The sequence below is a fragment of the Micromonospora sp. DT227 genome, assembly GCF_049841835.1.
Classification (GTDB): Bacteria; Actinomycetota; Actinomycetes; order Mycobacteriales; family Micromonosporaceae; genus Micromonospora.
Genome location: NZ_JBNCLA010000003.1, coordinates 580977 through 667388 on the forward strand (window position 1 = coordinate 580977; position 86412 = coordinate 667388).

Sequence of the window (86412 nt, forward strand, 5' to 3'; positions counted from 1 at the left end):
TGATCGAGGCCGGGGCCAACCCGTCCGGCACCTGGTCCGGCGGGCCGTCCGGGGCGGCCTCGCCGCTCAGGCGCAGTCGCGCGGTGAAGTGGTCGGCGGCGAAGCCGGTCTCCTCGCTGCGGATCGCGACCTCGACGGTGTCGTCGTCCGTCACCAGCGCGGCCACCTGGATCTTCGTGTGTCCGTGCGGCGAGACGATGATGGGTCGCAGGAACTCCGCCCGTTCGATGACCGGGACCGCGTCGACGCCCGAGACGGCCGTGGCCACCTGCGCCATGGCCTCCATCCCGAACACGGCCGGGAACAGCAGGTTGCCGTCGAGATCGTGGTCCGCGAGGTAGCGGTCGGCGCCCACGTTCAGCTCCGTCTCCACCACCAGTTCGACCTGGTGGTAGCGGATCAGCACGCGGTCGACGAACCGCAGCAGCGGCAGCGACGGCAGGTCGTAGCGAACCGTGTGGACGCTCTCGGTGCGCCCGCTGATCACCACCACGCCCGGCGTCGCCGGGTCGGCGACCAGACGCCGCAGGATCGCGATGCCCTGGTCGGGAGTGATGGGCATGACGCCCTCACGGCTGAGCGACTCGACGACCGACAGTCGCTCGCCCATGCCGACGCCCGACCAGACCGACCACTCCAGACACATGGTGCGGCAGTCGGGGTACGCCCGGGCGAACGCCGTGGTCTCCTCGGCCAGCCAGTCGTTGGCGGTGGCGTAGTGCGCCTCGCCGCGCAGCCCCGCCCGGCCGATGATGCTGCCGAGCGTCACGAGCAACCGGAGCCGGGCCGGGTCGACCGCGTCGAGCACCGCCCGCAGACCGTCGACCTTCGGCGCCAGGGCGGCGCGGAACGCGGCCGGGTCGAGGCTCGGCAGTGCGGCCGGCTCGTTGCGGCCCGCGCCGTGCAGGACCGCGGTGACCGGCCCGAGTTCGGCGGAGAGGTCCCGCACCGCCTGGCCGACGGCGGCGGCGTCGGTGACGTCGGCGCGGGCGTACCGCACGGTGACGCCGGCCTCCGCGATCCGGGCCAGGTTGGCCGCCAGCTCGCTGTCCTCGGCGGGGTCGGAGCGGCCCAGCAGCGCCAGCCGGGCGCCGCTGTCGCTGGCCAGGGCCAGGGCGCACTCGGCGGTGATGCCCTTGCCCCCACCGGTGACCAGCAGCACGTCGTCCGCGCCGAGCGGGGCCACCGGGGTGCCCGGCCGCACCGGCATCGCGCGCAGGGTCGGGACCCGCCGGACGCCGTCGTCGTGGTGCACCTCGGTGAAGGAGGTGGTGGCGGCGACCTCCTTCACCACCAGCTCGACCGCGGCCTCGGTGGCGGCGGGCAGGTGCACGACGGTGACCAGCACGGTCGGCGCCTCGAGGTGCAACGTCCGGGCGATCGCCGCCGCGCCGCGGCCGTGTCCGACCAGGACGAAGCGGGTGCTGCCGGCGGTGAGCGCCTGCTGGGCGCCCCGCAGCGCGGACTCCAGTTGCTCCTCCGTGCAGTCCGGCGGCAGGCAGACGAGGACTCCGCTGCCGAGCCCGGACTGTTCGAGCGTGCTCGCGAGCTCCGCGGCGAACGGGTGGTCCGCGTCGGCGTGCAGGTGCCACGGGCCGTTCTTCGCGGTGGCGTCGGCGGGCACCGCCGGCAGCGGCACCTCGTCGAGGTCGACCCGCCAGGGCCGGGCCCAGGCGGCCACCCCGGACACCACCGGGGTGGCGGCGGCATCGCTGTCCCGGGCCGTCTTCGCGAGGTTCTCCATCGTCTCGGCCAGCTCGCGGATGGTGGCGGTGGCGAAGTTGATCGGCATCTGGGCCGGCGGCACGTCCAGACGCTGGGCGAGCTGGTTCACCACCTGGCCGACCGTGATGGAGCTGAGGTGCAGGTCGTCGAGGAGCCGGCTGTCCGGTCCGACGAGTTCGAGCGGCAGCTCGGCGCGGTCCGCGGTGAGCCGCCGCAGCAGGTCCTGGGTGGATTCCCCGTCCGGCCCGGCGGAGTCGGCGACGACGGACGGCGCCGCCACGGCGGGGCCACGCTCGATCGCCGGGTCGAGCTCCGGCGCCCGCTCGCACGGGCTGGTCAGGAACGAGAACGTGGCGCCCACTTCCAGCGGTCGCACGAGCCGGCCGTCGAACAGCGCCGCCGGGGCGGGCGCGGCGCCGGTGACGTACGCGGCGCCGGCGACCCGGAGCAGACTCGCGAGCGACTCGCTGTCGGTGTCCAACGCGACCACCGGAACATCGGTGACCGTGCCGGCCAGCCCGGTGAGCACCTGCCCCGGCCCGACCTCGACGAACAGGTCGGTGTTCTTGGCGGCCAGCGCGACGGCCTGGTTGAACAGGACCGGGTCGGTGATCTGGCGGCGGAGCAGGGCCCGCACGTCGGTCCGGGCGGGGAGCACGTCACCGGTGACGGTGGAGACGACCCGGGCCCCCACCCGCTGGAACGTCTCGTCCGCGAGGGTGTCGGCGAAGGCGTCGGCGGCCGGAGCCACCAACGGGGAGTGGAACGCGTGCGAGACGCGCAGCCGCGTCGCGCTCAGTCCGGCCGCCTGGGCGTTGCGGCAGACCGCCTCGACCGCGTCGACCGATCCGGAGACGACGGTGTGCTCAGGCCCGTTGTAGGCGGACACGACGACCGGCAGGTCCCCGATGATCGTGTCGAGCATCTCGGGAGGCGCCCCGATGTCCGCCATCGTGCCGGCCCGGCTGTGTCCGGCCATGGTCCGGCCCCGCAGGCCGGCCACCCGCAGCAGGGTCTCCTCGTTCATCGCGCCGGCCCACTGCAGGGCCACGATCTCACCGAGGCTGTGCCCGATCGCGGTCGACGCCTCGATGCCGAGCAGGGCCAGGGCGTGCTGCCCGGCGACGGACCCGGTGACGATGCGGGGCTGGGCGACCTCGGTCGCGACGACGTCGCTACCGGTCGGCAGCGCGGCGCGCAGGTAGACGTCCTCGACCTCGGCGAACCGCCGCCGCAGCGCGCCGCCGCTGACGCCGCGTCCGGAACCCTGCCCCGGGAAGAGGAAGCTGATCCGGGCCGGGCCGCTGACGTGTCCGAGCAGGAACCGGCCGTCCGGGCGGATCAGCTTCGCCTCGCCGGACTCGACGGCCTCGCGGGCCGCGGTCAGCAGTCGCTCGGCCTCCTCCGGCGACGAGGCGACGATCGCCGCGCGGAACGGCCGGCCGCGCAGGTCGCGGTGCAGCGTCGCGGCGAGGTCGCCGAGCTGCGCGTACGAGATCGCCGGCACGAAGGCGCTCAGCTCGGCGAGCCGCTCGGCGAGTTCCTCCGCCGAGGCGGCGTCGACCAGCAGCAGCTCGGCGTCCTGGACCGAGGTGGCGAGGGCCCGCACCCGGCGGTCCGGCACCGACCGGCGCGGCCCGTGCCGTTCGAGCACGACGTGCGTGTTGATGCCCCCGAAACCCATCGCGGTGATCCCGGCCCGCACCGCCACCTCGGCCGGCCACGGCTCGGCCTTGCGCAGCGTGCGCAGCCGGGCCCCGTCGTCGGTGAGGATCTCGTGCGGGTCGACGGAGCCGACGCTCGGGGGAAGCACCTCGTGGTGCACGGCCATCGCGGCGCGGATGAACCCGGCCACCCCGGCGGCGGCCTTGGTGTGGCCGATCATGCCCTTGACCGAGCCGATCACGGCCGGCGGCGCCTCCGGGTTCGCCGCCTCCCGGGCGCTGGACAGCGCCGTCAGCTCGGTGGCGTCCCCGACCTTGGTGCCGGTGCCGTGTCCCTCGAAGAGCCCGACGGTGTCGACGCCGAAGCCGGCCCGGGCGTACGCGCGGCGCAGCGCGAGCCGGTAGCCGTCGACCTCGGGCCTGGTGATGCCGCCGTGGCCGTCGGAGGAGATTCCCCACCCGGCGACCGAGGCGTAGATCCGGTGACCGGCCTCGACGGCCCGGTCGGTGCGCATCAGCACCACCATGCCGCAGCCCTCACCGGGCCAGAACCCGTTGGAGGTCCGGTCGTAGACCCGCATCTCACCGGTGGCCAGCGCGCCGGTCTTGGCGAAGCCGATGACCTCGAACGGGTCGATGGACAGGTCGACGCCGCCGGCGATCGCGACGTCCAGGTCCCCGTCGAGCAGCGCCCGGCACGCGGTCACCACGGACAGCAGCGACGAGGAGCAGGCGCCGTCGACGGTGTAGCCGCCGCCCTTGAGATCGAAGTAGTTGCAGATGCGGCCGGCGATGGTGTTCGACAGCGCGCCCGCGAGGGTGTCCTCGTCCAGCGGCGGGAACGGGCTCTTGTACGCCGCCTCGTAGCTGGCGAGGAAGGTGGAGATCCGCTCGTCGTCCCAGCCCTCCGCCCGCAGCGCCGCCGCCACGGTCCGCCGCACGTACGGCCAGCGCAGGCGCATCTGGTTGGCGCGGGAGAACTCACCGGTCAGGGTGTTGCCGACGACCACGCCGGTCCGCTCCTGCGGCAGGCCCTCACCCATCGGGAACCCGGCGTCGGCGAGCGCCGTCGCGGCGGTGTCCAGGGCCAGCCAGTGCGCCAGATCCGTGGACCGGTAGGTGCTGCCGGCGACCTTGTAGGCGACCCGGTCGAACTCGTAGCCCTCCAGGACGGCGGCGTTGCGCGCGTAGAAGCGGTCCGGGGCGGCCGGATCGGCGTCCCAGTAGTCGTCATGGTTCATGCGGACGTCGGGGAGCCGCCGGAACGCCCGGCGACCCGCGACGGCGTTCTCCCACAGCTCCTGCGGCGAACGGGCGTCGGGGTAGTGGCACGCCATCCCGACCACGGCAATACTGGTCATTGCTCACTCGGCTTTCGTGTCGCTACCAACGGAATGAAGGCGCTCTTGATGCGCTGGCGCCAGACTTCGTAGGCGGGCAGGACGTCGTCGGTGGGTAGCCCGACCCGCGCCTCATCGGTCACTCGTGTGGCCTCGTCCACCGACATTCCACACAGGACGCCGGTGGCCAGTTCGTTGTGCGGCATCACCAGGCCGGCGCGGACGCGGGCCGCGGCCCCGAACGCGGCGCCCTGCGCGAGTTCCAGCCGGTACTCCCCCGCGGTCCGGGCGAGCCAGTTCAGTTCCTGCTCACTCCCGCCACCGGCGTAGCAGACGGCGAGCCCGGCGCCGGCGTACAGGTCGGAGCGGCGGTGCTCGGGGAACGCGTCGAGGAGGCGGACGAGCTGCTGGGCGTCCGTTCCGGCCACGAACCAGCAGGCCCGCCCGATGCCCTGGTCGATCGCCCGCAGGGAGTAGTCCCGGGAGTAGTCCCGTGGACCGTCGGTGGGCCACGGAAACGCCGACGGAGCGTCCCGCCGGCGAACGTAGCGGTCGGTCTTAAAGTAAGCCTGGTGGAACCCGTACCCGTCGAGGACGAGCCAGCGCAGCAGGGGATCCGGGGCGTGCAGGCGCGACCACAAGGGACGCGGCAGTCGGGCCATCGCCCAGCCCACCCCGACGTACGCCATGTAGACGTGCTCGTCGTGGTCGGCGAGGAAGCGGGCGACGTGCCGCGACCGCCCGGGCAGGGCGTCACGGATCGCGAACGCCATCGCCGCGCCCTCGTAGGCGAAGCCCCGGAACGCGGCCGGCGACGACTCGACCACCGGCGCCGCCTCCGGCGGGCCGTCCGCCTCCGCGGCGGCGGCGAAGCCGTGCAGGAACGAGCTGCCGACCGTTTCGAGGCGGTCGCGGGCCTGCTCGTCCTTGAGGTGGAATCCTCGCGTACTGAGTTTTGTCTGCCCCACATCGGGGGTCAGAATGCGGCGTCGAAGCTTGTTCCAAGCAGTCATCATCTTCTCCGGTCTGCCCACTTGAGCCTCATTGTTACGCATCCGTGGGCAGAAAATTCTCCTGCATTGCGGTCGTTCGCATTCGCCACGGCGATCGCGCCGGTAAACCGCAATAGAATCGACTCCCCACACCACAAAAACGGGAACTGGAGAGTACGCATTACGGTTTCCCGCAGATCAGCGCAATGCAGGAGACGGATGCGGAGGCTCCGCCGATACCACGATGGCCGTCGTCGGCCCCCGTCCGGAAGCGGCATCCGGAACTTGGCGAGGGAGCGTGCCGTGGATTCCGACGTAGCGGCAGCACACCGGGTACGCACGAATGGTTCTGCGGGCACCCACCATCGCGGCCAATCACGGAATGGACTTTCCGCAAATCTACGCAGCGGCCAGTGGACCGTCATCTTCAAACTTGCCTATCCGGCAACCCCCCGCAATTACGGGATGACCAGCGGAGACACCCGTCGACAGGCGGCGACGGAAGGCTCACGAGACGCACCGGACAGATCCGTCCATTCCCGAACATCCACCCCGCGACAAGGCGGCACCAAGTGCGGCGCTTCGGGGAAAATGGACCTGGCTAATTATGGCGACTGGAGATTCGTACTATCAGCAGCGGAGTGTGCCGCTATCCGCCCGCCCCCATCCGCCAATGCGGCTCTGACGTGCGAGGACAGCACTTCTGTGCATGCGACTCCATGACTGCGCTCCGTGCTCGCGTCGTCATTGACGGTGTTGCCATCGCCCGATGGCTCGGCTAACCTCGACGCCAGCAATACCGCCGGTCTCAGGAGGTGGGAATAGGCTCATTTCATGGATAGCCCGCATAAATGCCAGCGGCGGTGACCACCGCCAATATTCGCCACATCAAAGCAGACTGGACTCACGGGGGCCGTCCGCTAGGCAGTGTCAGCATGATGAGATTTGCAGGTCATTGGGGGAACCGCTGTGGACGATCCAATCGAGAAGGCTGTGCGGCGAGCGATCGCCGCCATGCACGAAAAGCTAGGCGAGCAGCTCACCGTCGACGACATGGCCCGCGCTGCCATGTTCAGCAAGTTTCACTTCACGAGGGTCTTCCAGCGAGCCACCGGTGTGACGCCGGGCCGCTTCCTCTCCGCCCTGCGTCTGCAGCGCGCCAAGCACCTGCTCGTCTCCACCTCGTTGAGTGTCGCCGATATCAGCATGCGAGTGGGATACAACAGCGTCGGGACTTTCAGCTCCCGATTCACCCGGAGCGTGGGAATGCCACCCACGACGTACCGCCGACTGGCCGGCTTCGCCCCGCAGATCGCGACCGACCCCGATTACCGGATGGGGCACTCGCACAACGCCCGGGTGCAGGGCCGCGCCTGGGCCCCGGAATCGCATGTGGACAGTCCGGTGTTCCTGGGCCTGTTCCCGGATCGCATCCCGGAAGGGCAGCCGGTCCGCTGCACGGTCCTGTCCCGCCCGGGCGCATACCAGCTCGACGGCGTACCACCGGGTAACTGGTTTCTCCTCGCCCAGTCGGTCAACGGGGAACTGGACGCCGACATGGTCGCCGACGACGGAGACCAGACCGTCTGCGTCGCCACCGTCGGTCCCCTGCACATGCGGGGCGACGGCGTGCTGCACGCCGACCTCGACCTGCAGCCGGTCCGCGCGATGGATCCCCCGGTTCTGCTGGCGCTGCTCGACCAGCGCAAGTTCGCGCTGGCCCGGGTGGCCGAGGAGCGGATGGGCGCGGTGTCGTCGATCGGCGCCGCGGTCGCGGCGGGCCGCTCCGCCGCGTGAGCGGTCCGATCTGATTCCGATCCGACGAGGTCGACGGTCCAGCCCGAGCAGGTGAGGCGGGCTGGCCACGGAACGACCCGGGTGACGGGCGACCGGATCGCCGCGCCCCGACTCCCACCGCGGCCGCCCGCCGTTCACCGTCGCCGCCGCGCCCGTCGGCCGGCCGGGCCGGCCGGCGTGACCGAATGCCGCCCCGAGCGCTCGGGCCGTGGCCCGCGAGGCCGTCGCGCCGTCGCCGTGAAGGCCGCCCGCGCAGCACGTCCGGGAAGCGGCGGCCACGCCCCGCGCATTCCGCCCGGATGGCGGACGCCCATCGGTCGCGTCCTCGCGCGCCGCGCGTGGTCCCGGCCCGACGAGGTCGCGCCGGCGCTCGACCGTCCACCGGTCGTGGCGGTTCGGCGGGCGACCCGGGCTCACCCTTCCCGGCGGTTCTCGCGCGACGAGTACGGCGTGGGAAGCTCCCCCGCGCGCCAGGGACTCCCGCCCGGCAAAGAGGCGTTTTCATCCACTGTCGTCAATGGGAAGCAACCACGGAGGTGCACCCGATCCGGGCCTCCCAGACGATTGATCCGCAATTCCTGATCCCACCGACAGGGGGGCGACGCCGTGACACCCGGCAGACCGGCGACGTAACCATCGCCGACCCCTCGGCCGGCAGGGGCGCCGCCACGGCCGGCGCGTCGGACCGGGGCGCCGGGTCGCCGAGGCGCCACCGGTCGGCGCGCGGACCCGGGTCGACGTGACGTACGCGGGCGACGGCCCGGGGGCGCGCGGCCGGGACCGCCCTCCCCGATGTCCACGGCCGGCGGCCGGGTGCCGTACCCGCGGATCCGTCGCTGAGCGGCGCGTCGAGGAGTGCCAACCCCTCGGCACCGTGGCCGGGAATCGATCCGAGGAGTGACATGCCCCACCGACCGGCGCACCGCAACCCGTGGTCCGTCCTTGCCGTGCTGTGTCTGGCGAACTTCCTCATCCTGCTGGACACCACGATCGTCAACACCGCAGCGCCGCACATCATGGCGGAGCTGCGCACCCCGGTGGACGGGGCGTTGTGGGTGCTCAACGGATATCTGCTGGCCTTCGCCTCGCTGCTGATCACATTCGGCCGGCTGGGCGACCGGGTCGGCCCGCGCCGGGTCTTCGTCGTCGGCCTCGCCGTGTTCACCGTCGCGTCGGTCTGGTGCGCGTCGTCCCGGCACACCGGCGAGCTGGTCGCCGCCCGGGTGTTGCAGGGGGTCGGCGCCGCGGCGTTGCTGCCCCAGGCCCTGGTCCTGATCTCCGCCGTCTTTCCTCCCCAGCGCCGCGGCGCCGCCTTCGGCATCTTCACCGCGGTGGCCGGCGTCGCCGCGGTCAGCGGCCCCACCCTGGGCGGTCTGCTCGTCACGGAGGCCGGCTGGCAGTCGATCTTCTACCTCAACGTGCCGGTGGGTCTGGCCGGACTGCTGCTCGCGGCACGGTACCTGCCCCGCCTGCGGCCCGACCGGGCGCACCGGTTCGACGCGGTGGGCGTCGCGCTCGCCACCGGGGGCCTGCTGGCCATCGTGTTCGGCCTCGTCGAGGGGCAGCGGTACGCGTGGGGTCGGGTGCTGGGACCTGTCGGCATCCCGCACGTCCTCGTCGCCGGGGTGGTGCTGCTCGCGCTGTTCGTCTGGTGGGAGCGGCGGGCCGCCGAGCCGCTGCTGCCGCTGGACCTCTTCGGTGACCGGAACTTCACCATCGCCACGGTGCTGACGGCCATCAGCTCCCTCGCCCTGTACGGCTTTCTGTTCGTCTTCGTGCTGGAGACCCAGAACATGCTCGGCATGAGCCCGCTCGACTCCGGCCTCGCCGCACTACCGTGGACGGTCACGCTCAGCGCCGTCGCACCGGTCGCCGGCCGGCTCGCCGACCGGGTGGGCGGCCGGATCCTCCTCGTCGTCGGCCTCGCGCTGCAGGCCGTCGGCGTGCTCGGAGTCGCGCTGCTGCCCGGCCCCTCGTCGTCGTGGCGCACCTTCGCCGGGCCGCTCGTCGCGATCGGTATCGGCATGGGCCTGTCCATCGCGCCCACCACGACCGAGGCGATGCGTCGTATCACCTCGCGACGCGCGGGGGCGGCGTCCGGCCTGCTCAACACCGCCCGCCAGGCCGGTGCCGCACTCGGCGCCGCGCTGATCGGCGCCGTGCTGCAGAACCGCCTGCCCGACTCCACGCACCGCGCCGCGTTCCACGACGGCTTCGCCACGGCCAGCCGGCCGGCGCTCTCGGTGGTCGCCGGCGTGCTGTTCGCCGGCGCCGGGCTGGCCACGGCCATGCGACGCCACCCGCGGGCACCGGCGCGTATCGTTCCGCGGGAGCAAGTTGCACCAAACGCAACATCGAAGGTGACGAACATGCAACCCGACCCTTACTCTGGTCTGGCCGGTGCTGTCGATAGCGGGGAACCTGATGCGTATCTCAGATCTCAGTAGGCAGACAGGCGTACCGATCGCAACGATAAAGTTCTACCTCCGGGAGCGCCTGCTCCCGCCCGGCACCCCGACCGGCCGCAACCAGGCGGCGTACGGCGAAGCGCATCTGCGACGGCTGCGGCTCATCCGCGCCCTGACCAACATCGGTCAGCTGGAACTCACCTCGGTGCGGGAGCTGCTGACCGCGATCGAGAACGACAAGGTGCCGCTGCCCGCGCTGTATTCGCTCGTCGACCGCGCGTTGTTTCCGCAGGAGCCGGCGCTGCACAGCGTGGACGGCGCGAAACAGGTGCGCGCCGACGTCGACCGTTTCGTCAAGGAACTCGGCTGGTCCCTCGACATGGATGCGCCCAGCCGGGACCGTCTCGCGCTCGTGGTGCTCACCCTGCAGCGGCTGGGCTGCGAATGCGGGATGGAATACTTCCTCCCGTACGCGGAGGCGGCCGAGAAACTCGCGGTCCAGGATCTCGACCTGCTGCCCGCCGACGGGGTGGGCGCCGACCGGGCCGCCGTGGTGGTGCGGGGGGTCCTGCTCGACGTGGCGCTGTCGGCGTTGCGGCGGATGGCCCAGGAGCACCACGCGACACTGCGCTTCGGCCCGAAGACGGCCGACGCCCGGCCTGCGTAGCGCCCGGCCCTGACCCGCGGTCACGCGCAGGCGCGCACCGCCGGGCACCGCCCGGCCGACCGCCGGGCCGGCCGGCTGCGGCGACGACGCCCGGCGCCGGCCCCCCACCTCGACGAATGTGAGTTCTCATGATCGTCACCCAACCCGACACGGTGCGCGTGCACCCGGTCGCGCGGGCGATCGAGCTGCTGCGGGAGCGCTACGTCTCCCCGGAGCGGGCCGAGGCGGCAGCCACGGCGCTGCGGCAGCGACTGACCGCCGGCGCCTATGACGGCCTGGACGACTCGACGCTCGCCGAACGCCTCACCGAGGACCTGCTCGACGTGTGCCCGGACACGCACCTGTGGGTCCGGGTGCGGGACGAGCGCCGCGCTCCCGCCGGCGCCAGCGTCCGTCGGGTCGAGATCCTCGACGGCAACATCGGCTACCTGGACGTACGCCGCATGAGCGGCTCCGCGAACGGCGGCCGGGCGATCATCGGCGCGATGGAGCTGGTGTCCCGCACCGACGCGCTCATCCTCGACCTGCGGGAGAACGGCGGCGGCTCACCGGACGGCGTCGTGCTGTGGAGCAGCTACCTCCTGCCGGCCGGACCGACGCACCTCAACAGCATCTACGACCGGGTCACCGACCGGACGCGACAGTTGTGGAGCCTGGCGTGGCTGCCCGGCGAGCGGTACCTCGACCGCCCGCTGTACGTGTTGACAAGCGACCGGACGTTCTCCGGCGCCGAGGATCTCTGCCTGAACCTGAAGGTGCGTGGCCGGGCCCGGTTGGTCGGCGGGACGACGCGTGGCGGAGCGAACCTCGCCACCGTCCACGAGCTGACGCCGACGATGGAGATCGCGGTGCCGCACGCCTACTCGATCAACCCGATCACGGGCGGCAACTGGGAGGGCACCGGTGTCGAGCCCGATCTCGCGGTGCCGGCGGCGACCGCCTTCGACGTGGCGTACGCGGAGCTGCTCGACGCGGCGGGTGAACCGGGGCGGCGGGGGCACTGAGCGGCGGCGCCGGGGGTCGGCCACCGGCCGCGCCCCGGCGCCGCGGCGCCACCGGTCCCGCGATGCGCCGTCCACGGCCACGGGCAGTCATCGACCGGCCCGTCAGCGGCGGCCTGGCGCGCGGGCCTGTCCACCCTCGTCCGCGCCGACGGCCGCGCCGCGGCAGGCTACCCGGAGCCGCGCGGCGTCGACCGGCGACACCTCAGCGTCGCGCGCGGAACCCCGGCGCCCATGCCGCGCCGGTGTCGACCAGTCGGGACAACGTCTGCGACGACGTGGCCGTCGGGTCGGGCGGCGGCAGGGGGTCGCAGGTCGCGTCGGGTCGGTCACCGGCCTTGCGCTGCGGCAGCCGGCCCGTCGTGAGGTAGTCGGCGATGACGCCGGTGACGCACGGATTGCCGCTGAACGAGAGGACGTGCGTGGTCTGGCCGACCTCCGCCAGCAGCGATCCGTTCGGGAAACGGCGCCGGGCCTCGAGGCTGCCCTCGAACGGCGTGGCCGCGTCCAGCGTGCCGCCGACGAACAGCACACTCCGGACCTTCGAGCCGTCGACCTCGACCGGCGTGGAGACCGTGCCGGGCCAGAAGAGGCACGGTGCGTTGCCCCAGGCGTTGTACCAGGTGGCGAACGGTGCGCCGAGGAACGTACGCCAGTTGTCACGCCGCCAGGTGGCCCAGCTCCGCGGCCACCGGGTGTCGGTGCACTGCACCGCGTTGAAGACCGCGAAGACGTTGTCGTCGGCCGGGCGGAAGGAGCTCTCCCACGCCGCGACCAGCACCTCGGCGTCGGGGTCGTCGACGGCGCTGACGAACAGGTCGGCCAGGGTCGGCCAGATCGCCTGGAAGTAGCCGGCGTAGATGAAGATGTCGGTGAACTCGGCCGGGCCGACGACGCCGCCGGCCGGCGCCGTACGCAGCTTGTGCTGCGTCGCGTACCAGCGCTTCCGGACCTGGTCGGCGGTGCTGCCGAGGTGGTAGACGTGGTCGAACGTCGCCACCCACGCGAACCACATGCGCAGGCTGCGTTCGAAGTTCACGTCCTGGGCCAGGGCGGCCTGGTACCAGACCTTGCGCGGGTCGATGTTGCTGTCGAGCACCATGCGGCGCACCGTCCTCGGGTACACCGTGCCGTACACCTGGCCGAGGTAGGTGCCGTACGAGATGCCGTACAGGTTGACCTGGCCGATGCCGAGCGCCTTGCGGATCGACTCCACGTCCCGGACCGTGTCGAGCGTGGTCATGTGGTCCAGCAGCGCGCCGCCGGCCACCCGGCAGGCTTCGGCGTAGTTCCTCGACCGGCGGAGCCAGGTCTGCTCGATGCTCGGGCGCCAGGGGACGTACTCCGGGCGCGGCCCGTGAAGGTAGTCCTCGTCACAGGACAACGCCGGAACGCTGGCGCCGACGCCACGCGGGTCGAAGCCGATCCAGTCGTAGGCGCCGCCGACGGCGGCGGGGACGCACACCGCCGCTGACGTGCACAGCCCGGCGTTGCCGGGCCCGCCCGGCAGGGCGATGATGACGCCCTGGTAGTCCTTGGCGGGCACCGTCGCCCTGATCCGCGAGACCGCGATCTGGATCTTCCTGCCGGTCGGCTTGCGGTAGTCCAGCGGCACGTCGAGCAGGCCGCACTCGGCGCCGCCGTCGTGCGGCTCGGGCGTCCCGCAGGGTTTCCAGGTGATCCTGGCGGTCGTCGCCGGCTCCACCGCGGGCGCCGCCGAGCCGCCCGCCGCGGGCGTGACCGCCACGATCACCGCGGTGACGACGAGGGCGAGGCCCTTCGCGATCTTTCGATCCACAATTCCCCCTCATCGCGGGACTCGTCTCTCCGCCCGGGAGAGGTCCACTGTAGATGGAGCGACGGGCCGACAATTCTCGCAGAGTGCGGCGTCAGCCTCCGGAGACAGCACACGCGGTGCGTGGGGCCGGCGCCGCCGACCGGCTCCGGCCCCACTCCCACCCCGGCTCCCTTGCGTCGCGCGGGAGCGGATCCGACTACCGTGCCCCGGGGCCGGCCGACCGCCGCAGGGCTCTGTCGCAGGCCGCGAGGTGACGGCCGAGGGCGTCCTCGAAGCTGGTGGTCGGCGCGTCGAACATCAGTTGTCGGCGGACGGCCACCTCTCTGCCGGAGAGACCGCTCACCATCTCGGCCGCGGCGGTCAGGGCCATGCCCGGATCGCTTGTCACCTCGTCGACGATGCCCAGGTCGACGCTTTCGGTGGCGTCCAGATGGGCGCCGAAGAGGATCGCCCGGCGCAGCCGGGTCCCGCCGGCCTGCTGGGCGAGTCGGAAGATCGCCATGCCGGGCCAGGTGGCTTCGCCGTCGACGTACGGGGACAGCCGGACGTCGGGCGTGGCGATGCGGTAGTCCGTCGCCAGCAGGGCGTCCAGGGCGAGACCCCCGCAGTCGCCGGAGGCGACCGCGACAGTCGTGACGGTGAGCCGCTCAAGCCGGCGCAACGACCGCTCCCACTTGCTGACCAGCGCCACCTCCAGGCCGTGCGTCCAGTCCTTGCCGGGGGTGCCGGTCAGGTGCACCGCGAGCAGGGTGGTGGCCTTGGTCGACTCGGCCACCGTGCAGGCGGCGTCCACCGCGGCGACGGACTCCATCGTCAGGGGTTTCGAGCCGTCGATGCGAAGCTCGACATCGCCTCGCGTGCCGTCGCCGGCGCCACGCTCGCCCCGGCCGGTCCGGACGGTTGCCGCGCTCACCACTGGATCAACGCTGTCTCGATCGTGGAACCAGGACCCATGGTCATCAGCACTCCATAATCGCCCGGGGCCGTCACTCTCTCCTGCTGGAGCCGTTCGTACGAGAAGATGAACGAGCCGCTTGATACGTTGCCGTAGTCACGTAGCACGCTGGTGGTGTGCCGCACCTCGTGACGGTTCAGTCCGAGATTCACCGTCACCGCGTCGACGACCTTCTTGCCGCCCGCGTGCACGAGCCAGTGCCCGATGTCGCTACGACGCAGACCGGTGTTCGCCAGCAGCCGGTCCGTGACGATTTCCGCGTGCGCGCCGACGACGTAGGGAATCTGCGGGTCCAGGAAGAAGCTGAACCGGTTCTGGACGCTGTCCCAGTCGTAGCGCATGGCGTCGATCGCCTCGGGGATGATGCAACTCGCGAACTTGAGGATGCGAGGACCGCCGCCGGCGGCGCCCGAGGAATCGCCGCCGGTGGCGTCCAGGAAGTCGCCGGCGGGGCGGCCGACAAGGGCCAGCGCGGCGGCGCCGTCGCCGAACAGACTGTTCACCACCGCGGTGCGCATGGTCGAGTCCATCACGTACGCGGCAGAACACGCCTCGGTGCACAACACCACGGCGAGCTCGCCCGGATTGGCCACGGACCAGCTCGACACGACGTTCAGCGCGTTGAGCCCCGCGTTGCAGCCCATCCCCACGATGTCGCTCCGGCTACAGTGCCGGTCGATGCCCAGCTCACGGATGAGCAGGGCACTGAGCCCCGGCGTGAGGAATCCGGTGGACGTCACGCAGCAGAGGTGGCGGATGTCGGAGAGCGACGCCCCGGCATCGTCCAGGCAGGCCTGCAGGGCACGCCGCCCCATGTCCACGGCCAGCCGCTTGTGCCGGTCGAGCAGGTCCGCCTGGGTCTCCGCAGACGGGAGGCCGTCGTCTCCCGGCAACGGCAGGTCGAGGAAACGCCGGCGGATCGCGCTGTTGAGGAAGACCGACCGGATCTTCGGATCGGAGATCGCGAAGGTGTCCAGCAGGTCCTGCTGGGAGAAGGGTGTGGAGGACGAGGCCGTGCCCACCCCGACAATTGTGGACTCGCAGGGGCTGGACTGGAAAATGGGAGACTCTGCTGCCAGTGTCCGAGCGTACGGCCTCTGGGTGTTGGCGATGTCAACGGTCACGCGCAGATCTTCCTTCCGCATCTCAGCAAGCCTGGCTTTTGGGCCAGGCGCATTATGCTCGTACGCCTACGGTGCGGTCCCAGGTTGGGACGCCGCATCTTGGAGGTTGCGCGGTGTCGGCTCGAATGAGTCACGCTCGCACCTAATCAACAGCTAAGACTCTATCGCCCGACGGATACCCGATCACATCCCATAGTGCGCCGTCGAATATGACCGGCGCCCATGCCGGCGTAGTCAGGAAATGTGTTTCCGATGTCCGCCGGAGTCGCCCGAGGCTTCGGCGCGGGGATTGTCGGAAAGCCTTTCCGAACGCCCTGTCGGTCGCGTGGGCGCCTTCTCGGCGACGCCGGATCGGTCAGGTGCGCAGACCCGCCGGCGCACGATCCGGGGCCCACTCGCCGAAGCGGCCACCGCGTCCCTGGTCCTTCGTCGACGTGGTCGTCGTGAAGGACCGACGCGATGGCCGCCTCTCATCCCGCCGATCCGCCCGGTCTCGGGCGGAACCGGGCGGTCAGCGTGCGAGCGAGCGGACGAACGTGCGGACGTCGTCGACCAGCAGCTGCGGCTGCTCCAGAGCGGCGAAGTGCCCGCCCCGGTCGAACTCGGTCCACCGGGTGAGGGTCGGCAGGATCTGCTCGGCGAACCGGCGCACCGGCCGCACCGCGTCCTTGGGGAACGACGCGACGCCCACCGGCATCGTCAGCGGCCACGGCCCGGCCCAGGTCCGGACGAAGTCGGCGTCCATCCGGCTGGACTCGTAGTAGAGCTGGGCGCTGGACCCGGCCGTCGCCGTGAACCAGTAGATCGAGACCGCGGTGAGGATGTCGTCGCGGCTCACGGCGTCCTCCGGCACCTTCGCCGAGTCGGTCCATTCCTTGTACTTCTCGGCGATCCAGGCGAGCTGCCCCACCGGCGAGTCGGTCAGCGCGTAGGCGAGCGTCTGCGGCCGGGTCGACTGAATCCGCTGCCAACCGGTCCCGTCCTGCATGAACGTGCCGGTGAACTGGAGGCGGGCCAGGTCGGCCTCGCCCAGACCCTCCATGGCCGCGGGGTCGGGCGGCGGGAACGCCACGCACATGTTGAGGTGGATGCCGATGACGTGCTCGGGATCGGCCAGCCCCAGTCGCAGCGAGATGGGCATCCCCCAGTCACCGCCCTGCACGGCATACCGCTCGTAGCCCAGGCGGCTCATCAGCTCCTTCCACGCGCCGGCCACCCGACCGGTGTCCCAGCCCACCTGACCCGTCGGGCCGGAGAACGCGTAGCCGGGGATCGACGGGATCACCAGGTGGAAGGCGTCGGCGGCGTCACCGCCGTGCGCGACCGGGTCACTGAGCGGCCCGATGACGTCCAGGAACTCGGCCACCGTGCCCGGCCAACCGTGGGTCAGGATCAACGGCGTCGCGCCCTCCTCGGGCGAGCGGACGTGCAGGAAGTGCACGTTCACCCCGTCGATCTCGGTGACGAACTGCGGGTACGCGTTCAGGCGTGCCTCGGCCGCCCGCCAGTCGTAGCTGTTCCGCCAGTGGTCGGCCAGCTCCTTGACGTACTCCAGCGGCGCACCGCGATCCCAGCCCACACCCGGCATCTCGTCCGGCCAGCGCGTGTGGTCGAGCCGCCGGTGCAGATCGTCGAGATCGGACTGCGGCACTTCGATACGGAACGGACGCATCTAACAACCTCCCTGTGTCGGTCGAGAGCCGCCAGGAGCGGCGCTGGGCTCAGATCGAGGACGGCGGCGCGCCGGAGCCCGAGGCGCTGACGAGAGCGCCCCGGGCGGCCGGCGAACGCGCCGATCAGATGAACGGGGTGTTCGGGCCCAGACCGCAGACGATCCGGCCGTAGAGCTCCAGGTTGGTGCTCGGGTGCAGGATGGCGTGCAGGTTGAGCGTCTGCACGTCCCGCTGGATGCGCTGGATCGGCACGTCGCGGTAGATCGACGAACCGCCACTGGCGCCGACGAGGATGTCGACCGCCTCCTTGGCCCGCTGGCACGCGGCACCCAGGTCGAGCCGGACGCGCGCCCGCTCCTCAAGCGTCCACTGCTCCCCCGCGGCCCCCTTGGTGTCGAGCATGCGGGCCGCCCGGTGGGCGTGGAACCCGACCTCGTCGATCTTGGTGACCGCCTCGGCGATCTCCAGGTGGGTGACCGGCGCCTCGCTCTGGTTCTCGTATGCGGTGTAGGTGATCTTCCGGCCGGGCAGCCGCTCCAGGAACACGTCCTTGGCGCCCATCGCGAGGCCGAGCGCGGGCGCGCTGATCGTCGCGCACGCGGTCGGCATGAACGGCGCCTTGAAGATCGGCGAGTCCGCGTTCAGCTTGGACATGTGCTGGCCCTGGAGCACCGGCCCCATCTGGAGCACCCGCTCCTTCGGGATGAAGAGGTCCTTCGCGATCGTGGTGACGCTGCCGGAGCCACGCATGCCCGAGGTGTGCCAGTCGTCGACGACCTGGAGGTCGGAGTTCCGGATGAGCGTCATGACCGGCGCCATCCCGCCGTCCTCGGTCGGCGTGACCGCCGCGTTCGTGTTCCACGTGCTCTGCTGCACGCCGCTGTTGAACGACCACTTGCCGTTGACGATGTAGCCGCCGTCCGTCGGCACGGCCACCGCGCCGGGGCTGAGGATGCCGCTGATCCGGACGTCGGGCGTCGCGAACACCTCGTCCTGCACCTCGTCCGGGAACAGCCCCATCATCCAGGTGCTGATCGCCCACACCGAGGCCGTCCAGGCGGTCGAGCCGTCGCCCCGCCCGAGCTCGGCGATCACGTCCACGACGGTCTCCATGTCGGACTCGAAGCCGCCGTAGCGGGTCGGCACCCGCATCTTGAGCAGGTCGGCGCTGGTCAGCGCTTCGATGACATCGGGATGGAGCCGCCGGTTCTCGTCCATCCAGGGCGCCTTCTCCCGCAGGAGCGGAACGAGCTCGGACGCGCGCTTGACGAGTTCGGTCTTGCCCGGTGCGTGAACAGTCACCATCGTGTTCCTCCTAAACGGACGTCCGCTGACGCGGGGTCGCCTCGCAACGGGCGACGCGGGGTGGAGCTGAGCAGGTGGCTCGCTCGGAAGCGAGAAGCAGAAAATCGTGGCGGACGCGCGGGCGGCACGTCCCGGCGCTAGTCGCGGCCGGCGCCGAGCGGCGCCGCTGCCGGGACCCGGTTCGGCCGGCGGCCGGCCTGCCGCAGCACGCGGAGCATCCGGCCCGGGCGGAGCAGGGACGTCGGCTCGTCGATGAGGCCGGCCACCCGCATGAGGGCATTGGTGAGGCTCGGGTCGTGCACGGCGGCCCGCTGGACCTTCGCCACGTAGGCGTTGATCATGCGGATCTTGGCGGTCCGCCGGCCTTCCACGCCCGCGTAGCCGAGGTCCGCGGTCGCCGCGAACTCCCACGGCGAGTCGATCTGGCGGGAGATCTCCTGGAAGAACTCGAGCGGATCCGGCACGGTCGTGCTGCTGAGCTTGTCCGCCAGGACGCGGGACTCGACCGCGGCGATGGCCATGCCCTGCGCGTAGATGGGATTGAAGCTGCAGACCGCGTCGCCGATGACCAGGAACCCGGCCGGGAAGCGCGTCAGCCGCTCGAAGCGGCGGCGAACGCTCGCCGGGAAGCGGAACATCACCGGGTCGTTGAGCGGCTCGGCCTCGCGGACGGACTCGTAGATCTCCGGCACCGGAACCGACCTGACGAACTCGAGGAACTTGTCCGGGTCGGTCGGCGGATGGTCGCCGAGAACGCCGGTGAGCGACAGCTCGACCCGTCCGTCGTCGCCGGGCAGCCGGTAGTAGAACGCGCCGCGCGGATGCGTGGGTGTCGCCGCCGCGATGACGGCGATGTCGCTGCCGAACGGGTCGTTACGGACCCGGTAGTGGCGGGTGGTGTAGGCCAGGTCGACCTTCACCCGGTCCTCCTCCGGCCGGGAGTAGCCGAGTTCCTCCAGCCAGGTCGGCGTCCTCGACCCCCGCCCGGTGGCGTCGATCACCAGGTCGGCACGGAGCACCTCGGGCTCCGACCCGCCGTCGCGACGCTGCACCCGCGCGCCGACGACCCGGCTCTTGTCGGGCGTCGCCTCCACCCCGACGATGTCGTACCCCTCCAGGAAGCGTATGTTGCTGACCTTCTCCACCCGGTTCCGCACCTGGTGCTCGATGACCGGCCGGGTGCACGGCACCGAAAGCAGGCCGGTATTCGCCTGGCGGAGCTGCATTCCGTTGAAGTACCAACGAATCGCGCCGCTGAAGTCACCCGGCTGGACGCCGGCGGCTTCCATGTCGGCGGTCAGCCCGGGAAACTGCTTCTCCAGGATCTGTTGCCCGCGGGCGACCAGACCATGGGCGTGCCGACCGTGCGGAACGCCCTTCCGGTAACCCGCCACTCCGGCCAGTTCGTCGCGGTCCACGACGAGCACCTCGGGATACACCTCGGCGAGCACATTGGCGGCGAGCAGGCCGGCCAGGCTGCCGCCGAGTACCACCGCGCGGCCGACAGGCTGTTCAGGCATCGCGATCTTCCTCCTCTGCGAACCAGAAACGTGCGCCTTCCCCATGCCGTCAGCCGTGGTGTCGGACGAGCGAAGCCGCTGCCCGCTGCGTGAGCCCGGCAGGGCCGACTGGGTGTCAGAGCCATCTTCGGCGCTACCGGCACCGATGGCGTCTTTCTCATTGCGGAGCCCGCCGGGGCCGGAACGACGACCAGGTGAGCAGGGATGCGTGCACCCTAGCAAGCTGCGAGATGCCGCCCTCCCTGGTCGCTCTGAAGAATGGGGGCTTGAATACTTTCGGCCGGACAGTCCCGCGTCGGGAGACGTGACGCTTTTCAACGAGATATTCGGGACAGGGCCACAGGACCTGTGAATAGTCGGAGGTAGTGGCCATGAAAATGAGCCTCAAGCCCATTCAGGAAATCGTGGGGGCCGATCCTCGCTACCGCTGGGACTATCCCGGTCCCTCGGTGCAGACACCATCGAAGAAGCTTCGTTCGGTGTGGTATTTCGGTCTGCCGCTCACCTCCGCGCATCGCGATGCCCACGACGCCGGCAACGCCATGCTCGACGGGAGGTCCGAGGAGGAACGGCACCTCAACGAGGGGTCCGTGTACCCGCACGCCGCCCTGGTCGAGATGATCACGTATCAGGACAGGTGCTTCCCGGACCTCCCCTGGCGCTACATCGACATGAGCCACCTGGACTGGCAGCACGTCCGGACCGCCATCAACGAGGACCCGCCCGACGTCGCCGCCTTCACGGTCTACACGGCCACCACGCTGTGGGCCATGATCGTCGCGGCGGAGATCAAGCGGGTCAACCCCAAGGCCGTCATCGTCTTCGGCAACGACCACGCCGGCATCCTCTACCAGGAGACCCTGACCGGGAAGTACGGCAGTCGCCTGGTGGACTTCATCAGCACCGGCAACAACGGCCCGTTCACCATGATGGGCCTGTTGACCCACCTGCAGGGCGGGCTGGAGCTGAGCAAGGTCCCCTCCGTGGCGTACCGGTCGGCCGGTGGTGAGGTCGTCAACCAGGACGCCGGCACCTTCCCGCTGGACCGTCGGATCCTGCCCGACTACCGCCTCATCATCGACCAGCTCGAGAAGCACTACGACCGCGCCTTCAACGTCTGGTACTCCCAGCACTACGACCTCAAGCGGATGGTCACGGTGCCGCTGGACGGCGGGTGCACCTGGGGAAAGCGGCCGGGCCGCCGGTGCAAGCACTGCTCGATCCAGGGCCTGACCCCGAAGACGACGGATGTCGCGTCCGCGATCCCGGTGCTGGAGAACATCGTCGGGGACATCGGCGCGAACGTGTACGCCGCCGGCGACTCGACGCTCGGCTTCTCGCGTGAGCAGTGGGAGGGGAACATCTCCTACCTCAACGACATGGCGGAGGCCTGCGCCAAGTCGCCGATCCTGCAGAAGCAACGGTTCATGCTGGCCTACGGGCTGGTCTACGAGTTCCTCGAGTCGGCGGAGCTGTGCAAGGGGTTCGTGCGCACGTGGAACGTCGGGCTGGAGGCGTTCGACCCGAAGCTGCTCAAGGCCGACTCCAAGGGGATCAACAAGGGACCGGAGCGGATCGGGGAGGCGCTGGAGCTCGCGCGCGACCTCGACTACAAGCTGTACGCGTCGGGCATCATGGGCCTGCCGGGCACGACCATGAAGAACCTCAAGACCGAGGTGAACAGCTGGTTGGCGATGGCCGAGGAGTACCGCGACCTGATCACCAGCATCTCCGTCGCGGCGCCCGGGATCATCCCCGGCTCGCGCATGTACTGGGACACCTACAACGAGTCCCCCCAGGTTCGGGCCTGGCACGGTGAGATCCTTCCCGCGCGGCGGATGACCGCCCTCTACATCCGCGAGAACACCGAGGTGGAGCTCGAGGACGTGGAAGCGGCGATCACCGACCTCCGGAACGGGATCCTCCAGATCAACGGCCCGATGGAGCACATGAAGTTCGGCTACTACATGCTGGGCGGTCGGGACGAGGACGAGGCGGCCGAATACGGCCTCCTCGAGGAGATCTGCGCGCAGCTCGACTAGTCACCGGTGCCACCCCCTCCCGTCGAGATCGGCCACGAGCCGCGTCGTCGTCCCGGGCTGCTGCCTCGGACGGCCCGGCTCGTGGCCGGATCCGCCGCGCGGTCGGCCCCGCGACCGGCGACCGTGGCGTGGCCGTCCGCCCGCCCGGCGCCGCGATCCGCGCGCCCCGCCCGCGATCCGGCCGTCCCGACCGAACCGAGGCCACCGCGGCCGTGCGTGCGCCCCCTCGCCGGGCCCGCGCCGGACCGCCCCACGACTCCGCGCGTCCCGGCGCACGACGGCCGGCGGCACGAGCCGGGGACCGCCGTGGCAGGCTCCGGGACACACATCGATCGACATCTTCGTGATCCCCCCGCGGGACCGCTCCCTCGAACATCACGCGCGGCGGCGGCTCGACCGCGCAGACCGTCGTGGTTCCACCCCGGCGCCACGTCAATCCCGGAAGGAAGCAGCTCATGTCGGTGACGTCAGATCTGGAGAACATATTCAGGTCGCCAGCGAACATTCCCGCTGGCGAGTCGGTGATCCGCGGGATGACCCGCGCGTGCCTGGCGGCGGACGCGGTGAACCTGGCCCAGGGCATCCCGAGCTATCCGCTTCCGCTGAGCCTTCAGGAGGCCGCCGTGGCGGCCATCCGCTCGAACGACAACCAGTACACGTCCCCGCGCGGCAGCGAGCCGTTCCTCCAGGCCATCAGTGACTTCGAGCAGCGGCGCTGGGAGATGCCGACGCCCTACGACCCGGAGACGCAGATCTGCGTCACGTGCGGGGCGACCGAGGGCATGCTGGCCACGCTGCTCGCCGTGGCGGAGAAGGGCTCCAACGTCATCATCGTCGAGCCGGCCTACGAGTCCTACGCGGTCAACCTGCGGCTCATCGACGTGGAAGCCCGGTACGTCCAGCTCAAGGGGTCGGACTGGGTGCTGGACCCGGCCGAGATCGCCGCCGTCGCCGACCGGAACACCCGCGCGATCATCATCAACTCACCGCACAACCCGACCGGGCGCGTCTTCACCCGGGAGGAGATCCAGGGCCTGGCCGACGTCTGCCTGCGGCTCGGCATCATCGTCATCCACGACGCGATCTACGACGAGCTCTACTTCACGAACGAGCGGCCGCCCAGGATCTCCGACGTCCCCGGGATGGACAAGCAGTCGATCACGATCAACGCGCTCTCCAAGATGTTCTCCGTCACCGGCTGGCGGGTCGGCTGGGTGACCGGGCCGCAGCGCCTCATGGAGCGGGTGGCCCGCGTGCACGACTTCCTCACCATCGCGGCGCCGACCCCGTTCCAGGCGGCCGGCGCCGCGGCGCTCTCGCTGCCGGGCAGCTACTTCGAGGAGCTGCGGGAGGTCTACGGCAAGCGGCGCGACATCCTCGTCACCGGCCTCGAGAAGTGCAACATCGAGTTCCAGCGGCCGGCCGGCGCCTACTACGTCATGTGTGACGCCAGCTCGTTCGCGCGCCCCGGCGAGGGGGAGGCGGAGCTGACCCAACGCCTGCTGCGCGAAGGCGGCGTCGGCGTCGTACCCGGCCTCTGTTTCTACGGCTCGGAGCGGAGCGGCCCGCCGCAGATCCGGATCGCGTTCGCGAAGGGCGAGGACACCGTCGCCGAGGGCGTCCGCCGGCTCTACAACTACCTCAGCGCGAGCTGACCGAGCCCGCCGGCGCACCACCCAAACGCACCGGGCCTGGTGGAATCTCCACCAGGCCCGGTGCGTTTCCGCGTTCAGACCGCGTTGACGCGGGCGTCGGGCTCGGGCGCGTCGGCCGCCGACGCGTGGCTGGTGACGCCCTTGACGGAGGGGTTGGCGAGGAACGCCTTCAGCCCGATCTTGATGTCGAGCTGGTCCTCCAGCCGGGCCAGCAGGATGGCGGCGAGCAGGGAGTGGCCGCCCAGGTCGAAGAAGTTGTCGTCGACCCCGACCCGGTCGACGCCCAGGGCCTGGGCGAACAGGTCGCACAGCACCGACTCGCGCGCCGTGCCGGGCGCCTGGCCGCTGGCCACCGCGCTGTAGTCCGGCACCGGCAACGCGCGCCGGTCCAGCTTCCCGTTCACCGTCAGCGGCAACGCGTCCATCACCACCACCGCCGACGGGACCATGAACTCCGGCAGCGTCCGCGCGATCTCCTGCCGGGCCGCCGCCGGGTCCACCCGACCGCCGGGCGTCGGGACCACGTACGCCACGAGCCGCCGGTCACCGGGACGGTCCTCCCGGGCCACCACCGCGGCCTGGCCCACCTCCGGCTGCGCGACGAGCACCGCCTCGATCTCGCCCGGCTCGACCCGGAAGCCCCGGATCTTCACCTGCAGGTCGACGCGTCCCACGAACACCAGCAGACCGTCGGCGTTCCACCGGACCAGGTCGCCGGTGCGGTACATCCGCTCGCCCGTCTCGAACGGGCAGGCCACGAACCGCTCGGCGGTCAACCCGCGTCGGTTCATGTACCCGCGCGCCATGCCCGCGCCGGCGATGTACAGCTCACCCGTCACGCCCACCGGCACCGGCCGCAGGCTGTTGTCGAGCACGTACAGCCGCATGTTGGCCATCGGGCCGCCGATCGGCACCGGCTGCGCCGCCTGCTCGTCCGAGAACTCGGTCATCGCGTGCAACGTCGTGAACGTGGTCGACTCGCTCGGCCCGTACCCGTTCACCATCAGCACGCCCGGACACCGCTCGACCACCCGCCGCACCGCGGTGCCGGACACCGCGTCGCCGCCGACCACCACCATCCGCAGCCCGGCGAGCGCCGACGGCTGCTCCGCCGCCACCGCGTCGAACAGCGCCGACGTGAGCCACATGGCCGTCGGGGCCGCCCAGGCGATCACCTCCGCCAGGCGGGAGATGCTCATCTCCTCCGGCGGCGCCGCCACGTGCGTGCCGCCGCGCAGCAGCGCGATCCACAGCTCGTACGTCGAGATGTCGTACGAGTGCGGCGAGTGCACCAGCATCCGTTCGTGCACGCCCTCCGGCCACCCCGGATCCCGCACCATGTCCACCACGTCCTGGTGGGTCACCGCGACACCCTTGGGCACCCCGGTCGACCCGGACGTGAAGATCACGTACGCCAACTGGTCCGGGTGGATCTCCGCGTCCCGGAAGTCCTCCCGCACCCCGGTGGCGGCGTCCCCGGCGGTCGCCAACAGGATCGGCGCCCCGTCCGGGCGCACCCGCTCGGCGAGGTCCGTCAGCTCCTCGTCGCACAGCACCGCCACGGTGCCCACGTCGCCGGCCACGAACGCGATCCGCGACTCCGGCCAGCTCACGTTGACGGGCACGTACACGCCGCCCGCCTTCAGGACCGCCAGCAGCGCCACCCACAGCTGCGACGACCGCCGCATCACGACGAGCACCCGCGACTCCGCGGTGACGCCCGCGTCCACGAGCATCGCCGCCAGCCGGCTGGACCGCTCGTCCAGCTCCCGGAAGGTCAGGCTCGTCCGGCTGTCGACCACCGCGACCGCGTCCGGGTTCCGGGCCACCTGCGCCGCGAACACCCCGGGCACCGTCGCCGCCTCCACCTCGAGGGCGGTGTCGTTCCACCGGTGCAGCACCAGCTCCCGCTCGGCCGGCGTCAGCAGGTCCAGCTCGCTGATCCGCCGGGTCGGGTCGGCGGCGGCCTGGTCCAGCAGTCGCGCCAACCGGCCGCCGAGGGCGTGCACCGTCGACTCGTCGAACAGGTCCCGGGCGTACTCGAACGAGTAGCGGATCCCGGCCGGCGAGCCGTCGGCGTCGTACTCCGGGCGGAAGAACATGCTGAGGTCGAACTTGGCCGTCTCACCGGCCAGCGACTCGGCCCGCGCCTCGAGGCCCGGCACCTGCCACTGCTGGCTGGTGTCGTCGTCGATGGTGAGCATCACCTGGAACAGCGGGTGCCGCGAGGCGGACCGGACCGGGTTGAGCTCCTCCACGAGGCGCTCGAACGGCACGTCCTGGTTCGCGAACGCGGTCAGGTCCAGCTCCCGCACCCGGCCCAGCAGCTCGCCGAAGTTCGGATCCCCGGACAGGTCCACCCGCAGCACCAGCGTGTTGCCGAAGAACCCGACCAGATCGTGGAGCGCCTCGTCGGTGCGGCCGGCCACCATCGTGCCGATCGGGATGTCGGTGCCCGCACCGGAGCGCGACAGCAGCATGGCCAGCCCGGCCTGCAACACCATGAACACCGTCACCCGGTTGGCGCGCGCCACCTCCTCGAGACCGCGGTGCAACCCGGCGTCCAGCTCCAGCTCGACCAGGCCGCCACGATGCGACGGCTGCGGCGGGCGCAGCCGGTCGGCCGGCAGGTCGAGCTGGTCGGGCAACCCCGCCAGCGCGGAGCGCCAGAAGTCGAGCTGCCCTGCCAGCACGCCGTCGGAGTGGCGGTCCTCGCCGAGCAGCCGGCGCTGCCACAGCGTGTAGTCGGCGTACTGCACCGGCAGCGGCGCCCACTCCGGCGCCCGCCCCGCCAGCCGCGCCCGGTACGCCTCGCTCAGGTCCCGTACCAGCACCTCGGCCGACCAGGCGTCGCTGGCGGTGTGGTGCATCACCAGCACCAGCACGTGCTCGGTGGGTCCGGTCCGGAACAGCCACGCGCGCACCGGCAGCTCGCCGGCCAGGTCGAAGACGTACCGCACGGCCTGCTCCAGCAGGCCCGGCAGGCTGGCCTCGTCGGCCACCGCCATGGTCACCTGCGGCACCGCGACCGCGGCGTCCACCACCCGCTGGTACGGCTGGCCGTCGGCGACCGCGAAGACGGTACGCAGCGCCTCGTGCCGGCCCACCACGTCCCGCAGCGCGGCCATCAGCGTCTCCGCGTCCAGCCCGCCGCGCAGCCGCCACGCGAACGGCACGTTGAACAACGGGCTCGGGCCGTCGTACTCGTTCATGAACCACAACCGCTGCTGCGCGAACGACAACGGCAGCCGCTCCGGCCGGTCCACCACCCGGGTCAACGGCGTACGCGCGCCGGTCGCCTCCCGGAGCGACCGGGCCAGCGACTGGACCGTCGGATTCTCGAACACCGTCCGGATGTCCAGCTCCACGCCGAGCGCCGAGCGCACCCGGCTGATCAACCGGGTCACCATCAGCGAGTGACCGCCCAGGTCGAAGAAGTTGTCCTCGACGCCGACCCGGTCGACGCCCAGCACCTGCGCGAACAGCTCACCCAGCACCGCCTCCTGCGGGGTGGTGGGTTCCTGACCGCCGGCGGCGGCGCCGAAGTCGGGCGCCGGCAGGGACAGCCGGTCCAGCTTCCCGCTCACCGTCAGCGGCAGCGTGTCCAGCACCACCACCGCGGCCGGCACCATGTATCCCGGCAGCTTGCGGGCGGCCTCCTGCCGCAGCGCCGCCGGATCCACCTGACCGCCGGGCCGGGGCACCACGTAGCCGACCAGCCGCGGGTCGCCGGGGCGGTCCTCCCGCATCACCACCACCGCGCGGCCCACTCCGGGCTGCGCGGCGAGCACCGCCTCGATCTCACCCGGCTCGATCCGCAGTCCCCGGATCTTCACCTGGTCGTCGGCGCGTCCGAGGAACTCCAGTTGACCGTCACCGGCCCACCGGACCAGGTCCCCGGTGCGGTACATCCGCTCCCCCGTGCCGAACGGGCACGCCACGAACCGGTCCGCCGTCAACGCCGGCCGGTTCAGGTAGCCCCGCGCCAGCCCCGCGCCGGCGAGGTACAGCTCGCCGGTCCCCCCCATCGGGACCGGCCGCAACCGGTCGTCCAGCACGTACACCTGCGCGCCCGGCAGCGGACGGCCGATCGGCACCGGGCGGTCGTCCCGCTCGGACCCGGCCGCCAGGTCCCCGGTGGTGGCGGTGGCGTACACCGTGGCCTCGGTCGGGCCGTACGCGTTGATCACCTGGGCGCCGGGCACCGCTGCCCGCACGGCCCGCAGCACCGGCCCGGTCAGCGCCTCGCCCGCCAGCACGACCGTCTGCGCGGTCGCGGACGTCTCCGCGGCGGCGAGCACCCCCGCCATCGCCGACGGGGCGGTGCTGATCAGGCTGCCCGACCAGCCGCCCCGGGCGAGCACCAGCACATCCTGCACCACCTCGATACACCCGCCGCAGGCCAGCGGTCCGAACACTTCGAACACCGACACGTCGAAGCTCAACGACGTCGACGCCAGCACCCGGCGGAACCGGTCCGCGCCGAACGTCGACGCCGCCCACGACACGAACCACGCCGCGGAGTGGTGCTCCACCGTGACGCCCTTGGGCCGGCCCGTCGAGCCCGACGTGTAGATCACGTACGCCGGGTGCCCGGGCAACAGCGGCGCGACGCGGTCCGCGTCGGACACCGCGGTGTCGGGCAGCGCGGCCACCTCGGCCTGCACCGCCGGGTCGTCCAGCATGATCGTCAGCTCGTCGCGCACGCCCGGCTGTCCGCCGTCCGACGCCGCGCCCGACGTGGTGGTGGCCAGGGCGCGCGAGGTGAGGATGGCGGCGGGGGCGGCGTCGGCGAGCATGAACGCGATCCGGTCGGCGGGGTTGGCCGGGTCGATCGGCAGGTAGGCCGCGCCGGACTTGAGCACCCCCAGGACCGCGACGATCATCTCCGCGGACCGTTCGGTCGCCACCGCGACCAGCCGGCCCGGCCCCGCGCCGCGCGCGGCCAGGTACCGGGCCAGCCGGTTCGACCTCGCGTCCAGCTCCGCATAGGACAGCGACACGTTCCCGGACACCACCGCCACGGCGGTGGGGGTCCGGGCTGCCTGCGCCGCGAACAACTCACCCAAGAGCTCCTCCGCCGGAGCAGCAGAATCCGGCGTTTCCTGATCACTGACGCGCGTTGTCACGGCTGCTCCACTCACGCTCGACTTTGATTGGACTGTTGAGCCATATGGCGGTCCGATGCTCTGCTCCGCACCTGAGGCAAGCGGCGCTGGTTCTCGTTATCACGAGAACCAGGTAAAGGACATCGCTCGCTCACACCGGTCGATGACCCAGGATCACACTCTGTTTCCGGCGGCGCATCTCCGGGAGTGCTCGTCCGTCGTTTTGTCCGCAGCGACCCACATCCTGGCAGGTCCGACGGCCAGCGCCGCGGTATGCGTACCGGCCTGCGACATGTCATCACCGCTGCCCCCCGACCAGCCGTCGGACGCGCATGTCCGCCATTGCCCTCGACAATAGGAGACACGTGTGAGCGGTGTCGTGACACGGGCGTTCAAATGGTGTTTCGAGAGGCGCGGTGACTCGCGGCGCCCCATTTTCCGGCTCGAATCGTCAGGCCGGCGCGGCTGCCGTTGAATACGACGGTGAACGGGACCGGCGGCGGGCCCGCGACCGCGCGCGGGCGGTGGTCGACGGGCCGGCCGGCGCCACCCGGCCCGGTCCGGGGCCGCCCCGGACGCCCACCGCCCCACCGGCGTCGCGGACGGACGACATGGAATTCCGTGCCCGCGTTGTCTATGGTGCGGGAGGTGATTGACCGTCGTAACTGCCTGGGACTGGAGTCGCCGGTGTCGATCAGCCTGCGCGGCGTCGTCAGCAGTCAGTGCGTCCGATGAGGACCCGCGTCCACCACGCCGGGACGGTGGCCGTCCTGGCCGCCGTGGCGGTGGCAACCAACACCGCCCCGGCCTGGGCGCGGGCGCACGATCACGAGGCCCCGGCCGGCGTGGCCCCGAGCGGTGGCCTCGCGGTCGTGATCCACTGCCTGAGCCTGCTGGCCACCGCGGCCGCCGTGGCGACGGCCTGGGGCGGCGGCCGGGCGGAGCGGTCGCGGACCTCCGTCGCCGCGGTCGTCGCCGCCGTCGCGGACATCGGCGCGATCCAGGCGTGCGGCACCGCGGTGGTGCCCTCGGTCCTCCTCGCGCTCGGGACGTTGACGCTGCCGTGGCTGGTGACCCGCCCCCGGGCGGCGCTCGCGCTCGGCGCGGTCATCGGCGCGGGTCGCGTCCTGCAGGCCGTGCCGGACGGGTCCCCGGCCCGGGCGCTCACCGCCGTCGGGCTCCTGGCCGCGATGTGCTGTGTGGGCGCGATCTCCGCGATGCTCGCCGGTCGCCGTGGCGCCGGCCCGGTCGCGTTGGGTCCGGTGGCCACCGGGGCGGCGTTGGTCACCGCCGGCGTCGCCACGGCGTCCTGCGTGCGCGGCGAGGTGCGGCTGGACGCCACGCTGCTGTGGTTCACGTTCGGCTGGCTCAGCGTCGCGTACTTCGGGCTCGCCGCCGTGGCGGTGACGGTCGGGCCCGCGTCGCGCCGGCTCCAGGCGGTGACGGCGGCGGCCGCGCTGGTGGCGGGCGTCGGGCTGGTCGGTGTCCCGCTGCCGCCCGCGCCGGCCGACGTCGGGATCCCGATGGTGCGGCAGGTCGACGCCGCCGGCCATCGGTTGCCCGTGCTCGTCACCCCGCAGCGCCCGGGCTGGAACCTCGTCCACGTCGGCGCCGACGACGTGCGGGTCGGCCTCGATCCGGGCCGGCTGGCCGCGGCGGGCGCCCGGCCCGGCACCACCGGATCGTGGGGGCTGGTCCGGCTGCCGGCCGGCCGCAGCCGGCTCTGGCTCGCCCATGGCGGCGCCACCGCCTCCCTCGCCGTCGACACGGGCCGGGCCGGCCCCGGCCCGGACGTGACCACCCCCGACGGCCCCGAGTGCGCCAGCGCGAGCCTGGGAGCCGTGCTCGCCGGCGCCGGGCGGCCCCTGGCGGCCTGTCCGGCCCAGGAGCTGACCGCCGAGGACGCCGACGCGCTGCGGGCGATGGTGTCCTTCATCGCGGGGCGTGGCGTCACCGCGATCTCCGTCCGGTCCGACGACTCGCCCCGGGGCGTCGCGGCCCGGCAGCTCGTCGAGGCCGCCGGTGCCGCCGAGAAACTCCGCGTCACCGACCCCGGCGACCACCCGCTGCTGGTGCTGTCCGGATGGGCGGCGGCCGAGACGACGCTGCGCGCGGTGGCGGCCGACCGGTTGCCCGCGCAGGGCAGCTACCTGGCGCCGTGGCTGCTCACCGGGCCGCTGCTGGCCATCCCGAGCGGGCCGCTGCTGCCGCTGCGCTTCGATGTGCGCGACGACGCCCCGACGGCGTACCTGAGCGAGCTCTCCGAACTGTTCCCGCTCGAACCGCCGACCGGTATCGGGTACCTGACGTGGATGCGTCAGCGCGCCGTGCCCGCCGGGCCGCTGCGCCTCTACGCGGCGGGCCAACTGTTCGTTCCGGGCGCCGGTGGCCACGACCACCAGAGCACCACCTGGGTGCCCCACGGCACCGTCACGGCGGTGAGCGGTCAGTTGCCCTGACCGACCCGCCCGCGCCGCGCCCGGACAGCGGACGAGGCGCAGCGGTCGCTGCGCCTCGTCCGGTTCACTGTCTGTCCGGCGTTTGCCAGCCGGTCAGCGGAGGACCTTGTCGCTGACCACGAACAGCACGCCGTGCGGGCGGGCCACGCCGACGCTGCCGTGCGGCCAGTCCTGGCGGTTGAAGCTCACGCACGGCTGGTGCGTCTGCTCGTCCCGGAACGCGTTGTCGGGGGACAGCACGCCGGCGCGGTCGAAGTCGAACATGCAGATGCGGTGGTCACCGTCGAGGCCGGTCTTGGCGACGAAGTAGTTCGAGGTGGCGACCCGCTCGATGTGGTCCGCCTCCCGGTAGAAGCCGTTCCGGTCCCGGGTGAACATGTCCTGGCTGCCCCAGTGCGGCCCGACGCCGATGTTCGGCGTCACCTTGTCGGCGACCGGCACGACACTGGTCAGGGCCGGGCAGTCGGACTCCGCCCCGCCGGCGGCGACCTCCTCGATCGTGTCGATGTTGCAGGCCGGGTTGGCGCCGGACGCGAGGAGTTTCTGGATGTCGAGCACGAAGACCATGCCGCTGGTGACGTCGCGCGGCAACCGCGGGTCGGTGCCCATCACGGTGTGGATCAGGAACCGGTCGTCGGGCGTGACCTGCAACCAGCTACCGCCGGCATTCGACCCGGTGAGCACCCCGGTCGGATCGAACCTGCGGTACGCCGCCGTGTCGTCGAAGATCTCCCGCCACTTCGGCGAGCGGCTGGTGATGTCGGGGGTGTAGAAGATCGACCCGCCGGCCATCGTGGAGGCGAAGGCGCCCCGGTGCCGACGCTGGTTGGTGAGCGCGTTCTCCATCACCATGCGGTTCTCGTTGACGGCGATCGAGTCGTCCACGCGCGGCCCGTCCGGCAGGTACGACACCGAGCGCAGCTTCGGATTGTTCCGGTTGGTGATGTCCAGGACCCGGATGCTGGTCCGCAGCAGGAGCGGGTCGGTCTCCACGTCGGAGGGTTCGAGGAAGCTCCTGAGCTCGGCGAAGTCGCTCGCGACCAGCACGTTGAGGTCCTCGCGGACCTGGAGCCCGTGCGGGTTGGCGCACGTCGCCGGCGTGATGCTCGGCCGGTTGTGGCAGATCGCCGGGTCCTCGCCGTCCGGCAGCGCCATCGGGATCTCGGCCAGCGTGCGCCCGTCGGCCGACATCCGGACCACCTGGCCGGGCGAGCCGTTGGCGCCGTTGCCGACGCGGACCTGGCCGTTGGTGTAGCGGCAGGGCCCGGCGATGTCGGGGCCGCCGAGGTAGGTGGCGTAGGCGGTGCCGTCGCGCAGGGACCAGAACGCGTCCGGCGCGGAGCCGCACGGCGTGTCGACGGGGAGGTTCACACCGGTGAGTCGAAGCGTCGGCAGGCTCCGCGAGTCGAACACGTAAGCGGTGTCGCTCAGGATGCTCGCGGCGAAGATCCGCTGACCCTTGTGCCAGATGTACTGCATGTGGTGCGGCTCGTTCTGACGTTGCGGACTCAACGTCACGGTGTTGACCACCTGCCCGTACGTCCGCGAGCCCCGCGTCGCGTCGATGACGGCGATGAAGTCCTTGGCCGCCGGGTTCGACGCGTCCGCCGCACCGGCCCAGGCCAGCAGCCACTCACGGGGACCGCCGCGGAACGCCGCCGCCGTGAGGTGGTTGGTGGCGGTGTACGTCCGGTGGTCCGAGCCCTGCACGCTCGAGGACACCTGCGTGACGGCGAAGGCCGTGCTGCCGGGCGCCGCGACCAGGCCCGTGCTGGCCACCAGGACCAGCGCCGCCGCGAGGCTGGCGACACGAGGGAGGTGCAGTCTCGGCACGTGCTGTCTCCACATGGCTTGCTCCTGTCAGGACAAGTCGGCGGTGAGTTGGCTCAGGGGGTCCACTTGACCGGCCGGAATGCCGGCGATGGGCAGCGGGTCGTACGAGGGATCACCCTTGGTGCGCGCACCGCACCCGGCGCCCGTCGGGCCGGACCGGGGTATGTCGAACTCCCGCCGCCGACATCCGGCGGCGGCGAATGTGGGTGCACGTTCCCGTCCAGGGTGATCGCAGTCCGATGGGACGACATTCGACGGGACGCGTTGCGTCGTCCCGTCCGGCGCATAGAGCGTAGACGATATTATCATCGCCGAAAGTTGAGTCAAGGGAATGACGATTGCCGACAGAAGGCGGAGATCAATTGCCCCGGTCGACAGCCTTCGACCATTCCGAACTGGCCATTGACCACCAAGCAGTGGCAAAACGTTCGAGACAGGCGCGGACCGCGGCCGTCACTGCTGCCACGTGCTCGTCGGGCCGGTCGCCGCCGCGTGCGGGGCGGCCCCGCACCGCACCAGGCTGTTCGCGCCGCCGCCGGTGAGCCGGGCCGGCGACGCGGTGTCGCCGAGGCGTTCGGCCAGCCGGAGCACCCGGCACGTGGGCCTCGCCAGATTGGCGACGATCCGCAGCCGGACAAGCCAGTCCGAGGTACGCGAATCTGGGCCAGGTCGGAATCGGGCGCGAATGTCCGCCATCGCCTCCGACAATGCGATACGCGCCGGCGCGACGTCGCGGCACACCCGCTCGAATGTCATTCCGGACGGCGCGGTGAACCCGGAAGGCCCCTTTTCCTGGCGGGCATCATCGGGTAGGGCGACCGCCACCGAATACGACGGCGAACGCGACACCGGTCACCGGGGCCCGGCCGCGCGTGTCGCCCACCCGGCACCGGATTCGGCGGCACCGGCCGCTGCGCGCCGCTTGGGCCCGGTTCGACCTCCGGATCGGGGCGACAGCCGGCGGCAGGTCGGGCACGAGCAGAGTTGGTCGGGCCGGTGACCGGCCCGACGATGGAGTGGTGACCTATGACGCCATTGTGGTGGGGGCGCGTTGTGCGGGTGCCACAACGGCGCTCCTGCTCGCCCGAGCGGGACACCGGGTGCTCCTGCTGGAACGTGCCAAATACCCGAGCGACACACTGTCCACGTTGTACATCCATCAGTCCGGGGTCGAACGGCTCGCCCGCTGGGGCCTGCTCGACCGGATACGGCAGACCGGCTGCCCACCGCTGACCACCGTCAGCTACCGCGTGGCCGACGTCTACCTGCGCGGGCCGGCACCGACGCTGCCGGGTGTGGTCGGCGCCTTCGCTCCCCGTCGATACGTCCTCGACCCCATCCTCGCCGAAGCCGCCGCGGAAGCCGGCGTCGAGGTCCGGGAACAGACGCTGGTCACCGGCCTCACCACCGAGGACGGCCGGGTGACCGGTGTCCGGCTGCGCACCGCGAACGGCGCCGAGACGACCGAACGGGCCAACCTGGTCATCGGCGCCGACGGGATGCGGTCCACCGTCGCCAAGTTCGTCGACGCGCCACACTACGCCGAACATCCCAACCTCACCTGTGTCTACTTCACCTACTGGTCCGGGATTCCGGCCCACTTCGAGATCTACGAACGCACCGGCGGCTGGGTCGCCGCGGTCGGCACCCACGACGACCTCACCCTGATCGCCTCCTACCTGCCCCAGGAGCAGTTCGCGCAGGTACGGCGCGATCCCAAGGCCGCCTATCTGGCGAACATCGAGGCCACGGCACCGCCCCTCTGGGAGCGGCTCGCCGAGGCGACCATGGCCGAGCGCCTCTACGGAACCGGCGACCAACGCAACTTCTTCCGCCAGGCGCACGGCCCCGGCTGGGCCCTCGTCGGCGACGCCGGCCACCACAAGGACTCCATCAACGCGCACGGCATCACCGACGCGTTCCACCAGTCGGAGCTGCTCGCCGCCGAACTCACCAGCGGCGACGACCCGTCGGCCACGATCAACGACCCGGTCCGCCAGCAGGCCGCCCTGGCCCGCTTCGCCAGCGCCCGGGACACGCAGATGAAACCGACCTACCACACCAACCTCGTCACCGCCCGCCTCGACCCCGACCCCCACCTGCTCAGCCTCCTGCGCGCCGTCCAGGACTCCCCGGAACTCACCGAGCGCTACTTCAGCGTGGTCGCCGGCATCCTCTCGCCGGAGGACCTCTTCACCAGGGATCTGCTCGCCCGGCTGTGAGCGGCGGGCGCGGACCCGAGACCGCAGTTGTCCGACAAGAATCAGCGCGCCGGCACCCGACGACGGCCGTGAGCGGCGCGCGATGACCCGAGCGGATAAGGATGACATGACCCGTTCAGACCTCGACGAACCGGTGCTGCGACGGCTCAGTCCCGGCGACGCCGATCCCATCCTGGTAGCCGACTTCCAGGCGCTGTCCATGGCGCCGCGTCTGAGCGAGATGCTCAGCGAGCGCCTGCAGGGCCGGCCGGTGTTCCAGATCGACCCCATCGGCGCGCTCAGCGGCAAGCGCCTCTACATTCCGCTACCGGAGCTGGCCGAGGCCTGCGCGGACGAGTTCCTGAAGTCCGGCGCGGACCAGGGCCGGGTGTACGTGATCGGGCACTGCAGCTCCTCGGCGGTGGCCCTGCGCGTCGCGGGCCTGTTGGCGGCCACCCGGCCGGTGACCGCCCTCCTGGTGCAGCCGGGATGGCCCGACGACGAGCTCGTGCGGGAGAAGTTCGACGAGTACCTCGGGAAGTTCGGTCCGGCCACCCGCTCGTGCCCGGATCTGGACGGGGACCCGTCGGCGGTCGTCGCCGCGATGGAACAGGTCTTCCAGGACGAGGTGACCGCGTTGGCGGCCGGCCGGGGGCTCGGCGGCACCATGGGGGCCTTCTCCGACCTGATCGTGTGGTACCGCGGCTGGCTCGCCTTCCTGCTGGCCGGCCGCAACGACACGTCCAGCACGGAGGCCGTCGGTCGGACGACGGTGACGGCGCTGACCGACTCCCCCTCGACGGTCGAGGTGAAGGGCCTGAGCCGGGACGCCTACCAGGTGGTGGAGCTGCCGACGACCCAGCCGGCCGGTCCGATCAAGCCCGAGCTGACCGAGTTCATCGCGACGCAGGTCGAGCCGCGCTGACCGGCGCCGCCCGGGGCGATCCGGGCGAGGACCCGCTCGACACCACGACCTGTGCCGGCCACCGGCCGGCACAGGTCGTCGCGTGTCACGCCATTCGACGGATTCCGGCGGGTCGCCATTTCTCGACTGCGACGTCGCCGCGTGGATCAGCTCCTCCGCGGTTTCCCGGAAATCCGTCGGGAGAATGCCACAGCCGCGCTGAATGGAAGGGCCGAACGCGGTCGTCGTCAATTCGATCGACCGCGCCCAGCCCTGCTTCTCAATGGTGCGGTGTCCGATGTCGCGGACACATCTTCAACGGTGCGGAACGCGTTTCCGGCGCCCCGTGCGCGATGACGCGTCCGGTCGGACCCGCACCGCGCCACCGGCGGGCCGGCAAAAGGGGTGCGCCGAGCGGCGCCACCGACGGGCGGCTCAGCGCGCGCCGTGCGCGGTCGACGCCGCGACGGCGGTACGGATCCGCTGACGCCACTGCTCGTACGCGGGTCCGGCGTCCGCGTCCCGTTCGGCCACGGCGACGTCGTCGGCGAGCGCCGCGGCCTTCTCGACGGTGAGCCCGGCCAGCGCGGCGATCGCGGTCTCGGTGTGCGGCGGCACGGTGCCCGAGTAGTGGCGCGCCTTGGCGGCGAACACCGAGCCCTGGGCCACCTCGGTCCAGTGCGGCCCGGCCAGTCGTCGTAGCGTCGCCAGGTCGGCTGCCACGCACCCGCCGGCGAACGTCGACGCCAGGCCGACTCCGCTCCACAGGTCGGCCTGGCGTGCGGTGGCGAAGCGCCCGACCGCCGTGGCGACGTCGGTGACCCGCCCGTCGTGGATGAACCACAGCGCCCGGCCGATGCCCTGGTCCACGGCACGGTGGAAGTAGTCCGGACGGCCCTGGAACGGATACGACGGCGGCACCCGCTGCTCGTCGACCCACCGCCCGGTCTTGAAGTAGGCCAGGTCGAAGCCGTATCCGTCGACCGCGAGCCAGCTCATCGTCGGGTGGTACGGCGTGCCGTCGAGGTCGGGAACGATCCGCTTCCACAGCGCCCGCGGCAGCTTCGCCATCGCGAAGCCGATGCCGATGTAGGCCAGGAAGATGTGCGGCTGGCCCGGCCCGAGCAGCAGGTCACGGGTGCGGTGCCCGCGTCCCCCGCGCATCGCGTCGAGGACGGTGAACGCCATCGTGGCGCCCTCGTAGGCGAACCCCCGCTGCTCCGCCTCGACGAGGCTGAGCCGCCGCTCCACCTCCCACTGGTCGCGGGCGTCGATCCCCCACTCGAAGCCGCAGATCACCGCTTGCGGGATCGCTTCGAGGCGGCTCGCCGCCGACGAGGACGCGCCCGGGAACCCGCGGCGTTCGAACGTCACCTCGCGGAGCGGGGGTGTCAACACCAGCCGGCGTAGCGATCCAAGCGTGGTCGGCATGCGCCCTCCCCATACATCAACATCTCGGTACAGACTTGTGTGTTCGGCACGAAAGAGCTACTCCGGAAGTGCGTTGCTCCCGGCGGTCACCTGCCACGCGCCCACCTGCCTGGCGGCCGCGTAACTCGCCCACGCGACGACCTCCACCAGCGCGGCGTCGCCCGGCTCCCGGGCCCGGAACTCGGCGACCACGTCCTCGTCCACCTGGTACGACGCGAAGACGGTCAGCAGCGCGAGCCGACCGGCGGCGCGGTCCGCCTCGGGCAGCTCGGCGACCAGCCGTTCGCACCACTCCCGGCTGAGCCCGGGATCCTCGCCCCGCCAGGTCGACAGGCGCTCGCCGACCAGGTGCCGCACGTCCGGGGACAGCGCCCGCGCGCCGACGGCGTCCAGCGCCGCGAAGGAACGCGCCACCGCCGCGGCCACGGCCGGGTGCCCCTCGGCCCAGGCCGCGTCCGCCGGCAGCGGGGCGTCGTGCAGCAGCGCCAGCGCCCGGCCCGACAGGCGGGTCTCGCGCAACAGCGGACTCAGGACCTGACTCAGCCCGTGCTTGAACCGGCGGCGGGCGTTCGGCCCGAACCGGCGAGGGACCAGGAAGCCCGGCAGGAACACGTTCACCACCCGGGTCAGGTAGTGGAACGTGACCGCCACCCCGACGAGTTCCGGCCGGTCGGACGGGGCGAACGGCGGCTGCCGCACGGCCGGCTCATCCGGTCGGTGCGCGACCCGCGCCCAGCCGGCCACGGCACGCAGTCCCGGGTCCGGGACCTCACCCGCGCGGTCGGCGACGATCGCCTCCGCGGTCTGTTCGCAGGACAGGTCGTACAGGCCGATGCTGTGCATGTCGACGCAGTACGGGCAGGTGTTGGCCACCGACACCGCCGCCGCGACGACCTCCTTGCGGGCGCGGTCGACCCGACCGGTGGCGGTGAGCGTCTCGCGGGTGAGCATCCAGTAGGCGGCCAGCGCCGCCGGCGACGGGGACTGCGCGAGGATCGGCGGAATGACCACCCGCATCTCGTCGGCGGCCTGCGAGTAGACCTCGGCGACAAGGCCGGCGGCGGCCGTGGGCGACACCGGGCTGATGTACTTGACCTGCCGCTGGAGCACGGAGGAGATGACCCGCCTGGCAACCATGACCGGGTCTCACGAACTCGGTGCGGTGAGGCGCCGCGGCGGGGTCGGGACAGGCGGTTCCGATCGGAAAAGCGGATAGGTGACCATGCCCTCAGCATGGGCGCGCCGTACGCGCCACCACGTCTCCGGAAATGCGCAGCGGACGAAGAATTGCGCAACCGGGAAGACTCCGCGTTCCGGTTGCGGAGACGTCCGCAACGACGGAGATGAATGCCGACAGGGCTCGGTCATGCTGAAATGGACCGCGCCAAGTCCAGGCCCGAATTATTCGTGACGCCGGGGGCGCGGGCTATCCAGAAAGGACTGTCTGTTGCCCGACCATGAGCAGATCATCTCCGCACTGGTCGCCGACGGCGACGATGTCGACCGCCTGGTGGCGAACCTGACGCCGGATCAGTGGGCCCTGCCCACGCCCGCCGACGGGTGGACGATCAGAGACCAGATCGCCCACCTCACCGCCACGTTCCATCTGGCCGGCACCGCCGCGTCCGACCCGGAGGGCTTCGCCAGGATCGCCGCGAAGCTGACTCCGGATTTCGACGCCAACGTGCGGGGCGCCATGCAGCGCTTCCTCGACGACCCGCCCGAGGTGCTGCTGGGGCAGTGGCGTGCCGTGCGGGCCGCCGCCGAGAAGGCGCTCGCCGCCGCGCCGCCGGAACAGCCGGTGCCCTGGCTGGTCCGGCCGTTGCCGCCGGGCGTCCTCGCCGCCGCCGGCATGATGGAGTTGTTCGGGCACGGCCAGGACATCGCCGACGCGCTGGGGGTGCGGCGCACGTACACCGACCGGCTGCGGGTCCTGGTGGCGTTCGCGGTGCGGGTCTGGGACTTCGGTTACCTCGCGCGCGACCTGACCCCGCCCGACGTGGAGTTCGGCTTCGACCTCACCGCGCCCTCGGGCGCGCACTGGCGGTTCGGTCCGGACGACGCCGCCCAGCGGATCACCGGTCCCGCGGTCGATTTCTGCCTGCTGGTGACCCGTCGCCGGCACCGCGCCGACCTCGCCGTGACCGCGACCGGGCCGGACGCCGAGTCCTGGCTGGACATCGCGCAGGCGTACCGCGGGCCGGCCGGGTCGGGACGCCGGCCGGGCCAGTTCGACCACATCCCGGCCACCGCCGGCTGATCAACACGACGTTTCCAACCGGCCCCGGGGCCCGGGGCCGGTCGACCGTACGGCATTGTCGTGTGCCGATACCGAAAGCCCCGACGACCGCATCCGCGCGTTGATTGTGGCCATACCACCGGAAAGCGGTCACGCGGTTATAGTGCACGTGAAAGCAATCCTAAAGATGCGCCCCGGCCGATTGGCTCAGAGACTCAGTGGTGGGGCGGCAGGCAGCCGTGGGAGATCGCCACCGAACGGTGGCGGTCTCTTTTCTGAAGCCCCGCGAACCATTTTTGCGCTCATCATGTCGATGCGGCCGTGCAGCACGCTACCCCGGGCGGGATCCCTGGGGAACCGGGGGAGGCGACATGGACAAGGCAATCGAGCAAGCGGTCCACCGAGTCATCAGGTTGATGAGGGAGCGCCTCGGCGAGCCGCTCACGATCGACGACCTGGCCCGCACCGCGATGTTCAGCAAGTTCCACTTCTCACGGATCTTCCAGCGGGCCACCGGCCTGTCCCCGAGGAAGTTCCTCTCGGCGATGCGGCTCCAGGAGGCCAAGCAGCTCCTCGTGTCGACCTCCCTGAACGTCGTCGACATCAGCCACCGGGTCGGCTACAACAGCGTCGGCACGTTCAGCACCCGGTTCACCAGCAGCGTCGGGGTGTCGCCGACGACCTACCGGCGGTACGGCGGTTTCGTACCGCGGATCGCCGTCGACGACCGGTCCGACGGGGCGCGCAGCCCGTCGGCGACCGTCGGCGGCACCATCTCCTCGGCTCCGGACATCCCGCTCGGCCACACGTTCATCGGTCTGTTCCCGCAGCAGATCCCGCAGGGGCGGCCGGTGAGCTGCACCGTGCTCGAGCGACCGGGGCCCTACCTGCTGGACAAGGTGCCGCCGGGATCCTGGTTCCTCCTGGTGCACGCCCTGCCGCCCGGCGTGGTCAACGAGCCCGCCGCCCGTGGCGTGCGGCCGTACGTGTTACGGCACGGGCCGATCCGGGTCCACGACGACGGCGAGGTCGCCCTGCCCGACCTGGCGCTGCGTCCGCTCCGGCTGCTCGACCCACCGGTGCTGCTGGCGTTGCAGGACGTCCGGTCGACGGCCCGGCGCATCGTCGAGGCGCGCTCCCGGCAGGGGCACGGGTTCGGCCTGCCGACACCTGGCGAGCCCGCCACCGACAGGCCGGAACACGGGGGCGTCGGCGGGCACCTCGGCCCGGCCACCCGCGCGCCGAACGACGCCGCCCGCGCCGCCTGACGCCCGGCACCGCGACGCCGTCGGCGCCCCCGGTTGGATCCGGGGGCGCCGACGGCGTCAGCGCGATCGGGCCGTCAGGGCTTCGGCACGTCGAACAGGGTCGGGAACTTGGCGGTCAGCGCGAGGTCGCCGGTGGTCTTCAGCTTGCCGCGCATGACCAGCGCCACCGCGTGCGCGTTTCCGGTGACCAGGTTCAGGAAGTCCACCGCACCGAGCGCCAGGGTCAGCCTGGGTTCCGCGTGGGGCGCCGGCGACAAGGCACACGCACCATTCGCGATCACCATTTCATAGGTGTCCGTACCGCCGTCGGGCCGGTCGCCGATGACCCAGTGAATCACCGCGTTGAGGGTGCGCGCCCGATCGGCCCGGAACACCCCGGGCATGCTGCTGAACAGCTCGTCGAGGACGGCCGTGCGCCGCTCGCCGTGCATCATCTGGCGCAACTCGGCGGTCGGCGTTTTCTTGACCAGCCGGGCGAACTCGCGCGGATCCATCGTGGCCGGATCGGCATCATTCAAAGCCATAGGAACTCCTCAATGGGAGACGATGTGCGCACTGGTGCTGCTGCCGATTGTTGTGCATCGGTCACCATGATCCGACTTCGAGGTTGCGTGACCCCGGCTAACGCCGGCGACGCAACGCGGGAGATGCATCAGCCTGTTTATCCCCGCCACGATGGGTCCATCGCGAACGGAACCGCCCACTCTGGTCCACGCCCACCGGCCGCCAGAGACTGCGTGCAATCCCGTCCAAACGGCAGCACGACCTACTGGGAGAGACGCCGTGCAACCCGAAACCCTAGACGCCGATCCGGCGCGCACAATGACAATCGAGGCGTTCGCCGACACGATCGTCCCCGGCGAGAAACGTTCGCCCGACGACCGCGCCATCGCCGGCGCCGCTACCGGCGGCGGCGCTGTGGCATCGGGCGCGATCGACCTACTGGAACAGCCCGGCGGTGGCCTGGCGCCCGCCCTGGACGCACTCGCCGTTTCCCTCAACGACCACGCCACCGAGTACGCGCAGAAACGCGACCTGGTGCTCGACGACGACGTGCCGCCGTTCGTGGCGTTGTCGTTCGCCGACCGCACGGAGCTCGTCCAGCTCCTCACCGCCCCGGAGCACCCGGAGCGACAGATGTGGGTGTCCCTCGCGCTGTTCAGCAACATGGCCTTCGACAGCGCCGCGCATCTGGGCACGTTGGACGCGCTCGCCGCCGGGCATCCGGGTCTGTTGAGCATCGGCTACTTCCGGCCGGACACCGACGGTGTCTGGCGCTTTCCCCAGTTCTCCTACGGCCGGCAACTGGCCGACATCCATCCGAACACCACGACGACGGGCAGCCCAGCGTGACCGCTATCGAGTCAACCGACGTCCTCGTGATCGGCAGCGGCTTCGGCGGCGCGATCGCGGCCTACCATCTCGCGGCCGGCGGCGCGCGCGTCACCGTTCTGGAGCGCGGCCCCTGGCTCACCGCCGACGAGTTCGACCACGACTTCCTGCTCGGCTCGTCCTACACGCGCATCTTCGACTTCGTGGTCGGCGACGGCATGAGCGTGCTCAGCGGCAACTGCGTCGGCGGCGGCAGCGTCGTCTACTTCGCCACCATGCCGCGGGCGCCACGGTTCGTCTTCGAACGCCGGGGCAGCATCGGCCGGCGGATGTGGCCGGCCGCCATCAGCCGGGACACCCTCGAGCCGTGGTACGACCGGGTCGCCGAGGCCCTGCCGGTGCGGCTCACCCCCTGGGACCAGGTGCCGTTCGCCGGTGGGCTGTTCGCGGCGGCCTGCGCCCACGCCGGCCGCACCGCGAACCCGGCGCCCTCCGCGATCGACCTCGACCTGTGCACCAACTGCAACTGGATGATGGCCGGCTGCAAGTTCGACGCGAAGCGTTCGCTGCTGCTGAACTACCTCCCGGCCGCGCTCGCGCACGGCGCCGAGATCCGGCCCATGCACGAGGTCCAGTACCTGTCCCGCAACGACGACGGCGGCTACCGGGTGCACTACCGGATCGTCGACGACCTCGACTACCGGGTCCTGCACGACGAGGGCGCCATCGACGCGAAGATCGTCGTGCTGGCCGCCGGCGCGGGCGCCACGCCGGTCATCCTGCAGCGCTCCGAGCCGCGACTGGGCCCGATGCCGCACGCGGTGGGCCGCTACTTCTCCGGCAACGGCGAGCGACTCAACACCGCCGTCTTCGACGAGGACCGGGTGCGCGAGGTGCTCGGCCTCACCCGGGACGGCGGCCAGGCCTACGCCGCCTACCAGATCGGCCGGGGACCCACCGTCGCGAGCTGGGACCAGCTCGACGGCAGCCTCCCGGAGTACGAACGCTTCTCCCTCGAACAGCTCTACTTCCCGCCGGGGCTGGGCACGATCCTGGCCCAGGCGCCAGACGCCACCGGCCCGACCTGGTTCGGCGTGGAGAAGAAGGAGATGATGCAGCGCTGGCAGTCGTGGCTCACCATCTTCACCATGTCCGAGGACGACAACGAGGGTGTCTTCGGTCCGCCGCCCGAGACCGGCAACTCGCACCGGCTCTCGCAGCAGATGCTCGGCAACGGGCCGCTCCGCTACCACCCGACCGCCAACACGTGGCGCGGCTGGTCGCTGTCCGACGCCGCGGTCAAGGACACCCTGGAACGCGACGGGCTCGCCCGCGTCATGCCCTGGACCAACGATCTGGTGGGTGCGTACACCGTGCACCCGCTGGCGTCCTGCCGGATCGGCGACGACCCGGCGACCTCCGCCCTGGACGACGGTCACCAGCTGCGCAACCATCCGGGGATCTTCGTCACCGACGGCTCCGCCGTGCCCGGCGCGCTGACGGTGAATCCGGCGATGACGATCGCGGCCCTGGCCGAGCGGGCCATGCCCGGCATCGTCCGGGCCGCGCAGGAGCGCGGTGTTTCGGTACGCTACGGTGCGCCGTCGCCCGAGGGCGAGACCGCCAGCCGGCGGGCGGTCCCCCGCGCCGCGTAGCTGAGAGGGTGCCGGCGCACCGTGCGCCGGCACCTTGCCGCGACCCATGCCACGTGGAAAGAAGTCCGTTGTGGTAACCCTCTTCGCCCGAGCCACCCGGCGGGTGTCGGTGACGCACATCCGTCACGTCGCCCCGGTTTCGCTCCGCGCCGCGACCGGCCTGACCGCCCGGGTGTACCGGCAGATGGAAGCCGACTTCGGCATGGTCGCGCCACCGGTGATGCTGCACGCCGCCGCACCCGACACGCTCGCCGCCTGCTGGTCGATCCTGCGCGAGACGATGCTCGCCCCGGGCCTGGTCGACCGGTCCGTCAAGGAGGCGGTGGCCGCCGCGGTGTCGCTGGCCAACCAGTGCCCGTACTGCGTCGAGGTCCACGGTGCCGCCCTGGCCGGGCTGCTCCGTGGACCCGACGCGTGGGCCGTCGCCGGGGACCGGGTCGGCGACCTCAGCGACCCGGACGTACGGGAGTTGGCGCGGTGGGCCCGGGCCAGCGGGAACCCGTCGGCGCAGGCACGGCATCCGGCGCCGTTCGCACCCGGGCAGGCGCCGGAGCTGATCGGTGTCGCGGTCACGTTCCACTACATCAACCGGATGGTGAACGTCTTCCTGCAGGAATCCCCGATGCCGCCGGCTCCCGCCCCGGTGCTGCGGGTGGTCCGGCGGGTCGCCGCCCGGCTCATGCGGGGCATGGCGAGCCGGCACTCCGACCCCGGTCGGTCCGCCGACCTCCTGGCCGACGCTCCGCTCCCGGCGGACCTCTCCTGGGCCGCCGGGCCACCACACATCGCCGGCGCGGTGGCCCGGGTCGCTGCCGCGATCGAGGCCGGCGGGGCGCGGAGCGTGCCGGAGCGGGTCCGCCGGTTGGTGTCGGCTCAGCTGGCCAGCCGGACGCCCGAGCCGGCCGGGCTCGGCGGTGACGCGCCGTGGAAGTCGGCGGTCGCCGAGCTCCCGGAGACCGACCGGCCCGCCGCGCGGCTGGCGTTGCTGACCGCGCTCGCGTCCTACCGGGTCACCGACGCGGTCATCGAGGACTTCCGCGCCCAGGGTCACGACGACCGGGCGATCATCGAGCTGACCTCCTGGGCGAGTTTCGCGGCAGCCCGGCAGATCGGCGCCGAGCTGCACCGCGACCTCGCCTCGGACCCGAGCGCACGGTAAGCCGCCGGGTGGCCGCTCCCCCGCCGCCGGCCGGCCGGCCGGCGGTGGACCGGCTCGACCCCTGATCGCACCCGCCACCGCCAGGTCGCCGCCGGTTCCGCCGACCGCGGCACCCGCACGCGCCCGCGTGGGGCGACACGGGCGCGTCCGGCCGGGTTCGGGCCGACCGAGGCGGCACGTGGCGCGCGGCGCCGAACGGCCGGACGGTCGGCGCGGAAGTCGAATTCTCATCCCCCTTTTTCCGCGGTTCGGATCGCGTGCTCCGTGCCGTTGACCGGCGCCACCGGGCGCGGCAACACCGAAGATGCACCGATGTGGGCGCGATGCGATTGTCGTTACGTCGGCAGCCGCTGTCCGCGCCCGAATACGCCGACACCCATCCCGCACGTTACGGCCGAAAGAGCCGCCACCGGCCTCATGGAAGCGAGAACGGCATGACGACGAAGAACTCCGCACCGACCGGCGCCAAGACCGCGGACCAGGACGCGGACCAGGCCGAAATCGCCGCCCTCCCCGCCCGCATGATCAAGACGTGGGCGGCGCACGACGCCGACGGTTTCGCCGATCTGTTCGTCGAGGACGGCACGCTCATCCTGCCCGGCGTGTACAAGAAGGGCCGCGCGGAGATCCTGCAGTTCATGGCCACCGCGTTCGAGGGCCCCTACAAGGGCACCCGGGTAACCGGGCAACCCATCGACATGAAGCCGCTCGGCCCCGGTGCGGTCGCCCTGATCAGCCAGGGCGGCGTCATTCCGGCCGGCGAGACGGATCTCCCGGACTCGGCCGCGATCCGGGCCTCGTGGATTCTCGTGAAGCGCGACGGGCAGTGGCGTCTCGCCGTCTACCAGAACTGCCCGCGCAACCGTCCGGAGTAGCGCGACCGGGCCCGGGTGTCACGGCGGCCGGAACGGCACGCCCTCCGGCCGACCGCCGTCGTCCGGCGCCTGACCCCGGGCTCGCCACCGCCCCCCGGCGCCGCCGGACCGGCCGGAAAGGGCCATCGACAATACGCAGGCGCGCCACATCAGCGGGGCATAACGCCCAGCAAAGTCGAAGTTGCGGCCAGTGCCGCGCCACTGGGACGCTGACCCGAGCCAACTTCCTGTCACCATAAAAATTGACCCACAACAATAACAACGGAGGGTTGGTATATGGCCACGAAGACCGGAATCAGCGTGTGGTTGAGCGATCCTGCCAGCTACAAGATGGCAGACCAGCCGGACATCGCGGTGACCGCTGCCCGCGAGTTCAACGAGAAGCACCCGGAATATCATGTCGAGATCAAGCCCCACGACTTCTACACGATGCCCGAAGCCGTGACCCGAGCCGTGGCGGAGGGGAATCCGCCCGATGTCGCGGAATTCCACTTCACGCTGACGCGGACCATGATGGACACGCTCAAGAGCGATGGCTCGCCCCTGTTCACGTCCATCGACCGGGCCATCGCGGGGCGCACCGAGATCCTCGGTGAACCGGTCATGTTCGACGACATGCTGCCGGCGGCCCGTGACTTCTTCCGCTACGCCGGCGAGCTGGTCTCCGTGCCCCGGACGGCATCCACCCTGGTGCTCTACGCCAACATGACCATTCTCAACCGCGCCGGCGTGACCAAGCCCCCGCGCACCTGGCGCGAGGTGGAGGCCGCGTGCGAGGCGGTGGCCAAACTCCCCGACGGGCCCGCGCACGGCATCGCCTGGCCGAACTGCTACTGGTTCTTCCTGCAGTCGGTGGCGCAGCAGGGCGGTCTGATCGCGGACCACGACAACGGCCGCTCGGCACGACCGGAGAAGGTGAACCTCGCCTCGGACGAGATGATGGCCTACGTCGAGTGGTGGCGACGCCTCCACCGGAACGGCCACTTCCTGTACACCGGAACCCCGGGAGACTTCCTCGGATGCTTCAAGGCATTCGAGAACCAGGAGGTCGCCCTGCTCATCACGTCGTCCGTCGACGCCACCCACCTGATCCAGCGAGGCGAGCGGCACGGGTTCACCGTCGCGGCGGGTCGCATGCCGTACAACGACGAGGTCCGGTTCGCCGGCAACAGCCTGGGCGGGTTCTCGCTCTTCCTCGCCGCCGGCCTCAGCCAGGAGAAGCAGGACGGCGCGCTGGCCTTCATGCAGTACCTGAACAGCCCGCGCTACGTCGCGGAGTGGGCCAAGCTCCACTGGCGCATCCCCATCACCAAGCCGGCGCTCGACGCCCTCGACGCCGAGGACTGGTTCGCCCGCAACCCCAATCTGCAACCGGCCAGTGAACAAGCGGCGGAGACGGACGGCTCACTGGCGTCGCTCGGACCCCTCATGGGCGACCACGCCGCCATCGTCGCCAAGCTGGTCTCCGCGATGCACGACGTCCTGGTCGACGACGCCGACCCGGCCGCCGCGTTCGCCAAGGCGAGCGACGAGGCTCAGCAGATTCTTGAGGCCTACAACGCGTACGTCGACGGGCCGCCGCGTCGGACCCCGCGCGACTACACCGTCAGCATCTGATTTCGCGCCACCGTCGTAGCCGCCGGGCCGCATCGCAGACGAGTCGCCACCTTCCAGATATCTGGAGGGTGGCGACGGCGCTTTCACCGATCGACCGGTTACCGGAGCCGGCCGGCCGGTGGCCGCGATGTCACCCGGCCGCCCCGGCGCCGCTCGACAATTCCCGCACGGTCGGAGATGCCCGCCGGCGATGTTGCGGCTGGACTGAGATAGCACGTCGAAACCGTGAAAGGAGCTTCCACAATGACGACGTCGCTGGGGAGCCTCTCCACCCGGGCGCGACCGATCGCCGCACCACCCTGAGTCGACCGCGGGCAGACGGACGCCACAGTGGATGGTGCACGGCCCGCCCCTGACGCGCCGAGGTGCCGAGCGGGGGCACGTCGACATCTGAGCAACGGATCCACACCCATCCGGCCGCGCCGCGGCCTCGACCAACGAGGGAAGTCAGCATCGATGATTCTCGAGGACCAGTACTTTCTTGGCTACCGGAGCGCGGAGCACGATCGTCTGCGGGCGCAGGCGGAGGACTTCCGGTCCGAGGCGGCATGGTTGTTCGACCAGGTCGGTCCGCTCGACGGTAAGCACGTCGTGGAGCTCGGCGTGGGACCCCGTGGCTGCCTGGACGAGTTGGCCCGACGGGTGGGACCGAGCGGGTCCGTCGTCGGCGTCGAGCGCGACGCGGAGTCGGTCGAGCTCGCGCGCAAGTTCGTGGTGGACCGCACGCTGGACAACGTCGAGGTGCGGCACGGCGACGCGCGTGCGACGGGCCTCCCCGGCGACAGCTTCGACCTCGTCACCGAGCGACTGATCCTGCACAACGTGCCTCGGCCCGAGGAGATCGTCACCGAGGCGGTACGGCTGGCCCGCCCGGGCGGCTGGGTCGCGTTCCACGAGGGCGACCGGGTGGGGCAGGTGTGCGACCCGCCCGCCGAGTCGTGGACCCGGCTCATGGAGGTCTCCCAGCGGTACGCCGACCTCAACAAGATCAACCTGTTCGTGGGCAGGCGGATGCCCAACCTGCTCCGCCGCGCCGGCCTCGTCGACGTCCAGGTGCGGCCCGTCGTCTACATCGACCACGAGCCCGGACACGAGCGGCGGATGGTGCTCGCCGACTTCGCCGAGAACCTGCGGGACCGGCTCATCGCGAGTGAGCTCATCACCAGGGAAGAGTTCGACGAGCTGCACACGGCGTTGAGCAGTCACCTCGCCGATCCCGGCACCAGCGTGATCTCACACCTGTACGTGCAGGCCTGGGGGCGCAAGCCCGAGTGACCGCGTCCTGGTCCAGCGGAAGCCGGCCCGCGACGGCCCCGCTGGACCATCCCGGGCGTCCCCGCACGGTCGAAGATGACCACCGGCGATGTTGCGGCTGGACTGGGGTGGCGCGCCGACGCCGCGAGAGGAGCTGCCACCATGACCACGCCGCTGGAGAATCTCTCCACCGAGACGCGAACCTTCGCCCCACCACCTGACCTGGCCGCCCACGCCAACGTCACGGCGGACACCTACGACGACGCCGCCGCCGACCCGCCGGCGTTCTGGGCCCGGCAGGCGGAGCGGCTCACCTGGGCGCGGGAGTGGGAGCAGGTCCTCGACTGGAGCAATCCGCCGTTCGCCAAGTGGTTCGTCGGCGGTGCGCTCAACATCGCCTACAACTGCGTGGACCGCCACGTCGAGGCGGGCCGGGGCGACAAGGTCGCCATCCACTGGGTGGGCGAGCCCGGCGACACCCGCACGATCACCTACGCGGACCTGCTCAAGAGCGTCAGCCAGGCGGCGAACACGCTGACCGAACTCGGTGTGACGGCCGGCGACCGGGTGGCCATCTACCTGCCGATGATCCCGGAGGCCGTGGTCGCGATGCTGGCCTGCGCCCGCGTCGGCGCCCCCCACAGCGTCGTCTTCGGGGGCTACTCGGTGGACGCGCTGGCCACCCGGATCGAGGACGCGGGCGCGAAGGTCGTCATCACCGCGGACGGTGGTTACCGGCGCGGGGAGCCGTCGGCGCTCAAGCCCATCGTCGACGACGCCGTCGCCCGGTGCGCCAGCGTCGAGCACGTGCTCGTCGTCCGCCGGACCGGGGAGGACGTCACCTGGGGCGAGAAGGACCTGTGGTGGCACGAGACGGTCGAGCAGGCCGACGACAGGCACGAGCCGCAGGCGTTCGACTCCGAGCACCCGCTCTTCATCCTCTACACCTCGGGCACCACGGGTAAGCCGAAGGGCATCCTGCACACCAGCGGTGGTTACCTGACCCAGGTGTCGTACACCCACTGGGCCGTCTTCGACCTCAAGGCCGACACCGACGTGCACTGGTGCGCCGCCGACATCGGCTGGATCACCGGGCACTCGCACATGGTCTACGGTCCACTGTCGAACGGCGCCACCGAGGTCATGTACGAGGGCACCCCGGACACCCCGCACCCGGGCCGGTTCTGGGAGATCGTCGACAGGTACCGGGTCAGCGTCCTCTACACCGCGCCCACCCTGATCCGCACCATGATGAAGTGGGGCAGCGACATCCCGGCCAAGTACGACCTGTCGTCGCTGCGCATCCTCGGCAGCGTCGGCGAGCCGATCAACCCCGAGGCGTGGATGTGGTACCGCGAGCACATCGGGCACGACCGGACCCCCGTCGTGGACACCTGGTGGCAGACCGAGACCGGCGGGATGATGATCTCGCCGCTGCCCGGCGTGACCGCCACCAAGCCCGGCTCGGCGATGGGCCCGCTGCCGGGCATCTCCGCCGACGTGGTCAACGACGACGCCGAGTCGGTGCCGAACGGCGGGGGCGGCTTCCTGGTGCTCCGCAAGCCGTGGCCGGCGATGCTGCGGACCATCTGGGGCGACGACAAACGCTTCGTCGACACCTACTGGTCCCAGTTCGGCGCCGGCGCCAACGCCGGTGACGAATGGGTCTACTTCGCCGGTGACGGCGCGAAGCGCGACGAGGACGGCGCCTTGTGGCTGCTCGGCCGGGTCGACGACATCATGGTCATCTCCGGCCACAACATCTCCACCACCGAGGTCGAATCCGCACTGGTGTCGCACCCGGCGGTCGCCGAGGCGGCCGTGGTGGGCGCGGCCGATCCCACCACCGGCCAGGCCATCGCCGCCTTCGTCATCGCCCGCAGCACCGTGGAGACCGCCGGCGAGAGTGGTGACCAGCTCAAGGCCGACCTGCGCAACCATGTCGCCAAGACGCTCAGCCCGATCGCGAAACCCCGTTCGATCATCTTCGTGGGCGAGCTGCCCAAGACCCGCTCCGGCAAGATCATGCGACGCCTGCTGAAGGACGTCGCCGAGAATCGCACGCTGGGCGACGTCAGCACGCTGATGGACTCGACGGTCATGGACATGATCCGGGCGGGGTCCGGAACCGCCGAGGACTGAACCGGGACCCGTACGACGCGCCATCGGGGCGCTCCGCGCCACCGGCGCCGGCGTTATCGCCGGCGCCGGTGCGCCGCCTGGACCTCAGCCGGCCGGGAGCGCGGCGGAAGCCCGGAGGGCGCCGGCCGCGGCGGGAACCGGAACGATCTCCGTCCCGTCCAGGATCCTGGACGGGACGGAGATCGCGGACCGGGCGCCCCGGCCGTGGTGACCGGGCGGGCGTCAAGCCCGAACGCTCAGCGCCCCCGCCAGACCGGGTCCCGCCGCTCGGTGAAGGCGAGCGGGCCCTCGGTCGCGTCGGCACTGTGCATGCGCTGCTCCTCCCAGGCGTAGCGGGTGGCGAAGGCGTCGGCGAGGCTCCGGGTCGCGGCGGTGGCCGCGGCCTCCTTGATCGCACGCACCGACAGGGGGGCACAGCGCAGGATGTCCTCGACCCAGCTCGCCACGCTCGCGTCGAGTTCGGCGGCCGGCACCACCTCGTTGACCATTCCGAGCGCGTAGGCGCGGGCGGCGTCGAACCGGCGACCGGTGATCAGGTGCCCGACCGCGACCCGGTAGGGCACCTGCCGGGTCAGCCGGAAGACGCCGCCCGCCCCGGGGATCAGACCGAACCTGGCCTCGGTGAGCCCGAAGACGGACCGGTCCGAGGCGATGATGACGTCACAGGCCAGGGCCAGCTCGCAACCACCGCCGAGGGCGTACCCGTCGACCCGGGCGATCAGCGGTTTGGCGAGGCCGAACCGCTCGGTCAGCCGGGGCCAGCCCGGCTTGCCCCGGCTACCGAAGGTGGACGGGGTGGCCCGGCCCTGCTCGGTCAGGGCCACCAGTTCCTTGAGGTCCTGACCGACCGAGAAGGCGCGCTCACCCGCTCCGGTGAGCACGCCGACCCAGATGTCGTCATCGGCTTCGAAATCGTCCCAGATCTCGGCGAGTTCCTCATGCGTACGCAGGTCCATGGCGTTCAACACATGTGGCCGGTCCAGGGTGATGTAGGCGACCCGTTCCTCTTTCCGGTACCGAACGGTCACCTCGGCACGATCGACAGAGCGTGGTGGAACACGTTCCGCGGGTCGTACCGCTTCTTGATCTGCTGCAGACGCGGATAGTTGGACTTGTAGTAGAGCTCCGCCCACGACGTCCCGGACGTGTTCCAGGCCGGGTCGGCGAGATCGGCGTCGATGTAGTTGATGTAGCTGCCGCCATTGATCGCGTTCGGCACCGGCACGCCGCCCGTCTCCGAGAAGACGTCCCGGTAGAACTCGCGGATCCACTTGATGTTCTTCGCGTCGTCGGCGGGCGAGGTCCACCGGCCACCGGTGAAGTACACCCGCAGGACACAGTCGCGGTCCGCCGTCGCGGTCGCGTCCTTGGCCACCGCGTTGATTCTGCCGCCGTATCCGGACATGGTAAGCGCGGCGCCCGCGTTCGTGGGCTCCGGGTCGGTCAGCCGACGGTAGATGGTCGCGAGCTGGCTGTCCGAGAATCCCTTGCGCAGGTTGGCAGCCTTGTCCTTGGAACGCGAATCCGGCTCGCTCTGCCAGTTCCGGTCGTCCAGGTACGGCGCGAACTCGGTGGTGTCCGACGCGGGTTGCACGCCCACCCCGGACATGACCGCCTCGACGTGTGCGTCGACGAGGGCCTGGGCATTCGGCACCCCACTGTCGACACCCACGATGAAACCGACCGGCCCGGCCGACTTGTGGAAGGTGAAGAAGCCGCCCCACAGATTCGCGTTCGGCGAGTCCGGCGCGCTGTTCTGCTCGTACCAGTTGGTGTAGTTCCGGAAGAACTTCAGGAACGAGGTGCGGTCCAACTGGTCCCAGGACATCACGACCGCTCGCCTGATCATGGTCGCGGGCGCCCGGGGCAGCAGTTCGGCGGGATCGGTGGAGTCCGTGCCCGGACGTCGCATCCAGTAGCGCGTCACGACGCCGAAGTTCCCGCCCCCGCCACCGGTGTGCGCCCACCAGAGGTCCCGGTTGGGGTCACCCTCGTCACGCGTCGCGACGACGATCCGGGGCTTGCCCGACTTGTCGACGGTCACGACCTCCACGGCGTACAGGTAGTCGGCCGCGAGACCGTACCGGCGCGACAGGAAGCCGTAGCCGCCACCGGCGATGTGGCCGCCGACGCCCACGCCGGGGCAGATTCCGCCCGGAATGGTGACGGCCCACCCCTTGACGAGGGTGTCGTACACCTTGCCCAGCGTCGCGCCGCTCTCGATGGCGAACGCCCGCCGCTTGGGGTCGTAGTAGACATCCGACATCTGCGAGAGGTCGATCAGTTCCTGAATGTCAGGAGAAGAGGTGAGATTCTCGAAGGAATGGCCGCCGCTGCGAACCGCAAATCGCTTGTTCGCGGCGACCGCAGCGCCGACGACCTCGGCGACCTGCTTCGCGTTGTAGACCAGGTGCACATTCTGCGGGCTGCCCTCGAAACGCCTGTTCCACGGCGTGATGAGGCTCGGATAACGCGGGTCGCTGGTCCCGACCACCACTGCGTCGGGCGACGCGCACTGCGCACTCGTTGACGATCCTGCGTGGATAGCCGGCGGCGCCGCACTCGCGCTGGTCCCGTTCAGCCCAACGGTGATCCCCCCGGCAACCGCACCTGCTAGCAGCCCACGGCGACTTAAATCCGCCATCGTTAGTTCCCCCAATCGTCACAGTGACGGGGTACATGAGAACAGCGAGGTCACACAGGGGTCTACTTCAAAATTGCTCTATGTGGCGATTCAGGTAGCTCTTTTGGAGGTGTATCGCGAAGGGCCAGCCTGCGACAGTGACATGCACAAGTGGCTTCTGACGTGTGCCCCGACGCCCAATTAAGGCCGAATGCGAAGGAGTCGGGCGGCTGTGACATCGAGCATCAATGACCGGGTGACGCCCGACCAGCTGTCGCGCCCCGACACCCACCACCCGGCGCCGGCTTGACCACCAGTTCGTTGAACGCTAATCCACCCTCTAAGGAGCGGGCATGACGCAGCGAGAAGACCTGCGAAGCGACCCCAACGGGGCACTCTCAACGGACGAGCACCCGCGCGGCGAGACAGAGAGCACCATCGCGCGGATATTCGGCGAGATGCTCGGCATTTCCAGCCTGCCGCGCATGGCGTCCTTCTTCGATCTGGGCCTTGACTCCGTAGCGGTGACCGTCGCGTGCGCCCGGTTGGAACAGGCGACCGGGATCCGGGTCCGGTTCACCCAGCTCTTCCGGACCCCGACCGTCGCGCAGCTCGCGACGTGGATCGACGCCCACGACAGCGGGAACGACGCGCCCCGCACCTCGGTCGCGCCACCGGCCGAGCGCAACGCCGAACTCGTGGCGATCACCCCCATGCAGGCGCACACCGTTCCGATGGACATCGTGCCGCGGTTCGCCTGGTGGTTCGACGGCCAGGTCGACGACGTGGCGCTCGCCGCCGCCGCCACCGACGTGCACCGCCGTCACCAGGCCCTGCACGCCAAGTACCTCTACGAGCCGGATCTCGGCCTGGCCGAGGTGCCGGCCGATCCGGGCCAGGCGCGGTTCCAGCGGCTGCCGGAGCAGGACGACGACGGCGCGGCCGGCGACGCGCTCTGGGAGGCGCTGGAACACCCGCTGCACATCGACCAGGGTGAGGTCTGGCGGTGCGTGATCGTGCACAGCCGGCAGAGCAGTCGCACCCTGTTCGGGGTGGCCGCACACCACGCCGCGTTCGACGGCCGTTCGCTGGAGATCATGACGGCGGAGCTGTCGGCGGCCTACTCCGCCCGCGCGGCCGGGAGGGCGCCGCAGTGGTCCGGCAGAACCGCGACGCTCGCCGAGATGGCCGCGGACTACCGTCACCAGCTCAGGACGCAGGACGCCGAGGCGCAGCGCCGGTACTGGCTCAACGAACTCCGCGACCTCCCGCCCTGTCGCCTTCCCGGGCGCAAGGACGGGCCGACGGAGCCGAGCGGACCCGCGGCCGACTTCTCCTTCACCGTGTCGAAGACGCGGCTGCGGGCCTGGGACGACTACGCCAGCGCCAACGGCATGCCGCCGTCGGTGGGGATGGTGGCGGTGTACGTCCAGTCCCTCATCCGGGCGGGCGCCCCGCACGACCTCGGCCTGATGGTGTCGATCGGGAACAAGGCCGGCGCGATGATCGACGCGACGATCACCACCCGGGTCGGCAACATCCTGCTGCGGCCGAACGGGCCGTTCCGGTCGGGCCCGCACCTCCTCGCCCGCATCCGTGACTCGTACCTGCAGGGCATGGCCGCGCGCGACGTCCTGCTGGACATGAAGCAGATGGCCAGCATCCTGGGCGCGTTCGGCGGACTGGAGGCCATGTTCATCGGCAAGCCGGCCGTGGTCTACAACTCCGTGCCGACGCTCAGCCTCGGCGAGGTCCCCGGCGTGATGGACTCCCGGAACGACGACTGGACGGCGTCCGTGCACGACTTCGTGCTCGAGGTCCTACCCGTCCCCGACGGCCTGGAGATGCACCTGGTGGTGCGGACCGACCTCTACGAGGGCAGCCTCGCCAACGAACTCGGCAAGCACTTCGCCGACATCATCGACAACGGGCCGAAGCAGCTCGAGGCGGAGACCGCGGGCTGACCGACGTCCCGAGGTCGGGCGCCACGTGCCGGTGGCCGCTCGACGACGAGGTCTCCGGTGGCGGGGTTCATCGACGAAGATGAACCCCGCCACCGGAGACCTCGTGGCATGCACGGGGATGGTGAGCGGCACGACCTGGTGCACGGCCCTCGGGGTGTGACCGGCCGGGCCGTCCCCGCCCGGGCCCGCGTCCCCCGAACCTGACGGTGCCGCCGGCGGACCCCGAAGGGCTCCGCCGGCGGCCGGTCACCTGCCGTGGGGACGACGCCTAACCGATCAACTCCGGTATCACCTTGCCGGCGAACAGGTCCATGCTCGTCCGGTCGTAGGCGGCGTCCGCGAAGTAGGCGATCACGTAGCCGACCCCGGCGTCGGCCGCCTTGCGCAACCGCTCGACGATCTGCTCGGGCGTCCCGACCAGGCCACGACGGAACTCGCCGAGCCAGGATTCGAGCGCCTCGGGCGGCATCAGCGGCTCGTAGTGGGACCTCCTCCGCGCCATGCTGTCGGCGACGTCCTTCTCGGTCTCGCCGATGGTCACGAGGTAGTAGGCCGAGCGGGTGATCGCGTCGAAGTCGGTGCCAACGTCCTTGCAGTGCTGGGCCAGGACCCGGGACTTGTGCGCGAACTCGTCCAGGCTCAACGGCCCGAAGTTCGTGTACTGCGCGTACTTCGCCGCGGTCCGCAGCGTCTTCTTCTCGCCGGAGCCGCCGATCAACAACGGGATCCCACCGGCCTGTAGCGGAAGCGGATTGCTGACCGCACCATCGAGCTGGTAGTGGCGTCCCGCGAGCGTGGCCGTGCCGGTCGTCCACAATTGCCGCATGATCTGCGCGCCCTCGTCGAGCATGCCGAGCCGATCGGCGACGCTGGGGAAACCGTAGCCGTAGCCACGCCATTCGTCCTCGAACCAGCCCGCGCCGAGGCCGACGTCCAACCGGCCGCCGCTCATCACGTCGACGCAGGCCGCCATCTTGGCCAGGTACGCCGGATTCCGGAAACCTATGCACGTGCACAACTGCCCGAGCCGCACCCGGGAGGTGCAGACCGCGAACGCGGCCATCATCGACCACGCTTCGAACGCCGACTCGTTGCTCGGCGCCGTAATGGTGAGAAAGTGGTCGCTGACCCAGATCGAATCGTACGGCCCGGCGTCGGCGGCCTGGGCGATGTCACGAATCGTGGACCACTGCTCGGCCACCGGTATGTTGACGAGGTCGAGACTGTAGCCCTGCGGCAAGTGCACACCAAATCGCATGTTCAGACCCTTTCTATCGACATACCCGGATGCTTTCCCCGCGCGCCGGGTGCCACGGCCGCCCTCACCCGTTGAGCGTCCGGTCCCGCACCTCGTGGAGATCGTCGAACGACGACAGATCGGGCACCGTCCAACCGTCCAGGTCGTACTCGGAGAGGCACTCCTGCGCGAAGGCCTTGTAGTCGTCGATCTCACCGCTCGCGAGTTGCGCCGAGAGCATCTCGACCCGGGTGTTCTCGTGATTGCCCGCGTAGTTGCGCTCGTAGAGTTCGTGCCGCCCGCCGAACTCGGTGCCGACGGCGTCCCACAACAGCTTCATGACCTTCATGCGCTCGACCGCGTCGCTGCCGTCGGAGCCGCGGAGATACTGGTCCAGGTACGGCCGGATCTCCGGGTTCTTGAAGTCCTCGGCGCTGGAGTTGATGTAGATCAACCCGCTGGCGACGTCCTGCTGAATGATCTCCTTGATCCTCGGGTAGCCGATCTGCATGAACCACCGGTATGCCATCCCGTACCGCGGGTTGGGCAGGACCGCACCGTTGTGCCAGGGCACCGGGTTGCGGGCCGCCGCGTCCGAGAACGCCCAGAACAGGTTGCGCCAGGCCAGCACCTCACCGATCCGGGTCTGCACGCCACGGAAGTCCTTGGCGCCGGTGAGTTCCACCGCCCGCGCGAGCAGGCCGGCGATGAACTCGAGCTTCACCGCCAGGCGGGTGCAGCCCTGGAACGTGAACCGCTCGGAGAAGCCCGACCGGCTGGGGAACAGTTGGACCTTTCCCAGATGGCCGTAGATGAACACGTTCTCCCACGGGATGAGCACCTTGTCCATCACGAGAATGGTGTCGTTCTCGTCCAGCCGGGAGGAGAGCGGGTAGTCGAACGGGCTGCCCATCAGTGCCGCGCTGGCCGTGTAGGACGGACGACAGATCAGCTTCAGCCCGGGCGCCCCCATCGGAACGGTCGCCACGAGCGCGAACTTCTTGTCCTTGATCGGCAGGCCGTAGTGCGCGATGAAGTTGTAGTGCGTCAGCGCCGAGCCGGTGGCGACCACCTTGGCACCGCTCACGACGAGCCCGGCGTCGGTCTCCTTCTCCACGTGCACGAAGACGTCACCGACCTCGTCCGGGGAGCGGTTCCGGTCGACCGGCGGATGCGCGATCGCGTGGTTCCAGTAGAGGACCTTCTCCTGGGACTCCGCGTACCACCGCCGCGCGTTCTCGTCGAACGGTTTGTAGAAGTCGGCGTTCGCACCGAGCGTGCCCAGGAAGGCCGCCTTGTAGTCGGGGCTGCGCCCCATCCAGCCGTAGCTCATCCGGGCCCAGGCGGCGATGGCCTGCTGGTGCTCGACCAGGTCCTCCGCCGAGCGGGGTGTGGTGAAGAACTTGTGGGTGAAGCCGTCGCTGCCCGTGTCGGTGGGCGAGGTGAGCACGTCACGCTTGCGCGGGTCGTGCAACGCGTCGTAGAGCCGCGCGGTCATCCGTACCGGGTTGTAGAACGCAGGATGACTGGTCATGTCCTTGACGCGCTCACCGTAAAGATACAGACAGCGGTCGTCACGCAGCGATTCGATGTATTCGGCGCCGGTCATCGGCCGCGTTTTCCGCGGTTCATGCATCTTCTCTTGATCCGCCATTTCGTTCCTCCGAACAGGCGATCGACGACTGAGCATCAGGGCGTGAGGAAACTGCATGCTGGGCGGCGTTTTACGCTCGAACGGACGCTCCTCGGATCGGCAGGCGAGACGGCAGGACCCAGCTCTCTCTCGCACCGAGGAGCCGGCCGCACGGTCAGACGTCGGAAATGACGGCCACACCGCCGATTCTTCGCGAACTTTCGGGTAAGCGCATCTTCTGTGTTGCAGAGTGCTCCCCCGAGGCGCCGGCCACCGGAAATCCGTGTCGGCAGCGGAGAAGTAATTTACGCCACCCGTCGCCGGGTATGCTGCGCTGATTCGAGTCGGGAACGCCCGGCCGAGGGATCGCCCCCGCAAACCTCGTCCACCATGGTGATGCCCCGGAGCGCAGCCCCGCACACTCGGCTGCCGTCATCGCGCACAGGACAACGCGTGGCCGCCCGGCTTGCCGGCCCGGTGTGCTCGGGGGTGTCCACCACGCTGCACCGGCGCCGCGGCGACCCGCGCCGGTCAGCGAAGCCGGGCCCTCACCCTGACGGTGTCAGGGCCTGCGCGGTTGGTTCGGGTCAGCCGCCACCTCGGCGATCGGCTGGTCTGTCTCGCGGACGACCCGGGAGTCCCGTGCGGGACTCCCGGGTCGCACCGTCATCTCTTCTCCAGGGACCGTCATCAGGTCGCCGGAGCGTCCACTTCTGGCCGGATCAGATCACCTCAGTCGGCTACGGCCGGCGCGACCTCCGGAGCAGCCGGCGCGGCCTTCTCCTCCGACGGCTTCTCCGCCGACTCGGGTCGGGTCCGCTCGCCCCACCGCGCCACGGCGGGCGCCAACAGGCCCACCAGGGCGAAGAACACGCCGATGCCGACCAGACCCGGCCGGCCGAGGGTCAGGATGAAGCTGAGGAACAGCAACGGGGCGAACGCCTCGCCGATGCCGGAGCCGATCCCGAGGAAGCCCATGTACTGCCCCTGTGCGTGCGCCGGCGGCAGGCCGAAGTTCAGGGCGAAGGAGCCCGCCATGTACCACAGCTCGCCGTAGGTGTGCACGAGGACGGCCGCGATCAGCAGGAGCACCGCGGCCCAGCCGGGAAGCCCGCTCGCGAAGCCCATCCCGGCGCAGCTGAACAGGAGGAGCGCTCCGGCGCGCCGGATCGCGACGCCACCCTGCCGGACCGTCTTCACCTTGTTGCCGACGCGGACCATGAACAAGACGATCAACGTGTTGTTGATGATGTAGAAGACCGCAACCGTCCAGGTCGGGGCGTTGGTGGCATCGACCACCCACAACGGCAGCAGCATATTGATCATGAAGAGCTGGAGGTTCATGGCGCCGGCGATCGCCGTCCACGCGACGAAGGGCCGGTCGGACAGCACACCCCAGCGGGACGCGGTTTCCGGCTTCGGCAACGGCTCGTAGTCCGGCAGCTTCATGAAGACCAGCAAGGCGCCCAGGAAGCTGAGCGCGTCGAGGGCGATCATCAGGTGGTACGCGGTCGGCGTACCGATCTGGATCACGACGGCACACCCGGCGGTGCCCAGGCCCATGGCGACGAACTGGATCGCGTGCACCTGGGCGCGGAAGCCGACCGCCTCGTCGCCGGCCACCCGACGCAGCAGCGATTCGGACGCCGCCACGGACGCCTTCATCGCCAGCATGTCGAGGGTGGCGGCGATGACAAGTTGGGTGAAATTGTCGATGAAGATGAATGTGGTGGCCGTCAGGGCCTGGATCACCAGCATGACCTTGACGGTCTTCACCGGACTCCACCGGTCGGCCAGGTTACCGACCGGGACACCGCTGACCAGGCTGATGGCGACGCCGATGGTGAGAGCGAGACCCACCTGCGAGGCGGGCAGCCCCACGATTCGGGTGAAATACAGGCTCATACTGACGACCAGCAGCCCGAACCCGAACATGTTGATAAAGGTGCCCAGCGCGTAAACCCGCTTCGGCCCATCCTCGGGAACAAGGGAGCGAAGCTCCTTGATCGGGTTAAACCTCGGCATGCAGTACCACCATCTCTCGCCGTCCGCCAGCGGATGCTACCTATTGGAACCAGACCTTACTACCTTTTAGGCACGGAACCTCCAGCACAACTTCCAGATTGCTCTCCCCAACAGACGAAACGCTCTCCGGTTTGCCTCTCGTCTATTGCGCGGCGGCCTCCCCGAGCAAGCCGCTGACCTGGAAGAAGACAAAGAAGAGTGGCGGGATTCCCACCCATCCGACGTATCTCCCCTTTGGCGCGAGCCCGACTCGACCCCATCGCGACCGCCCGGCGCGGCGGCGAGTCGGGCGCGCCACTCACCACTGCGCGAGTCAGGTCGGGTTGACACACCGCCCGAAATCCGACAAAGAACCTAAGCTTCTGCATACACTCATCCCGCCCAAGTAGTAAATATGGGAGGGCAACTCCGGCACGTCCACCGCGCCTCATCAATGGGGCCGGCGGAGGGGCGCGACCGGAGATCCCGAGTGGACCCCCGAGCGTCGGCGCACCCCTCACGAGGGTTCGCGCCAGACGTACACCAGGTGGACGCCGCGCCGACGGAGGTCCGGGTGGTGGCAACCGATCATCGAGAGGTGGAGCATGGCAAAGCTGATCTACGTGACGAACGTGTCGCTCGACGGCTACATCGAGGACGAACGCGGCGACTTCAACCTGTTTCCGGTCGATGACGAGGTGTTCGTGTGCTACACCGACATCGTGCGGTCGGCGGGCACGTTCCTCTACGGACGGCGGCAGTACGAGGCGATGGCCGTCTGGGAGACCAATGACGCGCTGGCCGCGCAGTCCGACCTCACCGCCGATTTCGCCAACGCCTGGCAGGCGGCGAGCAAGGTCGTCTACTCCGGGAGCCTCTCCTCGGCGTCAACCGCCGACACCACTGTCGAACGTCGTTTCGACCCCGGCGCGGTCAAGGAGATGAAGGCCACGGCCAACAGCGACCTCACCATCGGAGGCGCCAATCTCGCGACGCAGGCCTTCAAGGCCGGGCTGGTCGACGAGTGCCAACTGTTCGTGCTGCCCGTCGCCGTCGGTGGGGGCAAGCCGGGACTGCCGACCGGGATGCGTACCGACCTCGATCTCGTCGACGAGCGCCGGTTCCGCAACGGCGTCGTGCACCTCCGCTACCGCCCTCGCGAGCAGGGAGCGACAGCCCGATCCGCACAGTGACCCACCGGCGTGGCCACACAGTCGTACGGTCGGGGTCGACGCGGACGCCCTCAGCGTCACCCTCGTCGACCCCGACCGCCCCGCCGGCCCGCTCCACGACCCGGCGGCGACAGACAGGCGATCAGTGGACCGCGGCCGGAGCCTCCGTTGGTCGGGTTCGTCCCGGCCGGCCCCACCGCCGCATCACCGGACGCTCCACCAGGGAGTACAGGAGCCAAGCGACGAGCACACAGGCCAGATAGGAGCCGATGAGGAACGCTATCGCGGGCAACGTGTCGAACGGTCGCGAGGTGAACATCCCGCCCAGGCCCCACTGGTGGTTGAACGCGGCCTGCAGTGAGAAGAACACCGTGATGTGGACGAGGTAGAAGGCGTACGAGATCTCGCCCAGGAAGACCATGACGCGGGTGTTGAACAGCGTCCGGCGCCCGGCGAGGTCCGCCGCGGCCGTGCCGGTGATCGCCAGGGCGAGCGGGATGAGGAACGCCGTCTGGTACCCGCCCTCGAACAGCTTGAGCGGCAGGGTCGCCACGTACGCCGCCGCCACCACCGCCGCGATGATCGACGGCCGGATGTTCGGCCAGCGGCCCGTGATCAGGATCCTGGCCATGACCATCCCGACCACGAACTCGAACATCCGGGTGACCGGGAAGTAGTAGATGAACCACAGCTGGGGCCAGGAGAGCGAGGCGGAGATGGGGGTCGGCGGGCTGTCGGGCAGGAGCAGCCGCGAGACCACCGGCATGAGCAGGGCGGCCACGGCGGCCAGCCCGGCGTACAGCCACAGCCGGCTGGGCCGGATCCGGTTGATCAGGATCAGCAGGAGCGGGAAGCACAGGTAGAACAGCAGTTCCACCGACAACGTCCAGGTCGGCGGGTTCACCGCGAGGAGCTGGTAGTCGAAGCTCGGCACCCACGCCTGCATGAGCGGGAGGTTGGCCAGCGCCTCGGGCCACAGGATGGTGCGCCCGGCCACGAACATCAGGACCAGCAGAATGGCGTAGACCACGAGGTGGTTCGGGAAGATCTTGAAAAATCGGCGTCGGTAGTAGTTCTTCAGGCCGTCGCGCGGCTTGCCCGACCAGGTGAGGATGAAGCCGCTCAGCACGAAGAAGAACATGACGCTCAGCGGGCCCAGGTTGCGGGAGAACTCGTTGTAGGCGTTCTGCACGCCCTGGTCGGAGAAGAGCGGCTGGAACATCGCGTGGTGGATGAACACCAGGGTCGCGGCCACGGTCCGCATCGCCGTCAGGGAGGGGAGTCTGATGCCCGGAGGTGTCGGGGAATCCGTTGCCCCGTCCACCCTTTCTTGCACTGTCATCGGCGGCTGTCCTTTCGCTCCGGCCGAGGATCCCACGCGTCCGCCGCGACCACGTCTTCGTAAATGCGTTCATGTCGGCGCGCGGGCGAGGCCGGGGCGGCGGGCCGACGATCGTGACGTGGATCGATGCCGGTCATCCGATCGGCGCGGCACTCGCCGACCCGCGACTCGCGCCCGGATGACCGGCCTGTCGTCCCTCGGCGACGTCAGCGCATCCGTACCCGGGTGAGTTCCCGCACGGCCACCGTCGGCAGCAGGACGGAAATGCCCCCGTGGCTGTGCAACATGGACATGTCGCGCCAGACGCGCTCAAGCCGCTCGCCGTGCCGGACCGAACTCGCGCCGGCGGTCGGCATCAGGTAGTTCGCCACCGCGTCCCAACAGAGCTGGATCACGTGTCGGCAGATCGCCGAGATCCGCAGGTCCTCCTGCCGGGTGACCGCCGCGGGGCCACGGACACAGTTGTCGTGCCACTGCTGAACTCCGTTCAGCAACGCGGCCTCGGCGGTACCGATCATGCCGACGGCGTCGCCGTACCAGAACTGGTAGTCGGGATCGTGGTGCCGGGCCACGATCGGCGGGACCAGGGTCGTCCGCTCCCGTAGCAGGATCTCGTAGATGTCGAGCGCTCCCCGGGCGATGCCCACGGCCAGGGCCGCGTTGCCCAGATTCGTGAAGGAGAGCGGCCCGCCGCCGTACTCCGGGTTCCCGTGCAGGTCCCGGCCCGGCGTGCCACCCGAGACGTCGGCCTCCATGACCTGCACGCCGGGCAGGGCGAGGTGCTCCGGAACGTAGGCGTTCTCCATGGTGATGCTGTGTGACCCACTGCCGCGCAGGCCCAACTGCCGGCCCCAGTCGTCCAACCGCGTCCACTGACTGCGTGGCGCGAGGAAGAACAGGGGTTTCGGCGACGCCCCGTTCACACCGGCGATCAGGGCGTGTCCGAGGAAATGCGTCGCGTAGGGCGACCCGGAGCAGTAGGACCACTTGCCGCTGATCGTCCAGCCGCCGTCCGCGGAGCGTTCGGCGGACCCGCTGGGAACGGCGGTGCCGGGGCAGATGAAGTCGCCGACGCCGAACACCTCCGACTGCGCCCGCTCACCGAACATGGTGGCGACAACCTGCGTGTGCATGGCCCCGAGGGTGAACATCCAGCCGGTCGACGGACAGCCGCGCAGCAGGGTCGTGGAGACGCGCACAAAAGTGTCGAGGCCGAATTCGTAGCCGCCGTAACGCCGGGGCTGAAGAATTCGGTAGAAGCCGTTCCGGGCGAATTTCTCGTGGATGTCCTCGGCGTAGAAGCTGCGTTCCTCGACCTCTGCCTGGCGGTCGACGAGCTCGGGGATCATCGCCTCGGCCCGCGCCACCATCTGCGCCGGGGTGAGGTCCGGCTCGACCGGGGCAGGAAGGTCGTGTTCGGCGGTGCTGCTATTTCGTGTCACGGTGCACGATCCTTTCGGCTGCTGACGGTTCTCCCGGTCAGACGCAGCGTGTCGGAGTCCAGTCCGCAGACGATCCTTATCGCCGAGATAGGGCTGATGCCACTTCGACGGCCTCGTCGAGTGTCCCAACTCCGTCGGTCTGCCACATCTTTACGATTGCTGATCGACATCGATGCGCGTCGACGGCCCGTAGCGCAGTCCTGAAGGCGAAATCGATCAGCGCCGGCGGTACGTTCCCTCTTGTCAGGTCGGGTCTGCGAACGAGTGGACGGAGATGAGGCGGCATGGGTTCCAGGTCCATCCAGGAGCAGTTCGCCAGGCAGGTGGCCCGGACACCCGACGCGCCGGCGCTGACCGGAGGAAGCGTACGGCTGACCTATCGCCAGCTCGACGAGCGCGCCAACCAGTTGGCGCATCGGCTGATCAGCCTCGGCGTGCGGCCCGGCGAGCCGGTCGGGGTGCTGATCACGCGCTCGCCCGAGCTGATCGTGGCGACCCTGGGCGTGCTCAAGGCCGGCGCGGTCTACCTGCCGTTGCACCACGCCCATCCGCTGGAGGCCAAGCAGCGGGTCATGGACAACGCCGGCCGGCCGGTGCTGCTGGCCGACGAGGAGACCCGCCGCGCGGGCCTGCCGGTCGGCAGGCGGACCGTGCTCGTCGACCCGGCCGCCGCGCGGCAGGACCAGCCGGTCGCCGCTCCGGACATCGACGTACGGCCCGACGACGTCGCGTGCGTCATCCACACCTCCGGGTCGGAGGGGCTGCCGCGGGGCGTCTGCGTGACCCACCGGGGCGTGCTGAGCGTCGCCCTGGACTCGTGCTGGGACAACAGTCCCCAGGACCGGGTGCTCATGGTGGCGCCGTACGCGGCGGCGGTGTCGACGTACGAGATGTGGGTTCCCCTGCTGCGCGGCGGTCACCTGGTCCTGGCCCCGCACGGTCGCCTGGACCTCGGCACGCTCCGGCGGCTGATCCGGGACCACGAGATCACCTCCGTCCAGCTCACCAGCGGCCTGTTCCGGGTGGTCGCCGACCAGGCGCCGGACTGTCTCGCCACCGTCGGTGAGGTCTCGACCGGTGGTGACGTCATCTCGCCGGGCGCCGTCGAGCGGGTGCTGAAGGCGTGCCCCGGCATCACGGTGCGACCCACCTACGGGGCGACCGAGGTCACGCTGTTCGCCACCACCACCACGGTGACCGCGCCGTTCGTTCCCGCGACGCGGGTGCCGGTCGGCCGTTCGCTGGACAACGGCGAGCTGTACGTGCTCGACGAGCGGCTCCGGCCGGTCGGCCCCGGCCAGGTCGGGGAACTGTACGTCACGAGTGAGCGCCTGGCGCGCGGCTACCTCGGCCGACCGGGCCTGACCGCGGAGCGCTTCGTGGCGAACCGGTTCAGCGGCGCGGGGACGCGCATGTACCGGACCGGCGACCTGGTCCGCTGGGCCACCGACGACATGATCGAGTTCGTCGGCCGGGCGAACGACCAGGTGAAGATCCGCGGATTCCGGGTCGGTACCGCCGAGGTCGAGGCAGCGCTCACCGCCTACCCGGAGATCTCCGAGGCGATCGTCGTGGCCCGGCCGACCGACGACGGCGACCACCGCCTCGTCGGGTACGTCGTCGGCGAGACCGATGCGGTGGACCTCGCGGCGCTCCGCAGGCACGCGGAGAAGGTGCTGCCCGACTACTCGATCCCCGCCGCGTTCGTGGTGCTCGACTCGCTCCCGCTCACGCCGAACGGCAAGGTGGACCGTCGGGCGCTGCCCGAACCGGTCCTCGCCGGTTCGTCGACCCACACGTCCCCCGGCACCCCGCAGCAGGAGATCCTGTGCGCCGCCTTCGCCAGCGCCCTGGGCGTCGCGGAGGTGGGACTCGACGACAGCTTCTTCGAACTCGGCGGGCAGTCGCTGAGCGGGATCCGGCTGGTGCAGACGGTCAACGAGGCACTCGGTGTGGAGCTCACTCTTGACGACCTGTTCGAGCTGCCCACCGTCACCGAGCTGGACCAGTACCTCCTGGAACAAGCGGAACCAGTTGATAGGAGCCGGGATGAGCCCCACTAGGACCACAGGCGTCGACGCGCCGGAGACGATCCCGCTGTCGCTGAATCACCAGTTCGTCGACGTGTTCGACCACGGTGACGACGACGGCCCGTTCGGTCCCCGGTACCACGTGGTGGACGCGTGGCGCGTGACGGGCGGGCCGATCGACGTCGCCGCGCTGCGCGACGCGCTGCAGGACGTCGTCACGCGGCACGAGGCGCTCCGGACGCGGATCGTCGGTACGACGGGGAATCGGCACCAGGAGATCTCACCGCCCGGTCCGGTGCGCGTGGAGATCCGCGACCTCCCGGAGACGCCGGAGGCGGCGCGCGCGGCGCGCGCCGACGAGCTGCGGCAGGAGGTCGAGGACGAGACGATCGGCGTGGACGAGACGCCCGCCCTGCGGGTGGTGCTGGGCAGGTTCGACGACCAGGACACGGTCCTGGTCGTGATGATCCACCACATCGTCTCGGACGGCATGTCCATGGAGGTGGTCATTCGCGACCTGGTCAACCGGTACGTCGCCCGGACGGGTCAGACCGTCCCGGACCTGCCGGCGGCACCGCAGTTCCGCGAGTTCGCCGACTGGCAGCGGAGCGGGGCCGGTGCGGGCACGGAGGCGAAGCGCGAATACTGGCGTCGCAAGCTGGACGGCGGGCTGTTCACGGCGCTCCCCACGGACATCCCGCGATCCGCGAACCTGCCCGAGTCGACCGCGGCGCACTGGTTCCGGATCCCGGACGACGTGTTCGCGAACATCGACCGGCTGGCCCGAGCCCACCGCGCCACGCGGTTCATGGTCCTGGTCGCGATGTACAAGCTGCTCGTGCACCGGCGGACCGGCGCCACGGACGTCGTCATCGCGACGTTCACGCCGGGGCGTGGCGGGCAGCTGTTCGAGAACACCGTGGGCCCGCTCTTCAACTTCCTGCCGCTTCGCACCGACCTTGCCGGCTGCGCGTCGTTCGGGGACCTGCTCAAGCGGACCCGGACCACCTGCCTCGAAGCGTTCTCGCACGAGATGCCGACACTGGAGATCTTCGGACAGGCCCCGGAGCTGATGCGGACGGCCGCCTCCGACGACCACGCGGCGGCGGTGTTCCAGGCGGTGCCCGATCAGCGGCAGTACATCGAGGTGCCGGGAGAGGTGAAGTTCGGCCGGATCCCGCGGGCGACGGGACTGCAGCCGCGGAAGTCCGCCGTGCCGGACGGGGCACTGTGGACGCTGACCAGGGAACCGTCGGGTGACGCCTCGGTGTGCCTCTCCTTCAAGCGCAACCTGTTCCGTGAGGAGACGATCGCCTCGATGGCCGCGGACTTCGCGGAGATCGCCCGGACCTACAGTGCCTCGCCGGACGCGCCGCTGGGGCTGGCCTGACAAGGCGTTTTCCACCACCGCCGTTCCATCAGTCACCCGGAAGGACTGTCATGACGAACCCCTTCGAGAACGAGGACGCCACCTACCTGGTGCTGGTCAACGAGGAGAACCAGCACTCGCTGTGGCCGGCGGACGTCGACGTGCCCGAGGGCTGGCGAACCGTGGTCGAGGCCAGCTCCCGTCAGGAGTGCCTGGCGTACGTGGAGGAGAACTGGACGGACATGCGCCCGGCCAGCCTCGTCGCGGCCACCGAGGCGGCCGGCTCGGCATCGGGGCGGTAAGGCGCCCGCTCCGTCTCCACCGGCGGACATCTGACCGCCTCGCCACCCCGCCCGCCTCGCCCGTCGGCATCGGGCTCGGCCACCGCGCCGAGCCCGATGCCGACGTCGGCGACGTCCCGCCCGGCCTTCTGCGCGCTCCGGGAGCCCTCCCCACCGGCGGGCCGAGCCCCGGGAGCGACCGCCCGGGCCACGTCGGCCACGCCCGGAAACCCGCCTGGTCCGCCACCGGTTTTTTCGCTGCGGTTATCGCGCATCGGCGCACGTCAGCGACGTATAGCCGGGCCGGAAACCTGGGCGCTATCGAAATATTCGGCGGAACGTTCCGTTCGGACGCCCGGTTCGTCGCGGCTGTCCGGCATTGCCCTGCCGTTTCTCCACCCCCCTCCGCGAACAGCGGGAATGCGGCGCCAATGAGCTGCGCCCACCCGGCGGACCGGAGCATGCCACCGGGGTCCCACGTCATCGCGTTTTGTCGGACCTGTCTGGACAGCGCAAACGCAACGATTCGCACGGTCTTCTGTTTCGGGCCTTGAATCAGAGATCCCCGTCGTGCATGATCACCGCGAATGTGCGACGCGCCCGTCCCGGCGGACAGTCGGGCTAATTCCGCATGCGTGAGGAAGGCTCAGCAGTGTGTGGTTAGTCAAAAGCGGACCGATGATTCTCGACCCGGAGCTGGTCGGCCACAAGTTCGCCAGACAGGCAGAACTGGCCCGTGACGGATTTGCCGTACCGCCGTTACGGTGCGTGCCCGCGACCGTGTTCGACCAGGTCGTCGGCCCTCTCCTGACCGATATCCGCGCCGATTCGGCCGGGTCGACCCAGGCGCTGCTCAGCCACGCGGAAGCGCTTCGGCAGAGAGTCCGGTACCTGACAATTCCATCAGAACTCCTCGATGAAATAGACGCGCACTTCGACGAGATCGCCGGACCGGACGGACTGGTGGCGGTGCGTGCGTGTGCGGTACCCCGACCCAATCAGCAGGAGTCGGGCGAGGATTCGGCGGAGGATCCGTTCGCCGGGCTCAGTGACAGTTTCCTGTACGTTGGGCGGGCCGGTCTCGCCGAACGACTCGTCGCCTGCTGGGCATCGGCGTTCAACCCGGAAGCGGTGCTCTACCGCGCCCGTCGGGGCCACGCCCCGTTCGCCGCACGAATCGCGGTCGGGATTCAACGAATGGCCATGGGCACCCGGTCATTCGTCGCGTTCACCCGCGATCCGCGCGACGGCGCGGCGCGTCTGGTGATCGCCGCCGCCTATGGCATTGGCGAAGGGGTGGTTCAGGAAAAGGCCGACGTCGACCACTATTTCGTGGACCCGGCGACCGGCGCGGTCGAGCCCCACGTGACGGTCAAGACCAGGGCCGTCGGGTGGGATCCGGCCCGCCCCGACGAGGGGCCGGTCGACCTGCCGGTGCCCCCGGAACTGGCCACCGAGCCGGTGCTCACGGACGCCGACCTGGTGGCGATCGCGGACCTGGCGGCGCGGGTCGAGGCCCGCTTCCACGCACCCCAGGACATCGAGGGCACGATCACCGAGGACGGCGCGATCCACCTGGTCCAGGCGCGCCCGGTCGCCACGCCGGCACGCCCCCCGGACGAGGCGGAGAGCCCGGCCCTGCTCTGGGACAACAACAACGTCACCGAGAGCTTCCCGGGCATCAGCTGCGCCCTGACCTACTCGGTGGCCCGGGAGCTGTACGAGGTGGGGTTCACCGACCTCTACCGGCGGATGGGCGTGCCCGCCCGCACGCTGCGACGCGAGCGACCGACGCTGCGTCGGATGATCGGGCACCTGGACGGCCGGATCTACTACCAACTCGACTGCTGGTACCGCCTGCACGGCCTGATCCGGTGCTTCCGCCCGCTCTGGTCCACCTGGGAACGGTCCCTCGGCCTGGCCGCGACCGGCAGCACCGGGCGGGACGGGACGACGGCCCGGCGCGACGGCGTACCCGGCGGGCGGCGCGGCTCCCGCCGCACCGACGTTCTCGACGTGCTGGAGATCCTCGCCCGGCTGGTCGCGCACCCGTGGCGGGTCCGCCGCTTCCTCCGCTGGTGGGACGGGTACCACGCGGGCCTCGCCGACGTGGCGGCCCGGCGTCCGCACGAGATGGTCGACGCCTACCGGGCGCTGTGGGCGCAGGTGGCCCGCCGGTGGGGGGTCACCCTGGTCAACGGGATCTTCCTGTTCACCGCCACCCGGGCCACCGACGGGCTGCTGCGCCGGTGGGTGCCGGGAGCGGACCGCAGCCTGCTCAACGGGCTGCTGTGCGGCGGCCCGGAGAACCGCTCCACCGCGGCGCTGCACTCGGCGGTCGCGCTGGCGGCGACCGCCGCCGAGGACCCGGACACGCGGGCGGCGCTGCGGTCCGACGCGGACCCGCGGCGGATCTGGGACGACCTGGTCGCCGGCCGGTACGGCGCCCGGTTCCTGGCGGCGCTGCGGGAACACCTCCGTGACCACGGCGACCGGGGCATGCACGACCTCAAGCTGGAGACGCCCGCCCCGCGGGACGAACCGTGGACCGTGCTCCAGCCGGTGCGGGCCTACCTGACCCGGGGACTCACCGTGTCGGCCAGCCGGGCCGCCGGGCGCCAGGCGCACGACCAGGCCGTACGCGAGTTGCGCGAGCGGTGCCGCAACCCGGTGAAACGGGCCGTGCTGCGCGGGCTGGGCCGGACGATGCGTACGCTGATCAATGTTCGGGAGAACACCCGGTTCTGCCGCAGCCAGCTCTTCGGCGACTCCCGGGTGCTGCTCACCCGCCTCGGTGCGGAGCTGGCCGCGCGGGGCCGCCTGGACCGGCCGGGCGACGTCGTCGACCTCACCGTCGACGAGGTGCTGGGCGCCTTCGACGGCACCCTGGCCGGGGCCGATCTGCGCGGCCTCGCGGCGGTCCGGGCCGCCGAGCGGGCCCGCTGGACGGAGACCGACCCGCTGCCCACCCGGCTGCGCACCGATCCCGACCTGCCGCTCGCGGTGGCCCTGGCCGGGGCACGCGGCACCGGCGGGGCCACCGCGCCCGGGCCGGGAGCACCCGACGGACCGGACGCGGCCGTCCTCACCGGGTTGGCCTCCAGCTCGGGCGTCGTCCGCGGCCCGGCCAAGGTGGTGCTCGATCCGTCGGTCGACGCCGAGCAGTGCCGCGACCACGTCCTGGTCGCCCGGGAGACCGATCCCGGCTGGCTCTACCTGATGCTCTCGGCGCGGGCGCTGGTGGTGGAACGGGGCACCCTGCTGTCGCACACCGCCATCACCGGACGCATGCTCGGCATCCCCACCGTGGTCGCGGTGGACCGGGCCACCGACCGGATCACCGACGGCAGCCTCATCGAGGTGGACGGCACGGCCGGCACGGTGCGGATCCTGGACGGAGTCCGGTGACCGGCCGCTGGGGCCGGTACGTGGCCGCCGCGTACCCGCCGGCGGTGCACGTGCCGTTCATGCTCTCCTGGGCGATCGGCCTGACCGCCCTCTTCGCGGCGGTCAGCGGGGTGTCGCGCTGGCGGCCCGACGGCGGGCTCGCCGTCACCGCGGTCACGCTCGTGGTCGGCATGCTGCTGCTGCGGGCCATGGACGACATCCGGGACCACGAGTACGACCGCCGGCACAACCCGCACCGGCCGTTGCCCGCCGGGGTGGTCCGGGAGCGGGACCTGATGGTCCTCGTCGTCCTCGGCGCCGCCGCCCTGCTGCTGCTCAACGCCGGCCGGGGCGTGGTCCTGGCGGCGCTGGCCGGGCAACTCGGCTACACGGCCGTGGTGATCACCCTGGACCGGGTGTACGGCTGGCCCGCCGGCGACCGGCTGGCCCTGCACCTCGCCGTGAACCTGCCGATCCAGCCGCTGCTCAGCATCTACGTGTACACCGCCTTCCTGCACGCCGAGGGGCGGCGGCCGGACCTGGCCGGGGTGCTCGCCATCGTCGCGGTCACGCTCAGCGGGGTGTGCCTGGAGTTCGGCCGCAAGGCCACCCGCCGGCCCCGACCCGGGGAGCGGACGTACAGCACGGTCCTCGGCCCGTGGGGGACCACGGCCGTCGCGCTCGGCGCCGCCGTCCTCGCCACCGGCATCGTGCTGGGACTGCTGCGGCCGTGGCAGTCCGGCGCCGGGCACGCCTGGGGCTGGCTGGCGCTGGTGCCGCTGGCGTGGTCGGTGGCCGCGGCCTCCCGGTTCGTCACCGGCGCGCCCCGCTGGCCGGTGGGCCTCACCATCGCCTACATCCCGGTGACGTACGCGAGCTATCTCGCGGTCGGGTGGCTGACGAAGGGAGCACCGGCGTGAGCCGCTCCGACGGCACCGGGTTCTGGGCCCTGCTCGGGCCGGACCTCGCCGGCAAGTCGACCGTGTTGCGCCGGCTGCACGACGAGCACGGCTGGCGGGTCGTCTCCTACGACGACCGGTATCTCGGGCCGTACCCGCTGATCCATCAGCTGCGCAGCAGCTGGATCACCGACGCGTTCGGGTGGGCCGGGGAGCGCTACTCCCCCGAGCTCGTGGTGTCGGTGCTGACCCCGATCGTGCTGCACCTGCGGGAGGAACTGGCGCGGGCCGCCGGCGCGGACCGGGTCATCATCGACTCGTACTACTACAAGTTGCTGGTCAAGTGCCGCCTGCTCGGGGTGGAGCACACCCCCACGTTCGACTACTGGCGCTCGTTCCCGCAGCCCGGCCGGGTGCTCTACCTGGACGTGCCGGCGGAGACGGCCTGGGCGCGCAGTGGCGACGGCGCGCGGGTCAACCGGTTCGAGCACTACGGGCCGACCGTCGGCCGCGCCGATTTCGTCAGGTTGCAGACGGACCTGCGCGCGGCGCTGCTGGCCGAGGTCCGCGACCTGCCGGTGCGGATCGTCGACGGCGCGGCGCCACCGGACGAGGTGGTCGCGGCGGTGCTGACGACGACCAGAGAGTCCACTGTGGATGCTCGGACGAACTGGACGGCGTCCCCGGCGGTGCACCGGTGAGCGCCCCGGTGGACCTCGACGACGCACCGTTCCAGAGCCGGCTGGCCGAACTCCTCGCCGCGCGCGCCGCCTGGGTGGGCACCGAGCCGCACCGCGCCGCCGACGACACCGGGGGTTGCACCGTGCTGGTGCTGCTGCGCAGCGTCGACCTCGACGACCTGGTACGCGGCGCCCGGTGCTTCGCCGCCGGCCTGTCCGACGGGGAGGCGGACGCCTGGCGCCGGTCCTGGACCCGGACCCGCTTCTTGTTCGGCAACTCCGCCAACCTCACCGCCCGGAACCCGGCCCGGGTCGTCGCCCCGACGGGCAGCGCGGCCTGGTTGGGTCCCTTCCCGGCGGGCCGGTTACCGGGGCTGAGCCGCCTGCTCAAGCCGGTGACCGGGGTGCTGCCGGCCCTGCCGGCGGCGCTCGACCTCCCGCCGGTCGCGCCGGTCGCCGGGCCGGCGTCGGCCCACCCCGGCGCCCCCCGCGAACTGCACGTGGCCGTCCGGGCGCTGACCCTGGCCGAGTACCTCGTGCACCTGCACCACACCCTGGCCGAATCGGTCCTGCGCGGCAGCCTGCGCGCCGACGAGCCACTCCGCCTGATCCACCGGACCGACCTCGACGCCCGACTGGTCCGCGCCGAGCCCGGCTACGCGCGGGTCCACCACGCGCGCGACGACTCCCCGGCACTTCGCCTGTTCACCTGGCTCTCCCCCGAGCCGGGGCGATAGGGCGCCCGACCGAATGAAGAGGACCCACATGGACACACCGGACTTCACCGCGGCCGACCTGTCCCGCCTGGCGTTGTCCGCGCGGTTGCAGGCCCTGTCCGAGGCGCTGCGCCTGGCGGTCGCCACCCCCGACGGGGAGGAGCCGCTGGCCCCGAAGCTGTGGAGCCTGCTCGGCACCGAGGTCCCGGAGCTGCACGACGCGATCGTCGGCTACCTGCGCGACACCGGCGGGACCTGGCGGGACGTGGCCGACCTGAGCGGCCTGACCGACGAGCAGGCCCGGGAACGCTGGGCCGACGCCGCGACCCCGCACCTCACCGATCCGGCCGCGACCGCCGCCGGACTCGACGCCTGGTACAGCCGGCACGCGCAGCTGGAGCCGCTGGCCCGGGTCCGCGACCCGTTCACCCGGCTGCTCAGCGGGCGCACGCCCCAGGAGCGCCAGTGCCTGGTCTGCGCCAAGTACGCCGGCCTGCCGGTGCCCGCCTGGGCCGGCTTCCCGGTGCCGCCCGGCGGGCACCTCGTGGACGACGGCATCTGGCGGGTGGGCCACGGACCCACGCCGTACTGGCCGGTCGGCACCCTGCTCATCGAGTCCCACCGGCACTTCCTCGACTACGCCGACTTCACCGACGAGGAGGCGGCCGGCATCGGCACGCTGGTCCGGCGGTTCACCGGCCCGCTCAAGGAGGTGACCGGGGCGCCGCGGATCCACATCTTCTCCTGCATGGAGGGCACCGAACACTTCCACCTGTGGCTGGTGCCCCGCACCGTCGGCGGCGTGGCCGGCCGCACCTTCATCGCCGACCCCGGCTACTGCACGCCGGTGGAGGCCGAGGAGGTGATCGGCCGCCTCCGGAAGGCGCTGGCGGAGTCGGCGGCGGCCCGATGACGCACCCGCTCCCGCCCGGCGCCGGATCGCGGATCCTGCTGGCGCCGGTGACGGTCAGTCCCACCAAGCCGTTGACGCCGACCCACCTGAAGTACCTGCTCTCGCTGGACGTGATCGTCCGGGTCAGCGCGGTCCTCGCCGACGTGACAGTCGCCTACCAGCACGGGGCGTACGCGGGCAGCCAGCAGGTGGCGGGATTCTGGGACCACCTCGACCGGCACCACCCCGGGACGGCGTACGCCGGCCTGGACGAGGTCGGGATCGGCGAGCTGTACGTCGCGTACCACCGGACCCCACGGCTGCCGTTCGCCGCGATCGAACCGACGGTCCGACGTGCCGAGTCCGGTTGGCTCCACCCGGCCAGCGCCCGGCTCCTGGACATCTGGCGTGGCCACTACGAGCTGCTGGGGATGTTCGACCCGGACCTCGGCCGGCACGGGCCCGAGCTGATGGCCGAGGCGGACCTGCTGGACCTGCTCGTCCGCCGGAACCTCTGCATCGACGGCCGTCCGGTGGGCGCGCCGGTGTACCTGGACGCGACCGCGGCGGGCCACCCGCTGCGGGTCGTCCTCGGCGCGGACGGACAACCCAACTACCTGCTCTATCTGCTCCGGGAGCTGGTGCCGCTGCTGGCCGACCACGACCTGGTGGTGCTGGCCCACGACGAGCAGTTGCGCGCCGACTACCAGACGGTGGGCCACGTCCTCACCGCGCTCGGCGCCCGCGTGGTCCGGTTCGAGGTGCCCCGGGTGCCGATCGACGGCGTCACCACGTCCACCCGTTTCGGCGGCTGGCAGGGGTACACCCTGGACGCCATCGCCGACCGGTTCGTCGACGACCACGGCGTCGACGCGTTCCGGCTCGGCCTGCGGCTGTACCTGATCGCCGGCCTCGGGCGCACCGCCCGGGAGAGCTACTCGGCGCACCAACTCAGCCGGTGGATCCGGCGCGCGCGGCGGCTGCTCGACGTCCACGCCGGTGCGGACGACCACGACGCCGCCGGGGAGCGGGTGCCGGCCGAGCTGTGGGGCGCGCTGGTCGCCCGGCGCGGCTACGCGGACCCGTACCGGGTGGCGACCACGCTGATGAGTCGGCAACCCACCGTGCCGGTGGGCGCGCTGCTGGACGTGGTGACCGGTCCGGTCCGCAGCCGGGCGACCGTGGGCGGTGCGCGGTGACCGGGGTGGCCGGGGTGGCCGGGGCGACCGCCGCCGGCGAGCGGGAGCTGCTGGTCGCCGCGGAGTCGCTGGACTTCGCGCGTACCGTCGACCGGTCCGTGGTGCACCGGCGGAACCCGACCGAGGTGTTCCTGACCGACGTCCGACCGGTCGGCCCGCAGGGTTTCGTCGCCGCCGCGCTGCTGCCGGCCGTGCACCCGCACTACACCGGGCACACCGGGTCGGCCAACCGGCGGCTCGATCCGCTGCTGCTCGTCGAGTGCTGCCGGCAGGCCGAGACGTACGCCGCCCACGTGCTCTTCGACGTCGAGCCGCGCACGGCCTTCGTGCTGCGGGGCTGGTCCGCCGAGCTGTTCCGGCCCGGGTTCGCGGCGGTGGTCCGGGACGCGACGCCCGGCCCGACCGAGCTGCGGATGACGGTGACCACCGGTGTTCCCCGTCGGGTGGGTGGCCGGGTACGGGGGTTGGACTACGAGTTCACCCTCCGGGTCGCCGGTCACCGGATCGGCGTGGTGCGCCTGGCGGTCGGCTACCTGGCCCCGGCGGCGTACACGGTGGTCCGGTCCCGGGGGCGCGGCGGCCCGCCGCCGACGTCGTCCCGGCTGGGCCCGGCGGCCGTCGCCGGCGAGCCGACGGCGCCGGACCGCGTCGGCCGGCGTCGCGCCACCGACACCGTGCTGCTCGACGTGCGGACCGCCGAGCGGGCGGTCACCGCCGGCCTGCGGGTGCCGGTGGAGAACATCAGCTTCTTCGACCACGACCACGACCACGTGCCGGGGATGGTGCTCCTGGAGGCCGCGCGGCAGGTGGCCACGCTGGCCACGGCGCACTGGGGCGGCGACGCGCCGCACCGCACCGTGATGTCCCGGATGACCGCGTCGTTCGCGGCCTACGCGGAACTCGACCAGCCGGTGACGCTGACGGCGGTACCGGCGGTACCGGCGGACGCGGCGGACGCGGCCGGGCCGGCGGCGGAACCGGACCGGGTCGGCGGGTCGCCCCGACCGGTCGACGTGACGTTCCACCAGGGCGGCGCCGAGATCGCGCGGATGGGTCTCACCGTGACGCCCGACGCCGACGGCACCTCGACGACGGACCGGGAGCGGGTGGCCTGATGGGGCGAGCGGCGGTGGTCGCCGGGCTGGGCGCCTGGGTGCCCCCGAGGGTCGTCACCAACGGGGAGCTCGCGGCGCGCCTGGGCGTCGACGAGGACTGGATCGTCACCCGCACCGGCGTCCGGCAACGCCACGTCATCGCGCCGGGCGAGGCCACCAGCGACCTCGCGGTCGAGGCGGGCCGCCGGGCCCTGGCGTCGGCCGGCGCCGCCGGCGCCGACGTGGTCGTGGTCGCGACCAGCACACCGGACCGGCCCTGCCCGGCGACCGCACCCGAGGTGGCCAGTCGACTCGGCCTGGGCGGCGTACCGGCGTTCGACGTCGCGGCGGTCTGCGCGGGGTTCGTCTACGCCCTGGCGACCGGGGCGGGCCTGATCGCCGCCGGCACCGCGTCGAGTGTGCTGGTCATCGGCGCGGACACGTTCTCCACCATCCTCGACCCGGACGACCGGACGACCCGGGCCGTCTTCGGGGACGGGGCGGGCGCGGTGCTGCTGCGCAGCGGCACCGCCGACGAGCCGGGCGCCCTGCACGGGTTGAGCCTGGGCAGCGACGGCAGCCGCAGCGACCTCATCGAGGTACGCGCGGGGGGATCGCGCCAACGGTCCACCGGGCTGCCGGTCAAGCCGGAGGACACCTACTTCGAGATGCAGGGGCGGGCAGCCTTCGCCGAGGCGGTCCGCCACATGTCGGCCTCGATCGGACGGACCACCGCGCTCGGCGGCTGGGCGACGGCCGACGTCGACCGGTTCGTGCTGCACCAGGCCAACCTGCGGATCATCGCCGCCGTCGCGACCCGGCTCGGGCGGTCGGTCGACCGGTTCGTCACCAACATCGACCGGGTGGGCAACACGGTGGCCGCGTCCATCCCCCTGGCCCTGGCCGACGGTGTCGCGGCCGGCGCGGTACGCCCCGGGCACCGGGTGGTGCTCGCCAGCTTCGGGGGCGGGCTCACCTGGGGGTCGGTGGCGCTCGTCTGGCCGGAGTGCCGGGCGGTACCACCTCACGGAACTGACCACAGCTAGCGGGAGCACACGGATGAAGGCAATCGAAGACCGGATCATCGACGTTCTGGCGACCCAGTTGAAGCTGGTGCCGGACGGCATCGAGCCGGACATGACGTTCGAGTCACTCGACATCGACTCGCTGGTGATCGTGGAACTCGGGCTGTTGCTCGACGGCGTGTTCGACATCGCCATCGACGACGGCGAACTCACCAACGAGATGACCATCCGGGACGCGGCGCGGCTGGTCGAGACCAAACAGGCGGTCGCCTGATGGCCGAGCGCCCGGACGGCTTCGGCGTGGCGGTCACCGGGCTCGGCCTGGTGACGCCGGCCGGCATCGGCGTGGCGGCGAACTGGGAGCGGATCCGGTCGGGTCTGAGCTGCGCGCGGGCCGACGACACCCTCCGTGGCACGCCGACCGCCCTGAGCTGCCGGGTGCCCGGATTCGAGCCGGAGGCCGCGCTCGGCGGCTTCGCGTCCTGGCAGCTGGAACGGTTCGCGCAGCTGGCGATCGTGGCCGCCCGGGCCGCCGCCGAGGACGCCGGCTGGCAGCGCGGCGGTTGGGACGGCGCCCGGGTCGGCGTGGTCCTCGGCAACTCGCTCGGCGGGGCCGGCGCCCTGGAACGGCAGCACACCGCGCTGACCGGGGGCGGGCCGCGAAAGGTGTCCCCGTTCCTGATTCCGATGTACATGGTCAACATGGCCGCCGGGTACGTCGCGCTGGACCTGGACGCCCGCGGTCCCAGCCTGGTCACCGCCACCGCCTGCGCGTCGGGGACGACGGCGGTCGGCGTGGCGCGGGACCTGCTCCGCGCCGGGGCCTGCGACATCGTGCTCGCCGGCGGCACCGAGTCGGCACTGACCCCCCTGGTCGTCGCCGGACTCGGCCGGATGGGCGCGCTGTCGCGGCGGGCGGACGCGCCGGCCGAGGCGTCCCGGCCGTTCGACGCCGACCGGGACGGGTTCGTGGTCGCGGAGGGCGCGGGCGTGCTCGTCCTGGAACGGATCGAGGACGCCCGGGCCCGGGCCGCCCGGACCCGGGCGGTGGTGCGCGGCTACGGCGCCGCGACCGACGCCTACCACGCCACCGCGCCGGATCCGCGGGGGCGCGGGATCGAGCAGGCGTTGCGGGCCGCGCTGGCCGACGCGGGGCTCGGGCCCACCGACGTCGACCACGTCAACGCCCACGGCACCTCGACCCCCCTCAACGACGTCACCGAGGGTCGGATGCTGCACCGGGTGCTGGGCGACCGGCCGCTGGTGACCTCGACCAAGGGGGTGACCGGACACACCCTGGCGGCGGCCGGCGCGATCGAGGCCGGGTACACCGCGCTCGCCATCGAACACGGCAGCGTCCCGCCCACCGCGAACCTCGGCCGGCTGGACCCGGAACTCGACATCGACGTGGTCAGCGGCGCGCCGCGACCGGCCCGGATCGACGTGGCGGTGAGCACGTCGCTGGGCTTCGGCGGGCACAACGCCGCACTCGTGCTGACCGCGGCGTGACCGCCGCCCGACCGCACCACCCGACCCATCGGACCGACCGTCTGGAGAAGAAGTGAGCAAGCTGGACAAGATCCGCCTCGTCGCGCTCGACAGCGACGGAGTGGTGCTGAACGACACCTACAGCCCGGTGATCGAGAGCTTCGTGACCATGCACGGCGGGGCGTACACCGCCCACGTCGAACGGCACGTCTGGGGTTCGCCGCAACTGGCCGCCGGGCAGAACATGGCCCTGGCCTGCAAGCTTCCCTGGACGGCGAAGGAGACCATCGCGGCGTTCTTCGCGCACCGCGAGGAGTACCTGAGGACGCACCCGGTCGAGGTGACCGAGGGCGTCGAGGAGCTGCTCGCCACGCTGCGGGAGGTCGACGTGCGGGTGGTGTGCTACGGCGGCCGGAACCGCGAGTACACGTTCGACAGGTACCTCGGCCACCTCGCCGGCTACTTCGACGCGGAGATCCCGTACGTCGACGTGAACGACGTCCGGCCCGGCACCAAGGAGATCGTCCGGGACATCTTCGGCTACGAGTTCGACGAGGTCGTCTTCGTCGACGACATCAACCGGGTGGCCGAGGTCACCAGGGCGCTGGGTGCCGGCTTCATCGGCGTACCGGCCAGCATGCCGCACAACTTCCAGCGGGAGGAGATGGTGGCCACCGGGGTGCGACACCTGGTCGACGACATCCGGAAGATCGACGTCGACCTGCTCCGCACCGTCGACCAGGAACTCGCCGCCGGTACGCACTGGTCGGGCCGATGACCCGATGACGGGACGGACGCTGCGGCCGGTCGCCCTGGGCGCCGCCGGCCCACCGGTCGGCGCGCAGGGGCTCGGTTGCATGGGCATGAGCGAGTTCTACGGCCCGAGCGACGTCGAGGAGTCGCGGCGGACCCTCGACCGGGCGCTGGAGCTCGGGGTGACGCTCTTCGACACCGCCGACGCGTACGGGTACGGCCGGAACGAGGAGCTGCTCGGGCCGTTCGTCCGGGCCAACCGGGACCGGGTCGTCATCGCCACCAAGTTCGGCCTGGTCCGGAGCGTGGACGATCCCCGGCACCGGGGCATCGACAACTCGCCCGGGTATCTCCGCCGCGCCGTGGAGGCGAGCCTGCGCCGTCTCGGTGTCGACGTCATCGACCTCTACCACGTGCACCGGGTCGCCCCGGCGACGCCGGTCGAGGAGACCGTCGGCGCCCTGGCCGAGCTGGTCGCCCAGGGCAAGGTCCGGCACCTGGGGCTCTCCGAGGTCACCGGGGCACAGCTACGGGCCGCGCACGCGGTGCACCCGATCGCCGCCGTGCAGTCGGAATGGTCGATCTTCTCCCGGGACGTGGAGACGACAGTCGTCCCGACGGCGGCGGAACTCGGCGTGGCGCTGGTGCCGTACGCGCCGTTGGGCCGCGGTTTCCTGTCCGGCGCGGTCACCGGCGTCGACCGGCTCGCCCCGGACGACTCCCGTCGGCACATGCCGCGCTTCACCGGTGACCGGGCCCGGCACAACGCCGCGCTGCTCAGCCCGGTCCACCGGATCGCCGCCGCCCGCTCCGTCACGGCGGCACAGGTCGCGTTGGCCTGGGTGCACCAGCGGGCGGCCGTGCACGGCCTGCCGGTGGTGCCGATCCCCGGTACCCGGAGCCCGGTCCGGCTCGCGGAGAACGTGGCCGCGGCCGGTCTCGTGCTCACCGGGGCGGAACTGGCCGAGCTGGAGCCGATCGCCGCCCGGGTGGCCGGTTCCCGGGACGCCGGGCTGACCATGGCGGCGGTCCGCCGGGACTGACCCTGTGCCGGCTCCCGGCCGACCGGTCGGGCGGCCTGCCACCGCCACCGCACCCGTCGGCGCTGACGGGTGCGGTGGGGTGGATCCGGCCGGCGGCGCGGTCCCGCCGGCCGGGCTCCTCGCCGCCGGGCGCTGTGGCCCGCGGCCGGGATTCACCAGGTCACGGGCAGCTTCGACACGCCGTAGACGGCCGCCTCACGCTGGAAGGGAAGCTGGTCGAGCGGCACGGCCAGCCGCAGGCCCGGAATCCGGCGCAGCAGCGTCTCGATGACCGCCTCCATCTGGATCTTGACCACGTGCTGCCCGAGACATCGGTGCAGTCCGTGCCCGAACGACACGTTGCCGGCGTGGGTCCGGCGCATGTCGAGCGAGTCGGGGTCGTCGTACCACTGCGGATCGAAGTTCGCCGTCGGCAGGTAGACCAGCACCGCCTCGCCGGTCTTGATCTCCTGTCCCCCGATCCGGGTGTCGCCGACCGCGATCCGGGGCAGCCCGGTGTGGAAGTTGGTGCTGTAGCGGAGCAGCTCGCCCAGGCCGCCCGCGATCAGGCTCGGGTCCTCGCGCAGCAACGCCAACTGGTCCGGGTTGAAGAACAGCGCGGCCAGGCCGAGGGAGACGCCGTGCACCGCCGGCTCGTACCCGGCGACGACCAGCACGCGGGCCATGCCGATGATGTCGGCGCGGGTGAGCGCGCCGTTCGCCTCCTGCTCGGTGATGAGGCGGCTGAGCAGGTCGTCGCCGGGATTCGCGGCCTTGGCCTCGAGGACCTCGACGATGACGTCGGTCAGCTCGTCGCTGGCCCCGTCGAGCTTGTCCTGGCCGACGTAGTGGTCGGCGAACGTCGAGGCGACCCGCAGGAAGAGGTCCTTCTCGTACGGGATGTCGAGGATCAGGCACATCACCTGCGCCGCCAGCGGCTCGGCCAGTTCGGCGACCAGGTCGGCGGGCGGCGACTTCGCCAGCAGGTCGTCCACCAGCCGGTCGACGATCTGCTGGATCCCCGGCCGCCAACGGGCCGACGAGCGCTGCGTGAAGTCGGCGTTGACCATGGCCCGCTGCCGGGTGTGCTCCGGCGGATCCATCCGGGCGAACGTCGGGTTGTCCTCGGTGAGCGTCTCCGACCCGGCGCTCAACAGCGGGAAGCCCGGCCGGCGGTTGTCCGCGCTGAGGCGCTCGTCCGCGAGCGCGGCACGCACGTCGTTGCGGCGCGTGATGAACCAGACCTTGCTGCCGTCCCACATGGTGACCTGGCTGACCGGACTCTCGTCGCGGAGCGTCTGGTACCGGACCGGCGGGTGGAACGGTGACCTGCCGTCGCGCTCGGCCCGGTAGTCGTAGATGTCGGTCACGTCGGTTCCTCTGCCCTCGCTCATGCCCGCTCCATTCGCCCGTCTCCCCGCAGCCGGAAGGCGCGTCGCTGTACACCTGTTCGATCAGCCTCACCGTCGGCACCTTTCGTCCGCATCTCCACCGTTGCGGCGCGTCCGGCGCGGCGCGGGCGGCCCGGTCCGGGCCGGACACAGAGCACGATCCACGGGATGCGGCCGCGGTCCATATGGGATGGTGAGCGCGCGGCGTCCGAACACGCCGTCCGGTCCGGGCCTCCGCGACGGCAGGAGCATGACCCGGCCGGCGCCACGGTCACGACTGGAGGCAGCACAGCATGGCGCACATCGATCTCGGGATCGACGAGAACCAGTTCCCCGGCATCTCCGGTCCCATGCGGTACCGCCCGGAGACGGCCAAGCCGCTCAACGAGCTGGCCGAGGTGCTCCTGCGCGCCCCGCACACGCTCCCGGCGGGGGAACGCGAACTGATCGCCGCGTACGTCTCGGGACGCAACGAGTGCCGGTTCTGCTGCGCGTCGCACTCGGCGTTCGCCGCCGCGCAGCTCGACGACGGCATGACCCTCGTCGACCAGGTCCGCGCGGACCTCGACAGCGCGCCGATCTCGGCGAAACTGCGGGCGCTGCTGAGGATCGCCGGCGCGGTCCAGATCAGTGGCCGCAACGTCACCCCCGAACTCGTCGCCGACGCCCGCGCCCAGGGCGCCACCGACCTGGAGATCCACGACACCGTCCTGATCGCGGCCGCGTTCTGCATGTACAACCGCTACGTCGACGGCCTCGGCACCTTCGCGCCCGAGGGGCCGGACGCCTACTCCGAAACCGCTCGCCGGATCATCGACGTGGGCTACGGATCGTCCGCTCCGCTGCGGTCGACCACCGCGCCGACGGGCTGAGCACGGACGAGGAAGACCGCGTCCGGTCCCCCCTGCGACGGTGAAATAGGCGGGCATCATATCGAACCCGTCAACCATGCAGTTGGAGGGACCAATGGGCCGAAAACGCTCGCTACTCGGCGCCGCGGAGCAGTACCAGGCGGACATGGTCGACCGGCTGGGCACGCTCGTCTCCTGCGAATCGGCGCCGGGTTCGCTGCCCCACCTCGCCCGCTGTGCCGACCTGCTCGCCCGCTGGGGCGAGCAGGTCCTCGGCCGGCCCGCCCAGCGGGTCGAGATCGACGGCCTGCCGCACCTGCTGTGGCCGGCCGTCGATCAGCGCGTGCTGCTCCTCGGCCACTTCGACACCGTCTTCCCGGTCGGCACCGTCCGGTCCCGACCGTTCACCGTCCACGGGGACGTCGCGACCGGCCCCGGCGTGCTGGACATGAAGGCCGGCATCGTGCAGATGTTCACGGCGCTGCGCCTGATCGAGGACACGTCGACGGTGGGCGTGCTGCTCACCTGCGACGAGGAGACGGGCTCCGGCACGTCCCGGCCGCTCATCGAGCGGGAGGCACGACGGTCGGGTGCGGTCCTGGTCTGCGAGGCGGCCACCCCCGAGGGGCACCTGAAGGTGGCCCGCAAGGGCGGCTCGGTCTACCGCCTCACCGTGTCCGGCCGGGCCGCCCACGCCGGCGTCGAACCGCAGCGCGGGGTCAACGCCACGGTCGAGGTCGCCCACCAGGTCCTCACGTTGGGCCGCATCGGCACGGCGGACAGCGACGGCACGTCCGTCACGCCGACGCTGCTCTCCGCCGGCACCACCACGAACACGGTGCCCGACTCCGCCTGCCTCGCCGTCGACGTACGGGCCTGGACCCGGCACGAACTCGAACGCGTGGACCACGCCATCCGCGGACTCGCGCCGGTCCTGCCCGAGGCGACGCTTGACGTGCAGGGCGGGATCAACCGCTATCCGATGTCCCCGGACCTCGCCCGCCCGCTGCTGGAACTGGCCCGGTCGGCGGCCCGGCAGATCGGCGTCCCGAGCCCCGACGGCGCGTACGCCAACGGCGCCTCCGACGGGAACTTCACCGCCGCGATCGGGGTGCCGACCCTCGACGGCCTGGGTGCGGTCGGCGGCGGGGCGCACGCCGACGACGAGTACGTCTGCCTGGACCGGATGCCCGAGCGGACGGCGCTGCTGGCCGGCCTCGTCGACACGCTGTCCATCGTGGAGCGACTAGTGCCGTCACCGGGGGACGACATCCCGTAACCTGCTCTACGTCGGCGAACGACCGGCAGCGAGGGGTCGGCGGCGTGGTGACTACGGAACAGGGCGTGCCAACCTCCGTACCCCGGCTCGGTGTCGAGGAGGAGTTCCTCGTCGTCGACGCCGCGCACCGCGGGGTCGTGCCGGAGGCGGCCACCGTCGTCGACCGCGCCCGCCCGGCCCTCGGCCCCCGGGTCGACGGTGAGATCACCAAGTTGCAGGTCGAGACGCGGACGGACCCGTGCCGGAGCCTCGACGTGCTCCACGCGCAACTCGTCGACGGACGGGCCGCGATCCAGTCCGCGGCCCGGTCGGCGGGCCTGCGGGTGCTCGCCAGCGGCTCGCCGGTGCTCGGTCGCGCGGTGCCGCCACCCGTCACCGAGGGGCCCCGCCAGGACCGGGGCACCGCCACCTTCCGTGGGCTGCACGACGAGCTGGCCATCTGCGCCCTGCACGTCCACGTGGAGCAACCCGACCGGGACCGCGCCGTGCTGATCGGCAACCACCTGCGCCCGCACCTGCCGGTGCTCCTCACCCTCACCGCCAACTCGCCCTACTGGTCCGAGCGGGACACCGGCTACGCGAGTTGGCGCACCATCACCTGGGGGCGCTGGCCGGTGGCCGGCCCGCCGCCGTACCTCACCTCCGCGAAGCAGTACGACGACCACGTGGACGCGCTGCTCGAAGCGGGCGCGCTCGTCGACCACGGCACCGTCTTCTGGGATCTCCGCCTGTCGACGAGGCACCCCACGATCGAGGTGCGGGTGGCCGACGTCCCGCTCACCGCGCCCGAGTCCGCGGCGTTCGCCGCCCTGGTGCGGGCGTTGACTGTCGTCGCCGGGGAGGCCGTCGACCGGGGTGACGAAGGGCCACGCCCGGCCCCCGAGCTGATGCGACTGGCATACTGGCGGGCCGCCCGGGACGGGATGGGCGGCCAGGGCGTCGACGTCGCCACCGGTCGCCCCCTGCCGGCGGCGACGCTCGCCGAGCGGCTGGTGGAGCGCGCCCGGCCGGCGCTCGACGAGGCGGGCGACCGCGAGCGGGTGGAGGGCTGGCTGGCCGGGCTCGCCCACGGCGGCGACGGCGCGAGCCGCCAGCGGGACGCCTGGGCGCCGCGCGGGCGCCTGACCGACGTGGTCGACACGATCGCCAGGCACACCGCGCCCGAGCGCGAGGAGCGCACCTCTGAGTAACGACACGGCGGCCACCGCCGGGACATGCTGGACGCACCTGATCAGGGGAGGTTCCAGGTGAACGACACGAGCCTGCTGCCCACGGTCCCCATCCGGCACCGTCGCCGCCCGCCGGCGGAGATGGTGCGCGAGGCGGAGGCGTTCGCCGACCGGATGGCCCAACGCCGCTCGGTGCGCGACTTCGCCGGTGACCCGGTGCCCGCCGGGGTGGTGGGGGCGGCGCTACCGGCCCCCGCGAACGCGCCCAGTTGGGCCCACCGACACCCCAGTGTTGTTTTAAAAACTAGCACGGGGTAGTAAGATTTA

61 protein-coding genes (1 of these 61 cut by a window edge) are annotated in these 86412 nt (G+C 71.3%); 39 read left to right on the plus strand and 22 right to left on the minus strand.

Annotated elements, in window-relative coordinates; translation table 11 throughout:
* Together ACLQ2W_RS14825 and ACLQ2W_RS14830 are read right to left on the minus strand one after the other, a co-directional pair.
* Positions 1-4750: the 5' portion of an SDR family NAD(P)-dependent oxidoreductase gene (locus tag ACLQ2W_RS14825; RefSeq protein ID WP_425786908.1), read on the minus strand. 1037 nt of this gene lie to the left of the window's left edge; only the first 4750 of its 5787 coding nucleotides appear in the window; the start codon lies at positions 4748-4750; its stop codon lies off the left edge, out of view.
* Positions 4747-5742 (minus strand): DUF1702 family protein, encoded by a 996-nt coding sequence (locus tag ACLQ2W_RS14830; RefSeq protein ID WP_425786971.1) that lies wholly within the window; start codon positions 5740-5742, stop codon positions 4747-4749. Before ACLQ2W_RS14830 ends, ACLQ2W_RS14825 begins: the two co-directional genes overlap by 4 nt.
* A 948-nt stretch (positions 5743-6690) precedes the next feature.
* On the opposite strand from ACLQ2W_RS14830, the gene ACLQ2W_RS14835 reads away from it, so the two are divergent.
* The 4 genes from ACLQ2W_RS14835 (at position 6691) to ACLQ2W_RS14850 (ending at position 11597) form a co-directional block, all read left to right on the plus strand.
* A complete protein-coding gene (locus tag ACLQ2W_RS14835; protein ID WP_405090050.1) occupies positions 6691-7518 on the plus strand; it encodes a helix-turn-helix domain-containing protein in 828 nt (275 codons plus the stop codon).
* A gap of 902 nt (positions 7519-8420) precedes the next feature.
* Positions 8421-9965, plus strand: a complete 1545-nt coding sequence (locus ACLQ2W_RS14840) for an MFS transporter (protein ID WP_425786909.1) — start codon at positions 8421-8423, stop codon at positions 9963-9965.
* The gene (locus ACLQ2W_RS14845) at positions 9943-10593 is read left to right on the plus strand and encodes a MerR family transcriptional regulator (protein WP_281942485.1); all 651 of its coding nucleotides are present in this window, start codon (positions 9943-9945) and stop codon (positions 10591-10593) included. The genes ACLQ2W_RS14840 and ACLQ2W_RS14845 overlap by 23 nt, the downstream gene beginning before the upstream one ends.
* Before the next feature lie 128 nt (positions 10594-10721).
* Entirely contained in the window at positions 10722-11597 is an 876-nt protein-coding gene (locus ACLQ2W_RS14850) for a S41 family peptidase (protein WP_425786910.1), read from the plus strand.
* Positions 11598-11799: 202 nt separating this feature from the next.
* On the opposite strand, the gene ACLQ2W_RS14855 is transcribed toward ACLQ2W_RS14850, so the two are convergent.
* The 6 genes from ACLQ2W_RS14855 to ACLQ2W_RS14880 all read right to left on the minus strand — a co-directional run bounded on the left by ACLQ2W_RS14855 (position 11800) and on the right by ACLQ2W_RS14880 (position 19969).
* Positions 11800-13392, minus strand: coding sequence for an alpha/beta hydrolase (locus ACLQ2W_RS14855; RefSeq protein ID WP_425786911.1), 1593 nt, complete (start codon positions 13390-13392; stop codon positions 11800-11802).
* Between the two features lie 196 nt (positions 13393-13588).
* Positions 13589-14308 (minus strand): enoyl-CoA-hydratase DpgB, encoded by a 720-nt coding sequence (dpgB, locus tag ACLQ2W_RS14860; protein WP_425786912.1) that lies wholly within the window; start codon positions 14306-14308, stop codon positions 13589-13591.
* Complete coding sequence (gene dpgA, locus ACLQ2W_RS14865) at positions 14302-15492, minus strand: 3,5-dihydroxyphenylacetyl-CoA synthase DpgA (RefSeq protein ID WP_425786913.1); 1191 nt, start codon at positions 15490-15492, stop codon at positions 14302-14304. Before dpgA ends, dpgB begins: the two co-directional genes overlap by 7 nt.
* 490 nt (positions 15493-15982) lie before the next feature.
* Positions 15983-17143, minus strand: a complete 1161-nt coding sequence (locus ACLQ2W_RS14870; RefSeq protein WP_425786914.1) for an epoxide hydrolase family protein — start codon at positions 17141-17143, stop codon at positions 15983-15985.
* A 124-nt stretch (positions 17144-17267) separates the two neighbouring features.
* Positions 17268-18449: an acyl-CoA dehydrogenase family protein gene (locus tag ACLQ2W_RS14875; protein ID WP_425786915.1), complete on the minus strand. Its 1182-nt coding sequence runs from the start codon at positions 18447-18449 to the stop codon at positions 17268-17270.
* A gap of 137 nt (positions 18450-18586) precedes the next feature.
* Positions 18587-19969, minus strand: coding sequence for an FAD-dependent oxidoreductase (locus tag ACLQ2W_RS14880; protein WP_425786916.1), 1383 nt, complete (start codon positions 19967-19969; stop codon positions 18587-18589).
* Positions 19970-20418: 449 nt separating this feature from the next.
* Between ACLQ2W_RS14880 and ACLQ2W_RS14885 the strand changes: the two genes are divergently transcribed.
* Together ACLQ2W_RS14885 and ACLQ2W_RS14890 are read left to right on the plus strand one after the other, a co-directional pair.
* Entirely contained in the window at positions 20419-22011 is a 1593-nt protein-coding gene (locus tag ACLQ2W_RS14885) for a B12-binding domain-containing radical SAM protein (protein WP_425786917.1), read from the plus strand.
* A 533-nt stretch (positions 22012-22544) separates the two neighbouring features.
* Positions 22545-23666, plus strand: coding sequence for a pyridoxal phosphate-dependent aminotransferase (locus ACLQ2W_RS14890; protein WP_425786918.1), 1122 nt, complete (start codon positions 22545-22547; stop codon positions 23664-23666).
* 74 nt (positions 23667-23740) lie between these two features.
* Here ACLQ2W_RS14890 and ACLQ2W_RS14895 read toward each other — a convergent pair whose 3' ends face one another.
* Positions 23741-28735, minus strand: a complete 4995-nt coding sequence (locus ACLQ2W_RS14895; protein WP_425786919.1) for an amino acid adenylation domain-containing protein — start codon at positions 28733-28735, stop codon at positions 23741-23743.
* A 770-nt stretch (positions 28736-29505) separates the two neighbouring features.
* Between ACLQ2W_RS14895 and ACLQ2W_RS14900 the strand changes: the two genes are divergently transcribed.
* Positions 29506-31233: a hypothetical protein gene (locus tag ACLQ2W_RS14900; RefSeq protein WP_425786920.1), complete on the plus strand. Its 1728-nt coding sequence runs from the start codon at positions 29506-29508 to the stop codon at positions 31231-31233.
* A 93-nt stretch (positions 31234-31326) separates the two neighbouring features.
* Here the strand turns inward: ACLQ2W_RS14900 and ACLQ2W_RS14905 are convergent, their stop codons facing one another.
* Both ACLQ2W_RS14905 and ACLQ2W_RS14910 read right to left on the minus strand, forming a co-directional pair.
* Positions 31327-33081 (minus strand): hypothetical protein, encoded by a 1755-nt coding sequence (locus ACLQ2W_RS14905; protein ID WP_425786921.1) that lies wholly within the window; start codon positions 33079-33081, stop codon positions 31327-31329.
* Positions 33082-33519: 438 nt separating this feature from the next.
* Positions 33520-33657 (minus strand): hypothetical protein, encoded by a 138-nt coding sequence (locus ACLQ2W_RS14910; RefSeq protein WP_425786922.1) that lies wholly within the window; start codon positions 33655-33657, stop codon positions 33520-33522.
* 446 nt (positions 33658-34103) lie between these two features.
* Between ACLQ2W_RS14910 and ACLQ2W_RS14915 the strand changes: the two genes are divergently transcribed.
* Both ACLQ2W_RS14915 and ACLQ2W_RS14920 read left to right on the plus strand, forming a co-directional pair.
* Positions 34104-35288, plus strand: coding sequence for an NAD(P)/FAD-dependent oxidoreductase (locus tag ACLQ2W_RS14915; RefSeq protein WP_425786972.1), 1185 nt, complete (start codon positions 34104-34106; stop codon positions 35286-35288).
* A gap of 106 nt (positions 35289-35394) precedes the next feature.
* The gene (locus ACLQ2W_RS14920) at positions 35395-36192 is read left to right on the plus strand and encodes a hypothetical protein (RefSeq protein WP_425786924.1); all 798 of its coding nucleotides are present in this window, start codon (positions 35395-35397) and stop codon (positions 36190-36192) included.
* 414 nt (positions 36193-36606) lie between these two features.
* Here ACLQ2W_RS14920 and ACLQ2W_RS14925 read toward each other — a convergent pair whose 3' ends face one another.
* Positions 36607-37602: a DUF1702 family protein gene (locus tag ACLQ2W_RS14925; protein ID WP_425786925.1), complete on the minus strand. Its 996-nt coding sequence runs from the start codon at positions 37600-37602 to the stop codon at positions 36607-36609.
* A 57-nt stretch (positions 37603-37659) separates the two neighbouring features.
* Positions 37660-38739 carry a carboxymuconolactone decarboxylase family protein gene (locus ACLQ2W_RS14930; RefSeq protein WP_425786926.1) on the minus strand — a complete coding sequence of 360 codons (1080 nt, stop codon included), beginning with the start codon at positions 38737-38739 and terminating at the stop codon, positions 37660-37662.
* Positions 38740-39049: 310 nt separating this feature from the next.
* Here ACLQ2W_RS14930 and ACLQ2W_RS14935 point away from each other — a divergent pair, with 310 nt between their 5' ends.
* Both ACLQ2W_RS14935 and ACLQ2W_RS14940 read left to right on the plus strand, forming a co-directional pair.
* On the plus strand, positions 39050-39862 hold the full coding sequence (locus ACLQ2W_RS14935; protein ID WP_405090068.1) for a TIGR03084 family metal-binding protein: 813 nt from the start codon (positions 39050-39052) through the stop codon (positions 39860-39862).
* A 350-nt stretch (positions 39863-40212) separates the two neighbouring features.
* Positions 40213-41109 carry a helix-turn-helix domain-containing protein gene (locus tag ACLQ2W_RS14940; protein WP_405090069.1) on the plus strand — a complete coding sequence of 299 codons (897 nt, stop codon included), beginning with the start codon at positions 40213-40215 and terminating at the stop codon, positions 41107-41109.
* Positions 41110-41183: 74 nt separating this feature from the next.
* On the opposite strand, the gene ACLQ2W_RS14945 is transcribed toward ACLQ2W_RS14940, so the two are convergent.
* Positions 41184-41627: an SCP2 sterol-binding domain-containing protein gene (locus tag ACLQ2W_RS14945; RefSeq protein WP_425786973.1), complete on the minus strand. Its 444-nt coding sequence runs from the start codon at positions 41625-41627 to the stop codon at positions 41184-41186.
* Between the two features lie 304 nt (positions 41628-41931).
* Between ACLQ2W_RS14945 and ACLQ2W_RS14950 the strand changes: the two genes are divergently transcribed.
* From ACLQ2W_RS14950 to acs, 7 genes are all read left to right on the plus strand, one after another.
* Positions 41932-42462, plus strand: coding sequence for a DUF5987 family protein (locus ACLQ2W_RS14950; RefSeq protein WP_405094262.1), 531 nt, complete (start codon positions 41932-41934; stop codon positions 42460-42462).
* Positions 42459-44096 carry an FAD-dependent oxidoreductase gene (locus ACLQ2W_RS14955; protein WP_425786927.1) on the plus strand — a complete coding sequence of 546 codons (1638 nt, stop codon included), beginning with the start codon at positions 42459-42461 and terminating at the stop codon, positions 44094-44096. Before ACLQ2W_RS14950 ends, ACLQ2W_RS14955 begins: the two co-directional genes overlap by 4 nt.
* A 70-nt stretch (positions 44097-44166) precedes the next feature.
* On the plus strand, positions 44167-45255 hold the full coding sequence (locus tag ACLQ2W_RS14960; protein WP_425786928.1) for a carboxymuconolactone decarboxylase family protein: 1089 nt from the start codon (positions 44167-44169) through the stop codon (positions 45253-45255).
* Positions 45256-45689: 434 nt separating this feature from the next.
* Entirely contained in the window at positions 45690-46130 is a 441-nt protein-coding gene (locus ACLQ2W_RS14965) for an SgcJ/EcaC family oxidoreductase (RefSeq protein ID WP_425786974.1), read from the plus strand.
* Positions 46131-46406: 276 nt separating this feature from the next.
* Positions 46407-47747 carry an extracellular solute-binding protein gene (locus ACLQ2W_RS14970; RefSeq protein ID WP_425786929.1) on the plus strand — a complete coding sequence of 447 codons (1341 nt, stop codon included), beginning with the start codon at positions 46407-46409 and terminating at the stop codon, positions 47745-47747.
* Between the two features lie 456 nt (positions 47748-48203).
* Positions 48204-49022, plus strand: a complete 819-nt coding sequence (locus tag ACLQ2W_RS14975; protein WP_425786930.1) for a methyltransferase domain-containing protein — start codon at positions 48204-48206, stop codon at positions 49020-49022.
* 141 nt (positions 49023-49163) lie between these two features.
* Positions 49164-51143: an acetate--CoA ligase gene (gene acs / locus ACLQ2W_RS14980; protein ID WP_425786931.1), complete on the plus strand. Its 1980-nt coding sequence runs from the start codon at positions 49164-49166 to the stop codon at positions 51141-51143.
* Between the two features lie 236 nt (positions 51144-51379).
* Here the strand turns inward: acs and dpgD are convergent, their stop codons facing one another.
* Both dpgD and ACLQ2W_RS14990 read right to left on the minus strand, forming a co-directional pair.
* Positions 51380-52171, minus strand: coding sequence for an enoyl-CoA-hydratase DpgD (gene dpgD / locus ACLQ2W_RS14985; protein ID WP_425786932.1), 792 nt, complete (start codon positions 52169-52171; stop codon positions 51380-51382).
* Positions 52168-53559: an FAD-binding oxidoreductase gene (locus tag ACLQ2W_RS14990; protein ID WP_425786933.1), complete on the minus strand. Its 1392-nt coding sequence runs from the start codon at positions 53557-53559 to the stop codon at positions 52168-52170. Before ACLQ2W_RS14990 ends, dpgD begins: the two co-directional genes overlap by 4 nt.
* Positions 53560-54119: 560 nt before the next feature.
* Between ACLQ2W_RS14990 and ACLQ2W_RS14995 the strand changes: the two genes are divergently transcribed.
* The gene (locus ACLQ2W_RS14995; protein WP_425786934.1) at positions 54120-55730 is read left to right on the plus strand and encodes a condensation domain-containing protein; all 1611 of its coding nucleotides are present in this window, start codon (positions 54120-54122) and stop codon (positions 55728-55730) included.
* Positions 55731-55998: 268 nt separating this feature from the next.
* Here ACLQ2W_RS14995 and ACLQ2W_RS15000 read toward each other — a convergent pair whose 3' ends face one another.
* From ACLQ2W_RS15000 to ACLQ2W_RS15010, 3 genes are all read right to left on the minus strand, one after another.
* On the minus strand, positions 55999-56988 hold the full coding sequence (locus tag ACLQ2W_RS15000; protein WP_425786936.1) for an LLM class F420-dependent oxidoreductase: 990 nt from the start codon (positions 56986-56988) through the stop codon (positions 55999-56001).
* Positions 56989-57052: 64 nt separating this feature from the next.
* The gene (locus ACLQ2W_RS15005; RefSeq protein ID WP_425786975.1) at positions 57053-58603 is read right to left on the minus strand and encodes a 4-hydroxyphenylacetate 3-hydroxylase family protein; all 1551 of its coding nucleotides are present in this window, start codon (positions 58601-58603) and stop codon (positions 57053-57055) included.
* 729 nt (positions 58604-59332) lie between these two features.
* Positions 59333-60625 carry an MFS transporter gene (locus tag ACLQ2W_RS15010; protein WP_425786937.1) on the minus strand — a complete coding sequence of 431 codons (1293 nt, stop codon included), beginning with the start codon at positions 60623-60625 and terminating at the stop codon, positions 59333-59335.
* Between the two features lie 584 nt (positions 60626-61209).
* Here ACLQ2W_RS15010 and ACLQ2W_RS15015 point away from each other — a divergent pair.
* Positions 61210-61797: a dihydrofolate reductase family protein gene (locus ACLQ2W_RS15015; RefSeq protein WP_425786938.1), complete on the plus strand. Its 588-nt coding sequence runs from the start codon at positions 61210-61212 to the stop codon at positions 61795-61797.
* Positions 61798-61918: 121 nt separating this feature from the next.
* On the opposite strand, the gene ACLQ2W_RS15020 is transcribed toward ACLQ2W_RS15015, so the two are convergent.
* Both ACLQ2W_RS15020 and ACLQ2W_RS15025 read right to left on the minus strand, forming a co-directional pair.
* Positions 61919-63040, minus strand: a complete 1122-nt coding sequence (locus tag ACLQ2W_RS15020) for an acyltransferase family protein (protein WP_425786939.1) — start codon at positions 63038-63040, stop codon at positions 61919-61921.
* 284 nt (positions 63041-63324) lie between these two features.
* A complete protein-coding gene (locus ACLQ2W_RS15025; protein WP_425786976.1) occupies positions 63325-64488 on the minus strand; it encodes an acyl-CoA dehydrogenase family protein in 1164 nt (387 codons plus the stop codon).
* A gap of 356 nt (positions 64489-64844) precedes the next feature.
* On the opposite strand from ACLQ2W_RS15025, the gene ACLQ2W_RS15030 reads away from it, so the two are divergent.
* The 15 genes from ACLQ2W_RS15030 (at position 64845) to ACLQ2W_RS15100 (ending at position 81416) form a co-directional block, all read left to right on the plus strand.
* Positions 64845-66623, plus strand: coding sequence for a non-ribosomal peptide synthetase (locus ACLQ2W_RS15030; RefSeq protein ID WP_425786941.1), 1779 nt, complete (start codon positions 64845-64847; stop codon positions 66621-66623).
* Positions 66610-67980, plus strand: coding sequence for a condensation domain-containing protein (locus ACLQ2W_RS15035; protein ID WP_425786942.1), 1371 nt, complete (start codon positions 66610-66612; stop codon positions 67978-67980). Before ACLQ2W_RS15030 ends, ACLQ2W_RS15035 begins: the two co-directional genes overlap by 14 nt.
* Positions 67981-68030: 50 nt before the next feature.
* Positions 68031-68261, plus strand: coding sequence for an MbtH family protein (locus ACLQ2W_RS15040; RefSeq protein ID WP_405090087.1), 231 nt, complete (start codon positions 68031-68033; stop codon positions 68259-68261).
* Between the two features lie 657 nt (positions 68262-68918).
* Positions 68919-71648, plus strand: coding sequence for a PEP/pyruvate-binding domain-containing protein (locus ACLQ2W_RS15045; RefSeq protein ID WP_425786943.1), 2730 nt, complete (start codon positions 68919-68921; stop codon positions 71646-71648).
* Positions 71645-72547: a hypothetical protein gene (locus tag ACLQ2W_RS15050; protein ID WP_425786944.1), complete on the plus strand. Its 903-nt coding sequence runs from the start codon at positions 71645-71647 to the stop codon at positions 72545-72547. Before ACLQ2W_RS15045 ends, ACLQ2W_RS15050 begins: the two co-directional genes overlap by 4 nt.
* The gene (locus tag ACLQ2W_RS15055; RefSeq protein ID WP_425786945.1) at positions 72544-73227 is read left to right on the plus strand and encodes a dTMP kinase; all 684 of its coding nucleotides are present in this window, start codon (positions 72544-72546) and stop codon (positions 73225-73227) included. Before ACLQ2W_RS15050 ends, ACLQ2W_RS15055 begins: the two co-directional genes overlap by 4 nt.
* On the plus strand, positions 73224-73943 hold the full coding sequence (locus ACLQ2W_RS15060) for a DUF6182 family protein (protein WP_425786946.1): 720 nt from the start codon (positions 73224-73226) through the stop codon (positions 73941-73943). Before ACLQ2W_RS15055 ends, ACLQ2W_RS15060 begins: the two co-directional genes overlap by 4 nt.
* Before the next feature lie 28 nt (positions 73944-73971).
* The gene (locus tag ACLQ2W_RS15065; protein ID WP_425786947.1) at positions 73972-74835 is read left to right on the plus strand and encodes an HIT family protein; all 864 of its coding nucleotides are present in this window, start codon (positions 73972-73974) and stop codon (positions 74833-74835) included.
* Positions 74832-76013, plus strand: a complete 1182-nt coding sequence (locus ACLQ2W_RS15070; protein WP_425786948.1) for a hypothetical protein — start codon at positions 74832-74834, stop codon at positions 76011-76013. The genes ACLQ2W_RS15065 and ACLQ2W_RS15070 overlap by 4 nt, the downstream gene beginning before the upstream one ends.
* Positions 76010-77128 carry an AfsA-related hotdog domain-containing protein gene (locus tag ACLQ2W_RS15075; protein ID WP_425786949.1) on the plus strand — a complete coding sequence of 373 codons (1119 nt, stop codon included), beginning with the start codon at positions 76010-76012 and terminating at the stop codon, positions 77126-77128. The genes ACLQ2W_RS15070 and ACLQ2W_RS15075 overlap by 4 nt, the downstream gene beginning before the upstream one ends.
* Entirely contained in the window at positions 77128-78153 is a 1026-nt protein-coding gene (locus ACLQ2W_RS15080; RefSeq protein ID WP_425786950.1) for a beta-ketoacyl-ACP synthase III, read from the plus strand. Before ACLQ2W_RS15075 ends, ACLQ2W_RS15080 begins: the two co-directional genes overlap by 1 nt.
* A 13-nt stretch (positions 78154-78166) precedes the next feature.
* Positions 78167-78406 carry an acyl carrier protein gene (locus tag ACLQ2W_RS15085; protein WP_281942566.1) on the plus strand — a complete coding sequence of 80 codons (240 nt, stop codon included), beginning with the start codon at positions 78167-78169 and terminating at the stop codon, positions 78404-78406.
* The gene (locus ACLQ2W_RS15090; RefSeq protein ID WP_425786951.1) at positions 78406-79641 is read left to right on the plus strand and encodes a beta-ketoacyl-[acyl-carrier-protein] synthase family protein; all 1236 of its coding nucleotides are present in this window, start codon (positions 78406-78408) and stop codon (positions 79639-79641) included. The genes ACLQ2W_RS15085 and ACLQ2W_RS15090 overlap by 1 nt, the downstream gene beginning before the upstream one ends.
* Positions 79642-79693: 52 nt before the next feature.
* A complete protein-coding gene (locus ACLQ2W_RS15095) occupies positions 79694-80398 on the plus strand; it encodes an HAD family hydrolase (RefSeq protein ID WP_405090097.1) in 705 nt (234 codons plus the stop codon).
* Positions 80399-80402: 4 nt separating this feature from the next.
* A complete protein-coding gene (locus ACLQ2W_RS15100) occupies positions 80403-81416 on the plus strand; it encodes an aldo/keto reductase (protein WP_425786952.1) in 1014 nt (337 codons plus the stop codon).
* A 152-nt stretch (positions 81417-81568) separates the two neighbouring features.
* On the opposite strand, the gene ACLQ2W_RS15105 is transcribed toward ACLQ2W_RS15100, so the two are convergent.
* Positions 81569-82789, minus strand: coding sequence for a cytochrome P450 (locus ACLQ2W_RS15105; RefSeq protein WP_425786953.1), 1221 nt, complete (start codon positions 82787-82789; stop codon positions 81569-81571).
* Positions 82790-83079: 290 nt separating this feature from the next.
* Between ACLQ2W_RS15105 and ACLQ2W_RS15110 the strand changes: the two genes are divergently transcribed.
* From ACLQ2W_RS15110 to ACLQ2W_RS15125, 4 genes are all read left to right on the plus strand, one after another.
* Positions 83080-83658, plus strand: a complete 579-nt coding sequence (locus ACLQ2W_RS15110) for a carboxymuconolactone decarboxylase family protein (RefSeq protein WP_425786954.1) — start codon at positions 83080-83082, stop codon at positions 83656-83658.
* Between the two features lie 94 nt (positions 83659-83752).
* Complete coding sequence (locus ACLQ2W_RS15115) at positions 83753-84916, plus strand: M20 family metallopeptidase (protein ID WP_425786955.1); 1164 nt, start codon at positions 83753-83755, stop codon at positions 84914-84916.
* 65 nt (positions 84917-84981) lie between these two features.
* The gene (locus tag ACLQ2W_RS15120) at positions 84982-86106 is read left to right on the plus strand and encodes a carboxylate-amine ligase (RefSeq protein ID WP_405090102.1); all 1125 of its coding nucleotides are present in this window, start codon (positions 84982-84984) and stop codon (positions 86104-86106) included.
* A 153-nt stretch (positions 86107-86259) separates the two neighbouring features.
* The gene (locus ACLQ2W_RS15125) at positions 86260-86403 is read left to right on the plus strand and encodes a nitroreductase family protein (RefSeq protein ID WP_425786977.1); all 144 of its coding nucleotides are present in this window, start codon (positions 86260-86262) and stop codon (positions 86401-86403) included.
* The last annotated feature ends 9 nt before the right edge of the window (positions 86404-86412 follow it).

Excerpts from the sequence above, each read along its gene's own strand:
- ACLQ2W_RS14830 (WP_425786971.1), bottom strand. The coding sequence starts at position 5,742 with ATGACTGCTTGGAACAAGCTTCGACGCCGCATTCTGACCCCCGATGTG.
- ACLQ2W_RS14840 (WP_425786909.1), top strand. The coding sequence starts at position 8,421 with ATGCCCCACCGACCGGCGCACCGCAACCCGTGGTCCGTCCTTGCCGTG.
- ACLQ2W_RS14845 (WP_281942485.1), top strand. The coding sequence starts at position 9,943 with ATGCGTATCTCAGATCTCAGTAGGCAGACAGGCGTACCGATCGCAACG.
- ACLQ2W_RS14850 (WP_425786910.1), top strand. The coding sequence starts at position 10,722 with ATGATCGTCACCCAACCCGACACGGTGCGCGTGCACCCGGTCGCGCGG.
- dpgA (WP_425786913.1), bottom strand. The coding sequence starts at position 15,492 with ATGCGGAAGGAAGATCTGCGCGTGACCGTTGACATCGCCAACACCCAG.
- ACLQ2W_RS14870 (WP_425786914.1), bottom strand. The coding sequence starts at position 17,143 with ATGCGTCCGTTCCGTATCGAAGTGCCGCAGTCCGATCTCGACGATCTG.
- ACLQ2W_RS14875 (WP_425786915.1), bottom strand. The coding sequence starts at position 18,449 with ATGGTGACTGTTCACGCACCGGGCAAGACCGAACTCGTCAAGCGCGCG.
- ACLQ2W_RS14880 (WP_425786916.1), bottom strand. The coding sequence starts at position 19,969 with ATGCCTGAACAGCCTGTCGGCCGCGCGGTGGTACTCGGCGGCAGCCTG.
- ACLQ2W_RS14890 (WP_425786918.1), top strand. The coding sequence starts at position 22,545 with ATGACCCGCGCGTGCCTGGCGGCGGACGCGGTGAACCTGGCCCAGGGC.
- ACLQ2W_RS14900 (WP_425786920.1), top strand. The coding sequence starts at position 29,506 with ATGAGGACCCGCGTCCACCACGCCGGGACGGTGGCCGTCCTGGCCGCC.
- ACLQ2W_RS14905 (WP_425786921.1), bottom strand. The coding sequence starts at position 33,081 with ATGTGGAGACAGCACGTGCCGAGACTGCACCTCCCTCGTGTCGCCAGC.
- ACLQ2W_RS14920 (WP_425786924.1), top strand. The coding sequence starts at position 35,395 with ATGACCCGTTCAGACCTCGACGAACCGGTGCTGCGACGGCTCAGTCCC.
- ACLQ2W_RS14925 (WP_425786925.1), bottom strand. The coding sequence starts at position 37,602 with ATGCCGACCACGCTTGGATCGCTACGCCGGCTGGTGTTGACACCCCCG.
- ACLQ2W_RS14930 (WP_425786926.1), bottom strand. The coding sequence starts at position 38,739 with ATGGTTGCCAGGCGGGTCATCTCCTCCGTGCTCCAGCGGCAGGTCAAG.
- ACLQ2W_RS14940 (WP_405090069.1), top strand. The coding sequence starts at position 40,213 with ATGGACAAGGCAATCGAGCAAGCGGTCCACCGAGTCATCAGGTTGATG.
- ACLQ2W_RS14950 (WP_405094262.1), top strand. The coding sequence starts at position 41,932 with ATGACAATCGAGGCGTTCGCCGACACGATCGTCCCCGGCGAGAAACGT.
- ACLQ2W_RS14965 (WP_425786974.1), top strand. The coding sequence starts at position 45,690 with ATGACGACGAAGAACTCCGCACCGACCGGCGCCAAGACCGCGGACCAG.
- ACLQ2W_RS14970 (WP_425786929.1), top strand. The coding sequence starts at position 46,407 with ATGGCCACGAAGACCGGAATCAGCGTGTGGTTGAGCGATCCTGCCAGC.
- ACLQ2W_RS14975 (WP_425786930.1), top strand. The coding sequence starts at position 48,204 with ATGATTCTCGAGGACCAGTACTTTCTTGGCTACCGGAGCGCGGAGCAC.
- acs (WP_425786931.1), top strand. The coding sequence starts at position 49,164 with ATGACCACGCCGCTGGAGAATCTCTCCACCGAGACGCGAACCTTCGCC.
- ACLQ2W_RS14995 (WP_425786934.1), top strand. The coding sequence starts at position 54,120 with ATGACGCAGCGAGAAGACCTGCGAAGCGACCCCAACGGGGCACTCTCA.
- ACLQ2W_RS15000 (WP_425786936.1), bottom strand. The coding sequence starts at position 56,988 with ATGCGATTTGGTGTGCACTTGCCGCAGGGCTACAGTCTCGACCTCGTC.
- ACLQ2W_RS15005 (WP_425786975.1), bottom strand. The coding sequence starts at position 58,603 with ATGCATGAACCGCGGAAAACGCGGCCGATGACCGGCGCCGAATACATC.
- ACLQ2W_RS15010 (WP_425786937.1), bottom strand. The coding sequence starts at position 60,625 with ATGCCGAGGTTTAACCCGATCAAGGAGCTTCGCTCCCTTGTTCCCGAG.
- ACLQ2W_RS15015 (WP_425786938.1), top strand. The coding sequence starts at position 61,210 with ATGGCAAAGCTGATCTACGTGACGAACGTGTCGCTCGACGGCTACATC.
- ACLQ2W_RS15020 (WP_425786939.1), bottom strand. The coding sequence starts at position 63,040 with ATGCGGACCGTGGCCGCGACCCTGGTGTTCATCCACCACGCGATGTTC.
- ACLQ2W_RS15025 (WP_425786976.1), bottom strand. The coding sequence starts at position 64,488 with ATGGTGGCGCGGGCCGAGGCGATGATCCCCGAGCTCGTCGACCGCCAG.
- ACLQ2W_RS15030 (WP_425786941.1), top strand. The coding sequence starts at position 64,845 with ATGGGTTCCAGGTCCATCCAGGAGCAGTTCGCCAGGCAGGTGGCCCGG.
- ACLQ2W_RS15035 (WP_425786942.1), top strand. The coding sequence starts at position 66,610 with ATGAGCCCCACTAGGACCACAGGCGTCGACGCGCCGGAGACGATCCCG.
- ACLQ2W_RS15040 (WP_405090087.1), top strand. The coding sequence starts at position 68,031 with ATGACGAACCCCTTCGAGAACGAGGACGCCACCTACCTGGTGCTGGTC.
- ACLQ2W_RS15045 (WP_425786943.1), top strand. The coding sequence starts at position 68,919 with ATGATTCTCGACCCGGAGCTGGTCGGCCACAAGTTCGCCAGACAGGCA.
- ACLQ2W_RS15065 (WP_425786947.1), top strand. The coding sequence starts at position 73,972 with ATGGACACACCGGACTTCACCGCGGCCGACCTGTCCCGCCTGGCGTTG.
- ACLQ2W_RS15070 (WP_425786948.1), top strand. The coding sequence starts at position 74,832 with ATGACGCACCCGCTCCCGCCCGGCGCCGGATCGCGGATCCTGCTGGCG.
- ACLQ2W_RS15080 (WP_425786950.1), top strand. The coding sequence starts at position 77,128 with ATGGGGCGAGCGGCGGTGGTCGCCGGGCTGGGCGCCTGGGTGCCCCCG.
- ACLQ2W_RS15085 (WP_281942566.1), top strand. The coding sequence starts at position 78,167 with ATGAAGGCAATCGAAGACCGGATCATCGACGTTCTGGCGACCCAGTTG.
- ACLQ2W_RS15090 (WP_425786951.1), top strand. The coding sequence starts at position 78,406 with ATGGCCGAGCGCCCGGACGGCTTCGGCGTGGCGGTCACCGGGCTCGGC.
- ACLQ2W_RS15100 (WP_425786952.1), top strand. The coding sequence starts at position 80,403 with ATGACGGGACGGACGCTGCGGCCGGTCGCCCTGGGCGCCGCCGGCCCA.
- ACLQ2W_RS15105 (WP_425786953.1), bottom strand. The coding sequence starts at position 82,789 with ATGAGCGAGGGCAGAGGAACCGACGTGACCGACATCTACGACTACCGG.
- ACLQ2W_RS15110 (WP_425786954.1), top strand. The coding sequence starts at position 83,080 with ATGGCGCACATCGATCTCGGGATCGACGAGAACCAGTTCCCCGGCATC.
- ACLQ2W_RS15115 (WP_425786955.1), top strand. The coding sequence starts at position 83,753 with ATGGGCCGAAAACGCTCGCTACTCGGCGCCGCGGAGCAGTACCAGGCG.
- ACLQ2W_RS15125 (WP_425786977.1), top strand. The coding sequence starts at position 86,260 with ATGGCCCAACGCCGCTCGGTGCGCGACTTCGCCGGTGACCCGGTGCCC.